At 62.1% G+C, this 112,038-nt stretch carries 114 protein-coding genes (2 of these 114 cut by a window edge); 78 read left to right on the top strand and 36 right to left on the bottom strand.

The window, feature by feature from the left end; translation table 11 throughout:
- From mmsA to ABIE18_RS02210, 5 genes are all read left to right on the top strand, one after another.
- Positions 1-311, top strand: partial view of a multiple monosaccharide ABC transporter ATP-binding protein gene (gene mmsA / locus ABIE18_RS02230; protein WP_499720972.1) — the final stretch only. Its footprint begins 1,219 nt before the window's first position; the window shows 311 of its 1,530 coding nt (coding positions 1,220-1,530); the start codon falls outside the window, past its left edge; its stop codon occupies positions 309-311.
- Between the two features lie 5 nt (positions 312-316).
- Positions 317-1,600 carry a multiple monosaccharide ABC transporter permease gene (mmsB, locus tag ABIE18_RS02225; RefSeq protein ID WP_499720971.1) on the top strand — a complete coding sequence of 428 codons (1,284 nt, stop codon included), beginning with the start codon at positions 317-319 and terminating at the stop codon, positions 1,598-1,600.
- Between the two features lie 148 nt (positions 1,601-1,748).
- Complete coding sequence (locus tag ABIE18_RS02220; protein WP_499720970.1) at positions 1,749-2,774, top strand: LacI family DNA-binding transcriptional regulator; 1,026 nt, start codon at positions 1,749-1,751, stop codon at positions 2,772-2,774.
- 5 nt (positions 2,775-2,779) lie between these two features.
- Positions 2,780-3,364, top strand: a complete 585-nt coding sequence (pyrE, locus tag ABIE18_RS02215) for an orotate phosphoribosyltransferase (RefSeq protein ID WP_216922127.1) — start codon at positions 2,780-2,782, stop codon at positions 3,362-3,364.
- A gap of 106 nt (positions 3,365-3,470) precedes the next feature.
- Complete coding sequence (locus ABIE18_RS02210) at positions 3,471-4,607, top strand: thioesterase domain-containing protein (RefSeq protein WP_499720969.1); 1,137 nt, start codon at positions 3,471-3,473, stop codon at positions 4,605-4,607.
- Between the two features lie 101 nt (positions 4,608-4,708).
- Here the strand turns inward: ABIE18_RS02210 and ABIE18_RS02205 are convergent, their stop codons facing one another.
- A complete protein-coding gene (locus tag ABIE18_RS02205) occupies positions 4,709-5,470 on the bottom strand; it encodes a tyrosine-protein phosphatase (RefSeq protein ID WP_499720968.1) in 762 nt (253 codons plus the stop codon).
- Between the two features lie 18 nt (positions 5,471-5,488).
- A complete protein-coding gene (locus ABIE18_RS02200; protein ID WP_223935648.1) occupies positions 5,489-6,319 on the bottom strand; it encodes an HAD-IIA family hydrolase in 831 nt (276 codons plus the stop codon).
- A 301-nt stretch (positions 6,320-6,620) separates the two neighbouring features.
- Between ABIE18_RS02200 and ABIE18_RS02195 the strand changes: the two genes are divergently transcribed.
- Together ABIE18_RS02195 and ABIE18_RS02190 are read left to right on the top strand one after the other, a co-directional pair.
- Positions 6,621-7,835 (top strand): hypothetical protein, encoded by a 1,215-nt coding sequence (locus tag ABIE18_RS02195; protein WP_499720967.1) that lies wholly within the window; start codon positions 6,621-6,623, stop codon positions 7,833-7,835.
- 46 nt (positions 7,836-7,881) lie between these two features.
- Positions 7,882-8,607 (top strand): TrmH family RNA methyltransferase, encoded by a 726-nt coding sequence (locus ABIE18_RS02190; protein WP_499720966.1) that lies wholly within the window; start codon positions 7,882-7,884, stop codon positions 8,605-8,607.
- A 26-nt stretch (positions 8,608-8,633) separates the two neighbouring features.
- Here the strand turns inward: ABIE18_RS02190 and ABIE18_RS02185 are convergent, their stop codons facing one another.
- Complete coding sequence (locus ABIE18_RS02185) at positions 8,634-9,185, bottom strand: pyridoxamine 5'-phosphate oxidase family protein (RefSeq protein ID WP_499720965.1); 552 nt, start codon at positions 9,183-9,185, stop codon at positions 8,634-8,636.
- Between the two features lie 191 nt (positions 9,186-9,376).
- On the opposite strand from ABIE18_RS02185, the gene fbaA reads away from it, so the two are divergent.
- Entirely contained in the window at positions 9,377-10,396 is a 1,020-nt protein-coding gene (gene fbaA, locus ABIE18_RS02180) for a class II fructose-bisphosphate aldolase (protein WP_431117919.1), read from the top strand.
- Complete coding sequence (locus ABIE18_RS02175) at positions 10,396-10,818, top strand: DUF3151 domain-containing protein (RefSeq protein ID WP_499720964.1); 423 nt, start codon at positions 10,396-10,398, stop codon at positions 10,816-10,818. The genes fbaA and ABIE18_RS02175 overlap by 1 nt, the downstream gene beginning before the upstream one ends.
- 127 nt (positions 10,819-10,945) lie before the next feature.
- On the opposite strand, the gene ABIE18_RS02170 is transcribed toward ABIE18_RS02175, so the two are convergent.
- From ABIE18_RS02170 to ABIE18_RS02160, 3 genes are read right to left on the bottom strand one after another with little or no spacing between them, the layout of a single operon-like run.
- Entirely contained in the window at positions 10,946-11,758 is an 813-nt protein-coding gene (locus ABIE18_RS02170; protein WP_499720963.1) for an ABC transporter ATP-binding protein, read from the bottom strand.
- Positions 11,755-12,807 (bottom strand): iron-enterobactin ABC transporter permease, encoded by a 1,053-nt coding sequence (gene fepG, locus ABIE18_RS02165; protein WP_499720962.1) that lies wholly within the window; start codon positions 12,805-12,807, stop codon positions 11,755-11,757. Before fepG ends, ABIE18_RS02170 begins: the two co-directional genes overlap by 4 nt.
- Complete coding sequence (locus ABIE18_RS02160) at positions 12,804-13,892, bottom strand: iron chelate uptake ABC transporter family permease subunit (protein WP_499720961.1); 1,089 nt, start codon at positions 13,890-13,892, stop codon at positions 12,804-12,806. The genes fepG and ABIE18_RS02160 overlap by 4 nt, the downstream gene beginning before the upstream one ends.
- 108 nt (positions 13,893-14,000) lie before the next feature.
- On the opposite strand from ABIE18_RS02160, the gene ABIE18_RS02155 reads away from it, so the two are divergent.
- Positions 14,001-15,053: an ABC transporter substrate-binding protein gene (locus ABIE18_RS02155; RefSeq protein ID WP_499720960.1), complete on the top strand. Its 1,053-nt coding sequence runs from the start codon at positions 14,001-14,003 to the stop codon at positions 15,051-15,053.
- 166 nt (positions 15,054-15,219) lie between these two features.
- Here the strand turns inward: ABIE18_RS02155 and ABIE18_RS02150 are convergent, their stop codons facing one another.
- Entirely contained in the window at positions 15,220-15,852 is a 633-nt protein-coding gene (locus ABIE18_RS02150) for a uracil-DNA glycosylase family protein (RefSeq protein ID WP_499720959.1), read from the bottom strand.
- 612 nt (positions 15,853-16,464) lie between these two features.
- On the opposite strand from ABIE18_RS02150, the gene ABIE18_RS02145 reads away from it, so the two are divergent.
- From ABIE18_RS02145 to dapA, 8 genes are all read left to right on the top strand, one after another.
- Positions 16,465-17,754 (top strand): adenylosuccinate synthase, encoded by a 1,290-nt coding sequence (locus ABIE18_RS02145; protein WP_224094034.1) that lies wholly within the window; start codon positions 16,465-16,467, stop codon positions 17,752-17,754.
- Positions 17,755-17,985: 231 nt separating this feature from the next.
- Positions 17,986-19,449, top strand: a complete 1,464-nt coding sequence (locus ABIE18_RS02140) for an MDR family MFS transporter (RefSeq protein ID WP_499720958.1) — start codon at positions 17,986-17,988, stop codon at positions 19,447-19,449.
- A 184-nt stretch (positions 19,450-19,633) separates the two neighbouring features.
- The gene (gene phnA, locus ABIE18_RS02135) at positions 19,634-20,983 is read left to right on the top strand and encodes a phosphonoacetate hydrolase (protein ID WP_499720957.1); all 1,350 of its coding nucleotides are present in this window, start codon (positions 19,634-19,636) and stop codon (positions 20,981-20,983) included.
- Positions 20,984-21,080: 97 nt separating this feature from the next.
- The gene (locus ABIE18_RS02130) at positions 21,081-22,439 is read left to right on the top strand and encodes an MFS transporter (protein WP_499720956.1); all 1,359 of its coding nucleotides are present in this window, start codon (positions 21,081-21,083) and stop codon (positions 22,437-22,439) included.
- A 38-nt stretch (positions 22,440-22,477) separates the two neighbouring features.
- Positions 22,478-23,947 (top strand): aldehyde dehydrogenase family protein, encoded by a 1,470-nt coding sequence (locus tag ABIE18_RS02125; protein WP_499720955.1) that lies wholly within the window; start codon positions 22,478-22,480, stop codon positions 23,945-23,947.
- 23 nt (positions 23,948-23,970) lie between these two features.
- Complete coding sequence (locus ABIE18_RS02120) at positions 23,971-24,864, top strand: LysR family transcriptional regulator (RefSeq protein WP_499720954.1); 894 nt, start codon at positions 23,971-23,973, stop codon at positions 24,862-24,864.
- A gap of 103 nt (positions 24,865-24,967) precedes the next feature.
- On the top strand, positions 24,968-26,119 hold the full coding sequence (locus ABIE18_RS02115) for a TIGR03364 family FAD-dependent oxidoreductase (RefSeq protein WP_499720953.1): 1,152 nt from the start codon (positions 24,968-24,970) through the stop codon (positions 26,117-26,119).
- Positions 26,116-27,078: a 4-hydroxy-tetrahydrodipicolinate synthase gene (gene dapA, locus ABIE18_RS02110; RefSeq protein WP_499720952.1), complete on the top strand. Its 963-nt coding sequence runs from the start codon at positions 26,116-26,118 to the stop codon at positions 27,076-27,078. Before ABIE18_RS02115 ends, dapA begins: the two co-directional genes overlap by 4 nt.
- Here the strand turns inward: dapA and ABIE18_RS02105 are convergent.
- The gene (locus ABIE18_RS02105) at positions 27,068-27,505 is read right to left on the bottom strand and encodes a YybH family protein (protein WP_499720951.1); all 438 of its coding nucleotides are present in this window, start codon (positions 27,503-27,505) and stop codon (positions 27,068-27,070) included. The two genes, dapA and ABIE18_RS02105, sit on opposite strands and share 11 nt — an antisense overlap.
- Positions 27,506-27,684: 179 nt before the next feature.
- On the bottom strand, positions 27,685-28,962 hold the full coding sequence (locus tag ABIE18_RS02100; protein WP_499720950.1) for an MFS transporter: 1,278 nt from the start codon (positions 28,960-28,962) through the stop codon (positions 27,685-27,687).
- Between the two features lie 98 nt (positions 28,963-29,060).
- On the opposite strand from ABIE18_RS02100, the gene ABIE18_RS02095 reads away from it, so the two are divergent.
- From ABIE18_RS02095 to ABIE18_RS02080, 4 genes are all read left to right on the top strand, one after another.
- On the top strand, positions 29,061-29,636 hold the full coding sequence (locus ABIE18_RS02095) for a TetR/AcrR family transcriptional regulator (protein WP_499720949.1): 576 nt from the start codon (positions 29,061-29,063) through the stop codon (positions 29,634-29,636).
- A 28-nt stretch (positions 29,637-29,664) separates the two neighbouring features.
- The gene (locus ABIE18_RS02090) at positions 29,665-30,588 is read left to right on the top strand and encodes an NADP-dependent oxidoreductase (protein ID WP_499720948.1); all 924 of its coding nucleotides are present in this window, start codon (positions 29,665-29,667) and stop codon (positions 30,586-30,588) included.
- An 89-nt stretch (positions 30,589-30,677) separates the two neighbouring features.
- Entirely contained in the window at positions 30,678-31,970 is a 1,293-nt protein-coding gene (locus ABIE18_RS02085) for a C-glycoside deglycosidase beta subunit domain-containing protein (protein ID WP_499720947.1), read from the top strand.
- Between the two features lie 48 nt (positions 31,971-32,018).
- Positions 32,019-33,497: a C-glycoside deglycosidase beta subunit domain-containing protein gene (locus ABIE18_RS02080; protein ID WP_499720946.1), complete on the top strand. Its 1,479-nt coding sequence runs from the start codon at positions 32,019-32,021 to the stop codon at positions 33,495-33,497.
- Between the two features lie 46 nt (positions 33,498-33,543).
- Here ABIE18_RS02080 and ABIE18_RS02075 read toward each other — a convergent pair whose 3' ends face one another.
- Positions 33,544-34,485: a LysR family transcriptional regulator gene (locus tag ABIE18_RS02075; RefSeq protein WP_499720945.1), complete on the bottom strand. Its 942-nt coding sequence runs from the start codon at positions 34,483-34,485 to the stop codon at positions 33,544-33,546.
- Positions 34,486-34,743: 258 nt separating this feature from the next.
- Between ABIE18_RS02075 and ABIE18_RS02070 the strand changes: the two genes are divergently transcribed.
- The 12 genes from ABIE18_RS02070 (at position 34,744) to ABIE18_RS02015 (ending at position 46,295) form a co-directional block, all read left to right on the top strand.
- On the top strand, positions 34,744-36,030 hold the full coding sequence (locus tag ABIE18_RS02070; protein ID WP_499720944.1) for an ABC transporter substrate-binding protein: 1,287 nt from the start codon (positions 34,744-34,746) through the stop codon (positions 36,028-36,030).
- Positions 36,031-36,088: 58 nt separating this feature from the next.
- Positions 36,089-37,048, top strand: a complete 960-nt coding sequence (locus tag ABIE18_RS02065) for a carbohydrate ABC transporter permease (protein WP_499720943.1) — start codon at positions 36,089-36,091, stop codon at positions 37,046-37,048.
- A 2-nt stretch (positions 37,049-37,050) separates the two neighbouring features.
- Complete coding sequence (locus tag ABIE18_RS02060; RefSeq protein ID WP_224094046.1) at positions 37,051-37,887, top strand: carbohydrate ABC transporter permease; 837 nt, start codon at positions 37,051-37,053, stop codon at positions 37,885-37,887.
- 61 nt (positions 37,888-37,948) lie between these two features.
- Complete coding sequence (locus ABIE18_RS02055) at positions 37,949-38,725, top strand: TIM barrel protein (protein WP_499720942.1); 777 nt, start codon at positions 37,949-37,951, stop codon at positions 38,723-38,725.
- Complete coding sequence (gene carA, locus ABIE18_RS02050) at positions 38,722-40,302, top strand: c-glycoside 3-oxidase CarA (protein ID WP_499720941.1); 1,581 nt, start codon at positions 38,722-38,724, stop codon at positions 40,300-40,302. Before ABIE18_RS02055 ends, carA begins: the two co-directional genes overlap by 4 nt.
- 52 nt (positions 40,303-40,354) lie before the next feature.
- Positions 40,355-40,750, top strand: a complete 396-nt coding sequence (locus tag ABIE18_RS02045) for a C-glycoside deglycosidase beta subunit domain-containing protein (protein ID WP_224094049.1) — start codon at positions 40,355-40,357, stop codon at positions 40,748-40,750.
- The gene (locus ABIE18_RS02040) at positions 40,747-41,850 is read left to right on the top strand and encodes a sugar phosphate isomerase/epimerase family protein (protein ID WP_499720940.1); all 1,104 of its coding nucleotides are present in this window, start codon (positions 40,747-40,749) and stop codon (positions 41,848-41,850) included. The genes ABIE18_RS02045 and ABIE18_RS02040 overlap by 4 nt, the downstream gene beginning before the upstream one ends.
- 18 nt (positions 41,851-41,868) lie before the next feature.
- Positions 41,869-42,894, top strand: coding sequence for a sugar phosphate isomerase/epimerase family protein (locus ABIE18_RS02035; RefSeq protein ID WP_224166254.1), 1,026 nt, complete (start codon positions 41,869-41,871; stop codon positions 42,892-42,894).
- 10 nt (positions 42,895-42,904) lie between these two features.
- A complete protein-coding gene (locus ABIE18_RS02030; protein ID WP_309929963.1) occupies positions 42,905-43,675 on the top strand; it encodes a nuclear transport factor 2 family protein in 771 nt (256 codons plus the stop codon).
- A gap of 8 nt (positions 43,676-43,683) precedes the next feature.
- The gene (locus ABIE18_RS02025; protein WP_224094055.1) at positions 43,684-44,082 is read left to right on the top strand and encodes a C-glycoside deglycosidase beta subunit domain-containing protein; all 399 of its coding nucleotides are present in this window, start codon (positions 43,684-43,686) and stop codon (positions 44,080-44,082) included.
- On the top strand, positions 44,079-45,263 hold the full coding sequence (locus tag ABIE18_RS02020) for a Gfo/Idh/MocA family protein (protein WP_499720939.1): 1,185 nt from the start codon (positions 44,079-44,081) through the stop codon (positions 45,261-45,263). The genes ABIE18_RS02025 and ABIE18_RS02020 overlap by 4 nt, the downstream gene beginning before the upstream one ends.
- Before the next feature lie 27 nt (positions 45,264-45,290).
- Positions 45,291-46,295, top strand: a complete 1,005-nt coding sequence (locus ABIE18_RS02015; RefSeq protein WP_499720938.1) for a sugar phosphate isomerase/epimerase family protein — start codon at positions 45,291-45,293, stop codon at positions 46,293-46,295.
- A gap of 76 nt (positions 46,296-46,371) precedes the next feature.
- Here ABIE18_RS02015 and ABIE18_RS02010 read toward each other — a convergent pair whose 3' ends face one another.
- Both ABIE18_RS02010 and ABIE18_RS02005 read right to left on the bottom strand, forming a co-directional pair.
- On the bottom strand, positions 46,372-47,952 hold the full coding sequence (locus ABIE18_RS02010) for a PAS domain-containing sensor histidine kinase (RefSeq protein ID WP_499720937.1): 1,581 nt from the start codon (positions 47,950-47,952) through the stop codon (positions 46,372-46,374).
- 316 nt (positions 47,953-48,268) lie between these two features.
- Positions 48,269-49,291, bottom strand: a complete 1,023-nt coding sequence (locus tag ABIE18_RS02005) for an apurinic/apyrimidinic endonuclease family protein (protein WP_499720936.1) — start codon at positions 49,289-49,291, stop codon at positions 48,269-48,271.
- A gap of 66 nt (positions 49,292-49,357) precedes the next feature.
- Between ABIE18_RS02005 and ABIE18_RS02000 the strand changes: the two genes are divergently transcribed.
- On the top strand, positions 49,358-49,786 hold the full coding sequence (locus ABIE18_RS02000; RefSeq protein WP_499720935.1) for a hypothetical protein: 429 nt from the start codon (positions 49,358-49,360) through the stop codon (positions 49,784-49,786).
- A gap of 51 nt (positions 49,787-49,837) precedes the next feature.
- Here the strand turns inward: ABIE18_RS02000 and ABIE18_RS01995 are convergent, their stop codons facing one another.
- Complete coding sequence (locus ABIE18_RS01995; protein WP_499720934.1) at positions 49,838-50,710, bottom strand: ThuA domain-containing protein; 873 nt, start codon at positions 50,708-50,710, stop codon at positions 49,838-49,840.
- An 88-nt stretch (positions 50,711-50,798) separates the two neighbouring features.
- Positions 50,799-52,064, bottom strand: coding sequence for an ROK family protein (locus ABIE18_RS01990; RefSeq protein WP_497960150.1), 1,266 nt, complete (start codon positions 52,062-52,064; stop codon positions 50,799-50,801).
- 105 nt (positions 52,065-52,169) lie between these two features.
- Between ABIE18_RS01990 and ABIE18_RS01985 the strand changes: the two genes are divergently transcribed.
- The 12 genes from ABIE18_RS01985 (at position 52,170) to ABIE18_RS01930 (ending at position 65,543) form a co-directional block, all read left to right on the top strand.
- Positions 52,170-53,282, top strand: coding sequence for a Gfo/Idh/MocA family protein (locus ABIE18_RS01985; protein WP_499720933.1), 1,113 nt, complete (start codon positions 52,170-52,172; stop codon positions 53,280-53,282).
- Entirely contained in the window at positions 53,279-54,061 is a 783-nt protein-coding gene (locus tag ABIE18_RS01980) for a hypothetical protein (RefSeq protein WP_499720932.1), read from the top strand. Before ABIE18_RS01985 ends, ABIE18_RS01980 begins: the two co-directional genes overlap by 4 nt.
- A gap of 98 nt (positions 54,062-54,159) precedes the next feature.
- The gene (locus tag ABIE18_RS01975) at positions 54,160-55,176 is read left to right on the top strand and encodes a VOC family protein (protein ID WP_499720931.1); all 1,017 of its coding nucleotides are present in this window, start codon (positions 54,160-54,162) and stop codon (positions 55,174-55,176) included.
- A 133-nt stretch (positions 55,177-55,309) separates the two neighbouring features.
- Positions 55,310-56,287, top strand: coding sequence for a fumarylacetoacetate hydrolase family protein (locus ABIE18_RS01970; protein ID WP_499720930.1), 978 nt, complete (start codon positions 55,310-55,312; stop codon positions 56,285-56,287).
- Between the two features lie 13 nt (positions 56,288-56,300).
- Positions 56,301-57,293 (top strand): cyclase family protein, encoded by a 993-nt coding sequence (locus ABIE18_RS01965; RefSeq protein ID WP_499720929.1) that lies wholly within the window; start codon positions 56,301-56,303, stop codon positions 57,291-57,293.
- A 29-nt stretch (positions 57,294-57,322) separates the two neighbouring features.
- Entirely contained in the window at positions 57,323-58,459 is a 1,137-nt protein-coding gene (locus ABIE18_RS01960) for an FAD-dependent monooxygenase (RefSeq protein ID WP_499720928.1), read from the top strand.
- Positions 58,456-59,460 carry an amidohydrolase family protein gene (locus ABIE18_RS01955; RefSeq protein ID WP_499720927.1) on the top strand — a complete coding sequence of 335 codons (1,005 nt, stop codon included), beginning with the start codon at positions 58,456-58,458 and terminating at the stop codon, positions 59,458-59,460. Before ABIE18_RS01960 ends, ABIE18_RS01955 begins: the two co-directional genes overlap by 4 nt.
- On the top strand, positions 59,457-60,422 hold the full coding sequence (locus ABIE18_RS01950; RefSeq protein WP_499720926.1) for a fumarylacetoacetate hydrolase family protein: 966 nt from the start codon (positions 59,457-59,459) through the stop codon (positions 60,420-60,422). Before ABIE18_RS01955 ends, ABIE18_RS01950 begins: the two co-directional genes overlap by 4 nt.
- A 150-nt stretch (positions 60,423-60,572) precedes the next feature.
- Positions 60,573-62,069, top strand: a complete 1,497-nt coding sequence (locus ABIE18_RS01945) for an MDR family MFS transporter (protein WP_499720925.1) — start codon at positions 60,573-60,575, stop codon at positions 62,067-62,069.
- 35 nt (positions 62,070-62,104) lie between these two features.
- A complete protein-coding gene (locus ABIE18_RS01940; RefSeq protein WP_499720924.1) occupies positions 62,105-63,718 on the top strand; it encodes a GMC oxidoreductase in 1,614 nt (537 codons plus the stop codon).
- 191 nt (positions 63,719-63,909) lie between these two features.
- Complete coding sequence (locus ABIE18_RS01935; RefSeq protein ID WP_442018253.1) at positions 63,910-64,284, top strand: MarR family winged helix-turn-helix transcriptional regulator; 375 nt, start codon at positions 63,910-63,912, stop codon at positions 64,282-64,284.
- Positions 64,281-65,543 carry an MFS transporter gene (locus ABIE18_RS01930; protein ID WP_499720923.1) on the top strand — a complete coding sequence of 421 codons (1,263 nt, stop codon included), beginning with the start codon at positions 64,281-64,283 and terminating at the stop codon, positions 65,541-65,543. The genes ABIE18_RS01935 and ABIE18_RS01930 overlap by 4 nt, the downstream gene beginning before the upstream one ends.
- A gap of 2 nt (positions 65,544-65,545) precedes the next feature.
- On the opposite strand, the gene ABIE18_RS01925 is transcribed toward ABIE18_RS01930, so the two are convergent.
- The 5 genes from ABIE18_RS01925 to ABIE18_RS01905 all read right to left on the bottom strand — a co-directional run bounded on the left by ABIE18_RS01925 (position 65,546) and on the right by ABIE18_RS01905 (position 71,264).
- The gene (locus ABIE18_RS01925) at positions 65,546-66,895 is read right to left on the bottom strand and encodes an MFS transporter (protein WP_499720922.1); all 1,350 of its coding nucleotides are present in this window, start codon (positions 66,893-66,895) and stop codon (positions 65,546-65,548) included.
- A 321-nt stretch (positions 66,896-67,216) separates the two neighbouring features.
- Positions 67,217-68,176, bottom strand: a complete 960-nt coding sequence (locus ABIE18_RS01920; RefSeq protein ID WP_499720921.1) for a carbohydrate kinase family protein — start codon at positions 68,174-68,176, stop codon at positions 67,217-67,219.
- A gap of 119 nt (positions 68,177-68,295) precedes the next feature.
- Complete coding sequence (locus ABIE18_RS01915; protein WP_499720920.1) at positions 68,296-69,090, bottom strand: ATP-binding cassette domain-containing protein; 795 nt, start codon at positions 69,088-69,090, stop codon at positions 68,296-68,298.
- A complete protein-coding gene (locus ABIE18_RS01910; protein WP_223947813.1) occupies positions 69,087-70,133 on the bottom strand; it encodes an ABC transporter permease in 1,047 nt (348 codons plus the stop codon). Before ABIE18_RS01910 ends, ABIE18_RS01915 begins: the two co-directional genes overlap by 4 nt.
- An 18-nt stretch (positions 70,134-70,151) precedes the next feature.
- Positions 70,152-71,264: a substrate-binding domain-containing protein gene (locus tag ABIE18_RS01905; RefSeq protein WP_442004170.1), complete on the bottom strand. Its 1,113-nt coding sequence runs from the start codon at positions 71,262-71,264 to the stop codon at positions 70,152-70,154.
- 177 nt (positions 71,265-71,441) lie between these two features.
- On the opposite strand from ABIE18_RS01905, the gene ABIE18_RS01900 reads away from it, so the two are divergent.
- The 8 genes from ABIE18_RS01900 (at position 71,442) to ABIE18_RS01865 (ending at position 78,948) form a co-directional block, all read left to right on the top strand.
- On the top strand, positions 71,442-72,440 hold the full coding sequence (locus tag ABIE18_RS01900; RefSeq protein ID WP_499720919.1) for a LacI family DNA-binding transcriptional regulator: 999 nt from the start codon (positions 71,442-71,444) through the stop codon (positions 72,438-72,440).
- Positions 72,441-72,479: 39 nt separating this feature from the next.
- Positions 72,480-72,773: a putative quinol monooxygenase gene (locus ABIE18_RS01895; RefSeq protein WP_431118010.1), complete on the top strand. Its 294-nt coding sequence runs from the start codon at positions 72,480-72,482 to the stop codon at positions 72,771-72,773.
- Positions 72,774-72,803: 30 nt separating this feature from the next.
- Entirely contained in the window at positions 72,804-73,934 is a 1,131-nt protein-coding gene (locus tag ABIE18_RS01890; protein WP_499720918.1) for an App1 family protein phosphatidate phosphatase, read from the top strand.
- A gap of 154 nt (positions 73,935-74,088) precedes the next feature.
- Positions 74,089-75,057 carry an alpha/beta hydrolase gene (locus ABIE18_RS01885; protein ID WP_499720917.1) on the top strand — a complete coding sequence of 323 codons (969 nt, stop codon included), beginning with the start codon at positions 74,089-74,091 and terminating at the stop codon, positions 75,055-75,057.
- 91 nt (positions 75,058-75,148) lie between these two features.
- On the top strand, positions 75,149-76,147 hold the full coding sequence (locus ABIE18_RS01880; protein ID WP_499720916.1) for a helix-turn-helix domain-containing protein: 999 nt from the start codon (positions 75,149-75,151) through the stop codon (positions 76,145-76,147).
- Positions 76,148-76,254: 107 nt separating this feature from the next.
- A complete protein-coding gene (locus ABIE18_RS01875; RefSeq protein ID WP_499720915.1) occupies positions 76,255-77,904 on the top strand; it encodes a response regulator transcription factor in 1,650 nt (549 codons plus the stop codon).
- A 98-nt stretch (positions 77,905-78,002) separates the two neighbouring features.
- Positions 78,003-78,551, top strand: coding sequence for a hypothetical protein (locus ABIE18_RS01870; RefSeq protein WP_499720914.1), 549 nt, complete (start codon positions 78,003-78,005; stop codon positions 78,549-78,551).
- A gap of 31 nt (positions 78,552-78,582) precedes the next feature.
- Positions 78,583-78,948, top strand: a complete 366-nt coding sequence (locus ABIE18_RS01865; protein ID WP_499720913.1) for a cupin domain-containing protein — start codon at positions 78,583-78,585, stop codon at positions 78,946-78,948.
- Between the two features lie 6 nt (positions 78,949-78,954).
- Here the strand turns inward: ABIE18_RS01865 and ABIE18_RS01860 are convergent, their stop codons facing one another.
- The 3 genes from ABIE18_RS01860 to ABIE18_RS01850 form a co-directional block, all read right to left on the bottom strand.
- A complete protein-coding gene (locus ABIE18_RS01860; RefSeq protein ID WP_499720912.1) occupies positions 78,955-79,386 on the bottom strand; it encodes an SRPBCC family protein in 432 nt (143 codons plus the stop codon).
- A 2-nt stretch (positions 79,387-79,388) separates the two neighbouring features.
- The gene (locus ABIE18_RS01855; RefSeq protein ID WP_499720911.1) at positions 79,389-79,847 is read right to left on the bottom strand and encodes a hypothetical protein; all 459 of its coding nucleotides are present in this window, start codon (positions 79,845-79,847) and stop codon (positions 79,389-79,391) included.
- A 68-nt stretch (positions 79,848-79,915) separates the two neighbouring features.
- Positions 79,916-81,013, bottom strand: a complete 1,098-nt coding sequence (locus ABIE18_RS01850; RefSeq protein WP_499720910.1) for a LacI family DNA-binding transcriptional regulator — start codon at positions 81,011-81,013, stop codon at positions 79,916-79,918.
- Positions 81,014-81,195: 182 nt separating this feature from the next.
- Here ABIE18_RS01850 and ABIE18_RS01845 point away from each other — a divergent pair, with 182 nt between their 5' ends.
- The 5 genes from ABIE18_RS01845 (at position 81,196) to ABIE18_RS01825 (ending at position 85,980) form a co-directional block, all read left to right on the top strand.
- On the top strand, positions 81,196-82,062 hold the full coding sequence (locus tag ABIE18_RS01845; protein ID WP_499720909.1) for an ABC transporter substrate-binding protein: 867 nt from the start codon (positions 81,196-81,198) through the stop codon (positions 82,060-82,062).
- Between the two features lie 92 nt (positions 82,063-82,154).
- Positions 82,155-82,943 carry an amino acid ABC transporter permease gene (locus tag ABIE18_RS01840; protein ID WP_223935683.1) on the top strand — a complete coding sequence of 263 codons (789 nt, stop codon included), beginning with the start codon at positions 82,155-82,157 and terminating at the stop codon, positions 82,941-82,943.
- Positions 82,944-82,990: 47 nt separating this feature from the next.
- On the top strand, positions 82,991-83,776 hold the full coding sequence (locus ABIE18_RS01835) for an amino acid ABC transporter ATP-binding protein (protein WP_477516218.1): 786 nt from the start codon (positions 82,991-82,993) through the stop codon (positions 83,774-83,776).
- Positions 83,776-84,819: a Gfo/Idh/MocA family protein gene (locus tag ABIE18_RS01830; RefSeq protein ID WP_499720908.1), complete on the top strand. Its 1,044-nt coding sequence runs from the start codon at positions 83,776-83,778 to the stop codon at positions 84,817-84,819. Before ABIE18_RS01835 ends, ABIE18_RS01830 begins: the two co-directional genes overlap by 1 nt.
- A gap of 48 nt (positions 84,820-84,867) precedes the next feature.
- On the top strand, positions 84,868-85,980 hold the full coding sequence (locus tag ABIE18_RS01825; RefSeq protein WP_499720907.1) for an NAD(P)/FAD-dependent oxidoreductase: 1,113 nt from the start codon (positions 84,868-84,870) through the stop codon (positions 85,978-85,980).
- Between the two features lie 179 nt (positions 85,981-86,159).
- Here ABIE18_RS01825 and ABIE18_RS01820 read toward each other — a convergent pair whose 3' ends face one another.
- Positions 86,160-86,765 carry a TasA family protein gene (locus ABIE18_RS01820; protein WP_499720906.1) on the bottom strand — a complete coding sequence of 202 codons (606 nt, stop codon included), beginning with the start codon at positions 86,763-86,765 and terminating at the stop codon, positions 86,160-86,162.
- Between the two features lie 236 nt (positions 86,766-87,001).
- Between ABIE18_RS01820 and ABIE18_RS01815 the strand changes: the two genes are divergently transcribed.
- From ABIE18_RS01815 to ABIE18_RS01795, 5 genes are all read left to right on the top strand, one after another.
- Positions 87,002-87,442 carry an iron chaperone gene (locus ABIE18_RS01815; RefSeq protein ID WP_477514527.1) on the top strand — a complete coding sequence of 147 codons (441 nt, stop codon included), beginning with the start codon at positions 87,002-87,004 and terminating at the stop codon, positions 87,440-87,442.
- 643 nt (positions 87,443-88,085) lie between these two features.
- Positions 88,086-88,640 carry an RNA polymerase sigma factor gene (locus ABIE18_RS01810; protein ID WP_499720905.1) on the top strand — a complete coding sequence of 185 codons (555 nt, stop codon included), beginning with the start codon at positions 88,086-88,088 and terminating at the stop codon, positions 88,638-88,640.
- Positions 88,637-89,494, top strand: coding sequence for a hypothetical protein (locus tag ABIE18_RS01805; protein WP_499720904.1), 858 nt, complete (start codon positions 88,637-88,639; stop codon positions 89,492-89,494). Before ABIE18_RS01810 ends, ABIE18_RS01805 begins: the two co-directional genes overlap by 4 nt.
- 9 nt (positions 89,495-89,503) lie before the next feature.
- Positions 89,504-89,929: a CoA-binding protein gene (locus ABIE18_RS01800; protein WP_216922015.1), complete on the top strand. Its 426-nt coding sequence runs from the start codon at positions 89,504-89,506 to the stop codon at positions 89,927-89,929.
- A gap of 84 nt (positions 89,930-90,013) precedes the next feature.
- Positions 90,014-90,889 carry a polysaccharide deacetylase family protein gene (locus ABIE18_RS01795; RefSeq protein ID WP_499720903.1) on the top strand — a complete coding sequence of 292 codons (876 nt, stop codon included), beginning with the start codon at positions 90,014-90,016 and terminating at the stop codon, positions 90,887-90,889.
- Between the two features lie 19 nt (positions 90,890-90,908).
- On the opposite strand, the gene ABIE18_RS01790 is transcribed toward ABIE18_RS01795, so the two are convergent.
- Both ABIE18_RS01790 and ABIE18_RS01785 read right to left on the bottom strand, forming a co-directional pair.
- On the bottom strand, positions 90,909-91,163 hold the full coding sequence (locus tag ABIE18_RS01790; protein ID WP_499720902.1) for a Txe/YoeB family addiction module toxin: 255 nt from the start codon (positions 91,161-91,163) through the stop codon (positions 90,909-90,911).
- Entirely contained in the window at positions 91,160-91,405 is a 246-nt protein-coding gene (locus ABIE18_RS01785) for a type II toxin-antitoxin system Phd/YefM family antitoxin (RefSeq protein ID WP_499720901.1), read from the bottom strand. Before ABIE18_RS01785 ends, ABIE18_RS01790 begins: the two co-directional genes overlap by 4 nt.
- 189 nt (positions 91,406-91,594) lie before the next feature.
- Here ABIE18_RS01785 and ABIE18_RS01780 point away from each other — a divergent pair, with 189 nt between their 5' ends.
- The 5 genes from ABIE18_RS01780 (at position 91,595) to ABIE18_RS01760 (ending at position 96,250) form a co-directional block, all read left to right on the top strand.
- Complete coding sequence (locus ABIE18_RS01780) at positions 91,595-92,005, top strand: MmcQ/YjbR family DNA-binding protein (protein WP_499720900.1); 411 nt, start codon at positions 91,595-91,597, stop codon at positions 92,003-92,005.
- 116 nt (positions 92,006-92,121) lie between these two features.
- Entirely contained in the window at positions 92,122-92,748 is a 627-nt protein-coding gene (locus tag ABIE18_RS01775) for a hypothetical protein (protein WP_499720899.1), read from the top strand.
- Between the two features lie 177 nt (positions 92,749-92,925).
- On the top strand, positions 92,926-94,335 hold the full coding sequence (gene ngcE / locus ABIE18_RS01770) for an N-acetylglucosamine/diacetylchitobiose ABC transporter substrate-binding protein (RefSeq protein WP_431118082.1): 1,410 nt from the start codon (positions 92,926-92,928) through the stop codon (positions 94,333-94,335).
- Positions 94,336-94,340: 5 nt separating this feature from the next.
- Complete coding sequence (locus tag ABIE18_RS01765) at positions 94,341-95,357, top strand: carbohydrate ABC transporter permease (RefSeq protein ID WP_499720898.1); 1,017 nt, start codon at positions 94,341-94,343, stop codon at positions 95,355-95,357.
- On the top strand, positions 95,357-96,250 hold the full coding sequence (locus ABIE18_RS01760) for a carbohydrate ABC transporter permease (RefSeq protein ID WP_477514522.1): 894 nt from the start codon (positions 95,357-95,359) through the stop codon (positions 96,248-96,250). The genes ABIE18_RS01765 and ABIE18_RS01760 overlap by 1 nt, the downstream gene beginning before the upstream one ends.
- A 125-nt stretch (positions 96,251-96,375) precedes the next feature.
- Here ABIE18_RS01760 and ABIE18_RS01755 read toward each other — a convergent pair whose 3' ends face one another.
- From ABIE18_RS01755 to ABIE18_RS01730, 6 genes are read right to left on the bottom strand one after another with little or no spacing between them, the layout of a single operon-like run.
- Positions 96,376-96,900 carry a flavin reductase family protein gene (locus tag ABIE18_RS01755; RefSeq protein ID WP_499720897.1) on the bottom strand — a complete coding sequence of 175 codons (525 nt, stop codon included), beginning with the start codon at positions 96,898-96,900 and terminating at the stop codon, positions 96,376-96,378.
- Position 96,901: 1 nt separating this feature from the next.
- Entirely contained in the window at positions 96,902-97,273 is a 372-nt protein-coding gene (locus ABIE18_RS01750) for a cupin domain-containing protein (RefSeq protein WP_499720896.1), read from the bottom strand.
- A gap of 2 nt (positions 97,274-97,275) precedes the next feature.
- Positions 97,276-98,763 carry a 4-hydroxyphenylacetate 3-hydroxylase family protein gene (locus ABIE18_RS01745; RefSeq protein WP_477514520.1) on the bottom strand — a complete coding sequence of 496 codons (1,488 nt, stop codon included), beginning with the start codon at positions 98,761-98,763 and terminating at the stop codon, positions 97,276-97,278.
- The gene (locus tag ABIE18_RS01740; protein ID WP_499720895.1) at positions 98,760-99,446 is read right to left on the bottom strand and encodes a DUF2848 family protein; all 687 of its coding nucleotides are present in this window, start codon (positions 99,444-99,446) and stop codon (positions 98,760-98,762) included. Before ABIE18_RS01740 ends, ABIE18_RS01745 begins: the two co-directional genes overlap by 4 nt.
- 53 nt (positions 99,447-99,499) lie before the next feature.
- Positions 99,500-100,294: a carbon-nitrogen family hydrolase gene (locus ABIE18_RS01735; RefSeq protein ID WP_499720894.1), complete on the bottom strand. Its 795-nt coding sequence runs from the start codon at positions 100,292-100,294 to the stop codon at positions 99,500-99,502.
- 31 nt (positions 100,295-100,325) lie between these two features.
- The gene (locus ABIE18_RS01730) at positions 100,326-101,666 is read right to left on the bottom strand and encodes an MFS transporter (RefSeq protein WP_499720893.1); all 1,341 of its coding nucleotides are present in this window, start codon (positions 101,664-101,666) and stop codon (positions 100,326-100,328) included.
- Positions 101,667-101,881: 215 nt separating this feature from the next.
- Here ABIE18_RS01730 and ABIE18_RS01725 point away from each other — a divergent pair, with 215 nt between their 5' ends.
- Positions 101,882-102,523, top strand: a complete 642-nt coding sequence (locus ABIE18_RS01725) for a GntR family transcriptional regulator (protein ID WP_499720892.1) — start codon at positions 101,882-101,884, stop codon at positions 102,521-102,523.
- Between the two features lie 18 nt (positions 102,524-102,541).
- On the opposite strand, the gene ABIE18_RS01720 is transcribed toward ABIE18_RS01725, so the two are convergent.
- A complete protein-coding gene (locus ABIE18_RS01720; protein WP_224094124.1) occupies positions 102,542-102,835 on the bottom strand; it encodes a DUF503 domain-containing protein in 294 nt (97 codons plus the stop codon).
- A 129-nt stretch (positions 102,836-102,964) separates the two neighbouring features.
- Between ABIE18_RS01720 and ABIE18_RS01715 the strand changes: the two genes are divergently transcribed.
- The 4 genes from ABIE18_RS01715 (at position 102,965) to ABIE18_RS01700 (ending at position 106,593) form a co-directional block, all read left to right on the top strand.
- On the top strand, positions 102,965-103,399 hold the full coding sequence (locus tag ABIE18_RS01715; RefSeq protein WP_499720891.1) for a SipW-dependent-type signal peptide-containing protein: 435 nt from the start codon (positions 102,965-102,967) through the stop codon (positions 103,397-103,399).
- Positions 103,400-103,433: 34 nt separating this feature from the next.
- The gene (locus ABIE18_RS01710) at positions 103,434-104,612 is read left to right on the top strand and encodes a GGDEF domain-containing protein (protein ID WP_499720890.1); all 1,179 of its coding nucleotides are present in this window, start codon (positions 103,434-103,436) and stop codon (positions 104,610-104,612) included.
- The gene (locus ABIE18_RS01705) at positions 104,609-105,112 is read left to right on the top strand and encodes a hypothetical protein (protein ID WP_499720889.1); all 504 of its coding nucleotides are present in this window, start codon (positions 104,609-104,611) and stop codon (positions 105,110-105,112) included. Before ABIE18_RS01710 ends, ABIE18_RS01705 begins: the two co-directional genes overlap by 4 nt.
- 65 nt (positions 105,113-105,177) lie before the next feature.
- Positions 105,178-106,593 (top strand): putative bifunctional diguanylate cyclase/phosphodiesterase, encoded by a 1,416-nt coding sequence (locus tag ABIE18_RS01700; RefSeq protein ID WP_499721367.1) that lies wholly within the window; start codon positions 105,178-105,180, stop codon positions 106,591-106,593.
- Between the two features lie 83 nt (positions 106,594-106,676).
- Here ABIE18_RS01700 and purL read toward each other — a convergent pair whose 3' ends face one another.
- From purL to purS, 3 genes are read right to left on the bottom strand one after another with little or no spacing between them, the layout of a single operon-like run.
- The gene (gene purL / locus ABIE18_RS01695) at positions 106,677-108,986 is read right to left on the bottom strand and encodes a phosphoribosylformylglycinamidine synthase subunit PurL (protein ID WP_499720888.1); all 2,310 of its coding nucleotides are present in this window, start codon (positions 108,984-108,986) and stop codon (positions 106,677-106,679) included.
- Entirely contained in the window at positions 108,983-109,756 is a 774-nt protein-coding gene (purQ, locus tag ABIE18_RS01690) for a phosphoribosylformylglycinamidine synthase subunit PurQ (RefSeq protein ID WP_499720887.1), read from the bottom strand. The genes purL and purQ overlap by 4 nt, the downstream gene beginning before the upstream one ends.
- Before the next feature lies 1 nt (position 109,757).
- Positions 109,758-110,009 (bottom strand): phosphoribosylformylglycinamidine synthase subunit PurS, encoded by a 252-nt coding sequence (gene purS, locus ABIE18_RS01685; RefSeq protein WP_011773385.1) that lies wholly within the window; start codon positions 110,007-110,009, stop codon positions 109,758-109,760.
- A gap of 255 nt (positions 110,010-110,264) precedes the next feature.
- On the opposite strand from purS, the gene ABIE18_RS01680 reads away from it, so the two are divergent.
- On the top strand, positions 110,265-110,459 hold the full coding sequence (locus ABIE18_RS01680) for a hypothetical protein (protein WP_431118106.1): 195 nt from the start codon (positions 110,265-110,267) through the stop codon (positions 110,457-110,459).
- Between the two features lie 114 nt (positions 110,460-110,573).
- Positions 110,574-110,864, top strand: a complete 291-nt coding sequence (locus ABIE18_RS01675; RefSeq protein ID WP_089593595.1) for a DUF1540 domain-containing protein — start codon at positions 110,574-110,576, stop codon at positions 110,862-110,864.
- A gap of 85 nt (positions 110,865-110,949) precedes the next feature.
- On the opposite strand, the gene ABIE18_RS01670 is transcribed toward ABIE18_RS01675, so the two are convergent.
- The gene (locus ABIE18_RS01670) at positions 110,950-111,888 is read right to left on the bottom strand and encodes a phosphoglycerate dehydrogenase (protein WP_499720886.1); all 939 of its coding nucleotides are present in this window, start codon (positions 111,886-111,888) and stop codon (positions 110,950-110,952) included.
- A 91-nt stretch (positions 111,889-111,979) separates the two neighbouring features.
- Here ABIE18_RS01670 and ABIE18_RS01665 point away from each other — a divergent pair, with 91 nt between their 5' ends.
- Positions 111,980-112,038: the beginning of a hypothetical protein gene (locus ABIE18_RS01665; RefSeq protein ID WP_499720885.1), read on the top strand. Its footprint extends 730 nt past the window's final position; only the first 59 of its 789 coding nucleotides appear in the window; it begins with the start codon at positions 111,980-111,982; its stop codon lies off the right edge, out of view.

The following is a 112,038-nucleotide window of genomic DNA, read 5'->3' as shown; positions in this document are numbered from 1 at the left end:
GCAAGCTCTCCGGCGGTAACCAGCAGAAAGTGGTGCTGAGCAAGTGGATGTTCTCCGATCCGGACGTGCTGATCCTGGACGAACCAACCCGGGGCATCGACGTCGGCGCCAAGTTCGAGATCTACACGATCATCAATGAACTCGCAGCCGCCGGGAAAGCCGTAATCGTGATCTCCTCGGAGCTGCCTGAGCTCCTGGGCATTTGCGACAGGATCTACACGCTGTCCGCAGGGCACATCACCGGCGAGGTCCCCATCGCCGAGGCCACCCAGGAAACCCTCATGCACTTCATGACTCAAGAGAAGGAATAGCCAACATGTCCGCCCTACGAGAATCCCTTGGCTTCCTCACAAGCCGCCTCCGCCAGGTTGGCATATTCGTCGCCCTGATCCTGATCGTTATCCTCTTCCAGGTCCTGACCAACGGCATCCTGCTTGAACCGCAGAACGTCAGCAACCTGGTGGTCCAGAACAGCTACATCCTGATCCTCGCCATAGGCATGGTGATGGTCATCATCGCCGGCCACATCGACCTCTCCGTCGGATCCATCGCCGGGTTCATCGGTGCTGTTGCCGGTGTGATGATCGTGCACTGGGGCTGGGCGTGGTGGCTGGCCATCCCTGCTTGCCTCCTGGTAGGTGCCTTGGTGGGTGCCTGGCAGGGGTACTGGATTGCCTATGTGGGCATTCCCGCCTTCATCGTCACCCTGGCCGGCATGCTCATCTTCCGCGGCCTGACGCTCATCACCCTGAAGAACCAGCAGATCACCCCGTTCCCCAACGAGTTGCGGGCGCTCGGTGGAGGCTTCCTCCCCGATATCTCCGGCGGCACATCCGTACTGGAATGGCTGACAGTCATCCTGGGCGTTGGCGGCACGGCAGCCATCCTCTTCCAAGCCATCAAGGAACGTCGGGTCCGGCGCAAGTTCAACCTTGAGAACGAGCCGATGGCATGGTTTGCCGTCAAGAACGGCTTCATTGCCGTGCTGATGCTCATCATCACGTTCCTCCTGGCCAGCTACCGTGGAACGCCGATTGTGCTGATCGTGCTGGCAGTCCTGGTGATCCTGTACTCGGCATTGATGAACAACAGCATCTTCGGGCGCCACACCTACGCCATTGGTGGCAACCTGCATGCAGCGGAGCTGTCCGGCATCAAGACCAAGAAGGTAACCTTCCGGCTGTTCGTCAACATGGGCGTCCTCGCCGCGTTGGCCGGCCTGGTGTTCACAGCACGCCTGAACTCGGCTCAGCCTGCAGGCGGTACCGGCTTTGAACTGGACTCCATTGCTGCCGCCTTCATCGGTGGCGCGGCCGTCCAAGGCGGCATCGGTACCGTTGCGGGAGCAATGATCGGTGGCCTCATCATGGGCGTCCTGAACAACGGTATGTCCATCCTTGGCCTGGGAACCGACTACCAGCAGCTCATCAAGGGCCTGGTTCTCCTCCTTGCGGTCGGCTTCGACATCTTCAACAAGAACCGGACGGGTGCTGGTGGAGGATCCTCAATCAGCCGCCGCTTCAAGTGGAAGACCACGCCTCCGGCAACCGAAACTACGAAACCCGCCAAGACTGAACCTGTACGGGTAGACGCCAAGTAGCAAAAATCACTGGGATTGGCCTGCATCCTGCTCCGAGCTGAGCTGTCCTGCTCAGAGTGAGGAGCCGGATGCGGGCCAATCCTGCCATACGAATCCATAAAGTGAGGTGCGGATGTCTCCCGGGGCAACACCGAGCAGGCCACCCGTCATGGGGGATGTAGCCAAGTTGGCCGGGGTCTCGCACCAGACCGTTTCCCGTGTCCTTAACAACCACCCCAACGTCAGTGGGAAGACCAAGGAACGCGTGGAATCGGCCATCGCCAGCCTTGGATACAGGCGCAATACAGCCGCGCGTAGCCTGGTGACGCGGCGGTCCCGGACCATAGGCGTGCTGGCCTGCGAAACCGGCCAGTACGGACCCGCGAATACCTTGCTGGGAGTCGAACAGGCGGGCAGGGAAGCAGGCTATTTCGTCAGCATCGCCAACCTCCGCGAAGTGACCGGCGACAGCATCAACGACGCCATCGCCCATTTTCGCAACCAGTCAGTGGAGGGGGTGGTCATCCTCGTGCCCCATCCGGATGTCCTGGCTGCCCTCCGTGACGTCGCCGTCCCGTTTCCCATGGTGGCCGTGGGCGCCGGAACCGGGAACCAACTGACGGGTGCTTCACTGAACCAGCGTTTGGGAGCTCGGTTGGCTGTGGAACATCTCATCGGGCTCGGACACCGCCACATCGGGCACATTTCCGGTCCGCCGCACTGGATTGACGCGGCTGAGCGCATCAAGGGCTGGCAGGAGGCACTCGGCAACGCTGGCTTGGAGGCCCACGTTCTTCTCCAAGGGGGATGGGATGCCGCCTCGGGATACGAAGCAGGCCTGGCGCTCATCGAACAGCGCAAACTCGACGATCAGCCCACTGTCACCGCCGTCTTTGTCGCGAACGACCAAATGGCTGTGGGAGTCCTTCGCGCCCTGCAGGAAGCCGGGTTGCGGGTCCCGGAGGACATCAGTGTGGTGGGTTATGACGATCAGCCTGAAGCTGCGTTCTTCCTGCCGCCACTGACCACCATCAGGCAGGACTTTGAAGAACTCGGCCGCCGTTGCATGTCCGCGGTACTCCAGCAGTTGGAAAGCGAAGCAGGAAACGAGGAGCAGATCGTGAATCCCAGGCTGGTTGTCCGCTCCACGACTGCTGCCCCTGCGCTTCGTTCAGCTCCGTCGCCACTAAACTAGAAGCCATGACTTCCACCAGTACCCCCGCAGCAGACACTGCAACCGCCCGTGCCCGCCTTCTTGAACTCATCAAAGAGTTGGCGGTGGTCCGCGGAAAGGTGATCCTCTCCAGCGGCAAGGAAGCTGACTACTACATCGACCTCCGCCGCATCACCCTGCATCACGAGGCCTCCAAGCTGGTGGGCCAGGTCATGTTGGCAATGATCGACGACGCCGGGATCCCGGTTGAGTGCGCTGGCGGACTCACCATGGGTGCCGACCCCGTAGGTACCGCTGTCATGCACGCCGCCGCCGACGCCGGGCGCGCCGTGGACGCCTTCGTTGTCCGCAAGGCCCAGAAGTCGTACGGCATGGGCCGCCAGGTGGAAGGTCCCTCGGTTGAGGGCCGCAATGTGGTTGTCCTCGAGGACACGTCCACCACCGGTGGGTCCGCGCTGACCGCCGTCGAGGGTGTCCGGAAGGCCGGTGGCAACGTGGTGGCCGTCGCCGTCATCGTGGACCGCGATACCGGCGCCAAAGAGAAGATCGAAGCCGAAACCGGTGTGCCGTACCTCTTTGCTTTCGGCAAGGACGAATTGGGCCTCAACTAGGGAGTTTGCGTACGGGTGATGCCCCCTAAAAGCGTATTTTAGGGGGAACAACTGTGCACAAACTACGGGGCTGTAAGGCAGTGCCCGCGAAGCCTATGCTAGCTGCGTGGACGTTCAAGTAGGGAAGCTCCAGGCTCCGCCGGAGGTGAACGAAAACCTCCCGGGCCCGGGCTCTGCCATGCCCGGATCCGGATCCGTTGATGCGGCCGATCCGGCTGACTGGGCGCGGATTCTGCCCCACGTTTCGCGGATAAAGCGGATATCGCGACGCAACTTCCTTATCACTGCAGGAGTTTCGCTGGCGCTGGCGGGAGACATGCTGTTTACCCGGCGCGTGCAGGCCGAGAGGCGGACCACCAAGATCCTCCGAGTCCCCGACTCCTACTCGGATCTCTACTTTCCCAAGGCCAGTTGGATCCTCTTTCCCGGGTACAAAACCAGCTGGGAAGAGGCACAGTGGATCCTGAACTCACTGCGCCCTGCCCTTCACCAGCGCGGACGCCTTGCCGCCGTCGGGTATTCCAACCTTGGCCTGGACGTTGATGAGATCGTCCGCGAACTCATCCTTCACGTGCGCGAGCTGGGGCTGGAGAAGTTGTATTTCTACGGCCACAGCTTCGGTGGAATGCTCGCCACGCAAGTCGCTGCCCGTCTGCTGGAGCTGCATGGTGTGGAGACCCAGCTGATCGTCCTGGATTCCAGTCCCTTTAGTCGCTCGGATGTGCTGGATCAGAGCTGGTTCGACGGCGTGGTGTTCCTTTATGAGAATGGCTTCCGCATCCCGTCGGTTCTGCGCGGGGGCTACGAACTGGGGGAGCGGGTGGCGCACAAGGACGAACGCACGTGGCGGCAGATCCTGGACCAAAGCCTGGAGCAGCTCTCGCCGATCGCCCCATCCAGCGTCCTGATCCAGACGGAGTCGGCGTACATTTACCACTTCGATGGCCTGCGTCTCGCAGGCAAAATCGGCTCGGCCAAAATGGCATTCCTCGGCAACTCCAAGGACAACACGGTCAACTACGAGTCCGCACGCGCGGGGTGGAGCAAGGTCTTCGCGGCGAACATGAAGCTCCCGGTGCTCAGCACAGAGGGTGCCCGGCCTGCGCATGCCAGTCCGCAGTGGAGTGCCGACGTTTACCGGCCCCTGTTGGAGCGGGTCCAGAATGAGCTGGAACCGTTGCCGCCTGCGCCTGACGAGCCGTCGTACCAGGAGCCAAATGGACGGGTTATCCGGCCGGCATAGGTTTTCTGGGCGTGCGTGGCATCCTGACTCTGTTTGGCTGTTTCCGGGTGCGAATTCAGCCGAAAAAGGTTGCTTTTAGGCGACTGCGGCCTCAAAGGAGGTCAGGAAGCTGCGGCTCGCAGCGCTTCGACCTCGACGGCGGTGAGGCCCGCCTCGCGCAGGAAGCCGCGGGCGTCTCCGAACTCCCGCGCGAAGCCGACCAGGAAATGGCGGATCGCGGCTTCAGGGCTTTGCAGGATCATGAGGTCAGGGCTGAAATACTGCGCGGGCGTGGAGGGGACGTGGAGCCGCCACGTCTCGGCCATGACCTGCAGCAGGTTCGGAAGGTTGCGCGTGGTGGCCGTGTAATCCTTCACCACTGCCTCGTCCGATTCACCTGCGGCCATGAGCGCGATCGCCGATACCACTCCGGTCCTGTCCTTGCCCAACGAACAATGAACCAGTGTGCGCTTGCCTTCCGCGACAGGACGCAGTGCATCGGCAACCCACTCGGGCCGGACGCGGATCCAGCCCAAATACAGGTTTCCCAGGTCCTCCGGCGTCTCCACTGCCTGCAGGGACCCTGCCACTGCGTTCGGATCCAGCGGATTATGGATGAGTTCGACGGCGACGATGCTCTCCTCGCGGCGACCGTCGTCAGTCTGCTCGCCACCGGCGTCGGGCTTGGACGCGTTCGAAGGGGAGGAACCGTCCGGAACCAGCCACGGAACCAAGGACCGCTCGAGCTCGCTGCGCAGGTCCATGATGGCCTGGATGCCGTGCTCCGCCAGGAACCCCGATGTTGCGGCAGCATCCAGGCCAAACGGCTGGCTCCCCCTCAGCATCCGGCCACCGGCCAGAGGACGGAGGTTGAGCACAGCCATGACGGGACTCCTTTGGCTTTAGATCTGGCTCTTGAGGTCGGCCACGGAGCTCAGGATCTGGTTGGGCCGGAACGGGAAGGACACGATTTCCTCGCGCTGGGTGATCCCACTGAGCACCAGGACCGTGTGGAGGCCGGCTTCCATCCCTGCCACGATGTCGGTGTCCATCCGGTCGCCGATCATTGCCGTGGTCTCCGAGTGGGCATCGATCTGGTTCATGGCCGAGCGGAACATCATGGGGTTTGGCTTGCCCACGATGTACGGCTCGCGGCCTGTGGCCTTGGTGATCATTGCCGCGATTGCGCCGGTTGCCGGCATGGGGCCGTCCTTGGAAGGACCGGTGGCATCAGGGTTGGTTGCGATGAAACGGGCGCCGGCGAGGATGTGCCGCACGGCCATGGTGATCGCTTCGAAAGAGTAGGTGCGGGTCTCGCCGAGCACCACGAAGTCAGGTTCCGTGTCCGTGAGGATGAATCCGGCTTCGTGCAATGCGGTGGTGAGGCCGGCCTCGCCAATGGTGTAGGCGCGGTTGCCGGAGTCAGAAGACTGGACCTGGTCCTTGAGGAACTGGGCCGTGGCCAGCGCGGACGTCCAGATGTTCTCTTCCGGAACTTCCAGCCCGGATGCGCGGAGGCGGGCTGCGAGGTCGCGTGGGGTGAAGATGGAATTGTTGGTCAGGACAAGGAAGCGCTTGGACGTATCCACCCAGCGCTGGATGAGCTCGGCGGCGCCGGGGATTGCCTGGTTTTCATGAACCAGCACGCCGTCCATGTCCGTGAGCCAGCATTCGATTTCGTGGCCGTTCCGGTAAACCGATGCGGACGTGTGGGGCGTGGATTCTTCTGCCATATTTGCCTCCGGCTGGGATTGGTCATGCACTGCCTCCCAGTCTTTCATTTTTCGAGCGGCTAAACATCCCAGGCGTTCCTCTATGTGGGTAGTTCTACCCATGTGGAAAACCGCTGTGACTTGCGTGGTACTCGACGGACTGAACTACGCTTGTTCCAGCGCAGGCGTGCCACCACCGTGGGTCGGGGGATCGACATGGTGGATTTTTTGTGTCGCCGCACTTCAGCAGGTCCCCAGTACTGGATCGACAACCGGATATCCCCAGATACGCCGGTACTCAACGCGTTTGAAAGGGCCTGTCATGAGCAACAACAATGGAGTGCCGCAACCTCCGTACAATCCCGACGGCGTGCCGCAGCCGCGCTATGACACCGGTCAGGAGCAGTATCGGCAGTATCAGCCGGGCCAGACCCAGCCGATGTACCAGCCGGAAGCGCAGTACCAGCCGGAAGCGCAGGGGCAGGAGGGCCAGACCCAGGCTTTCCCCACTCAGCCGGCGGTGACCCAGGCTTTCCCCGCGCAACAATTCCCAACCCAGCAGGGTTACTCTGACGGCGAGTTCGCCGAAACGGTCCACCGATACCCACAGACGCAGCCGGGTCAGCCTGGCTACCCTGGCCAGCCTGGCTACCCCGGCCAGCCCGGCGGACCCAGCCAGGGCCCGGGCGACCACAACAAAAAGGCGCTGTTCCTGATCCTCGGCGGTGTCGCCGTCGTCGTGATCATTGCGCTGGTAGTGGTGTTTGCATGGCTGATTCCTTCGGTGACCAAACCCGTGGCCGTGGAGACTCCGGTGCCTTCCGCCAGCGCCTCAAACGAAGCCTCCGACGCAGCCGCCGAACCGTCCGATGACCCGTCCGGCGAGGCAACCGCCTCCTCCGAGATGCCGGAGGGTGCCATCCCGCTGCCCAGCGTGTGGGAAGAATTCGCCGGCCCAACGAATGTCCCGGCCGACGGCGATCCGCTGTTCAGCAAGTGGGTCACGGGCGAATCTTCCTTCCAGTACCTGGCCGAGTGGACGCATGACGAATCCTTCGGGATCACCAAGGACCCCACCACCGGTGAAGAAATCCAGAAGAAGGCCCAAGGCACCGTGGAGGCGGACGGCGACGGCATTGCCCTCGCTTACGCGTTCTTCGCCGAGTCCGACGAAGGCAAGTTCGGCAAGGACCCGAAAGAGATCAAGGCCGCCATCGAGGACATCGAAGCCAGGTACAAGGGCATGACCGCCACGGAACTGCCCCAGAACCTCGTGGGCCACAAGTGCACCTCGGACTTCAAGACCTCGATGCCCGAGATCCGCGAATTCCGTCGTGGCGCAGCAGTGGTCATTGGATTCACCTGCACCAACGCGCGAGGCGAAGAAATCCAAGCAGTCAACCTGTTCTCGGTAACGCCGTGGGGAACTCCGCAGATGCTGGGAGTTAGCGGGCACAAGACGTACTGGGATGCCCACCCCGGCCTGATGGAGCAGTTGGCCAACTCGTACCGCATCAACAAGTGGAAGATGGTCTAGGCGCCCGGGCAAAGAGGCCAAGACCGGGCAGGGCTAAAGTTGAGGGGTGACTGACCTTCCCCCCAACACGGCCCTGCCCACCCCTGCCCACACCGCAGCAGAAGCTGACGGAACCACGGAAGCTGACGGAGCCACGGCAGAAGGCGGGACTGAAGCGAAGCCGGAGGTCGGCGTCGGGCCCTGGGAAGGCGAGTGGCCCGTTGGCGAGCACTGGGACCCGGACCTGCTCAGGGACGGTGACCGCCGCAACGTGGTGGACCAGTATCGGTACTGGAAGCACGAGGCGATCGTCGCGGATTTGGATTCCAAGCGGCACGAATTCCACATCGCGATCGAGAACTGGCAGCACGACCTCAACATCGGCACGGTTGTGCGCACCGCCAATGCGTTCCTCGCCAAAGAGGTCCACATCATCGGTCGACGGCGGTGGAACCGTCGCGGGGCTATGGTCACCGACCGCTACCAGCACGTCCGCCACCACCCCACTGTTGAGGAGTTTGTTCAGTGGGCGCAGGGGGAGGGGCTTGCCGTGATCGGCATCGATATCTTCCCGGATTCCGTACCGCTGGAGACCTACGACCTCCCGGAAAAGTGCGTCCTGGTATTCGGGCAGGAAGGCCCGGGCCTCACACCCGAGGTGCATGATGCCGCCGTTGCCACGTTGTCCATTGAGCAGTTCGGCTCCACGCGTTCCATGAATGCTGCCTCCGCTGCGGCGATCGCGATGCACGCGTGGGTTCGCCGTCACGTGTTCCAGCAGCCGGTGCGTTAGCCCCACTCCTCATCCGCGGGGGTCAGCTACGCTTCGCTCGGAAATCCGGGTAGGCCGTCGATGCTCAGCGCGTTCCTCTCGGCCCGGTACGCAATCATGCCGTCCGTCCCCTTCTTCTCGGCCTGCAAACGGAGAAGGTCACGCTCGCCAGCCATCTCCATGACGGGGACACCCCAGCCGCAGGAGTCACTGATGCGCGTGACATCCACCGTGATGACGGCTCGCGTGCTCGGATGCTCGGGGTGGAGAGCCGTTACTTCTTCAAATGCTGCCTCACCGGGAAGGAACACCGAGCCTTGGCCGTGGAGGCGAACGATTCGGGGCCGGCTGCCGAACGACGTAAACATGAGGCACACCCGGCCGTTTTCCCGGAGGTGTGCGATGGTCTCGACGCCGCTGCCGGTGTAATCCACCCAACCCACCCGGCGGGGGCCCAGAACCGAGAAAGAGTCGTGGCCGCGGGGCGACATGTTCACATGCCCGTCTGGTCCCAGAGGTGCGGTCGCGACAAACCACATGGGCTGTTCCTCGATCCACGATTTGAGGTCCTTGTCGATGGAATCGAAGAGTTTAGCCACGGTCAAAGCATACAAACGCGCGGGCACCTTGTGCCGCAACATCGGGTTCAAATGCCAACCCGGCGGAAGTGTTAAGAGCCCCAGTGACCCGAAACACGGCGTCCCGGCGGATATCGCTAGGATGGGAGCTAGCCGTAAGCGGTCTACTCCAGGGTTACCAACCCACAGACGAATTCAGCATAGGAGTCACCATGCCCATTGCAACCCCAGAGATTTACTCCGAGATGATCGACCGCGCAAAGGCTGGCGGATTCGCGTTCCCCGCGGTCAACGTGACGTCGTCGCAGACTCTGAACGCTGCGATCCGCGGTTTCGCCGAGGCCGAATCCGATGGCATCATCCAGGTTTCCACCGGTGGCGCAGCCTACTGGTCCGGCGCTTCGGTCAAGGACATGGTTGCCGGTTCGCTCGGTTTCGCCGCATTCGCCCGCGAAGTTGCCAAGAACTACAACGTCAACATCGCCCTGCACACGGACCACTGCCCGCAGGACAAGCTTGCAGACTTCGTCCTTCCGCTGCTCTCTGCTTCCGAGGAAGCCGTCAAGGCCGGCAAGGACCCCATCTTCAATTCGCACATGTGGGACGGCTCGCACGAGACCCTCTCCGAGAACCTGCGCATCGGCCGCGAACTGCTTGAGCGCGCAGCTGCAGCGAAGATTATCCTCGAGGTCGAAATCGGCACCGTCGGTGGCGAAGAAGACGGCGTTGAGAACGAAATCAACGAGAAGCTCTACACCACCACCGAAGACGCTCTCGCAACCATCGAGGCCCTGGGTGCCGGCGAAAACGGCCGTTACCTCACCGCCCTGACCTTCGGCAACGTGCACGGCGTGTACAAGCCGGGCAACGTCAAGCTTCGCCCGGAACTGCTCAAGCAGATCCAGTCCGAGGTTGGCGCCAAGATCGGCAAGGACAACCCCTTCGACCTCGTGTTCCATGGCGGCTCGGGCTCCTCCGAGCAGGAAATCGCTGACGCTGTTTCCTACGGTGTCATCAAGATGAACATCGACACCGACACCCAGTACGCGTTCACCCGCCCGGTTGCCGGCCACATGTTCTCCAACTACGACGGCGTCCTGAAGGTCGACGGCGAAATGGGCAACAAGAAGACCTACGACCCCCGCGTCTGGGGCGCTTCCGCCGAAGCCGGCATGGCCGCGCGCATCGTCGAAGCAGCCCAGCAGCTCGGATCGGTCGGCAAGACCTTCTAATGTCCGACGAATTCCGCAAGAACCTGATGGGGCCGGAGCCCACGCTCCTGCCCGCCGAAACCGAGATCTACCAGCACTTGGCTCTCGGCAAGGAAGCGCTGGACCTCGTGGAGAAAAACCCCACGTCGTCTCTTCTGTGGGCAATCCTCGCTGAGGAAGCCTGGACCGAGGGCCGCACCATCGACTCTTACGCCTACGCCCGCGTGGGCTACCACCGGGGACTGGACTCGCTGCGCCGCAACGGATGGCGCGGTGTGGGACCGATCCCGTGGGAGCACGAGCCCAACCAGGGCTTCCTGCGTGCGCTCTACGCACTGGGTCGTGCCGCAGCTGCAATCGGCGAGCCCGAAGAGCCCGAGCGGATCGAGAAGTTCCTGAACGACTCAGACCCGAAGGCCAAGGCAGCCATCGAGGCCGGCTAAGGTCTGCGCTGCTCAAGCAAACGACGACGGCGGCCCTCACCAAAAAGGTGAGGGCCGCCGTCGTAATTCACCCAAGTAACTGGCAGTAGTGGTTGCTCTGAGCGAGGAGAACAACCACTAATGCGAGCTAGTTGGGTACGTGCCGCGGGCGCCCAAGAGGAACCACCAGCGGCGTGCGCGTGACGGGGTCCTCGATGATCCGGCAGGGCATGCCGAACACTTCCTCCACCAACGACTCAGTGATCACAGAGGCCGGAGCACCCTCGGCCACAACCTCGCCATCCTTCATGGCGATGATGTGATCGGCGTAGCGGCTTGCGTGATTGAGGTCGTGGAGTACGGCGACCAGCGTGTGGCCCTTGTCCAGGTTGAGCTCGCGGCAGAGCTCCAGGAGCTCGATCTGATGCGCAATATCCAAGAAAGTTGTGGGCTCGTCAAGGAGCAGCAGCGGGGTTTGCTGGGCAAGGACCATGGCCACCCAGACCCGCTGCCGTTGGCCACCTGAGAGTTCATCCACCAGCCGCCCGGACAAGGACGCGACGCCAGTGGCTTCCATCGCTTCCACAACAGCAATCTCGTCTGCCTCGGACCACTGCCGCAGGAGTTTCTGGTGCGGATACCGGCCGCGGGCCACCAGGTCCGCCACGGTAATGCCGTCCGGCGCGATGGATGATTGCGGAAGCAGCCCCAAACGCCGCGCGAGCTCCTTGGCCGGCAGCGACGTCACAGATTTACCGTCCAGCAACACCTGTCCGCTGCGGGGCTTGATGAGCCTGGCAAGGGCGCGCAGCAGGGTGGATTTCCCGCAGGCATTGGGTCCCACGATCACGGTGAACTGCCCCTCGGGGATCCGCACGTTGAGGTTCTCCGAGATGACGCGCTGCTCATAGCCGATGGTCAGCGCTTCAGTGTGCAGCTGCGGCGCAGAAGTAGTAATCATGATTTCCTTGCTTCCCTGGCCAGCAGCCAGACGAGGTAGATGCCGCCGATGCATACCGTCACTACTCCGACGGGAAGCTGGATCGGAGCGAACAAGCGCTGTGCAGCGAGGTCACTGGCCACCAGCAGGAACGCGCCCATCACAGCCGAGGGGGCCAGTGTGATCCCGGCGCTTCGGGTCAGCCTGCGCGCAAGCTGCGGTGCGGCGAGGGCCACGAACGCGATGGGCCCGGCCACGGCGGTGACGGCAGCCGTCAGCGCGACGCCAAGGATCAGCAGCAGCAAACGGGTGGGTTCTGCCCGGACGCCCAGGGCGCGTGCGGCGTCGTCGCCCATTTCCAGCAGTTGCATCCGACGCGCCACCGCAAGCGTGGCCGAGCCAACCACAACAACCACGACGGCGGCAGGCGCCGCTTGCTCCCAGGTGATGCCATTGAGGGACCCGGCTCCCCAGACGGCTGCCGCCAGGGCGGCTTCAAGCTCTGCCTGCAGGATGAGCCAGTGGTTGAAGGCGGCGAGCATCGCACTGATGCCGATCCCCACAATGATGAGTCGAAAGCCCTGCGAACCCCGGCGGTAGGCCAGCAAATAGACGGCCAGCGCGGTGAGGATGCCGCCAACCAGGGCACCCAGCGCGATCCCGAGATAGCCACTGCCAAGGGTCAGCATCACGATCAGCGCTCCGGTGTAGGCGCCCGTATTGAAACCGATGATGTCGGGGCTGCCCAAGGGATTGCGGGTCATGGACTGGAAGATGCCGCCGCTCATTCCCAAGGCCGCACCGAAAACCAATGCCGACAAAACCCTGGGGAGCCGCCACTCCATCACGATTGTCTGCGCCAGTCCCGGTGCATCACCGGCAAATGCCTGCAGAACCTGGGGTACGGTCACGTCGAAGTCGCCAGTGGCGAGTGATACGACGGCCATGGTGAGGGCTGCCAGAAGCAAGGGGATGGTTACAAGGATGCTCCGGACATCGAGCCTTACACTCAGGGAACGGCTGCGGTTATGAAGCAAAACAGTGGGGCGACCGAAATCCATGCGGCTCATAGCCCGCTCACCTTCCGGCGCCGGGCCAGGGCGATGAGCACCGGGGCACCAATAAGTGCTGTGACCACGCCAACCTGGAGCTCTCCGGGAGCTGCGATCCTGCCCACCACGTCTGATACCAGAAGCAGGATGGGGGAGAGCAGCACGGTGGTGGCCATGATCCACCGCTGGTCCGGGCCCACGATCCAACGGGCTACGTGCGGAATCATGAGACCTACAAAACCGATTGCTCCCGCTCCGGCAGTGGCAGCACCGCTGAGCAGGGTGATGGCTACGACGCCCAGGATCCTGGTGCGGTTGACGTTGGCTCCAAGGGAAGTTGCCAGATCATCTCCGAGTGCTACGGCATTGAGTCCGCGGACGCAGAAGAGCGCGAGGAGGAGTCCGGTTCCCATGAACGGGGCGACCGTGAGCACAGATTCCATGCTGCGGTTGTCCAGCGAACCGATGCTCCACGAGCGCAGGTGATCGAACGCCTTGGGGTTCAGGAGTGTCAGGCCTGAGCCGATGCCTGTGAGCACAGCGCCCAAGGCAACGCCGGCAAGGGTCAGCCGGATGGGGTTCACCACGTTCCTGCCGGATGTGCCGATGAGGTAGACAGCCGCTGTTGTGAGGATGGCGCCTGCGAAGGCGAACCAGATATAGCCGCTGAGGGAGCTCACTCCCAGCACGCCGATCGCGAGCACTATGGCAAAGGACGCGCCGGCGTTGACGCCCAGGATTCCGGGATCGGCCAAGGGGTTCCGGGTAATCGCCTGGATGAGCGCTCCAGCCACGCCCAAAGCGATTCCAACGGCGATGCCCATCAGCGTTCGCGGCAGCCGGTTCTGGAGGATGATGGCGTGATCGGCGATCTCCTTTGGATCGGTGAATGCCTGCAGAACGGTGGGCGCCGGGATGAACTTCGCGCCAACACCCAGGCTCAACAGCGCTGCACCCACCAGCATTGCCGCTGCGACAGCCAGGATAAGAATCCTCCCGCCGGATTTATTGACGACGCCGGAGCCCGCTTTCGCCGTCCGCGGAGCGTTAGCGGGTGGCTGGCCATCTTGCGGCTGGGCAGCAGGAGCCGTCACTTGGGACACAACAGAGAACCATTCCAGAAGGGGCAGGGCGGTGCAAAACGAAGGGCCTTTCCGTGACTGTTGTCACAACGTCACAGAAGTGTGCCCTAATTAGGTTAGCCTTACCCAGTGAAAAACGACGATTCTGTAGTAAAGCGACGCGGGCTCTCCCGTGTCCGCAGCCTTGCGATGACGATTGCGGGCGCAGCCCTGGTTGTCGGCCTCGTAGCGGGTTGCGGCACCAGCGGCGGTTCGGGTTCAAGCGCCGGCAACGCCGATGTTGCCACCGGCGGCTCCAAGTTCACCACTGCGGACCAGGAAACTGCCAAGCTTGGAACCGATGCTGCCCCCGGCGTTTTCCCGCGCACGCTCAAGCACGCGAACGGCGAAACCACGCTGGAAGCCAAGCCCACCCGCGTTGTGGTCCTGGACACCGGTGAGCTGGATGACGTGGTGTCCCTGGGTATTACACCCGTGGGCATGGCCACAACGGAGGGCGCCAACCCGGTCCCCGGCTATCTGGCTGACAAGGTCAAGGACGTGGCGTCGGTAGGCACCATCCAGGACCTCAACCTTGAGGCGATCGCCGCTCTCAAGCCGGACCTGATCCTGGGCAGCAAGCTGCGTGCAGACAAACTGTACAAGCAGCTGTCCACGATCGCGCCCACGGTCTTCAGCATCCGGCCCGGCTTCCCGTGGAAGGAAAACTTCCTGCTGGTTGGCAAGGCCCTCGGCGAGGAAGACAAAGCCGTGAAGGCGCTCAACGACTACCAGACCGAAGCTGATGGCCTCAAGGCGGATGTGAAGGGGGATCCGAAGATCTCGCTGGTCCGCTTCCTCCCAGGCAAGATCCGCCTGTATGCGAACAAGTCCCTGATCGGCGTCATCCTGAAGGACGCAGGCCTGGCCCGCCCGGAGAACCAGAACATCGACGAACTAGCCGCCGAGATCTCGGCGGAAAACATCGAGCAGGGCGACTCCGACTGGATCTTCTACAGCAGCTACGGGGATCCTGCCGCTACAGGCGAGACCTCAGTTGTCCAGGGCGCAGTCTGGCCCAAGCTCAGCGCAGTCAAGGCCGGCCAAGCCAAAGCTGTCAGCGATGACGTCTGGTTCCTCGGTCTAGGCCCGACAGGCGCACAGCTGATCCTTAAGGACCTGCGCAGCATGCTGGTCGGCTAAAGCCTTCACCTCCCCAACACAAGCACCCCAACGACGACGGCGGCCCTCACCAAAAAGGTGAGGGCCGCCGTCGTTGGTTCGTTGCGGGCTGCTCGTTGTGGGGCCTGCTTTGCGTGCCTGGACATGTGCCAAGGGCGCAGAGTGGGCCCCGCAACGAAGGGGGAGACTAAGCCTTGCGCGGGATGCCCGTACGCGCCATTGCCTCGGCGTAGGCGCTGTGGATGGCGTCCAGGTATTCCTGCTGGCGGGCGGGTGTGCCAGCGAATGAGCGGCCACCCAGGGAACGGACCTTGAAGGTCTTGAAGCCGCGGCGGGCGATGCTGGCAGGAGCGGCCTTCATCAATTGGTCAGCAAGGCGGTGTGCTTCATTGCCGTGTGCCACAAGGGCGGAAGTGCGCGGCAGGATCGCCAGCAAGCGCAGGAGCGGCTTCAAGCCTTCGGTGATGTTGGCCGGCGTCAGCTTGCCCGGTTCCTCGTTGGGCTCGATCCAGGGGTACGCGTTCCACGGCATCATGAGCTCGGGGCGGAGACCCAGCTGCCACTGCATGCCGAGCATGCGAGTGGCTGCTTCTTCGTCACCCGGGTTGATGAAACCTTCGCCGGAGTTGGTGCGCTGATTGGAGAAAAGGCTGACGATGCGGCAGTCATCCATGCTGTGGGCGGGGTCGATGTAGAGGACCTCGCTGCCCGGCTTCTGCTCCTTGATGGAGTCGCACAGCTCGTTGACCTCGGCGATGTGCGGTTCGTAGCGGCGGTTCCAGAGGATTTCTTCGGGTGATTCAGTCGCCAGTTCTTGCATCAGGGGTTTGGTCTCCTAGGTGTTACTGCGCGCACCTTTCCAAGGGGCCGCGGGCATGCCGCTGCCGAACCTCAAAGGGTGCTGTTGGGGGCTAACTAACCTTACCGGACTATGGGCGCGGGAGCACCCTGTTTCGGCGCGCCCCCAAATGAGACACGGCGTGTTGCCCGGGATCGTGGCGGACGTCTCTCGGCGTCCGTGCTCCGCGCCGCCGTCGAGCCTGATCGCGGCGCTCGCTGAGGACGTTTCCGCGGAGGTCCAAGGGAGCCGCCGGCAGATTGTGGTGGGGGTTCGGGAGTCGCGGCTGGAGATGCCACCCCGGCGAGACGGTGAGGGCCAACGCAGGACTGGTTGCCGGCGTCGGAGGATCCTGCACCAATCTCTGAATCGTCATCCCGGGTCCTCCAGAACTTGGGCAAAACGTCCTCGGAAGGCTTCTTGACACCAGAGTTTCAGGCCCCATCGGCTAAACTTGGCTGGTAAGAGCCCCGAAACTCTTGCGTACGCTGCCGTCCGCGGCAGGCTGCACCGGTAAGTCGGGGCATTCTCATGTACGGCGTCGAGTCCTGGCCATCCGGTTTGGTCTCGCCCGAAAGAATGGGGGAGGATCCCATGCCCGCTATCGTGATCGTCGGAGCCCAGTGGGGCGACGAAGGCAAAGGCAAGGCTACCGATCTGCTCGGTGGCCGTGTTGACTACGTGGTTAAGCCCAACGGCGGCAACAACGCCGGGCACACCGTGGTGGTTGGCGGTGAGAAGTATGAGCTGAAGCTCCTTCCCGCGGGCATTCTGAGCCCCAACGCAATTCCCATTATTGGCAACGGCTGCGTGGTGAACCTCGAGGCACTCTTCCAGGAAATCGACGGCCTTGAGGCCCGTGGCGCGGACACCTCACGCCTGCGCGTATCGGCCAACGCGCACCTTGTCGCCCCGTACCACCAGGTTCTGGACAAGGTAACGGAACGCTTCCTCGGCAGCCGTGCCATCGGCACCACGGGCCGCGGCATTGGTCCGGCTTACATGGACAAGGTGGCCCGCCTGGGCATCCGCGTCCAGGACGTCTTCGATGAATCGATCCTCCGCCAGAAGGTGGAAGGTTCGCTGCGCCAGAAGAACGAACTCCTGGTCAAGGTCTACAACCGCCGAGACATCGTAGTGGACGAGATCGTTGAGTACTTCCTCTCCTTCGCTGAGCGACTGCGCCCGCTGGTTATCGACAGCACGCTGGAGCTGAACAACGCGTTGGACGAGGGCAAGGTTGTGCTCATGGAAGGTGGCCAGGCCACGTTCCTGGACGTTGACCACGGCACGTACCCGTTCGTCACCTCATCCAACCCGACGGCGGGCGGTGCGTCCGTTGGCTCGGGCATTGGCCCCACGCGTATTTCCCGTTCCATCGGCATCATCAAGGCTTACACCACACGTGTTGGCGCCGGTCCGTTCCCCACGGAACTGTTCGACGAAATGGGCGTGTATCTGCAGAAGACCGGTGGCGAGTTCGGTGTGAACACAGGCCGTCCCCGCCGCTGTGGTTGGTACGACGCCGTCCTTGCCCGCCATGCTTCCCGCGTCAACGGCTTCACGGACTACTTCGTGACCAAGCTGGACGTCCTCACGGGCATCGAGCAGATCCCGGTTTGCGTTGCCTACGACGTCGACGGCGTCCGCCACGACGAAATGCCCATGACGCAGACCGAGTTCCACCACGCGGTGCCGATCTTCGAGTACTTCGACGGTTGGACCGAGGACATCACCGGGGCCCGCACCCTGGAGGACCTTCCGGAGAACGCCCGCAACTACGTGCTGGCCCTGGAAAAACTCTCCGGCACGCGCTTCTCGGCCATCGGCGTTGGCCCTGACCGGGACCAGACGATCGTTGTGCATGATTTGATCAACGACTAGGTTTACTGAATTTACGACGGCGGCGGGTCACCCTCTGGTTTTTGGAACGTTGGTTCCTCAGGAACCTTGGGGTGGCCCGCCGTTGTTGTTGCTGGCCCGGTATGCGCCCGCCACCGCTGCCGTCGAAAGTCGCGGTCCCCGGGACTATTTCGGCGACTGACGCGGTTACGCCATTCAGGGCCGGAAGCGGTCCGCACTCACGCGACCAGGTGACGACGGGAACGAGGCCACATGACCACAGAGACTTCTGACGGAGTCGGGTTCCGTTCCCGCCGCGGACCCATCCTCATTGCCCTGATGCTCTCGACCGGGCTGGTGGCCATTGATGCGACGATAGTTGCCACGGCGGTGCCATCGATTGTGGATGACATCGGCGGTTTCACGTCTTTTCCCTGGCTCTTTTCGGCGTACTTGTTGGCGCAGGCTGTCTCCGTGCCCGTCTACGCCAAGCTGTCTGACGTCGTAGGCCGCAAGCCGATCATCCTCAGCGGCATCGGCCTGTTCCTCCTGGGTTCCATCTTGTGCGGGCTGGCTTGGAGCATGCCCGCCCTCATCGCTTTCCGTGTGCTTCAGGGCCTGGGCGCCGGAGCCGTACAGCCGGTGTCGATCACTATCGCCGGGGATATTTACACGCTCGCGGAGCGAGCGAAAGTCCAAGGCTACCTCGCGAGCGTCTGGGCCGTTTCTTCCGTGGTGGGACCGACGCTGGGAGGCATTTTTTCCTCGCTTGGCATCTGGCGCTGGATCTTCTTCATCAACATCCCGCTGTGTCTTCTGGCCGGATGGATGCTGGTCCGGACATTCCACGAGAACGTCAAGCGGACGAGACACCGGGTCGATTATCTGGGAGCAGGGCTCCTAACGATCTCGCTAAGCCTGCTCATCCTGGGAGCGCTTGAGGGCGGGCAGGCCTGGCCTTGGAACTCTTCCATAAGCATCACGGTCTTTGCCGTCGGGGCCTTGGTGTTCATCGCCTTCCTCTTCGTGGAGAGGAGGGCGGCCGAGCCTGTCCTCCCACCGTGGGTTGTTTCCCGCCGGCTACTGGTGACGACGGCGCTGATCTCCTTTGGCGTCGGCGCAGCCATGCTTGGTCTTACCTCGTACGTCCCAACGTTCCTCGAAGGAGCGCTGGGGACTTCCCCGGTCTTTGCCGGACTTGCTTTGGCGGCCTTGACGATCGGCTGGCCAATCAGCGCGTCCCAGGCTGGCCGGTTCTACCTCCGGATCGGGTTCCGAAGGACGGCTTTGATCGGTATTTCCGTGACGGTCATCGGCGCTGCCGTGCTTGCCCTCACCGCCTCATCACCCAACGTTTTGTTGGTGGCCGTGTCCTGCTTCATTGTTGGCCTGGGACTCGGGTTGGTCGCGACGCCGAGCCTGATCGCCGCGCAGTCGAGCGTTGAATGGAACGAACGCGGGGTAGTTACCGGCACAAATCTTTTTGCCCGTTCCATCGGTAGTTCGATTGGTGTGGCCGTTTACGGTGCGATCGCCAATGCCATTTATGCAGGCGGCCCCAGCGGCGGCCCCGATCCGCAAACAACGGTGTCCGCTTCCACCGCTGTCTTCCTCGCCGTTCTGGTGAGTGCCGTGCTTACGGTCATTGCCGTCGTCGCCATGCCCTCCAAAGCGGACAGTTCCATCACGGCCCAGGCAGCTGACCGGGCCAACACTGCCAGCGGCACGGGTCAGTAGCCCTCTCCGTACCGGCTGCGTTGGCCGGACCCGAAGCGAAGCCATAGGGCCGGTCGATACCCCGCATAGTTTTTTGGTCTCTGCCGCGGTCCGGCAATCCCTCCCATGCTTGTACTCATCAGTTGTGAAGGACGTCCGCCCGGCTTTCCGCCGGGACGGACACACGTGAGAGTAGGAAGCACTTATGTCACCCGCGGAATTTTCAGTCAACGGCCGCAGCTACGCCTTTTCCGACGCGCCAGTGGTAGTCATCTGCATCGACGGGAGCGAGCCTGCCTACCACGAGGAGGCCATTGCAGCAGGCCGCATGCCTTGGCTCGAGCAGCTTGTTTCCTCCACCGGCAGTTCTTGGGCCGCGCACTGCGCTGTCCCAACTCTGACCAATCCCAATAACATGTCCATTGCAACCGGGCGCCCGCCGGCTGTTCACGGGATCTGTGGAAACTACATTCTGGACCCGGAATCAGGCGAGGAGGTCCTGATGAACGATCCCAAGTTCCTGCGGGCGCCTACCATTTTTGCTGCTGCGGCTGCCGCCGGGTTGTCGGTTGCCGTGGTGACGGCGAAGGACAAGCTGTCCCGGCTTCTGGCCGCAGGACTTACCCAACCCGGCCTTGACCCTGCAGGTTCGGGCGAGATGGTTCAACCGATCAACAAGGGGATCTGCTTTTCTGCGGAAAAGGCCAATGAGGCAACGGTGGAAAACAACGGCATCGGTTCCGTCATGGAATTGGTTGATATGGACCTTCCCGGCGTGTACTCAGCCGAGCTCAGCGAATTTGTCCTGGCCGCCGGCGTCCGCTTGCTCCAGCAAAATACACCTGACCTCATGTATCTGACGCTTACGGACTACATCCAGCACAAGAATGCACCCGGGACGGAAACGGCCAACGACTTCTACGCCATGGTGGACCGGTACGCAGCGGAACTGGACAAGGCAGGCGCGGTCGTCGTTATTACTGCAGACCACGGAATGAGCCCGAAGCACCAAGCGGACGGAACGCCAAAGGTTATCTACCTTGAAGAAGACGTCAACCGCTTCCTCGGCGTCGAAGGAGACGCTTCCGAGGAAGGCTGCCGGGTCATCCTCCCCATTACTGACCCCTACACCGTCCACCACGGTGCACTGGGTTCCTTCGCCAATATCTACCTCCCGGCCGGGGCGGACCGGGAGTCCGTGCTCGCTTCCCTGAAGGGGCGCGAAGGGATCTCGGATGTCTACCTTTCCGAGGATGCAGCAGAGTTGTTCGATATGCCACTGGACCGGATGGGACACCTCACTGTGCTGTCCGACAAGAACACTGCCCTGGGCCGCTACCGGGCATGGCACGACCTTGGCAACCTTGAAGTGCCCTTGCGCTCTCATGGAGGTCTGGGGGAGCTCAACATTCCCTTCTTCATCAACCGCGTACTTCCGGTACCCACGGAAACCGCTGCCAAGGCACCCAACGGCGATCAAGCTGTGGCGCATAACTATGACGCATTTTGGGTCGCTACGACTCACGCAGCTTCCAACCTCGTGGCGGTCATCTGACATTGCCGTCGTCGGGGCCCGCCCATCACGGGCGGGCCCAGCAAGCTCCCCCGAGGCACCCCCAATTGATAGGTTTGCATGACGAGAGGACTCCCCAATGTCCGATTTCCAATCGCCCCAAGTACAGACCCAGTCGTCGCCATACGGCCCCAACGACAAACCAGCAGCGTCCAGCAAGCGGCAGGAGCTGCTCAAGTGGCAAATAAGGATATTCGCACTGTCATGGCTGGCATACGCAGCCTTCTACTTTCCCCGTTCCGCGTTTTCAGCAGCCAAGGTCGGCATTCTGGACGAAGGATTTCTCACTAAACAAACTCTGGGCTTGCTTGATTCCGTCTACCTGGCTGCGTATGCCGTAGGCCAGTTTGTCTGGGGGGCTTGCGCCGAAAAGTACGGCACCCGCGTAGTGGTGGCAGGCGGCATGGTGATGGCCGGCTTGGCTTCACTTCTGATGGGCATCGTCCCGGCCGTAGCTCTGTTCCTGCCGCTCATGATTGCCCAAGGGCTCGCGCAATCCACGGGATGGGCCGCACTGAGCAAAAATATCGCTTCATTCTTTACCATCAGGACGCGCGGGCGGGCCATGGGGTTTTTCTCCACGAGTTACGCCTTCGGTGGCTTGGCTGGTGCCCCCGTGACGGGATGGGTGGCATATTCACTGTTCGATAGCTGGCGGTGGGCGTTCATTGCCGGTACGGCAGTCATCGTGTTCGCGTTTGTCCTGTTCCTTATTTTCCAGCGCAACTCTCCGCAGGAAGTTGGCCTGCCGGGAATCGATGAAGATCCCGCATTGCTCGATGCCGAGCATCGAGCCGCCACCAAGGGCAAAGCTGCGCCAAAACCCACCAGGTTCTCTTTCCGGGACTTGTTGGCTGCTGTGCGGTACGAGCCCATGGTTCTTCGGCTTGGCCTTGTGTATTTCCTCATCAAGCCTGCCCGCTACGCAGTCCTCCTCTGGGGACCGGTACTGGTGCTTGAGGCGATGCCGAACCTCAGCGCGATGACGGCAATCATGGTCCCAGTGGCTTTCGGTATCACGGGGATGGTGGCACCTATCCTTGCAGGGTGGATGTCCGATACTCTCTTCGGCGCCAGGCGCGTCCCTCCCAGCGTACTCAGCCTCTTGCTTATGGTGGCCGCACTTGGGCTCTGGCAAGTCACCACTGCCACTGGCGAGATCGCACTTATCGTGCTCCTCTTGTCCTTTATCGGCCTGACCGCTTATGCCTCGGACGCGATGGTTTCCGGTGTGGCTGCCGTTGACTTCGGCACGTCGAAGTACGCGGCGGGCTCCACAGGATTCATCAATGGCTGTGGCTCCATCGGCGCCATTCTGGGCGGGCTCCTCCCGGGGTTCTTCTCAGGCACAGTCATCTTCTATACCTTCGCGGGCGCAGCCCTGATTGCCGCGGTCATCCTGGTTCCTTCGTGGAACAAACGTCCGGCAAGCGTTTGACGCGCACCAAAGAACTCCAATAAACCAGCAGAGGAATCATGAACATCTTCGATGACCCCAAGCTAAAGCTGAACTACATTGACGGCCAATGGCGGCCGTCTTCCGAGGGCGGAACTTTCGCGAACACCAACCCGGCCGATACCCGTGATCTCATTGGGCTCTTTCCAGATTCAACTGCCCAGGATGCCCTGGATGCGATCGAATCTGCGGAGAAAGCGCGACGTACATGGGAGTCCCTGGGAAGCATCAAACGCGGTGACATCCTGTTCCTGGCAGCGGACCTCCTATCCCGGAGAAAGCAGGAAATGGCCGAAGTGATTACACGGGAGCAGGGAAAATGCCTCCGGGAGTCACTGGGCGAGGCGCAGCGCGCCATCGACATCCTGCGGTTTGTTGCAGGGGAGGGGCGCAGGCTCTCAGGTTCGACGCTTCCAACCGACGAGGACCGGAGCATGGCGTTGACGTGGCGCAAACCGATCGGAGTCGTAGCCCTCATTGCTCCCTGGAATTTCCCACTCGCCATCCCCACCTGGAAAGTGGCTCCAGCACTGCTTTCAGGCTGCACTGCCGTCCTCAAGCCCTCGCCTTTGGCACCCCAAACGGCCGCATTGCTCGTGGACATCTTCAACGAAGCGGGAGTGCCTGCCGGCGTGCTGAATCTTGTCCAGGGAGACCGGGAACCTGGGGAAACAATGAGCAATCATCCGCAAGTGAGGGGTATTTCATTCACTGGGTCCCTTGGCGTCGGGCTTGCCATCCAACAGGCCGCAGCGCCGCGCCTGGCTCGGACCCAGCTCGAACTCGGCGGCAAGAATGCACTTATTGTCCTGGCCGATGCGGACCTGGACTTGGCAGCGGACGCTATCCTTCACGGTGCTTTCGGCCAGGCAGGGCAACGTTGCAGCGCCACAAGCCGCGTCGTTGTAGAACGCAAGGTCCGGGAGGAATTGGTTGCCAAAGTTCTGGCCCGGATCGGGGAGCTGACCATTGGCAATCCATCCGATGATTCCACCCGGCTGGGTCCTGTGGTCAACCTGGACCGCCTTACGGCATGCATCCGCGCCATAGAGCAAGCAGCGGCCTCGGGAGCCGTCATCCGCACAGGTGGGTCGGTTGCCACAGCGGATCACCTGGCACATGGCTACTTCATGGAGCCAACCCTGCTTACGGAGGTTGCGCCGGATTCCGAGCTGGCAATGGAAGAAGTCTTTGGTCCGGTTTTGGCTGTCATTGACGCAGAGAGTTTCGAGCACGCCATGGAAATATCAAACTCCGTACGCTATGGAATGTCCGGCACGATCTTCACCAACAACAGGGCGCACATTTATGACGCCTTGGAATCCTTCGAAGCCGGCATGCTGCACGTCAACCGGCCGGGTGTGGGTGCGTGGCCTCACATGCCGCACATGGGAGCCAAGCTTTCGCAGTACGGAGCGCCGGAGTGTTCGCCTGAGACATGGGACTTCTACATGGAGTGGCGTTCTGCATGCATCAGCTTTCCCGCCTGAGCGTCAACGCCTAGGTTCAAGACATGAATCTGAGCATCCAAAGCCTGCGCATCTTCCTTGCCGTTGTTGAAACGGGAAGCTTCTCGGCGGCGGCGCGGAGGCTGTACATGAGTCAACCCTCAGTCTCGGCACAGGTGAGGAGCCTGGAAACCTCGTTGGCCGCACATCTGCTGGACAGGGGACCCGGAGGCGCCACGCTCACCCCTGCAGGCCAAGTACTGGCTGATCATGCACGTGCGATTTTTGCAGTCATGGACAAGGTTGACGCCGACGTTGCAGCTGCCCAGGGCTTGCAGGACCGGAAATTGGCGGTTGCGGGGACAACGACCCTTGGTTCTTACTTGTTGCCCCGCGCTCTCAGCCGGTTTTTGGCGGAGAACCAAGGGCTCCGAACCGAACTCCGGGTTGGCAATACAGAGGCAGTGGCTGATTGGCTCATCAACCGGGAAATTAGTTTGGCGATATGTGCCGGGGAGATCGATTTTGAACAACTTGAAGCCACCGTCATCTTCGAGGACGCATTGGTCCTTGTGGCTGGGCGGGCCAGTCCTTTGGCTGGACGGGACCTGAAACCTTCTGACCTGGAGGGCCAGCGCTTCCTTCTCAGGGAAATCGGGTCCTCAACGCGCTTTGACCAGGACCAGGCCTTGCGGGAATGGGAGCTCACTGATGCGGAGCAGTGGACCATTTGGTCCTCCGAGGCTGCACGCGAGTGTGTGCGGGCGGGCTTGGGATTGGCCCTCGTATCTGAGCACGTAGTGGCACCGGACTTGCGTTCGGGAGACCTCGTTCGGCTGAAAATCAGCCCAGGTCCACGGAAGCGGGCAGTGTCCTTGGTGCGCATGGCGGGCCAGATTCTTACCCCCATGGAGGAGTCATTCGTCGAAATGCTCCAAAAGATGCACGCGTGGCCCTAGCAGCAGCCTCCGGAACAGTGCAGCACCCTCCGGAACAGTGCGGGGCACCTCTGAAAAATGATTGGCCGGCATCACCGTTGATGCCTCAATAAAGGAGACCATTTTGAACCAGAACGTCGGATCACCAAAGCCGCTCAACGCCGAGCGGACAGACCTGATCATTATTGGAGCGGGAATCGTTGGCCTCGCCCACGCTTTCGAAGCGCACAGGCAGGGTTATACCGTCCGGATTATCGAAAGGGACGCCACGCCAAACGGTGCTTCCATCCGTAACTTTGGCCACTGCTGCATCACTGCGCAGGAGGGCAAATACCTCGACACCGCCTATAGGTCCCGGGAGGGCTGGCTGGCGGCAGCCAAGGCGGTCGGGTTCTGGTCACCCGAGGCGGGCGCCGTCGTCGTGGCCCGAAGCGCCAGCGAGCTCGCCGTTCTGGAGCAGCTCAGCGACAAACGTGGCCCAGAAAACGTGGAACTCCTCACCGCCGAGCATGTTGCCTCGCGGTTGTCCTCGGGACATTCCGTGGACCCCGCGATCGTTGGTGGAGCTTTCCTTCCGGCGGACCTGAGGGTGGATCCGCGGACCGCAGCTCCCGATATTGCAGCTTGGCTCCAAAACCAGCCTGGAGTACAGATCAATTGGGGCACCACCGTCAAAGACATCGGGAACGGCGCGGTCGCGACCACCAGGGGCGACTTCCAAGCCGACAAGGTGCTTGTCTGCGTGGGTCACGATCTCGACTACCTGTTTCCCGAAGTGACCGCGCGATACCAGGTGCAACAGTGCGCGTTGCAAATGGCGATGGCTCCCGCACCGGCCGGTTACACCCTCGACTCGGCAGTGCTTACGGGGACATCCATGACACGCTACGACGGCTTCACCACCATGCCGGCAGGCGAGGAGGTTCGCCAGGAGATCTTCGGGCACAGCCCCGAACTCATCGACATGGGCGCCAACGTCATGTTCACGCGCCGTCCGGACGGCACGTTGTTGCTTGGTGACAGCCACGTTTACGGACAAACCATCGGCCCATTCCAGGACGAATGGATGACGTCCCGCCTCGTGGGCGAGATAGAAAGGGTCCTTGGTACCAGCCTCACCGTCACCCAGCGATGGCAAGGGATTTACGCCTCCAGCCCGCTCACGTCTCTCCTTGTCGAGGACATAAACACGACGACGACGGCCATCACCGTGACGTCCGGCATCGGCATGACCCTGTCATTCGGCATCGCCGCCGAGACAATCGGCCGGCTGTGAAACCCGGCTCTGCGGTCGCAAGTCTGCCACCCGCTCCGTTCGGTACGCTGCTCACCGCCATGATCACGCCTTTTACGGCAGGGGGTGGGCGGGTGGACTTTGACGCCGCAGGGGAAGTTGCTGTTCAGCTGGTAAGCGCTGGCAACAACGGTTTGGTTGTGTCCGGGACGGCAGGAGAGGCGTCAGCCCTGACCGACGACGAAAAGGAACAGCTCGTGCGAGTGGTCCGGGACGCCGTCGGTGAGCAGGTGAAGGTTGTGGCAGGAACTGGCAGCAACGACACGGCTCGTTCAATCCAAGCGGCCCGGCGTGCTGAGCGCGCCGGGGCTGACGGCCAGCTGGTAATAGCGCCGTACTACAACCGGCCCTCGCAGGAGGGCCTCTTGCAGCACTTTACCGACGTCGCAGCAGCAACAGAATTGCCAGTGATGTTGTACGACAATCCGGCGCGAACCGGCTTGGCTATCGCCACGGATACGCTACGGCGCTTGGCTGGGAACCCTGCGATTGTGGCACTCAAAGACGCGAAAGCTGACCTCGCTGCAACCACCATGGTCATGTCCGACACTGATATCGCAGTCTATTCAGGTGACGATGGGCTCGCCCTGCCATGGTTGGCGGCAGGTGCTGCGGGGCTGGTAAGTGTTTCTGCCAACGTCGCCCCTGGCGCCTACCGTCAACTGGTGGACGCGACATTGGAAGGCGACCTACCGAGAGCCCGCCAGCTGCACTTCCTGCTGGCACCCCTCGTCCGATCAATCATGAATCATGTGCCTCCTGCGGTTGCGGCCAAGCACCTGATGCATCGGCTGGGCAGGTTGGGCTGCCCCTCGGCCAGGGGGCCCTTGGTGGAACCAACCCAGAAGGAATTCTCGGAGATCTCCGTGGAACTTGCGGGAACGGAATGGGCTGTTGCCTGCGCCAAAAGGCCCGGCGTTTCAAGATTTGTCAGTCGCTGAGGGACTGCCTGGGCACCGTGTCTTCCGGGCTGACGAAGTCGGTGTGGTCGTGGATGACTTTCCACTCGCCTTCCTCTCGACGGAAGACGCTGGTGGCGCGAAGGGCGAACGGGCGGGGAGCACTTCCGTCAATTGTGCCGGTGAAGCTGACAACAGCGGCGGTGTACGCCATGTCTCCCACGACGTCGAAGGCCATAACGTCCAACGTGACGTCTTGGCCGCCTGCAAGCCGGGCTGCTACTCGCCGAAATGTCGGTTCCAGCTGGTTCCATCCTGTGGTCGAGACGCCCACAGCCCCAAACAGGCTTACGGGCTCCCGGTGGGACCACATTTCAATGCGGTGCGACGGGTCCCCGATGACAAGGGCGGCCTCGGCAGCGTGCAGGGCAGGTTCAGCCCACGCGAGGAATTCCTCCCGGGGATCCATGGCTCCTCCTCCACAAGGGCGGGTTTCTCACAGCGTCCTCCCTCCGCCACGGCCAGTCAACGGAAACGGCCAGTCAACGCAGGCGAACCACCCGGCGTGAAACGCTCGACGGCGGCAGGCGGCGTTGCGCTGATGAGCCGCCGCCCGCCGTCGTACTCCCCGAAAGGCAGCGGCAGCTATCAGTCCGGCCGACTGTTGGCCGTCACAGTGGATCGCGCTGGCGCAGGCTTGGGTGTGGACTCAGACTTCAACAGCCCCGCTTGGATGACGATGCCCACGGCAGCGAAGGCACTGAGGGCCGCGCCGTATGCCAGCAACGTTGGCACCAGCCCCCACAAGGGGGCGAGTTGACCGGCGATGATCACTGGCAGGCTGAACGCCAGGTAGGCGGCGGCGTAAATGCTGGCGAATACGCCGGCGCGCTGATGTGGCTGAATGTGCGGTGCGATCAGCCGGATCTGTCCACCGAACGATCCGCCGAACCCAGTCCCGCCAAGTACTGCCCCGATCCAGACCGCGGGCAGCCATGTTGCATTGATTCCGAAGAGGACCGCCAGGATCCCCAGCAGAATGAAGGAGACCCCGGCAAGCGAGCTGTGTCGGGCGGGGTAGCGGCCAAATACCAGGCTTGCCACCGCGGCTGAGAACGGGCCGAGGAATGCGGTGAAACCTGCCACGAGGCCACCGTCCAACGCAAAGTGGACCCGGAGCAGCGCTGGCGAGAGGCCAAGGAAGAAGGCTGGAAACATCCAGCCGGCGATGTGAAGGGGGAGGCCTGCGGCGAACTCGCGGCGTATGTTGGCGGGAATGCTCAGGCGCGGATTGAGTGAGCGGACTGCGCCCGGGCGTTTGACCGCTGTCTCGGAGGTGAAACTGACAAAGAAGATGCCGAGGATCATGGCACCTGCCAGGATGGCAAAAATCAAGGTGTTGGCGTCGGGTGTGAACTGAACCGCTGCGCCGGTCACCAACGCTCCCATGCCTAGTCCGCCCGCTACGGACGCGCCGGCGAGATTGCTGGCAAGTTTCTTGAGCGGGCCGGGGGCCTGCTCTTGGATGGCGGCGTTGAAGGCGCCGGTTGCAAGGCCTGTGGCGATTCCTTGCAGGGCCCGGGCGATGATTACCCAGGTAATGGTGGACGCAACCATGAAGGCGATCATGGCGATCAGTTCGGTATACAGCGCAATCAGCATGACGGGGCGCCTGCCCAGGTGATCCGAAAGTGAGCCTCCCGCCAGCAGCGCTGCCAACAGGCCTATTGCGTAGATGGCGAAGGCGAGGCTAAGGGTGGCCGCCGAAAAGCCCCACTCCTGCTGCCGGAGCGAGAGCAATGGCGTGGGCGCCCCGCCCGCGAAAAAGAATGCGGCGAAGACCAACGCAAGCCCGGGGAAAGCCGCTTTGGCTGGAAAAGTGCGGGGCGGCCGCGAAGGGCGGGATGGTGACAATGTACGGGACAAGTGAAGACTCCTTAGACAGAACGGTCTAATGCCAGTTAGACAGGTCTGTGCAATAAAGTCAAGAAGTTTTAGACAGATCTGTCTGATATGCTTTATGCATGGCCTCCACCAAACTTCCGGCTCGGCAGCGCCTCCTCGATGCCGCAGACAAGTTGTTTTATGCCGAGGGTGTCCACACTGTTGGCATTGACCGCCTTATCGAAGAGGCGGGCGTAGCCAAGGGCTCGCTCTTCTACAATTTTTCGGGCAAGGACGATCTCGTTGCCGCCTACCTGGAGGGCCGCGACCGTCAACGGCGCGAACGCATAGCGAGGTTCCAGCAGGGCCTGGGGGATCCAGTCGACAAGCTGCTGGCCATCTTTGATGCCCTTCAGGAAACGGTATCCTCTCCCGGATGGAGGGGATGTCCCTTCGCCAATGCCAGCGCAGAGGCACTTCCCGGAAGCGTGGAGGCCGAGGCACTCCGGGCCTTCCGGGACTGGCTTTCAAACGCGATGCTTTCCCTCTGTGAAGAAGCAGGCTTTGTTGAACCGGCAGGCGTGGCCGCCCGGCTCCGGCTGCTCTACGACGGAGCTGTATCGAATTCAAATCTGGATGCGCAACCAGAAGCTGTGGGCTGGGCTAAAGAGCTGGCCGCGAAAGTTCTGCACGACTCACCTCGCGCGTCGGAATAGCCTCGCGGGGAGGGCCGTTGTCGCAAGAATGAAGGCAATTACCTATAGCGAGTACGGAAACCCGGATGTCCTTGAGCTGACCGAGCAGCCAATGCCTAAGGTGGGGCCGGGCATGGTCCTGGTGAAGGTGAAGGCGGCGTCGGTAAATCCGGTCGACTGGAAGATCATGGCCGGCTACCTGGACTCCTTCATGGATCTGCAATTCCCGGCCATTCCCGGGTGGGATGTAGCGGGGGTGGTGGAGTCTGTAGGAATCGACGCACCGCATTTCAAGCCAGGCGACGAAGTTATCTCCTATGGCCGCAAGGATTACGTTCATGGCGGAAGTTTTGCTGAATACATTGCGCTCCCGGAGCGGCTTCTTGCCAGGAAGCCGGGCTCCCTGGATTGGAACCAGTCGGCCGGGCTTCCTTTGGCCGGGCTTACCGCTTTCCAGGTACTGAATCGTCTCGGGCTCAAGGCGGGCGAGACGGTTTTGATCCATGGCGGTTCTGGCGGTGTCGGATCCCTCGGCGTTCAGATCGCAGTGGCGCTCGGTGCCCGGGTCATCGCGACCGCGTCGGAAAGGAACCACGAATTCCTCAAGTCCCTCGGAGCCAAAGCTGTGGCATATGGTGAGGGGCTGTCCGACCGCGTGCGTGCGTTGAGTCCTGCTGGAGTGGATGTCGTGGCCGATTTTGCGGGCGGAAACCTCGAAGCGACGCTGAAGGTCCTGTCTGAGGGAGGCCGGCATGCATCCATTGCGGACAGCGAGGTGGAGGCGCATGGCGGAACCTGGATGTGGGTGAATCCTGTTGGTGCCGAACTGCAGCAGCTCGCTGACTTGGTGGACGATCACAAGATCCGGGTAGAGGTGGCAGAGGCACTTCCTTTGGCCAAAGCAGCGGATGCCTTCCGACTCAACATGAAGGGGCATACTCGCGGAAAGATTGTGCTCACGGTGGAGCTCTAGCCTAAAAGTTCAGTATGATCCAAGCCCACTTATGTTCAATTCATACCTAAGTGGGTTATGCTCTTCCTACCCCCTAGGAAAGAGCGAAGATGCTTCTTGAACGAGACCTCATTCAAGCCACCGGCTTCCGCAATGTCCGTGAAGGCGATCGCGCTACCGGATTTCAGTTCAGGGTACGCATGCCTTCCTACCGCGGCATGGCGGCCTCCCTCATCGACGGCATTGCGGTTCGTGTAGGAGATTTGGTGGACGTACCCGCGGAGGTTCCGCTCTGGACCTTCAGCGGCAACACGTACAGCCTCCGCGAGCTCTGGGCCAGTGAGGGCGTGCGATGGCAGTTGGAAGAAGCTGCCGTCGTCACCGTTCCGCTGGAGGGTGGCCTTCCCCAAGGCGTACATAATGTCCATGTCGAGCTGAAACTTCGCATGTCCTACATCCCGCTTGAGCACCAGCCCACGGTCCACCGCAGCTCGCGGCAGATCACGCTGGGGCCCGAGGGTGGCGATGGAGTCTTCCGCTACGGGGTCTCCCTTTACAGCTTCATGCACGACTACGGAACGGTCCTGGACCTGGAAACCGCCTTGGCGGCAGTGGCAGATACGGGAGCCACCGGCGTCGAAATTTTGGGGGAGGGCCATGTGCCCAACTATCCGGAGCCCACGGCCGCCTGGACTGACCAGTGGTTCGCCTTGCTGGAGAAGTACTCCCTCGAACCGACCAATTACGGCTCGTGGATCGATACAAGACTGCATCCAGGCCGAAGCATGACGGCCGTGGAAGGTGCCGCCGCACTGCAACGTGACCTGAGGCTGGCTAATCGTCTGGGCTTTGGCTTCGTCCGTCCCAAGATCGGCGTTGTCTCCAGCGACCTCATTCCGGACCCGATCTGGACCGAGTCCGTGGAGCGTTCCCTGGATCTTGCCCATGAGCTGGGGGTGGTTATCTGCCCCGAAATCCACTCGCCCACGCCCATCAAGCACCCGGTGGTGGACGATTACATTGCCCTCATCGAGCGCACGGGCACCAAGAACTTTGGCCTGTTGATCGATACCGGAATCTTCCAGGACAGGCCAGTCCCGCTGCGGGAGGGCGAGACCAGGGAAACCAGGCCCGCTTTCCTCGACGGTATCGGCGTGGACCCGGCAGACTTTGCCGACGTCGCGCAGTACGTCGTCTTCATCCAGGCGAAGTTCCATGACATCGACGAACACTTGGAAGACCAGCAGATTCCGTGGCGTCCCGTCCTTAAAGCCCTGAAGGAGGCCGGGTACAACGGCTACTTGTCCAGCGAGTACGAGGGCGAGAGGACGCCGTGGCGTTCCATCGAGCAAGTTCGCCGCCAGCATTCGCTCATCCGCAAGATCACATCCGAACTCGCCTGACCTCAGAGTCAGAGACGTCAGGGACATCCCCACAGTAAGAGAAGAACAATGCCCAATGGACTGATTCACGAAGACAGCTTGCGATCCCACCCCGAAGGCCTCGCTTTATCGCTGACCCTTCCCTGGTACCGGAGCCTCTGGCTCTCGTCCGTCTCCACCCTCAAACTAACAGTGGACGGTGAAGAGGTTCCGCAGCAGGACCTCTCGTTCGAGCTCGGCGGAACGATCTACGCCTTGGAAGAACTTCCGGCCCAGGCTGAAACCCTGTGGTTCCTGCAGGGGCACCCGCTTCTTATTGTCAAACGTCCTGTGCCGGCGAAACTGGGCGAGCAGCATGACATCCGCATCTTCGGCGAGCTGCGCCTTCCCTACATGCAGATCGCGGCCGGACAGGATGGTGGGCCCGGTATGTACGTGCCCAACTTCGTCAACCAGGCTCTTGAGTTGACCGTTGTGGACCACGACGCGCCGGCACCTAGAACCACGACGCCGGTCACGCCACCGCCGCCGAAAGCGGACGAGGATCCGTTCTCCTTGGGGTTGACCCTCTACTCGGCAAGTGCGGAGTTCCGGGCTGGATGGTATGACTTCGATGGGTTGCTGAACAGGGTGGCGGAGCTCGGCATCGGACCCGGAATCGAAATTGTCGCTTCCCAGGTGCTGCCCACCTACCCCTTGGTGAGTGATGACTTCGCCAAGTCCTGGCATGCAGCCTTCGACAAACACGGTTTCGATGCGAGCTCCTTCGGCGCGAATCTGGACATGGGCCGCCGGCGGGACCGCGATATGACCCCGGACGAAGAATACGAATTTACAGAGACGCTCTTCCACGGGGCAAAGAAGTTGGGATTCCCGCTGGTCCGGATCCAGAGCGCAAAGCCGGAGCTGCTGCGGCGCCTGCTCCCGCTCGCGGAACAATTGGAACTCAAGCTGGCGTACGAGATCCATGCTCCTTTGGGACCGAATTCCCCCGAGATCATGAAAGTCCGGGACGTTTACGACGAATTGGATTCGCCGTTACTGGGCTTCGTGGCCGATTTCTCTTCCACCATGCACAGCATGTCTCCAACATTGTTGCGGGCGGTCTCGCGGGCCGGACTCGATGAAGAAGCGCTGGAGCGCCTGCAGGCCATCTGGTCCACGGATGCCTCAATGCGTGCGCGGCAGGATGAGTTCATCGGGTACCTCCGAAGCCGTGACTTTGATCCCGCCCGGCTCGGCTCGTTCGCGCACCTCGCTTTTAATATGCACGGACATGTCAGTCCAGGTGATTGGGCGGACATCATGCCGCAAATCATGCACGTGCACGCGAAGTTCTATGACATTGACGACGACGGCAACGAACCTGCCATCGACTACCCGGAACTCGTCCGCGTGTTTGTGGAAGGTGGTTACCGAGGCTACTGGTCCAGTGAATGGGAAGGACATGCCTTCGCCGAGTTGGGTGAGGTAGACCCCCTGCTGCTGGTTCGGAAGCAGCACGACCTCATCAGGCGCAGCATGCGCGCCGCAGTAGCAAAAGTCTGACGCGGGAGAGCTCCACTTGCACCCCGGCCGGGTCTCCGGCCGGGCTCTACGCGTTGGCCTCGGTTCCGGCAGCGACGATCGCGGCGGCTTCCTCGAAGAGGCCGCGCATCCAAATGTGCTCGGAGTCGGCGTTGTGGACCGGATGCCACCATAAGGCGTTGACCAACGGCGTGGCCGGAAACGGCAGCGGCAGGATACGGACGCCGCCCAAGCGACGGGCAATGGGGGCAAGGGCTGCCTGGATGAGCCCGATCCTGTTGGTTCCTGCGATGAAGTGGGGGAGTGCTTGGAAGCTTTCCACCACTACTTCCACGCGGGGCTCAATGCCCAACTGCTGAATCTGGCGCTCAGCGGACGTGAACGCCGAGCGCGACTGATAGGTCATGACCCACGGCAGGTTGGCGATGTTGTCCATGGAGACCTCCTCACTCACGTCGTCGTTGGTTTCTGAAACAACGGCAAGCCAATCGTCGCGCCACAAATCCACGAACGGGAGGCCCGTGAGGATCCCGTGGGGAATCACCATGCCGTCTGCCGCCCTCAGCCGGTTGGCAGCGTCCTCGACCACCACCGGATTGTGAAGCATGAACCGGAAACGGACTCCAGGTGCGCGCTCGGCTGCGAGTTCCGAAACGACCCGTCCAACAGTGGTGAAACCGTAGTCCGATCCATAGATGGAAAACTCCCGCGCCGATTCATTGGGCTCCCAACTGGCTTGGCTCTCGAAGACGCGGCGGGCGGCATCGAGGGCCAGGGTGGTGTGTTCGGCGAGCCTTAGGGCGAACGGGGTGAGCTCGTAGGTGTTCCCACGGCGGGCAAGGATCGGATCGCCAAAGTGGTTCCTGAGGCGGGCCAATGAAGCACTCAAGGCTGGCTGGCTCAAATGCAGGCGCTCGGCCGCGCGGGTCACGCTGCGTTCGGTAATGAGGGCATCCAGGGACGTCAGCAGGTTGAGGTCGAGCCTGGAAAGCAGGGCGTGGTCCGTCACGACGGCAATCCTTTGAGTCGGGGCCTTGGGAAACAGAAGGCGTAGCAGGACCAGTGTATCCACGGCCGTGATGACGTTTCCGCCGTGAATCTGGAGCCCCTGGGGAGCTACCGGGAATCGGCCCATTACACGAAACAGCCGGACTTATGTGCAGCATCCGAAATACTTATGTGTCTTTCTGGCAAATGCCGTGCATACTGATGAGTGACGGGGGTCACGGCGCTCCCGATAAAGACAAAGAAGTCAGAAAGGCTGAAAATGACACAGCACCGCTTTCGAGGACTGAAGCTCGGCGTTCTCGTCATCCCAACCGCTGCTGCACTTGCATTGACAGGCTGCTCAGGTTCTACCACTGCCGGCAGCGCAGGTGGCACCAAGGAATTCTCCTTGACGTTCGCTACCTCCAACACCATTGAGAGCCCGTTCCAGAAGCTCGGCGAGCAGTACATGGCAGCGCACCCCGACGTGAAGATCACGTTCAACGCGCAGCCCAATGACTCGTACGACCAGACCGTCCGCACACAGCTGCAGGCCGGCAACGCCTCGGACGTCATCGTGACGTCGCCCGGATCGGGAACTGGCCGAAGCATCCTTCCGCTGGTTGATGCAAACTTCCTGGAACCCCTGGACGATTCGGCCAAGAAGTTGGTTCCAGTGGGCAGCGAAGCCTTGTTCGGCAAGGACGGCAAGGTCTACGGCCAGGCTGCCGAGATGACCGTCGTCGGGCTCGTGACCAACGAGACGGCAGCTAAGGCCTCAGGTGTCTCCGATTTCCCCAGTGACTTCTCGTCCCTGGAAAAGCAGTGCTCCTCGCTGAACTCTTCCGGTAAGTCCTTCTTTGCACTGGCCGGATCAGCCGCACCCAACACCGGCCTGATGGCCATGTCCCTGGCGGCCTCCCGGGTGTACGCGGAGGACCCCAAGTGGAACGAAAAGCGGGTGGGCAAGCAGACTACCTTCGCTGACTCCCAGGGCTGGAAGGACGCGCTGCAGGCCGTCGTCAAGCTCAATGAGGCAGGTTGCTTCCAGAAGGGCGCAGCGGGCGCCGGCTTCGACGCCATCACCAAGGGGCTCGCTAGTGGCTCTTCCCTTGCCGGCTTCATCCCTGCTCCTTCGTGGAAGCAGCTCAAGACGGCAGCGGCTAATTCCGACTTTGCAGTCCGCGCGCTTCCGTCCGAGCAGAGCTCCGACAAGGGCTTCGTTTACGCCAGCGCGAACTACTCCTTCTCCATCAATGCCGCTTCCAAGAGCAAGGATGCTGCCAAGGCCTTCCTTGATTGGGCTGCCGAACCTGAGCAGACCAAGGCGTTCGCGGAGATTGATGGCGCACTTCCCGTTAGTGGTTTGGACAGCTACGACTACGCATCCGGCGCTTACAAGAACGTCGGGGACCTTATCAAGGACGGCAAGTACGGTCCGCTTCCCAACAGCCAGTGGCCGAACTCCTCTGTCTACGATGCCCTCGCAACGGGTGTTCAGGGTCTCCTGACAGGCCAGAAGTCGGTTGACCAGGTGCTGCAGGCCATGGATGCGGCCTGGGGCTGAGACCGGATAAGAACCCCACCGAAGATCCGACGACTCAAAGGGACGAGCAAGGATTACCATGACTGCGACGATGCAATCGAAAACCGAAGCAGCTGACGCTTCCCGGCGAGGCAGGCGACACCCGGGAGCGGCCCGAAAGGTCCGTTCCCGGGGTGGGTCCCTGCAGTTCGGCCACTGGTGGTGGGCGCTCCCCGGGATCGCCCTCGTCATCGCCATCCACTACGTAGCCACGGGAATCGGCGGCTACTTCGCCTTCACCAACTGGACCGGTATCGGCTCCTTCAAAGTGGTTGGCCTGGCAAACTTCGAGGCAATCTTCAAGGACCCGACCAAGCTCGGGGCCCTGCTGAATACCCTCTTCCTGGCCTTTTCCTCCGTATTTATCAGCAACGTTGCCGGCCTCTTCATCGCCCTGGGCCTGAACCGGGTAATAAAGACACGGTATGTACTGCGCACGTTGTTCTTCATGCCCGTGGTCCTTAGCCCGCTGGCAACGGCCTACATCTGGAAGTACATCTTCGATTTCGACGGCCCCATCAATGTCTTCCTCGCTTCGATCGGCGCTGGTGACCTGGCCAAGCCGTGGTTGGCGGACCCGCAATGGGCCATCTGGACAGTACTGATTGTCCTGGTCTGGGGCAGCACCGGTTTCGCCATGGTGATCTTCATGGCAGGCCTGGCGGGCGTTCCCATGGAAATCGAGGAGGCCGCAGCCATCGATGGCGCCAACATGTGGCAGCGCTTCTGGAACGTCACCCTTCCAGCTATCCGCCCGGCCGTAGCCATCGCATCAACCCTGGGCATTGTTCAGGGGCTAAGGGTGTTCGACCCCATCATGGCACTCACCGGCGGAGGCCCGGCGGGCGCCACGGAAACCCTTGCCACGCAGGTCTACAAGCAGGCGTTTGCGCTCGGCAACTTCGGCGGCGGCGCAGCCCTGGCCCTGGTGCTGGCCGTCATCATCCTGTTCTTCGCCGTAATCCAGCAGCGGCTGACGCGATCGAACCCCGAGGACTAACAATGTTCCGCTACACAAAACTCACCGTTCTCCGCGAAATCGGTCTGTGGGCATTGGCCCTCCTCTTTCTTTCCCCGTTCTACTTCCTGGTGACCACTGCACTGAAGTCCGATGGTGAGATCTACACGACCTCGCCGCTGGCACCGCCGTCGAGCCCTGACTTCAGCAACTTCACCGCCGTCCTGACGGCCCAAGGCAATTCAAATGTGGTGCTTGGCCTGGTGAACAGTGTCATCATCACCACCGGCAGCATCCTTGGCTTGATCGCCCTTGGGTCCATCACTGGGTACGTCATTTCACGGTCAACCCGCCGTTGGAGCAAGGGCGCCTACTACCTGTTCCTGATCGCCATCATCCTGCCAGGCCAGTTGGGGGCGGTTCCCCTGTACATGGGCGCCCGTTCCTTGGGTCTTACGGGCTCGGCCTGGGGCCTGATCGTCCTGTACACGGGCATGCTCCTGCCCCTGTCCATCTTCCTGTACTCCAACTTCTTCCGCGGCCTGGGTACGGACTACGAAGAAGCAGCCACCATTGACGGCGCCAGCAAAACGCAGGTGTTCTCCAAGGTAGTTTTCCCGATGATGGCTCCGGCCACGGGCACGGTGACCATCTTCGCCGGACTGATCGTGTGGAACGACTTCTTCACTTCGCTGATCTTCCTGGGTGGCTCCAGCAACCAGACGCTGCCTGTGGCGATGTACTACTTCATCGGCTCCCTGGTCTCGCAGTGGAACTCCATCTTCGCAATCGTGATCGTGTCCATGATTCCCATCCTCGCGTTGTTCCTCTTCGCCCAGAAGCGCTTCATCCAAGGCTTCTCCGGCGGCCTGAAGGGCTAACGGACGCCGTCCACCACCACCCCATGTTTTAGAAAACACCCCTTACTTCCAGGAGATAACCATGTTTAAACTTGCGCCGAATATCGACCTTTTGTTCGCTGAAGCAGGCGAAAGTGCCGCTGATCGTGTACGAGCGGCGGCAGCGGCCGGATTCGATGCCGTTGAGATGTGGGGTCCAACGGGCAAGGACATCCCCGCGCTGAAGGCCGCATTGGAGGAGACCGGAGTGCAGCTCACCGCCCAGCTGGCGGAGCCGCGGATGCAGTTCATGATTCCTCCGAAAAACCACGAACCCTTCTACGAGGGGCTCGATGCCGGCGTCGAGGTTGCGCGCCAGCTTGGCTGCCCACGCATTGTGGTTGGAAGCGGAACAGGCTTTGGCGGCCGCAAGCGACAGGACCAACTCGATGAGCTCATCGAGATCTTCACCAAGGGCGTGAACCACATCCAGGGGTCCGGCATCACCTTGGTCCTGGAGCCCGTCAACGTGCGCGTGGACCATCCCGGGGCCCTCCTGGACCGGACGTCGGAGGCCGTCTACATTGCGCGCGGCGTGAATTCGCCCGGGTTCGGAGTCCTGTACGACCTCTACCACTCCACCGTTGAAGGCGAGGATGTGGCCGCGGAACTGGCCAATGCGGGCGACCTCATCAAGTACGTTCAAATCGCGGACGCGCCGGGCCGGGGCGAGCCGGGTTCCGGTTCGATCGATTGGAACGCGCGGCTGGGAGACCTGGAGTCCAGCGGGTACAGCGGGCCGATCGGACTCGAATACTACCCAACCATCGCCACCGCGAAGTCCGTCCGACGCATCCAGGAATTGGTGGCCGCCCGGTGAGTCAGCGGTTCTACCCTTCGGCGGTTGACGTTGCAATCGTCGGCAGCGGTCCTACGGCGTCCACCTATGCGCGAATCCTGAGCGAGGAAGCGCCTGAGGCTACCATCGCAATGTTCGAGGTGGGCCCAACCGTCAGCAATCCTCCGGGCGCACATGTGAAGAACATCGCTGATGAGCAGGTTCGCGCCGCCGCGCAGCTTGCTTCCGAAGGCCCGGGCGCGGGCGCAGCGACCGTGAACTCGCCAGGTGCCGTGAAGAGCGGCGAACGCAGGGCGCGGCCAGGAACCTACTTGCTCAGTGAGGGCTATGCCTTCCCCGGCGAAGACGGCATGCCCGTTGCCGCAATGTCCAGCAACGTCGGTGGCATGGGGGCGCACTGGACTGCGGCGTGCCCCCGCCCTTCCGGCGAGGAGCGCATCAGTTTCATTCAGGACCTGGACGAATTGCTGGACGACGCCGAGCGTCTCCTGGGCGTCACGACCCACGCCTTTGACGGCGCTCCCTTCTCGGATCTCGTCCGCGGGCGGTTGGCGGCTGTGGTCGACGAGGGGCGTGAGTCCGCCCTGCGCGTCCAGCCCATGCCCCTTGCGGTCCACCGCGAAGCTGACGGCCGCCTCATGTGGTCAGGTGCCGACGTCGTCATGGGCGAGGCAACCCGGCAGAATCCGCGCTTTGAACTTTTCGACGAGTCGCTGGTCACCAAAGTAATGCTCGACGGCGGCAGGGTTGCGGGCGTCGAAGTCCAGGACCGCCGGACGGGCGGGAGCCATACGGTCGCGGCACGCTTCGTGGTGGTTGCGGCGGATGCGCTGCGGACCCCTCAGCTGCTCTGGGCTTCGGGTATCCGGCCGAAGGCACTGGGCCGCTACCTCAATGATCAACCGCAGGTGGTATTTGCCAGTCGACTGGAAGGCGTCACGGCCCCTGCGCAGGAGGAAGCGCCGCAGGAGGAAGCGCCGCAAGGCCGGGGCGGGCTCACGCAGCAAAGCGGCGTGGCCTGGGTTCCGTACACCGATGATGTCCCTTTCCACGGCCAGATTATGCAGTTGGATGCCTCGCCGGTGCCATTGGCTGACGACGATCCCGTGGCGCCCGGTTCGATTGTTGGCCTGGGGCTGTTTTGCGCCAAGGATCTACAGCGCGAGGATCGCGTGGCCTTTGATGATGACGTCCGGGACGCTTACGGAATGCCGGCCATGCGCATCCATTACCGCCTGACGGAGCGCGACCATGAGGTGATCGAGCGGGCAAAGGCGGAGATTGTGCGGCTTGGGAAGGCAGTGGGACGTCCCTTGGACGAACGTCCCTTCGCGCTGCCACCGGGCGCATCACTGCACTACCAGGGCTCGACGCGCATGGGCCGTGCAGACGACGGGGAAAGTGTTTGCTCTCCGAATAGCGAAGTCTGGGGAGCCGCGGGGCTTTTCGTTGCCGGCAACGGGGTTATTCCTACTGCGACGGCCTGTAATCCAACGCTGACGGCTGTCGCCCTTGCCGTGCGTGGAGCCCGCAAAATCGCTGAAGAGCTGGATAACTCTTTACTTATGTCAGAATCAGACAATAGAATTACTAAATAAGGAAGAAGTCGCTGCGGAAGCCTCAAGCCCCGCAGCAAGACAAGGAGATCCCATGATTGCCGACCGCATGATCGAGCAGGGAACGCTCACCACTGAAGGCGACCGAACCGCCGTCGAAGTCCGTATCCCGTGGTACCGGGCCCTGCCGGGTTCCTGCATTGCCGGGGCCGCGCTCACCATCGACGGTGTGGCCGCTCCCGAGGAGTCGTTGCGCTGGACCATGAACAACCGCACCTTCAGCTTTGGCGAGCTGGTGGAGGAGACGGATGAGTGGTGGTTTCCACTGGATTCGGCAGTTCTTTCTGGCGAGCTGCCCCTGACGGATCCGGAGGCGGACCACGAAGTACGGGTGGACCTCAAGCTCTACATCCCCTACATCACCACTGACCACGGCGTGTTGCACATCGAAGAGAACGACACCAAGACCATGAAGGTAGGACAGCGATGACCGGCCTCGGCACTCCCATTCAGGGCGTTACCCTTTACAGCTTCACCCGCGCTTTCCATAGCCGGCAGTACGACCTTGACGGCCTGATCCGCAAGGTAGCTGCAGAGGGTTTTGGGCCAGGTCTTGAAATCATTGGATTCTCAAGCCTGCGGGGCTTCCCGGGCCGGATCGATGACTCGTTCGTAGGCCACTTCCGTGATCTCGTTTCCGAAGTGGAACTGCTTCCCACCTCACTGGCCGTCAACGTTGACACGGGCATCCGCAGGGACCGCCTCATGAACCACGACGAGCTTGTGGAGTACATGCGCAAGCAAATCGAGGTCGCCTCCAGGCTGGGCTTCCCGATCGCCCGCGTCCAAATCTCCCTGACGCCCGATGCCATGGAAAGCCTGCTACCAGTGGCCGAAAAGTACGGTGTCACCCTGGCGCTTGAAGTCCACGCACACCAGCACGGTGCCCACGAACTTATCCTCGCTTTACGCGACCGCTTCGACAAGTTGGGCTCCCCGCTCCTTGGCTTCACGGCCGACTGGGGTGCCACCGTCAGCGGCTTCGCGCCGTCGCTCCTTGAGGCCTACCGGCGCCGGGGCGCCTCCGAAGAGCTGCTCCAACAGGTTGTGGCCATGTGGAACGGCTTCTACGCAGAAGGCCCACCCACCACCGAGAAGGCCCACGGCGAACGTTTCGGAGCCTTCATTGGCCTGGCCGCCCGCAACGGCCGTCCGGACCTGGGCATCGACTTCGCGATCAATGGAACCGGCCTCTTTGGCCCGGCCCCCATTGATACCTGGCTGGAAATCATGCCGTTCGTCCGCCACGTGCACGGCAAGTTCTTTGGCATCGACGAGAACGGCGAGGAACCTTCCGTGCCCGTACGCGACCTCGTCCGCCTGCTCGTCGAGAACGGCTACTCCGGCGCAATTTCCAGTGAATACGAGGGGTGGCACTGGAACAACTGGCAGGACCCCTTCGAGATCATCCGTGGCGAACAGGCCATCCAGCGTTCAGCCGCTGCCAACGCCGGTTCGAGGATCATCACGGATCCTGCCGAAGCCCGCAGCATCCTCAACAGCCACCTCACCCAGCCGGTCCTCGGCTGATACGAACGGATAACCACCATGTCTACAGGCATCGCAGGCTCGGGCATCGAGCTTGGTATCACCCTCTACTCACTGACCTCTGAATTTGCAGCAGGCCTTTACACTCCCGAGACGCTCATCAAGGCCGTGGCCGACGAAGGGCTCGGTCCCGGCGTCGAATTCAACATCGCGCAGATGCTGCGCACCTACCCTGATGTCGACGACGACTTCGTCAAACTCTGGCGCGACAGCATGGACCGGTACGGGCTGACCCCCAGCGCTGTGGGAACCAACCTGGACATGGGCCGCCGCAAGGACCGGGACATGACTCCGGACGAGGAATTTGACTTCTTTGCGCGTCAGCTGAAGACCGCGAACACGCTCGGCTTCCACAGGATCGTCATCCGTTCGGCAGGCAAGGAACTGCTGCGCCGGCTGCTGCCCCTCGCTGAGAAGTACGACCAGAAGCTCGGCTACGAAATCCACGCACCCCAGGGTCCGAACGACCCCAAGATCCTCCAGATCCGGGAGATGTACGACGAACTCGGCAGCGACCGCCTTGGTTTCACGGCAGACTTCAGTTCGACGATGCACAGCCTGTCGCCCACGCTGTTCCGGACGCTCACGCAAATGGGGCTGCCGGAAGAGCACTTCGCAGTCATGCAGGACATCTGGCGAAAGCCGCTGCCGATGCAGGAACGCAACCAGGAATTCGAGGACTACCTCCGCTCCAACAACTTCGATCCCGCAAACCTGGGGCCGTTCACCCGCCTGGCGTTCAACATGCATGGCCTGGTGGCACCCGAGGAATGGCTGGACATCATGCCGCAAATGTTCCACGTGCACGCCAAGTTCTACGACATTGACGAGAACGGCAATGAGCCGGCCATGGACATTCCGCGCATCGTCCGCCAGTTCGTCAAGGGCGGCTACACAGGCTTCCTGTCCAGCGAATGGGAGGGCCACGCCTTTGCCGACCTCGGTGAATCGGACCCGATCGACCTCGTCAAGAAGCAGCACGCACTCATGCGGCGCGCGATTGAAGACTCCGTAGTACCGGCCTAGGGAGGCGTCCATGCCAGCAATCGATACGGACCTCAGCGCGGAGATCCAGCAGCTCCGGATGGAACTGCAGGAAGCCCGGCGCTTGGCACGCCGCGCGAACGACCGCGGCGAGATCGAGAACCTCTTCAACCGCTACATGTACCTGCACAACGCATTCCAGGACGAGCAGATCATTCCCCTGTGGGTAAAGCCGGGAACTCCCGGAATCCGCGCCAGGTACACCAACGCGGGCCAGTACACGGACTACGAAAGTGTCATCCGCTACCACCGGAACCGCCCGAATCCCGTAGGAAAGCTGATCCTGCACTACACCACAACCCCGGTCATCGAAGTCGCGGGCGACGGCGAAACCGCCAAGGGCGTATGGATCATGACCGGCAACGAATCCGGGCTGACGGATCCCGAGGTGGCAAAGGAAAGTCCGGACTACATGTACTCGCCAGGCGAAGTACAAGGCAAGAAGGTCTGGGCCCACTGGGTCTGGTGCAAGTACGCCGTGGACTTCCTCCGCCAGGACGGTGAATGGAAGATCTGGAAGTTCCGCTGCTACGAACTCCTGCGGGCGCCCTTCGAAGAAAACTGGATCAGCTTCGCCGAAAAGAACCAGCACGCCTTCGCCCTGGACCTTATGTACTTCGGCGACGACGGCAAACCCGTTTTCATGCCGCCTGCGGACGAGCCGGTGCCAGCCGAGTACCACCCGTACAACCCATCGGCCAGGCAGACACTGGAGCCGCAGCCGCCCGTACCCCACCCAACCTTCACCGAGACTTTTGAGTAAGGATCATCATGGCAACCCACAACTCCCTTTTCCAGGACGCTGACGTCCGCCGGCACCCCGAGGGTATCTCTGTCTCCGTGCAGTTGCCTTGGTACCGCAGCCTGTGGCTCTCCGCCGTCGACGACGTCGCAGCCACGGTCAACGGCGTGGAAATCCCCAAGTCTGCGCTGCGGTTCGAGCTGCAGGGACGCTCGTATTCAATCGAGGAACTCCCGGACCAGTGGGAGACCCTCTGGTTCGTCGCTGACAAGCCGGACATCATCATCCCACTGGACCGCGTGCCCGACTCAGGTGAGGAGATCGACGTCGAGGTTACCCTCACCCTGCGCCTGCTTTACATGCAGATCGCACCCATGCACTACGTGGGCAACCGCGTGGCGGTAGAGCGCAAGGTTGTGCTCGCATGACAAGCCTGCGGGTGGCCATGATCGGGTACGGGTTCATGGGAGCAGCCCACTCACAGGGCTGGCGAACGTCTCCCCGGGTTTTCGACCTTCCGGCCGACGCCGAGATGGCCGTGATCGTGGGCCGTGATGCCGCCGCCGTAGCAAAAGCCGCCAGTAAATGGGGCTGGGCCGAATCGGCAACGGACTGGCGCGAGGTCATCGCGCGCGACGACATCGACGTCGTGGACATCGTGACGCCCGGCGATTCACATGCGGAGATCGCCATTGCCGCGTTGGATGCAGGCAAGCACGTCCTGTGCGAGAAGCCCCTGGCCAACACTGTGGCCGAAGCCGAGGCGATGGCTGCGGCTGCTGAACGTGCCACCGCGCGAGGTGTGAAGGCCATGGTGGGTTTCACGTACCGTCGGGTTCCGGCCGTGACGTTCCTGCGTCAGCTCATCGCCGAGGGCGTGGTGGGCCGGATCGCGCACGTCCGTGCCTCGTACCGCCAGGACTGGCTGGTGGATCCGGACATGCCGCTGGCATGGCGGCTCCAGAAGGAGCACGCAGGTTCCGGCGCGTTGGGGGACATCGGAGCCCACGCCATTGACTTGGTGGAGTTCGTCACCGGCATGGACGTGGAACAGGTATCCGGTGTGCTGGACACGATCGTCAAACAGAGGCCGCTGCTTGGCAGCGGATCGGGGCTCTCCGGAAAGGCCGCTGCCGGGTATGGGCAAGTCACCGTGGATGACATCGCCATTTTCACGGGCCGCTTGGCGTCCGGGGCGCTTGCCTCCTTCGAGGCCACGCGTTTTGCGACCGGGCGAAAGAATGCGCTCACGATTGAGATTTCCGGGGACAAGGGTGCTTTGGCTTTCGACCTCGAAGACCTGAACAGCATCCAGTTCTACGATCGGACCGCCCCTGCCGACCAGCAGGGATTCCGGAAGATTCTGGTCACCGAGCCCGTGCACCCCTACGTGGCAGCCTGGTGGCCGGCCGGACACATGTTGGGCTACGAGCATGGCTTCTCCCATCAGGTCAAGGACCTCGTGGAGGGCATTGTCCGGAACACGGACCCGCACCCCACATTTGCCGATGGCCTGCGGGTCCAGCGTGTACTGGACGCCGTGGAACGCAGCTCCAACAACGATTCTGTATGGACCCGCGTCGCCGCCGACGTTCCGGTCCAGGCGTAGGTTCCAGACGTAGGAAGGACGAAAGACATGGCACGACCAATAACCCTGTTCACTGGGCAGTGGGCGGATTTGCCGTTCGAAGAGGTCGCCCGGCTCGCTGGAGAGTGGGGCTATGACGGGCTTGAAATCGCGTGCTGGGGCGACCACCTTGACCCGTGGCGATGGGACGACGACGCCTACGTCCAGGACAAGCTCGACATCCTGGAACGCAATGGCCTGAAGGTATGGACCATCGCCAACCACCTCAAGGGACAAGCGGTCTGCGACGATCCCATCGACCAGCGGCACCGGGACATCCTCCCGGATGTCGTGTGGGGCGACGGTGATCCTGAAGGCGTGCGACGCCGTGCTGCCGAGGAAATGAAGAACACGGCCCGGCTGGCCGCCAAGCTTGGCGTCAAGACGGTCACGGGTTTTACGGGCTCGTCCATTTGGAAGTACGTGGCCATGTTCCCGCCGGCCAGCGAAAAGATGATCGACGCCGGATACAAGGACTTCGCGGACAGGTGGAACCCCATCCTGGACGTCTTCGACGAGGTGGGTGTTCGCTTCGCCCATGAAGTGCATCCGTCCGAGATCGCCTACGACTACTGGACCACCCATAGGACCTTGGAGGCGATCGGCCACCGGGAGTCGTTCGGCTTGAACTGGGACCCCAGCCACATGGTCTGGCAGGACATCGACCCCGTCGGGTTCCTTTGGGACTTCCGCGATCGCGTCTACCACGTGCACTGCAAGGACACGAAGAAGCGCCTCGGCAACGGCCGGAACGGCCGGCTGTCCTCGCACCTGCCCTGGGCCGATCCTCGTCGGGGTTGGGATTTCATCTCAACAGGCCACGGAGATGTTCCCTGGGAGGACGCCTTCCGGATGCTGAACGCCATTGATTACAAAGGCCCGTTGTCCGTCGAATGGGAAGACGCCGGAATGGATCGCCTGGTCGGTGCCCCCGAGGCGCTGGGCTTCGTCAGGAAGCTCTCCTCCTATGAGCCGTCCGCTGCGGCTTTCGACGCCGCTTTCAGCACCAAGTAAGGGACCACTGTGTGGTCGCGCAGACGCAGCAGGAGTGTGACCGTAAGGATCCCGGTGCGCGCATCACCGTGTTCACCTAGTGGGAGACGTTCAGGGTGACGGTGGTTCCCTTGCCCGGCCTGCTTTCGAGGTTTATTTGTCCGCCGTGGGCTTCAACGATGGCTTTGCTGATTGATAGTCCCAGGCCGGCACCGGGGATGGCGGTCTTCATGGCTTGGTCGGATCGGAAGAATTTGGTGAATGCCTGCCGTTGTTCTTCTGCAGTCATGCCGATGCCTTGGTCGCTGATCGCACAGATGAATCCGCCGTTCTGCCTTCTCAGGGAAACCGTGACTTCACTGCCGTGCGGTGAGAATTTGATGGCGTTCGAGAGCAGCTGCTCGATGGCCCTGGTGAACTGCCCGGGATCAACCTCAGCCTCGAGGTCGGCGTCGATGTGGTCATGGATGATGATGCCTTTGGCCGATGCTTCCTGCTGTGCCGATCGGGCCGCTGCGTCCATCAAACGGGAGAGGTTGGCCGGCCGGCGACGGATCTCAAGGTCCTCGGACGCCACCAGCAGGAGGTCGTTTATCAGGGTCAGCAGGCGTTGGGCGTTTCGCTCGATCACCTGTAGGTACCCCGGGTTCGGGTCATTTCCCAGAAGCTCAAGGAAGCCGAGCATGGATGTCAGAGGGGTTCGAAGTTCGTGGGAGACGGTTGCCACGAACTTGTCCTTCGCTTCAAGCGCGGATACCAGCGTTGTGACGTCGGTGAAGGCCAGAACCGAACCCTTCAGCTGGCCATCGTCGTCATGAAATTGTCTTGCCGCGACCGAGAAGACCAGCTGCTCGTCCTCCTGGCCCACACGGATCAGCTTGTTGGTAAAGCTGCGGCCGGACATGGCAAGCCCTACTGGGCTATCGGGCAGTTGAGCTGTGTCATCCGTAGCAGTGAATGGGTTGTGGCCGGGAATCTGTTGGGCGGCTTTCCGGTCCGCGCGCAGACGGTGATTGGTAAGGATGTCGTTGCCGCCGGCGTCGATCGCCCACACGCCGACGTTCACCGTTTCCAGGACGGCGTCAAGAAGTTGCTGATGATCCTGTGTGGCCTTGTGCAGGCGGACAAGCTCCCTGTCCTTCAGGTCTTGCATGTTCCTGTGCTTGACTACGACACCTGCCACCAGATGGGCTGTCACGGCGAACCCGGCCAGGATGACAGGAACAACAATCATCCGGATGAGTTCGGTTTGCTCCACTTCGTGTCCCAGCACGTACGGGGAGGCGATGATTCCGCAGAAGGGACCGGCGATTGCCAGGACAAGGCGTGTCCGGCTCGCGCTTAGGGAAAGCCAAATGACCGGGAACACTATGAGCAGCGTTACGACACTCAGGACGGGGCCGCCGACCTCGCGGGTGAGTGCCAGAACGACGAAATCCACTAACGGTATGAGCACAAAAGTCCCGGGCGGAAGCCGGTTCCAGGGAACAGCAACGCAGGCAACGAGCATCAGCAGATGAACCACCAGCATCAGCTGAAAGGCAGTGTCAGTCATCGTTTCGGGACTGAAAAGAATGGCGAAGACGACGATCAGGCCCATGGCCAGCGTCACCGGCAGTTGGCACAGGGCGACGGCCCTGCGTCGGCCGATTCTGTCGAAGAAGTCGTCCAATGGCATAAAAACGGACGTGTCCTGCATAATCGCTAGCCCTCTCCCCAGAAGCCGCCCACAAGTACAGGCTTGATGTCGATAGCCACAGCATAGTCAGGAGTGGCCCGAATAGTGTGCGGCCCGGCAACACCAAAAGTACGTGCTTCATGCAGGGACCAGGCACCAAGTCATCGTGCCGGGGACCCCGAGCGTTTCGTGGCGGGGCGGGAAGCCCAGGACTCATTCATCCGAGGAGTGCGTCCTCGTCCTGGAAGGCCAGCTTGTGGTTGAGGTCAACGGCGTGAGTCACGCCCTGGGTGCAGGTGCTACCGGGCTACCGGCCTTACCGGGCGGCGTTCGCGGTCGCGGTGGCCGCGCCTGTGCCCAACGCGTCCTTGGCAAGCTCCAGATGCCGTCTGGTCATGACCGTGGGATCGTCCTGGAGCCATTCGTGACCTCCCCATTCGCTGGTGAGCGTGCCCACAAAGCCTTCCTCACCCAGGAGACGGCCGAGTTGCTGAAGCGGCGGGGACACCCGCCCGTCAGTATCCTGGAGGTCCCAGAATTTCAGGTGGAACGCGCCTACGAGCGGCAGGATTCCCTTGAGTTCCGATGCGTCACTGCGTCCAAAACGGATCACCAGGTTCATGAAGAGAGTGTGGATCGCGGGTGGAACCACGTCTGAGCGCAGTGCCGTAACGACGGCGTCGTGGGTCGCCGGGTCTTTCCAATCGGTCTCCAGCCGTGCAAGTAGGTCCGCTGCCACACCCGCCTTTGCCAGTTCCTCTAGATAGGTCACCGGGAGCGCAGGCATCAACATGCTGATGTCCACCAGGACCCGGATCCGATCGTCGTCCAGGGACGAGATGTGGTCCAGGGCAGGCAGCACCTGGGGATTCCGCGGGTGCTGTTGGCCTTGGATTTCCTCGAAGAGAACAAGATCGAGGTCGTGCAGCAGTGGTTGGACCAGTTTGAGCAGCTCCGGTCCGGCCTGTCCGATCGGAAGCCGGACCCCTGTTGCCCCGACGCGGTGGGCGGCTTTGAGTTGCGGTAACAGGAACTCCAGCCGCTGGGCGGTGGTGCGGCGTGCCGTCGTCGGCAAGTAGTCATCAAGACTGCAGCCGACGATGCTCACGCTGCCACCCGCCGCCTCCATGGCGCTGCGGAAGGCGCCGACTTCCTGGTCCTGTGGGGCAGGAAACGTCCGCCACAACAGCCCGGGTTCCAGTTCCACAACTGTGGCGATCCCTGCTTTGGCAATGCCGGTGACGATCTCGGCGCTGGTCCTTTCGGATGCGATGATTTCCGGCGTCCAGTTGAAGGCGCTGGCAGCCAACGTCCATCCCGAAGGTAAGGGGGTTTCCATGGGGAGCCTTTCCATATAAGTATCTTAATGACAAACTTATGTCACTTTCAGGCAAAGGAGCATGTGATGTTGAAGAACGCCCTGCGCGAGGATGCCTTGAGCTTTGGTCCGGATGGATTTGAGCTTCGGTTGGGCCTTCCGTGGATTCGTTCAATGCCGCTGTCCTCTATCCGGGGCCTTTCCGTCTCCGTGGATGGCTGGTCTCCGGCGGAAGGGGAGTTGCGGGTCAGGTTGGGTCAACGGGCCATCCCCGCGGATGCCTTGGCGGGAGAGTCTGGTTGGTGGTTCATTCAGGACCGCCTGGTGATCCTGTTCCCGGTCAATCGGTTCCGTGATCGCAGTGGCAGCCGGCGGAAAGTGTCCGTGGACTTCGAGTTGATGGTTCCGTACCTGCGTGGTGGGGCAGATGGGCCGTTGGTCCTGCCCTTCCACTTGGAAGCGATGTTGCAGGCCTCGCAGGTGGTCCCGCGGGGAGTCTCGCTCGACGTCGCATAAAAGCGGATTTCCGAGCGGGGTGTGCAGGCTGGCACACCCCGCCGTTTCATGTCACTTCTGCGTTGCAGGCTCTCCGGCCTCCACCCACTCCGTGAACATCTTGCGGACCATGGGTTCCAACGTTGTGGGCCACCAATCCCCGCCCTCCACGGCTTGTCCCAGGTCCTCGGGTGTTGGAACGGTGACTTCGCCTGTGGCCGCCCACTCCGCGCTGCGTGGGAAGAGTGCTCGGAAGGCGGGGTGGCTCATCGCCTGGACATTGTGGCCGATACCTATGGAGACGGAGCGGCCCGCACCGTATTCCACGGCCCACGCCACCGGATGCTCATCGCCCATTCCCGGCATGCTCCGCCACTGCCCGGGCACCTGCGTGTAGCGCAAGGGGTTGTCCCAGCCCTTGAGCAGGATGGTCTTCCTGACACCTTCGGGCCATTTAAGTCCAACGTAAAGGTCGTCGTTGTAATGCGGGAACTCGCTGGGCCACCCTTCCGTGATGGGGTGCGCTTCAGCGGTGTGGATAAGAAAATCGTTGTTGGGTGCCCGGCGCGAGGTATCCTCGCGCATCACACCGCCCAGAAGGCGTTCATACTCGGGATCCCAGCCCACCCCGCCGGCCAGCGTTGGATGGTAGGCAATGATGCCCTTGCCGCCAGCCACGAAATCGAACAGGGCTTGTTCTGCTGCCTGGCCAAACCGCTCCTCCGGCACGTCGCGCCAAGGATCATGGCGGCCGTAGTAGTTCAGCACGACGAGGTCGTAGGGCTTGAGGGTGCCGGCCGTTGCTCCGCGGAATTCTTCGGTGACGCGCACCTCGAAACGGCCGGTTTCTTCCAATGCCGCCTTGAGCGCCGGGGTGGTCTGACGCCAGTCGTGGTGGACGTCGGTCATGCCGGTAATGATCAGCGTCTTAATGGTTCCGGGCATTCGTGGGACACTCCTTCGCGACTCGACTTATGATCCGAGGATACATGCTTAAGTCGGAATCAGGAAGAAGTTTTCCGCCGTAAGGTGCCTAGCTCAACGTCAGGGTTTTGATTGGGCCTGGCTTGCCTTGGGCAAACCAGCGCGGGAACGTGGCCTCAAAGAGTTGTTCGCGCGCCAGCTCAGCGCCGCCCCGCAGGGGTTCGCGTTCGTCGTTCACGGACAGAAGGATCCGCAGGTCCCTGGTGGCCAGTGGAAGGGACAGTTCGTAAACGCGTTGCCGCACTTCAGCGAGGTACACCTCGCCGGCGGATGCCATGGCCCCGCCGATCACAATGATCCCTGGGTTGAACATGTTGACCAAGGCTGCGATTGATTCACCCACAACCCGTGCTGAGCGCTGAAGCAAGCGCACTGCCAGGGCGTCACCGCTGATGGCTGCCAGCGCGATGCCCTCGGGCGAGAGGGGTTGCCCCTTCTCGACGGATGTGGCAAGTGGGCCCGTGGCGCCTTCCTTGATGGCAAGTTCCGCATCACGGATCAATGCCCAGCCTCCGGCGACGGCTTCCAGGCAGCCGACCTTTCCGCACCGGCAGAGTGCGTCCGAGTCCGGCACCCGCACATGCCCGATGTCGCCGGCCGCACCGTTGGCGCCCCGGTGAATGCGTCCCTGCGAGAGCAGTCCGGCGCCGATGCCCGATCCGATCTTGCAGTAGATGAGGTCGGCGTATGCGTCGCGCCTGCGCGCCCGTTCACCCAAGGCGAGGAGGTTGACGTCGTTGTCCACCCAGACCGGAGCATCAAAGCGTTCCTCGAAGGGGGTGCGGATGTCCGAACCGTTCCAGCCGGGCATGATCGGTGGCGCCACTGGCTGTCCGCTCTCGAAGTCAACGGGGCCGGGAACGCCCACAACCACAGACCAGACAGGCAGTTCCGCGGCGCTTCCAAGGAGGTCATCCAGGAGCTCCATGGCGGCCTTCAAGGTCTCCGCCGGTCCGCGCGCAATGTCCCACTCGCGGTGCCTCTGGTCGATGATGTCTCCGTCCAGCTCCGCGTAGCCCACCCTGATGTGCAGGGCGCCGAGGGCGCACACGATGATCCGTCCTTGCTCTGAGCGGAAGCGGAGCGTCCTCGGTGCGCGGCCTCCCGACGAAGCGCCGAACTCACCGTCCCCGAGGAAGCCCATCTGGATCGCCTGGTCCACCCGTTGCGTCACCACGCCCCGGCCCAGGCCGGTAACGCGGCCAATTTCGGGACGGGTTGTTGCTTCCCCCGTGCGCACAAGGTTGACGATGCGGAGCAAGCTCGTGACTTCGTCTGTCTGCGCACCGAACCGGAGTGTGGAATCTGTGGTCATAACTCAAAATTGTCCCACAAGAAGGTCACTAATGTGCGGAATTTGGTGCACTATAGCCAGAACCGAATGAACTTAGGAATGATGCTGACAAAAGGAGCACGCGTCATGACATGGAAAGTGGGTTTCCTGGGCGCCGGGCCTGGCGTCGCGGCCCTTCATCTTCCAACGTTGGGCCGTTTGGACGATAAATTCCGGGTGGCTCACGTTGCGGATGCCGGCAGCGGACGTGCACGAACACTGGCTGAACCCCTGCATGCCAGCTGGTCAGCCGGGGACGGGGAGCTGCTGGCCGACCCGGACGTCGAGGTTGTGGCTATCTGCAGTCCGCCGGCGGAACATCAACGCCAGATCATGGCGGCGGTTGGGGCAGGCAAGAAAGCCATCTTCTGCGAAAAGCCTTTGGCCACCACCAAGGAGGCGGCGGAAGGTGTTGTGGCTGCTTGCCGCGTCGCCGGCGCCGTGTTGATGGTCGGAACCAATCACGCCTACGATCCCGGGTGGCTGCTGGCACGTCACCTGCTTGAGGAGGAGCAGGAGGCGCCTGAGTCCATTGCGGTCACGTTGGCACTGCCGCCGAACGGCCGCTACCATCAGCTGGTCTCGGAGTATGCTTCCTCCCAGGCCCAGGCCCAGGCCCAGGCCCAGGCCCAGGCCCAGGCCCAGGCGCCGGCCCAGGCACGGGCACAGGTCCAGTCCCCGGCCCGGGAGCGGCCCGACACCGCAGATCCTGGCGTTGCCGCCCACATCGTGAAGCAGCTGCTGACCGGTCTTGCCGTCCACGACCTTCCCGCGGTCCGGCATTTCGCGGCGGACATAGAGGAAGTGCAATACGCCCGGTTCGTTCCGCCGATCGGATACGCGGTGGGGTATAAAGCCAGCGGCGTCAACGTCCAATTGGCACTGACCATGCTGCCCGCGGGCCCGGATGTCCTCTGGAGGTTGACGTTTTCCTCGCCGGAGCAGCGGTTGGATCTTGAGTACCCGCCTCCTTTCGTCCATGCAGGCAGCGGCCGTGTCAGTGTGGCGCGCGCCGATGGGTCCAGGACGGAGTATCCGTCAGTGAAGCAGGATGGCTATGAGGCGGAGTGGCTGCACTTCGTGCACCTCCTCGAAGGCACCATTGCTGTGGACTACGACCAGATCCTGGCAGATGCCCTGTACCCGCTGGAGCTGGCCGATGCTGTCTTCGCCGCGATGACCACAGGAGATGTGCAGTGAGTGGGGCTCTAGCCGTTGTGGCCACGGCGCGGAATTACCGGGCCGCCGTCGCGGAGCTTCGCGGGAGTGCACGTCACAGTGAGCTCGTGCCGGGCGCCGTGGTGGTCATTCCGGGCGGAGGTCCGTGGTGGACATCGCTGTTGGAAGCGCAGGCAGCGGGGGCGGCTGCCGTCGTCGTCTCCAATCCTGGACGCGTTCCTCCCGAGGCAGGGTCTGCGCTGTCGGCTGACGCTGTCACTCTTCCCGTGGTTGTGGAGAGGCCGTACGCGCGGGCGGACATCCTTGCTGATGCCCTCGACGCGCGGGCCGGAAATGCTCCGACGATGGTGACTGTGGAATGCGCAGCGCCTGCCCCGGACCTGGGGGCGACCTTGCGTGACGGGTTGCGGTGGGCCGCTGTGCTGGCAGGAGGGCCGCTCAGTTACTGCGGCGGTGGGGACGGCACCTTCCTCCTCGAGGCAGCCGGCGTGTCCGGCCCGGTTCCTGTGACCGCCGGGGTGCGGCTGTTGACAGGGGACGCGCGTGATCCGCTGCTTCGGGTGATGGCCTTGGGGGAGGTCCGCTCGGAGATTGAGTCTGGAAGGGTTGGAGCGGGCGTTCGCCTTGAGACAGCCACCTTCAACGGGACAATCCAGGCTCCACTGCGGTACGAAACGCCGGCGCGCCTGGCACTCCGCAGGGCCTTGGATTCCTGCCGTTCGGGCGAGCGGCCCGCCGATTTGGAACACCTCCTCAGCGATCACGACCTCGCCGTGCATCTCCTCGAACCGCATAAGTAACACTGATCTTCGGCATAGGTAATATCCTCTTCCCTGATGCGCTGCAGGGGCCAGAGACTTGATGTGGGCAGATTTACAGACCACTGAAAGGATCGAAGATGATCAAGCTTCTCTCCCACCTCTCCTACGTAGCAATTACCACTCCCGACGTCGAGGCCTCGGTTGATTTTTACGTCAACCAGGTGGGGCTCAAGGTAGTGGACCGCGTTGACGGCGCCGTCTACCTCCGGTGCTGGGGCGACTATTACCGCTACAGCGTGGTTGTTGTTCCGGGCGACGAGCCGGCACTGGAAACCATGGCATGGCGGACGTCCAGCGCCGAGGCACTGGACGAAGCGGTGCGACGCATCGAAGCGGCAGGGGTCAACGGCGAATGGACGGATATCCATGGCATTGGCCGTGGTTACCGGTTCGTGGGGCCGTGGGGCCACAGCATGACACTGCACTGGGACGTTACGCGATACCAGGGTGAGGGCCAGGATCTTTCCATCTACCCGGACCGCCCGGCGCGCCGCAGCAAGGTGGCAGGCGCACCCCGCCAGCTGGACCACGTGACCATCGCAACCAGTGACGTGGACGGGTTCGCCAAGTGGTACAACGATGTTCTTGGCTTCCGCATCATGGCCCGGACCGTCCTGGACGAGGCCCCCATCTCGGTGTTCTCCGTGCTGACCACCAACGAGAAGTCCCACGACCTCGGCGTGGTCCTGGACGGCTCCACGCGTGCTGGACGCATCAACCACTACGCCTTCTGGGTGGATACCCGCGAAGAACTCCTGATCGCCGCGGACACCCTGATGGAAAACGGAATTCCGATCGAATATGGCCCCTCCATCCATGGCATCGGCGAGCAGAACTTCCTCTACTACCGGGAGCCGTCAACCCTTCGCATCGAGCTCAATACGGGCGGCTACCGCAACTACGTTCCCGACTGGGAGCCGAACACGTGGACCCCGTCCATTGGTTCGAACAACATGTACCGGAACGGCGCCATGCCGATGTCCATGACGGAGTCCTTTCCTCCGGCAGACGGCCCCAGCGCCACCGAAGAGGGCGTTCCGGACGAGATCAAGGAAGCCCTGTTCAACCCCTACGCCCGCCAGGGCCAGGGCTAAAACTCCAGGGTTATCACCGGCATGGGCATCCATGCCGGTGATAACCGCTATAACCACAAACTGATTTACTTATGTCGAATTCCGACATTAAATGAAAGTGGACCGAGGACGGTCCACGAGGGGAGTTACGTTCATGACGACGACGTCAGGCCAGTTGGAAGCACCGTTCGCACTCGCGCGTTACCGGGCCGGGGACGAGGTACGGCTAGGGCTCATTGCCGGTGACCGGATCCGGCCGCTGGGTCCGCAGGAGCTGGGGGCCCCCGGTCTCAACGCCTTCCTGGCCACGCCTGACTGGGACCGCCTGGAAAAGCTTGCCCAAGGCGAGGGTCCCTGGCTTCCGCTGGAAAGCGTTGTTCTCACGGCTCCTGTGGAACCCAGGCAAGTGCTGCAAACGGGTGCCAACTACAGGACGCACGTGATCGACCTCGTCGTCGCGGGCTTGGACAAGAACGACCCCCGCACACCGGAGGAAGCCCGCGAATGGGCCGGCAAGATGATGGACGACCGCCAGGCAAACGGTGAGCCCTATTTCTTCATCGGCCTTCCTGCGTGTGTTGTTGGTGACGACGTGCCGCTGGTTCTCCCAAGCTACAGCGAGAAGCACGACTGGGAGTTGGAGCTGGCTGTGGTCATTGGAAAAGAGGCCTTCAGGGTTGGCCGCGAAGAAGCGATGCAGCACGTTGCGGGGTACACGGTGGTCAATGACATCACTACGCGGGACCTGGTTTTCCGACGCGACATGAAGGAAATTGGCACGGACTGGTACCGCGGCAAGAACGCGCCTGGGTTCCTCCCGACAGGCCCGTTCCTTGTACCGGCGCAGTTCGTGGATCCTGCCAAGCTGAAGGTGCGGCTCGAACTCAATGGTGATGTCATGCAGGACGCAACTACCGATGACCTCCTCTTTGATATCCCGGCGCTGGTCTCTGCCGCTTCGCAGAATATGCCGCTCCTGCCGGGGGACCTCCTGCTGACCGGAAGCCCGGCGGGCAACGGTGCCCACTGGGGAAGGCTGCTCCGGGACGGCGATGTCATGGCAGGAAGTATCCAGGGCCTTGGAACGCAGGTAGTGCGCTGCGTCGCCGAGCCCGTCGCCGGGCAAGCCTAGGGTGGGCGGGGCAATGAACCTGGATAATCCCGACCTGCTGGCCCGCACCGACCCCGAAGGCGAAATCTCCCGCCGTGGCAAGGCCTACCGGAACTGGGGGCGGTGGGGCGAAGACGATGTCCTCGGCACGTTGAACTTCATCGACGCTGCCAAGCGGAAACAAGCGGCTGCATTGGTGCGGGACGGCGATGTCACCTCACTATCGCAGCCCTTCGATATGAATGGGCCACAAAAAGGCTGGCGGCGCCGGACGAACCCGGTACACACCATGTTGGACACCGGAACCGATGCCGAACGGGGCACGCAGGGCTTTCCCCACGGATTGGGCGGCGCGGATGATGTCATTTCCATGCCGCTCCAGTGCTCCACCCAATGGGACGGACTAGGTCACATCTTTGACCACGGTGCCGCCTGGAACGGCCGCAGGGCCGGCGACGTCGTCACGAGCGACGGCGATCTTGTCACCGGAATCGAGCACGCGGCGGCAGCTCCTGTCTCCCGCGGTGTCCTGCTGGATCTAGGCCGTCACCTGCATCCGGAAACGGGCCAGCTGCCGGACGGCTACGCCATCTCCACGGCAGATCTGGAGTCCTGCATCGAAGCCCAGGGAGCCAGCAGTGTTGTTGGCACGGGCGACATCGTGCTGGTGAGGACAGGGCAGTTGACCCGTGCGAAGCGGGATGGCTGGGGCGATTATGCCGGAGGCCCGGCGCCTGGACTTTCCTTGACGACGGCCGGCTGGCTGCACAGAACTGAGATCGCGGCCATCGCCACTGACACGTGGGGCTTCGAAGTCCGTCCGAATGAGTTTGATGTTCCGGCCTTCCAGCCACTTCACCAGGTGGTCATTCCCAACATGGGACTCACGGTAGGTGAGTTGTGGGACCTGGACGGCCTCGCGGAGAAGTGTCGTGAACGCGGCCGCTACGAGTTCCTCCTGGTCGCGGCTCCTTTGCCGATTACAGGTGCCGTTGGTTCGCCCATCAATCCCATCGCGATCCTCTAATCAACCCGATAACAACCCAAGGGGTAATCATGACAGCAGTCCAGAAGGTAGCGATCGCCGGCAGCGGTGTTGCTGCCATGGCGGCCGCCATCCAGCTCGCAAAGGCGGGGGTCGCCGTCGACGTTTTTGAAGTAAAGCCGGAACTGAGCGCCCTGGGCTCGGGCATCACGCTGCAGGGCAATGCACTGCGCGTCTTCGACTCCCTGGGTGTCTGGGAAGACGTGCGTAAAAAGGGTATGGCTTTCGAAGGGCTGACCTTGCGGGCTCCCGGACCCGATGCGCCCGTCATCGCCCAACTCCCCGAGGTGAAGACCGGGGGACCGGACTACCCCGCGTGCATGGGAATGTACCGTCCCGACCTCGCCGGCATCCTGCTGAAGCACGCCGAAAAAGCCGGAGCGAAGGTCACCTTCGGAGCCAAGGTCACCGGATTTGATGTCCGTGAAGACCAGAAGGTGGAGGTCTTCGTCAACGAGGCCCCTGCGGGAAGCTACGACCTCCTGATTGGTGCGGACGGAGTTAATTCCTCTGTTCGGGGACTCATGGGCATCGACACCGCCCCCGAAACCACTGGTATGGGCATCTGGCGTGCCTTCGTCTCCCGCCCCAAGGAAGTGGAACACAGTGAGCTCTACTACGGCGGACCGGTATACATTGCCGGATACACGCCCACGGGCGAGGACACGATGTACGCATTCCTGGTCGAGAAGGCGCAAGACCGTTTCGGGGTTTCGGATGAGGAAGCCGTAAACATCATGCGCGGGGAGTCCATGGCCTACGGCGGCCCGTGGGCTTCCATCCGTGAAGATCTGGGCTCGGCGGCGAAAGTCAACTACACATGGTTCACCAAGCACCTGGTGCCCGGCCGCTGGAACCGGGGCCCGGTGGTGATCATCGGCGATGCCGCCCACAGTTGCCCGCCCACCATCGCGCAGGGTGCAGCACAGGCGCTCGAAGACGCTGTGGTTTTGGCTGAATTGCTGATTGGCTCGGATGCCCTCAATGACAAGCTCTGGGACAGCTTCCACGAGCGTCGGGTTCCACGCGTCCAGGCTGTGGTGGATGCATCCGTTCAGCTGGGCCAGTGGCAGATCGAGGGCAAGAAGGATGCAGACGCCCCGGGCTTGCTCTTCGGCATTGCGCAGAAAATGGCGGTGCCGGCATGACGATCGATGTTCACGCCCATGTGCTCCTGCCCTCTCTTCAGGCTGAGGTTGAACGGCGTGCCCCTGAGGCCTTCAAAGCGGCGGCGGACCTGGAGGCGCGGCGGAACGGACCCGAAAGTCTCGCTGCTTCCGGACGCATGATCGGCGAACGGTTCCCTCGGCTGACAGATGTGAAGGCCCGCCTGGCTGCCATGGATGCGCAAGGGGTGGACCATCAGTGGGTCAGTGCATCCCCGAACCATTTCTATCCCTGGGCTGAAGAAGGTCTCGCCGTGTGGACCGCCACAGAGGCCAACCGCCTGGTTGCGGAGCACGTCGCCCAGGCACCGGAGCGGCTGACAGGCCTGGGTTTGGTGCCGCTGCAGCACCCGGAACGCATTGTGGAATGCGTGGATGATGCCATCCTCGGCAGGGGTCTTGCCGGCATCGAAATTTCCTCGTTTGCCGGCGACGTCGAGTTGTCCGATGAACGGCTGGAACCCTTCTGGTCGAGGGTGGAGGAGTTGGGTGTCGTGGTCTTCCTGCACCCTTTCGGCTGCAGCCTGGACGAGCGCCTGGACAGGTACTACTTGTCCAACACCGTGGGCCAGCCAGCCGAAAACGCTGTAGCACTTTCGCACCTGATCTTCTCGGGAGTGCTGGACCGTCACCCCGGCCTGAAAATCCTCGCTGCCCACGGCGGTGGATATCTGCCCACAGCCATCGGCCGTTCCGACCACGCCTGGCGGGTACGTCCGGAAGCCCACGGTTGCAGTAATGAGCCATCGAGCTATTTGCGACGGATCTGGTTCGATACGGTGGTCCACGATCCATCGGCATTGCGCCACCTCGTGGATGTCGCGGGGCCCTCCCAGGTCCTCATGGGCAGCGATTTCCCGTTCGATATGGGCCCGGAAGATCCTGTCGCCGAGGTCTGCGCCGCAGGGCTGCCGGATGATGTGATTGACGGGATCCTTTCCGGCAATGCCGAGGCATTGTTGGCGCAGCGGGTGCGGGCATGAAGATTGCACGCTGGCAGGACGGCGCCGAAATTGGCGAGGGCTTCATCATTGGGGACAAGGCAGTACCGTTTCCCAATGGCCTGCGGGTTGCCGAGGTCCTGGCCCGCGGTCTGGGAGGCGCCCGTGAACTGTTCGGTCGGGTGGACCACGACGGCGGACGGCCACTGGACGCTGTCCAGCTCCTTGCGCCGTTGGTTCCGGCGGCAATCAGGGATTTCGTTGCCTTTGAGGAACATGTTGAAGGCGTCAGTGCTTCCGTTGACGGCAAGAGCGAAGTGGTGCCTGAGTGGTACGAAGCGCCAACGTTCTATTTCACGAATCCCCACACGGTGTTGGGGCCTGGTGAGCCTGTCATTCCGCCGGTGACGCAGCGGCTCGACTTCGAACTGGAGATCGCTGCCGTGCTGGGTGGTCCCGGAGGCGCCAACCTTTCCGGCGATGGGGCTGCCGAAGCTATTTTCGGCTACACCATCATGAACGACTGGTCCGCCAGGGATATCCAGTCGAGGGAAATGAAGGTCCGCCTTGGCCCTGCCAAGGGAAAGGACTTTGGCACCAGCCTTGGGCCGTGGATCGTCACCGCGGATGAGTTGGAACCGTACGTGGACGTTGATGGGTTCCTGGCACTGAGGGCAGAGGTCTTCGTCAATAGTGAACGGGTGGGGGAGGACCTGGTCTCCAATATGGGGTGGACCTTCCCCGAGCTTGTCTCCTACGCGTCCAGGAATTCCCGCGTCGTGTTTGGCGATGTCCTGGGCTCCGGCACCGTGGGCAATGGAGGGTGCCTGGGTGAATTGTGGGGGCGAAGCGGCGAACTTAGCCCTGCGCCGCTCACAGCCGGCGACGAAGTGCGCATGGTGGTGGAAGGCATTGGTGAGCTGACAGGCACGGTGGGTACGGCCGTCGAGGGCCCTCTTGTGCCTCGGGCGAGGAACCGAAGCCGCGCCCGCATTAGGGTCTAATAGAAACAATCTTCTGTTGCTTTTAGACTAAAGTGCGGTCTAAAATGAAAGTGGCGTCGGGATCCCCACAAGGATCCGTTCTCGGCAGTGAGGATGCTGCCGAGGCACAAACCGTCGCGTCGACGGCCCGATCGTTCGGGCAGAAACCCCATGCCACTTTCTACTTTGAGACTTCGGTTCCTCGTCGCCTCCCTCCTGACCGTGTCCTTCCTGGGGGCACTGGACCACACGGTGGTCTCAACTTCGCTGGCCACCATTGCCGGGGAGCTCGGAGCCCTGGAACTCATGAGCTGGGTTGTTGTGGGATACACGCTCGCCAGTACCGTACTGTTGCCCGTGCTGGGCAAACTCGGTGACGTCCTGGGACCACGACGAGTCTTTCTCGCTTCCCTGGTGATCTTCCTGCTCGCATCCCTTGCTTGCGGATTCGCGCAAGACATCACCTGGCTGATTGCTTCCCGGGTGATTCAGGGAATGAGTTCCGCCGGGCTGCAGCTCATGTCGCAGACCATTGTTGCCAAGGTGACCACGCCACGTGAGCGTCCGCGATACCTGGCAATCATCGGAGCTGCCTTCCCCATCGCGATCCTGGTGGGGCCCGTCCTCGGGGGAGCGATCACTGACTACTGGGGCTGGTCCTGGGTTTTCTGGATCAACATCCCTGTGGGGGTTATCGCCTTGGTTTTGGCCTTTGTCGCGGTTCCTCGACTTGAGCGGGGCCAGATTCCGAAGCACTACGATGTGGCCGGCGCGTGCGCCTTTACGGTGGGCCTCGTCTTCCTGGTTCTGGGCGTCACATGGACCGCCGGACGAAGCGTTGGTGTGCAGGCCGTCGCGGCCCTGGCCCTCAGTGTGGTTGCTTTGATGGCCTTCTTCATCGTCGAGCGCCGCGCCCCCGAGCCAATCGTCCCGTTGCGGTTCTTCGCCAACAGGACCATAGCCGCCGGCACCGCGCTCTCGGCGATTATCGGCGTCGGGCTTTTCTCCATCACCGCGTACCTGCCCACCTACTTCCAGATGGCCTACCGGATCAGCGTCACAGTGTCCGGACTGGTGCCCATAGCCACCGTCCTGGGCATGCTGGTCAGCAACCTCCTCACCGGATGGCTGGCCAGCCGCACTGGCCGGTACCGGATCTTTCCCATTATCGGAACATGCATGGGGGCGATGGGGCTGTTCGTGATGGCCTGGCTGCCGATCGGACTTCCCCTGTGGGTCCCGATGCTCGTCATGGGCTTTGTGGGGATGGGGACTGGATCCTTCATGAGCCTAATCGTTGCGGTAGTCCAAAGCGCCGCACCATCCAGCCAGACTGGAAGCATCACAGCAACAGTCAACCTCGTGCGGCAGGTCGGCTCCACCGTAGCCACCGCCATCATTGGCGGAACCATCGGTTCAGGCGTCGCAGCGCTGCTGCCCGCGGGCATGGACGCCGCAAACCTCACACCCCATGCGGTTCACCAGACTCAGCCTGAAACCCAAGACGTCGTCGCGGGAATCTATGGGACTGTGTTCTCCCCAATCTTCATCGCGCTCGCCGTTACCTATGCCATTGGCATCATCGCCGCCGTCCTGCTACCGCAAGGACGGTTGGCGGACGAACCAGAAACTACCCGCCCAGAAGTCTCCGAGACCCTTTCGGCCTGACCTTGCACCAACTGACCGTGCACTAAGGAGAAACAATGTCCAAGAATCCGACCATCGCCATTGTTGGCAGCGGGCCGATCGGCTCAACGTACGCACGGTTGCTGGTGGAAGGCGCCCCGGACTCCCGAGTGATCATGTTTGAAGCCGGACCGCAGTTGACGGGCCGGCCAGGCGAAAGCGTTCGCAACATCGTTGACCCCGATCAGAAGGCCAGGGCGCGGGAGATGTCGCAGGGGCCGCAGTCCGGCGCGTTCCGGGAGTCGTTGGGTATTCCTGCCGGGACCGTGACTGAAGGCATGTTCACCGCCCGCCAAGGTACCCACCTCCTTGACTTCGGCGGACCGGGGTCGGCCCACGCCGAAACTTTCCCGGCCGCAGCGGCGGCGACCAACGTCGGTGGGCAGGGGGCACACTGGACGTGCGCAACGCCGTCGCCGGCTTTCAGCGAGAAGATCCCGTTCATCGCCGACGACGAGTGGGAGAACCTCATCACCTCGGCGAAGGGCCTCCTCCATGTGCAGAGCGCAGCGTTCGCCGATTCGGGAGTCGGGGCGGCCATCCGGTCGCTCCTGGAAGAAGAGTTCGCCGGCGAGCTGCCGGAGGGTTATGGGGTGGGTACCCTGCCCGTCGCGGGCGATCCCCAGCCTGACGGTTCAATGCGATGGGCGGGTGCCGATGTTGTCCTCGGTCCACTCATCGCTCCCGAGTCCCCGCTGTCCGAGCGCTTCGAACTCCGTGATCTGACGCTGGTACGCCGGGTGGAAACGGAGGGAAAACGGGCAACCGGTGTCACCGTGGAAAACCTTCGCACGGGAGAAACCACTTTTGTCCCGGCAGACGTAGTAGTGGTGGCCGCGGATGCTTTCCGGTCGCCGCAACTGCTGTGGGCTTCCGGCGTTCGGCCTGCCGCGCTGGGCCACTACCTCACTGAGCATCCGGTGGTCATCTCAACAGTCGCCCTTGATCCGGAGAAGATGGAACGGTTTGCGAGCGAATCGGATCTGGAGGCCGAACTTGCCAGGCGCGCCCAGAACCCAGCCGATCCCGTGGCTGCCGTCAACCGGATCCCCTTCTCCGAACCGGAGCATCCCTTCTCCGTCCAGGTCATGTATTCCGAAACAACACCGTTCCCCATGGCCCCCGATGCTCCTTACGCACGGAACCGCTGGGGCTACGTCAACATGGGCTATGGCATGCGCAAGCACCCGCGTTTTGAGGACGGCGTGACTTTTGACGACAACGAGCTGGACTATCGCGGTTTCCCGAACATGACCATCAGCTACGCCCTCACCGAGAGGGAGCACGTTGAAATCGAAGATGCCACCGCACGGCTGCTCCGGGCGGGCAAGGCGCTGGGGGTCTTCGTAGCCGAACCGCGGCTCATGCCAAACGGCTCCAGCCTCCACTACCAGGGGACCATGCGTATGGGCGCATCCGACGACGGTACGTCCGTTGCGGACCCATGGTCACGTGTATGGGGCTACGGAAATTTGGTGGTGGGTGGGAACGCGCTGATTCCGACGGCTACTGCCATGAACCCGACCCTGATGAGCGTGGCCATCGCAGTGCGCGGCGCCCGGAAACTGGTGGAGGAGTTGGCCGCCCCAAGCTCGTCGGTCAACGAAGAGGTGGTCCATAGCAGGGCGTGACTGTGGCATTGGCCTGATCACATTCCGTGGACAGGCCGCCGGGGGAGGAGCATAATAGTTAGCGGAGCTAATTAGCACTGCTAACTATTATGCCAAACCTCAGGAGGCGTCTCCCCGTGAGCGCAGCTATCGACGACGGACCGGCGGAGATTCAAGCCGACGTCCTCGCCATTGATCTTCGAACCGCAGTGATGCGAACATCCCGCAGGCTGCGAATCGAAGCGACCGGCGAGGTGATTACCCCTGGACAGTACACGGTGCTCGCCCACCTCAACTCCGGTTCGCAGACGTTACGGGAATTGGCCGAGCTGGAGCACGTCCAGGCGCCGTCGATGACCCGGATCGTGAACGCTTTGTCCGGGCAAGGCTTCGTGTCACGGCAGGCCAACCCCGAAGACGGCCGGCAGGTCCACATCAGCATCACCCCCGCTGGCCAGGAAGTTCTGGCCGAGGCCCGCAGCCAACGGACTGCCTGGCTGGCCCAGCGCGTAGCAGGACTCAGCGAGGAGGATCGGCTGACGCTCAGCCGGGCCGCGCACATCATGCAAGAGATGAGCGCCAAGTGAGTGCCATGTTCCGTGCCCTCGAGAGTCCCAATTACCGGCTCTGGGCTGGTGGTGCGCTGGTGTCCAACGTCGGCACCTGGATGCAGAGGGTGGCACAGGACTGGCTGGTGCTAACGGTCCTCACAAATCACTCCGGTACGGCGGTGGGCATCACCACGGCACTGCAATTCCTGCCCATGCTCCTGCTTGGACCGTATGCGGGCGTCCTGGCCGACCGTTATCGCAAGCGCGTGATCCTCCTCTGGACCCAAACGGCGATGGGAATCTGCGGGCTGATCGTTGGCCTTCTGGTGGTAACGGGTGTGGCCCAGTTGTGGCACGTCTATCTCGCCGCGCTTGCCTTGGGGTTGGCTGCGGCCATTGACGGCCCGGCCCGTCAAGCGTTCGTGTCAGAACTTGTTGGCCCTGACAAGCTCTCCAACGCAGTGGCCCTGAACTCTGCGTCCTTCAACAGCGCCAGGCTGACCGGGCCGGCCATCGCCGGTGTGCTCATTGCATGGATCGGCACGGGACCAGTGTTCCTTCTCAACGCCGCGAGCTTTGCGGCCGTCATCGTTTCCCTCTGCCGGGTTAAGGCATCGGAGCTGGAGCCAGCTACGCCTGTGGCCCGCGGCAAGCACCAATTAGCCGAGGGCCTCCGGTACGTGCGTCAACGCCCCGACCTGGTCCTCATTTTGCTGATGGTGGGCCTCTTGGGCGCCTTTGGCATGAACTTCCAGGTGACCAATTCCTTAATGTCCACGGCGGAGTTTGGCATGGGGCCGGAGGAGTTTGGCCTCCTTGGCTCCATCATGGCAGTGGGAACGCTCGGAGGCGCGTTGCTTGCGGCCCGCAGGTCCGGCCCGCGGCTCCGTTTCATGCTGGGCGGTGCACTGAGCCTCGGCGCCTTTACTGTTCTGGCGAGCATCTCGCCGTCGTTCTGGATTTACGCGGCAGTACTTGTTCCGGTAGGGCTGGCGTCCATCACGTTCCTGAACAGTTGCAACACCACCATCCAGTTGTCCGTTGAGCCCCAATTCCGTGGACGCGTCCTCGCCCTGTACTTGGCCATCCTGCAAGGCGGCACGGCAATCGGAGCACCCCTTATGGGCTGGATCGGCACGGAATTCGGGGCCCGCTGGGCTGTGGCATCCGGCGGCGTGGTGGTCCTTTTGACCGCCGTCGCTTGTGTGATCCTGGTCAGCCGCCGCAGCCAGAAGACGCTCCGTGAACAGGTGCGCAGTGCATGGCTGCGGAGGCGGGCAACCCAAGCGTCTTGACGCTAGCGGGCCTCAAGGTCCTCGAGCGTCTTTCCTTTCGTGTCCGAAGACAACAGGGTTGCCAGCGCCGAGACGAGGCAGATGCCCAGAGTGGTCAGGCCGATGACCATCGGGATGTTCGCTGATCCGGGAGGAGCCATGGCTGTGAACAGGCTCGGGAAGAACGAGGCGATCATGAGGCCGATGTTTTGCGAGACTGCGAAGCCTGTCACCCGCATCCGCATGGGGAACTGCTCCTGGAAGAATGTGGCGAAGGTGGCGTTCCACATCTGGAACAGGATGCCCTGGACGATCACGACGCAGACGAAGATCAGCGGCAGGCTGCCCTGTTCGATCGCCCACAGGTACACCATGGTCAGCAATCCGCCGGCAATTCCGCCTGCAACCATGAGCGTCCGCCGGCCAATCCGGTCTGACAGTGCCCCGAACAACGGGATGGTTACCACTGCGGCTACGTTTGCTGCCATGGTCACCCAGAGGAATTCACTGCTCGAGAAGCCGTTCCCATAGCTCTTCTGGGTTGCGAAGGACACGCCGAAGATCAGGGTGGCCATGCCGATGACGTTCGTGAAGGTCATCGCAACGCATCGGACCAGGACCCACGGGTGGGTGCGCAGGAGGTCGGCGAGGGGAAACCGGCGTTTGGTGTTGGGCTCTTCCGACTGCGCCAGGTATGCGGGTGGCTCCTGCACGCGGCGGCGGATGATGTACCCGGCCAAAATTACGACGGCGCTGAGGAGGAAGGGCAGCCTCCAACCCCAGGAATGGAACTGGTCATCAGGCAGGAGGGCGGCGAGCGGAATGAGGACAGCCGTGGCGAGGATGGAGCCGACCTGCGTGCCTTGAAGGCTGAAGCTCGCGAAGAAGCCGCGCCTGGCATCGGGGGAGTGCTCTACGATCATCGCGCTGGCACCACCGAGTTCGCCAGCAACCGCGAAGCCCTGGATCAGGCGGAGAATCACCAGCAGGACGGGCGCAAGAAGCCCCACCTGCCCGTAAGTTGGCAGGAGTCCCACTGCGAATGTAGCGAACCCCATGAGCAGCATTGCGAAGACGAGGACCTTCTTGCGTCCATGCCTGTCACCGTAAGCACCCAGGACCACTGCGCCGAGCGGGCGGGAAACGTATCCCACGGCATAGGTGGCCAGGGAAGCGATGATGCCCACGGTGGGGTTCTCCGTGGGGAAGAAGATCGTGGGGAAAAGCAACGTCGCAGCCAGTGAATAGAGCGCGAAGTCGTAGTACTCCAGCGCGCTTCCGATCCAGCCGCTCATTGCGGCTTTCTTCGGGTCCTTCCGGCCGATGGTCTCGTCCTGGGTGGAAGGGGTATCCCTCCGGTGCGTGACGGTCATTCGCTGAACTCCTTTGTCGTCGTTGGCAAGGAACAAAAACTCTTCCAATCCAGGACTGAACAATGCGGTGCTCATTCAGCATGAGGAAGGTTGCGTGTGGGTTGACCCCACTCTTGAATCGATTCATTAATAATACGATGTGACCTGCGATACGTCAAAGGTCGCTGTGGGATTGTCAGGCAGCCCAGAGAAACGCACGACGGCGGCAGGTCGCCACGGTTCCCAAGGAACCGTTGGTTCCTCGGAACCGAAACGCGACCAGCCGCCGTCGTTATTTGGCCGTTTGTTCAGGAAATCAGGCCATCAGGAGAAAGACCCTGGTTACGGCGCAACAGCAAGCTTCCCGCTGAGGGACATGCCCAGCCGTGCCTGCAGTTCCGAAAAGGTGGGCGGGTTGGCGCCGGAGCGGCTGACCGTGATTGCTGCGGCCATGGAGGCAGTTTTTCCGATGGTTTCCAGTGCTCCCGGCGCAAATCCTTCTTCGCCCTCTGCCAAAAGGCCGAAGATGAGGGCGGACATATAGGAGTCGCCGGCGCCGATGGTGTCAGCAACCTCCGTTTTCACGGAGGGGATGCTGAGCTTCGCACTTTGCGTGGCGAGGAGGGCGCCGTCAGCGCCCATGGTGATGACCGCCAAGCGGGCTCCCTGCGCGAGCAAGCGGGACGTGACCTCGTCCGGAGACGACGTCGGGTAGAGCCAGTGGGCATCTTCGTCGCTGAGTTTTACGACGTCCGTGAGCGGGAGCAGGTCCTCGAAGACACTCTTTGCTTCAGCATGACTGCCAAGCAGGGCGGGGCGGATATTGGGGTCGTAAGTGACCAGGCACGACTTGTGGCCTTGCTCAAGAAGAGAGCGAACAGTGGAGGCACCCGGAGCCAGGAATGTGGCGATGGATCCGGTGTGAAGGACTTTCGGGATCATGGCCGGCGCCACTGGAGCCAGTTCCCAGGCGATGTCGAACTCGTAGCTGGCCGAGCCATCAGCTGCGAGTGTTGCGGTAGCGGTGGCTGTGCGTTCAAGGGACGTTGAACCCGGAAGAAGCCGGACGCCCGCGCTCTGGAGGTGGTTGGTGATGGCGGTACCGTGATCGTCTTCGCCGATTGCTGTGAGCAGCCCCGTGGATACGCCGAGCCGGCCAAGGCCATAGGCCACGTTCGCCGGGGATCCTCCTGGATAGCTGATGGTTCCTTCAGGCGTGTTAACGATGTCGATCAGGGCTTCGCCGATAACAACAACATCCAGCTGGTCGTGGGCGGAGGTGCCGGGGGGAGGCTTATGCATCTCGGTTCTTTCGTCGGTACCGGCTGGACGGCCGGGTGTGGATCCGTCCGCGGACCTGTGGGCAGGTCCGCGGACGGAGAAGGGGGGTTCCGTTTGGAACGGAAGGTGCGGCGCGCCTGTCAGGCTTTGGCCGCACCTGTCATGATGGCGACGGCGTCGGTCATGGTGTGGGATTGCGGGGTGATGGTGGCCGCGCATTTGCCCAGGCGCTGGATGTGGATCCGGTCGGCCACGTCAAACACGTGGGGCATGTTGTGGCTGATCAGGATGACAGGCAGGCCGCGGTCACGAAGGTCGCGGACCAACTGCAGTACCTGGTTGGACTCACGAACGCCCAGTGCCGCCGTCGGTTCGTCAAGAACAACCACCTTGGATCCGAATGCCGCCGCACGGGCGACGGCGACTGCCTGGCGCTGGCCGCCGGAAAGGTTTTCCACCGGCACAGTGACGTCCTGCAGGGTGGAGATGCCCAGCCGGGTCAGCTCTTCCTTGGCCTTCTTGCGCATGCCCTTGGTGTCGAGGATCCGGAACAGGCTCCCCAGGGGACCAGGAAGGCGCTCTTCACGGCCGAGGAACAGGTTCGACGCGACATCCAGGGCCGGTGAGACGGCAAGGTTTTGGTAGACCGTTTCGATGCCGTGGACCCGGGCGTCCTGTGGCCGCTTGAAGTGCACCTGCTGTCCGGATACGAAGATTTCTCCTGTGTCCGGAACTTCGGCGCCGGTGAGGCATTTGATGAGCGTGGACTTACCGGCACCGTTATCGCCGATGATGGCCAGGACTTCGCCTGGGTAGAGATCCAGGTTGACGCCGTCGAGGCCAACCACCCGGCCGAAGGTCTTCACGAGGTTCCTGGCTTTAAGGATGGGCTCGCGGGTCTCTGTCTGTGAGGCTGCAAATTCAGTCATGGTCATGACTTGACCTTTCGGATCCACTGATCGACGGACACGGCGATGATGATCAGGATGCCCACCGCGAGGGTCTGGTAGAGCACGTCCAGGCCAGCGAGGGAGAGGCCGTTGCGGAAGACACCGACGATCAGCGCTCCGAGCAAGGAACCCCAGATGGAGCCGCGGCCACCGAAGAGGCTGGTTCCGCCAATCACGACGGCGGTGATGGAGTCCAGGTTCAGATCGACGCCCGCGTTGGGGCTTGCGGCGTTGGTACGGCCGATCTGGATCCATGCGCCGACGGCAAGGACTGCGCCTGCGGCAAGGTAGACGCTCATGAGGACGCGGTTGACGGGAATACCGGCCAAGCGGGCTGCTTCCTTGTCATCGCCCACGGCGTAGACGTGCCGTCCCCAGGCGGTCTTGCCCAGGATAAAGGCGACGGCGATGTAGAGCAGGAGCATCATGACGACGCCGGTGGAGATCCGGACGGGTCCGATCGGGAAGGTGCTTCCCAGCCAGGTGAGCACACCAGGCATGGCGGACCCGCGGACGGTGCTTCCGCCGGAGTAGAGCAGGGTCAGCGCGATGAAGATGTTCAGGGTTCCGAGCGTGACGATGAACGGCGGGAGCCGGAAACGTGTCACGAGGAAACCGTTGAGTGCACCTGACGCCAGTCCCACGATCAAACCGGCGATGAGTGCCAGTGGACCTGGGACGCCACTGCCGACAGCCATCTGAGCGATCACCATCGAGGACAGGATCATGACTGCGCCGACGGAAAGGTCGATTCCGGCGGTCAGGATGATGAGGGTCTGAGCAATGGCCAGGGTTCCGACGACGGCGACCTGCTGGGTGATCAACGAGAGGTTCTCTACCCGAAGGAAGCGGTCGTTGAGGAGTCCGAAGACCACCACCGCGATCAGCAGGACAATTGCCGGGCTGAGGGCGGGGTAGCGGTGGAGAATGTTGCGGATTCTGCTGAGCGGCGTTTGGCGGTCGAGGAATTCCTCGGCCAGGTCAGCGTGCCCGGCGCTCGGGGGGCCTGCGGTCTGTTGCTGGGTCACTTTAGGTTGCTCCTGAACTTACTTGCCCCAGCAGATCTGGGAAGCGTCGGTGGTGGTGATGCTCTTCACGCCGTCTACGGGCTTGTCCGTGACGAGCTCCACTCCGGTGTTGAAGAAGTCCAGGCCCTCGGAGTTGGCAGGCTTCTTGCCGGTCTTTGCGAGGTCAACAATGGCCTTGACACCAAGCTCGGCCATCTTCACCGGGTACTGCTGTGCCGTGGCGCCGATCACGCCGGACTTGACGTTATTCACGCCTGAGCAGCCGCCATCAACGGAGACGATCAGGGCGTCTTTTTCCTTGCCTGCGGACTTCAGTGCTTCGAACGCACCGGCAGCGGCAGGCTCGTTGATCGTGTAAACGACGTTGATGTTGGGGTTCTTGGCCAGCAGGGTCTCCATGGCGGTACGTCCGCCATCTTCAGCGCCCTGGGAAGCCTGGCTGCCGACGATTTCGTACTCGCCACCCTTGCCGCCGGTGTACTTGCCCGTCTTGGCTTCGTCGCCGTTCTTCTTCTTGTCGGCGGTGTCGATGCCGAGCCCGGTCAGGAAGCCCTGGTCACGGTTATAGTCAACGGACACAACCTTGTCATCGAAGAGGTCCACAAGTGCGATCACAGCCTTCTTGCCCGCCAACTGCTGGGCGGTCCACTTGCCGATCAGCTCACCAGCGGCAAAGTTGTCCGTGGCAAACGTGATGTCGGCGGCATCGGCCGGGTCCGGCGGGGTATCCAGGGCAATAACGAACAAGCCGGCGTCCTTGGCCTTCTTCAGGGCATCCACTACGGACGGGCCGTTGGGGGTGATGAGAATTCCCTTGTCGCCCTTGGAGATCGCGTTTTCAATGGCCTGGATCTGGGTGTCTTCGTCGCCGTCGGCCTTGCCTGCGGCAAGCTTGAGATCAACGCCGTCCGCCGCGGCGGCCTTCTTGGCGCCATCCTGCATCGACACAAAGAACGGATTGGATGTGGTCTTCACGATCAGCGAAACGCCGATCTTTTCGTCGCTGCTCGCGCTGGACGAAGGCGAGGAGCCGCCGCCGCAGGCAGTCAGGCTCAGCGCGCCCAGCGTCAGTACTGCACCAGCGGCAAGAAGGCGGGTCTTTGCCGACCTCGAGGCTTTGGAACTCAACATTGAAACTCCTGTTTTTTGTGGCTGCTCATGGCGAGTGATTCCCCCATGACAACGTTGTCAGGTAACATGTAACCAAGCTCACACAGTGCAGTCAAGTGATAATTGAAGTTGAGGAGTAATTCGTTGACAACGGTGTCTAATCGTTACCAACCCGATCCTGCGCGCAAGCCCCCAACGATGAAAAACGTCGCTGATCTTGCCGGGGTAGGCATCAAGACGGTCTCAAGGGTGGTGAACGACGAACCAGGCGTTTCGGAGGAAACCCGTCAGCGGGTCCTGCGGGCAACGGAGCAACTTCAGTACCACCTGGACATCACAGCCGGCAGCCTGAAGCGTTCCGGACGCAAGACCCAATCCATCGGATTGTTGCTTCCGAGCGTGTCCAACCCCTTCAGCGGTGAGATTCACCGCGCCATGGAAGATGCCCTCGGTGAGCCGGGAATTGCTGTCTTTGCCTCGAGCCTGGACGACGACCCGGACCGGGAAAGGAAACTGATTTCGGCTTTCCTGGGGCGTCGCGTGGATGGTCTTGTGCTGACCACAATCGCCAAGAGCCAGGCGTACATGATTCCGGAGCACTCACGGGATCTGCCTTTGGTGTTCATCGACCGCGAGCCGGTGGGTATCGAGGCGGATGCGGTAGTCACCGATAATGAGGTGGGCGCCGCGGCGGCAGCCGCGCATCTCATCAAACATGGCCACACGAGACTGGCTTACCTCGGGGACCGGACCGATATCCAGACCGCAGTGAAACGGCGGGCAGGTTTCCTGAACGAGATCGGCAGGGCGGGGATCGCGACGTCCGCCGTTGCGGTCCGCGAGAATCTTCACGACGAGGAAACGGCCCTCAAGGCTGCGCACGAATTGCTCACATCGGAGAACCCACCTACGGCGATATTCTCCAGTCAGAACCTGGTGACTTTCGGTGCCATGCGGGCGCTGAAATCCCTCGGTGTGCAGCACAAAGTCGCCTTGGTCGGATTTGACGACTTCACCCTGGCCGACATGATGGAGCCGGGGGTTACCGTGGTTGCCCAGCACCCTGAACGCATCGGAAAGCTCGCTGCAGAGCGGATCCTTGCAAGGATCGACGGCGACAACCGCACACCGCAAACCTATATCGTCCCTACGGAGCTCATCCCCAGGGGTTCCGGCGAGATACTGCCCCAGAACTAACCAGAAGCAATCCCGATTCAATCGATCAAAGGACTGGACATGACCAAAACCTTGTACGCAGAATTCACCGTCAAGGAAGGCAGCGAGACCAGGGTCGCTGAAATGATGACAGAACTCGCAGGGCACGTCCGCCAGGAACCAGGCAATGTCACGTTCCTGCCCTACACGCGCGAAACCAATCCGCGCGAATATTTCGTGTTCGAGGTCTACCGCGACGAGGAAGCCTTCCAGGAGCACATCACCGCAGAATACGGCCGAAAGTTCAACGCGGAATTGGCCGAGCACATCGAAGGCGACGGATCCGTCCTCACCTGGCTCACGCCCGTATCGTAGCCATACGCCCGGCCATGCCAGACTGGACGCATGTTTCCCCGTCCTGAGAAACCGCGCATTTTGCCCAAGAGCGACGACGCCCAGCCCCCGACGCCGGGAAGCGGCCCGACGCCCGGCCGTCATTTCGCCGTCAGGCTCGACGACGCGTGGCTGAGGTTCCAGACGCGCCTCGCCATCCGGCGGGGTCGAGTGGAAACGGTCATCCCGTACACCGGTTACGGCACTACTTCCTGGGTACGGGTGCTGGCACGGGTTGTTCGGAGCGACCCCCGGGACGCCGCCGGTCATGCCAATCCCTTACAGGAGAGCATGCGCGGTTGGCGGAACTTCATCAGCGCACCCGTCGCGCATGCAACCGTGCAGGTAACCATTGCAGGCACCGTCCATGACGTCGAAGCCGATCGTGGGGGCGTCGTCGATGTTCGCATTGAGGCAGCCCTGAACCCCGGCTGGCACACGATCACCCTGCAATCGGGGAGTTCCAGAATCGTTGAGGCTCCCGTCGAAATCGTGGCGGACGACGCCGACTTCGGAGTGGTCTCAGACATTGACGACACCGTGATGGTGACAGCCCTTCCCCGGCCGTTCCTGGCAGCTTGGAACACCTTCGTGCTCAATGAGCATGCGAGGACACCGACGCCGGGCATGGCCGTCCTGTACGAGAGGATCGCCAGGACGGCACCAACGGCGCCAGTGCTGTACCTGTCCACCGGGGCCTGGAATGTAGCGCCCACGTTGTCACGGTTCCTGTCCCGCAATCTGTACCCCGCAGGGCCGAAGCTCTTGACTGACTGGGGACCGACGCCGGACCGCTGGTTCCGCAGCGGCAGGGAGCACAAGCGCATTTCCCTGGAGCGCTTGGCAGAGGAGTTCCCCCGCATCAAATGGCTGCTTGTAGGCGACGACGGACAGCACGACGAAGCCATCTACTCCGAGTTCGCACATCGCCACCCGCAGAACGTCAGGGCGATCGCCATCAGGCAGCTCTCAGTGGGTGAAGCGGTGCTCGCCGGCGGTAGGTCGAAGACGGGGGGACAGCCAACGCCGGGAATCCCTTGGATCTATGCTCCGGACGGTGCCGGGATGTCAGCGCAGCTTGAGGAACTGGGCATCATCCATAGCAGTGTGCGCTCAGCGGATGAGCCGGAGCAGGGCGACTGAGGTGGCTGTTGGATCACGCGGATGACCTTATCCTGACCGCCATATGGCGGTCCTAACCGTTCCTTTTGAGGGCTTTTGGCGGTTAGCTCCGCGGGCAGCCGCGCCTAGGCTTGCTTCAGGTCACGACGAGGTGGCCGGACTTATGGAGGTCAAGATGACATCGTTACATGCAGCGCCACCTTTTGATCCCGAGCTTGGGGCGACACTTGTGGCTTTGGGTGATCTGATCAGTCCCACGTTGACGCCAGACATGATCGAAGGCATGCGGCAGTCCTTCGTGACGGCCCCCATCGAGGATTTATTGGCCGATCGCCCTGTAGAGCACTTTGAGCGGACCATTCCTGGTCCTGTGGGCGCTCCAGACCTCATCGTTTCCGTTTTTCGGCGGAAAGACCACGTGGCCGGCGGTCCCGGAATCTTCCACATTCATGGCGGCGGAATGGTCCTGGGCGACCGGTTTCTTGGCGCAGATTGGCTCATTGACTGGGTGGAGCTTCTGGACGCAGTTGCTGTCTCCGTCGAATATCGTCTTGCCCCTGAAAACCCGGACCCGGCGCCCGTGGAGGACTGCTACGCGGGCCTCGAATGGACGGCGGCGAACGCCGCAGAACTGGGCATTGATCCTGGTCGCCTCATTGTTGCCGGTGCGAGCGCGGGCGGAGGACTGGCTGCCGGTGTCGCCCTGATGGCACGCGATAGGGGTGGCCCCAGGTTGGCGGGTCAGCTCCTGATCTATCCCATGCTCGATGACCGCAATGACACGATTTCCAGTCGCCAATTTGATGGCGTGGGTGTGTGGGACAGGACGAGCAACGATACCGGCTGGGACGCGCTCCTCGGCGACCGCCGCAAGACAGAGGACGTTTCCATCTACGCGGCGCCCGCCCGCGCTGAGGATCTTTCAAACCTTCCTCCCACTTTCATCGATGTGGCCTCCGCAGAGGTTTTCCGCGACGAGGACATTGCCTACGCTTCGAGCATTTGGGCGTGCGGGGGTGATGCCGAGCTTCACGTGTGGCCCGGAGGCTTCCACGGATTCGATATGTTCTTCCCGCAGGCCGCCCTCTCCGTCATGGCGCGGGAGGCCCGAACACAGTGGCTTCGACGCATTCTGGATGCCTGAACCCACGACCGGCTGCCCGTCATGTATTGCCGCAGCAGCCGGACTGGACCACCATTAAGTTCTCGAAGACCAAAGGTGGCGGGCGATAGTTATGCAAGGACTCGTGTGGCGCCTCAAAGCGCTTGATCCCCAAGCCTCGGAAAGCCTCAAGGTCATCACGTATTTCGACGCGCTGGTCAACAGCCGGGCGAATGCGGAAATGCTCATCCGCGGAGCGGCGGTACTGTGTGACTGTTCAGTTGGCTTTGCCATGGATGGCCGTTCCATATGCGTTGATGCCTCTGGCCAGAGGGTCCCCGAACAACAAGGTGAGTGGCCTTCCAAGGAGTTTGGTGCCGACGGGCGGGCATGGATTGAGCGCGCAAGCCCCGGGTTCGTCAATGATGAATTGATCCTGGAACGGCTCGCGATTGCACTGGGCATCTTTTGGGATCGAACGAGTCCCATAGCAGCCACGCGACGCGCAATCGAGACGATCATCAGCAGTGAGTCATCAATGGAAAGGCGCATGGAGGCGGCAGCCCTTCTGCACTTGGAGCGCAACGGCTCATACAGGGTTCACGTGGTCCCTGCTGTGATGCCGGTGCCGGGATCCTCGGCCGTAATTCACACGGCAGTCGGTGCGATCCGGGCATTCATTCGTCCGTCCATGGCGACTGCGCTACAGGATACGAGGGCAGGAATCGGCTTGGCCACAGTCCCGCAGGAGCTGGACAGATCTTGGCAGACAGCACTCCTGGCCCTCAGACTTACTAGCCCAGACCGCCCGATTCACACCGCGGACGACCTTGGCAGCCTCATTGTCCTTGCTGAAAGGGCAAGTGAGGCCACCCACGAACCGGCTGACGTTACGGCCTTGAAGCGGCTGATCGCAGAACAGCCCAAGGCATGGCGAATACTGGAAGCCATTGCTGAAGCCGGCAGCCTACGCGCCGTGGCGGGCCAGCTCAACCTGCATCACTCGAGTGTCCAGAACCGCGCAAGCGAGTTCACATACGCCCTGGGCTTCGACATTCGAACACCGCCAGGCCGCGTGCGGCTTACGCTGGCGCTTACTCTCTTCCTGCTTTCCACCAACAGATTCGACTAAGGGCAGTGAACCACGACGGCGGTGGGTAGCCCCGCGTGGGTGACCCGCCCCGGCACGTGGAAGAGGTCACTCTTCAGAAAGAAAATGACAAAGAGCAGAATGAACTCATGGTCAATGCTGCAGTGTCTGAAGGCCTTGCGGAGGGTGATCACCTTCTTGCTACTTCTGAGTGGAAAGCAGCGGCGATAGCGTTCGAGTCCGTGCTGGCTATTCAGGACGATCCTGGAGCGCATGATGGACTGGGCCGTGCACTCTGGTGGCTGCGCGACGTCGACCGTTCCATTGCGGAGCGGACCATTGCTTACGCCGGTTTTCGTCGGCTGGGCCAGGACTCAATGGCCTTCCGGTCGGCTTTATGGTTGGCGCGGGAATATGCCGATGCCTTGGGAAGCGAGGCGGTCAGCCGGGGCTGGCTTGCACGCGCGGAGAGCCTCGCATCCCGCTTGCCGGAGGGCGTGGAGAACGGCTGGATGGCGCTGACGCGAGGTCTGCTGCAGGCCGACCCGGCAGCATCTTACGACGACGCCCGTACCGCGCTTGGGGTGGCACGAAGCCGGGGTGACCCGGATCTTGAGGCCATGGCACTGGCACTCCTGGGCCTCGGAACGATAGCCTCCGGCAACGTACTGGACGGGATGACGTTGGTGGATGAGGCAATGGTGGTGGCAACCGCCGGCGAAGTTCATGACCAGATGATCTTTGGTGATGTGTGCTGCATGGTGACGCGTGCCAGCGAAGAGGCCTGCGATACCTCTCGACTCAGCCAATGGAACAAGACCCTCCTGCGTTTTATGGAGGGGACGGGCCACCCTGCACTGCTGGAATTCTGCGGCACTTGTTGCGCAGAGATCTTCCTTGCTTCCGGTGACATGGCAAATGCCGAGGGCTGGCTCACCAAGACGCTGCATGAACTGGATCAAGGCGGCCACCGTGCACGATGTGTTCACCCGGCTGCCAAGCTTGCTGAACTTCGCCTGCTACAGGGCAGGGTGGAGGAGGCAAACCGACTGCTCGCTGGCTTCGAGGATCGCCCGGACGCATTGCGGGCAACAGCGGCAGTCCGTCTTGCTGCAGGCGACACAGCCGTTGCTGCAGCATTGCTCCATCGCCGGATCCGCCGTGTTGGCAGCGGGCTGCTCATGGTCCCGCTACTCGCATTGCTCACCGAGGTCCAGTTGACACAAGGTGACCTTGGCCAAGCCAAAGCGACGGCCGAACGCCTTGATGAAGTCGCGGTCGAGACGCAGTGGCCTCGATCACTTGCTGCATCGCATCTCACGGCTGGTCGCGTCGCAGCGGCAGCCGGGGACGTTGCCTTGGCGCGCGAAAGGCTTGACGCAGCGATTTCCGTTTTTAGTGAGCTCGACATGCCTCTCGAAGCTGCGCGCGCCCATCTGTCGCTGGCCGAAGCCTTGCGTGATGCGGACCGGGACATGGCCGTTCATGAAGCTGGAGTGGCGCTCGCAACGTTCGACGTCGTTGGTGCTCTCGGTCTGGCAGATCAGGCCGCGGCGCTTCTTCGTGCCCTTGGCGGCCCCGCACGCACGGGCCCGAAGGATCTGGGCGTGTTGTCGCGGCGCGAACGCGAAGTGCTCACATTACTTGCCGAGGCCTTGACCAATACCGAGATTGCTGGTCGCCTTTTCATCAGTGCCAAGACCGCTGAGCATCACGTCAGCAGCATCCTCGCGAAACTCCAACTGCGCAGCCGCGGCGAAGCCGCTGCGTTCGCCCTGCGTCATTCCCGTGGGGAGTAGGGCCGAACAGGGCAGTTAATGGGGGATGTCCCCCATCCTTTCCCCGCGCCGTCGTCGCATGCTTTGACTATCCGCAAAGTCAGCAGTGGAGGTGCGGAATGAAGCAACAACGAACGGTGGGTAACGTCCTCAGGCGTGAAATCGCCGTAACCGTCCATGACTATGCCATGGTCCCCGCGGACACTGTTTTCGATGTCCTCGCCAATCTGCCGAACCACATGGAATGGGGAGGAGCCGAGGCCTCGACACTTCTGTCGTTGCAAGCCCCGATAGGACTGGCAACGGTCGGAACCGAGTTCACTTCCACGGCCGAGGACCGGATTTGCCGGATGCAGGACTCGTCGGTGGTCACAGAAGCCCTGCGTCCCCGGACGTTTGAGCGGGTGACGGAGTCCGCGTTGGAGTCCAAAAAGCATGGAACCAGGGCTGGTTGGCTCCTGGTTCACCGCTACGAGATCGAGTCGAAGGTGGACCAAAGCGAGATCACCTACACGTGCCGGCTGGTCCGGGCCAGTGGGCTGCCAGGCATGCTGTCGATGTTTGGATTTCCACTTCTGCGCTCATTCGCCACACGGGCGTGGGCGCGGGCAAATAGGGGCGGGTTGCGCCGCCTCATCGCTGCGGCGGAAGCCGCACCGCGGGACTAAGCCCGCAATAAGAGAACGAAGGAGCAAGGCAATGGCAAAGCTATCGATTGATGACGAGAGCGCGCGCGTCGAGCGCATGACAGGTTACGAGGGCCGATACCGGGAGGCCGACGGTTACACCATCGCGTTTGAGAGGTTTGAAGAGGGAGGCGACTTCACTCCGTTCTATAAAGGGCTGCCGGATGACCGGTGCCAAAGCCATCACTGGGGATACGTCGTGAAGGGCAGACTCACCATGCACATGCCTGATGGGGACGAGATTGTCCACGCTGGCGAGGCGTACTACACGCCGCCCGGGCACACGGATGAGCTTGATCCAGGGACCATTCTGGTGGAGTTCAGCCCTACGGAGGAACTCGCACGCACCTTGGCCGTTGTTGAGAAGAACCTGCAATAGCCGCCGTCAGGATTCCAGCACGCGCTTCAGGTTTTGGACAAAGACCTTGTTTCGCCGGGGAACCATGTATGCCATCATCGGGGTCATGAGCACCTTGAGCCCGCTGGGTTGCATCTCTACGCCTCGAGTGAAGCGAGCGCCCTCCCCGGCTGGCTCCACCGTATAAGTGATGCGTGGCTGCAGTCCGGCGAAGTCCGCTCGATATTGCAAACGCGAGCCGTGCTTGACGTCCAGTGCTGTGAATGTGCCGTCGGTCTTGCCCATGAAGGGTTTGAAGTTCAGCGGGTATGTCTTGCCGACGATTGGGACAGGGTCGGTTTGCTCAGGCACGCTGGCAATGTCAACGTGCCAGTTCGGTTCGTTGCGAAGGTCCGCCACGTACTGGAAGACCTCCTCCGGTGTCCGTGCGATGACAACGCTCTCTGCAGATTTGATCATGGCTACGTGGCGCCCTTCGCTTCCAACTTCTTTAGTCCCATTCGCAGGGAGCCTGCCACCGGGGCGCCCCGGGTCACAACGATCATGAAGGTGGCTAATCGCCCCATCAAACTGGTGGGCTTACGGTTCCACGTGACGTGAATGCGTGAACCGCCAGACTCGCCGGGTGTGATTCGCGCGCTGACGTAGCTTCCCGGCGCGCAGAAATTACTCTCCTGCACAGTCCACTTCACTTCGTCGGGATTTGCCCAGTCGTAGTGTTCCTTGGCCCAAATCACGCCACCGGGAGCTTTGCTTCCTTCCCTGATGTCCGCAAAGGTGTCGCCCACCTGGTAAACCTCGTACATGGGTGGGTAGATACCTGGCCAGATCTCCGGCCGGCGTGGGCTAAAGTCCAGCAAGGCCTCCCGTACCTTCCCCGGTGGGACGACGGAATCCAGATCCACTTCCACTTTTGGCATGTCAGCTTCCTCACCTGATGCTTCCAGTGTGGTCGTTTCTCTTGGGCGTGCAAGGGGTTTAGTAGGGGCTAGCCGCCAGCCTGGCTGAGCACGCCGACGTCCTTCGGCGAACCCACTGAGCCTCGCCGCACGAGCCGCGCCTCCAACGGTGGTCCGGCGGGTGAGGAAGATTTCCTGCCCTCAATCTGCCGGATCAACGCGGTGGCGGCAGCCATTCCCATGTCGTAGACGGGCTGCGCGATGACGGTGAGCGGGGGAGTGGTGAGACGGGTCCAGGCGAAATCGTCGTACATGAGGAGGGATACATCCGAGGGGATGGAGAGGCCGGATTCCTGGATGGCCTCCACAACGCTCAAGGCGATGAGGCCGTCGGAGGCGATGATGGCCGTGGCAGCATCCGGCCCCTTCAGCAGGTCGCGGGTGATCCGCATGATGGAATCGGCGTCACCGGCATTAAGGCGAACCAGGTCTATCGGCTGGCTGAGGCCTTCCTCTTCGAAGGCACGGCGGATTCCCTCGAGGCGGTCCGAGATCTGCGAGGAATCCAACGTCATCCCCGCCACGTAAGGCCCGTCAGTCCGAACGGTTGAGACGAACGCGATTCGTCGATGGCCTGCCTCGATAAGGTACTTGGTGGACTCGTAGGAGATGGTGCCCATATCCACGGCGAACGTCTCGACGTCGAGTCCTTCGGCGGCGCGGTCCAGCAGGACCAAGGGCCGGCCAGAGTCGCGGACCTCCTTCAGGTGTGAGGTTTCAACGGATGAGGCCGGAGCCACGATCAGCCCGTCAACGCGCTTGTCCAGAAGCACCTGGACGGCGTCCACCTCGGCGGCCCGTTCTTCATCGGTGTTGATCAGGATGACGTTGTAGCCGCTCTTCTTGGCGGTGTCGGTGATGCCCCTGGTAGCCAGGCCGAAGTGCGGGTTTTCGATATCGCCCACCACCACGCCAATGGTGTTGGATTTGCCCGTGTTCATGCTGCGCGCAAGCTCGTTGGGGCGGTAGCCAAGCCCTTCGGCAGCGGCGAGAACCCGCTCACGGACGTCGTCGCTGACTGCGCCATAGTTGCCCAGGGCGCGCGCGGCTTGGGCCTTGGAGACTTGCGCCGCTTTGGCGACGTCGGCAACTGTCACGTCCCGCCGTCGGGATCCATCAGTACTCATGTTCACCTTTCAGAAGTGGTGTTGACGCGGCTTGTGACTTCCGCTACATTTTCAATCAATCGATGTGAGTCCGGTCTCAATCCTAGGGGCTGAGACCGGACTCAACAAGACCCCGCATCGAGTAAGACCCAAAAAGCGGCCCCGGACAGCACCGCTGGCCCTCCCCACGATTGGACAACGCTGTGATCAAACTGAACTTCCGCCCGGCAGCGCTCGCAGCAGCAGCCTTGGCGGCCATCCTCGCCCTCTCCGGCTGCGGTGGATCCTCCGCCGGGACCTCAAGCTCGGCCGAGAACCCCTATGGCCTGATCGAACCCGGCACCATCCGCGTCGCCAGCCTGGGCGACTCGAAGCCTTACACCTTCACGGACGCCTCGGGTAACTTCACCGGCTTCGATGTAGAACTCTTCAAGGACGTGGCTCACCGTGCCGGCGTAGACAAGGTTGTCTTCACCGGACAGGACTTCTCCGGCCTGCTCGCAGCCGTGTCCAATGGCCAGTTCGACGTGGGCGTCGCGGCCATTGGCATCACGGACAAGCGCAAGGAAACCGTTGACTTCTCCGACGGCTATTTGGCCGGCTACCTGACGGTCATCACCACCAAGACATCAGGCATCAAGGACGTCAACGGCCTGTCCGGCAAGCGCCTGGGCGTCGTCCAGGGCACGCTCCAGGAAGCGTACGCGGTCAAGAACTTTACCTCCGCCCAGCTGGTCCGCTTCCCGGACAACAACACCGCAATCTCCGCCGTCAACAGCGGCGCAGTGGACGCCCACTTCCTGGACTACGAGGCAGCCAAGGCGTACCAGGAGCAGTTCGGACTGGTCAGTGCAGCTGACATCCCGTCCTTCGACGCCCCGGCAGGCTTTGCCATTGCCAAGAACAAGCCCGCCTTCAAGGAAGCCTTGAACAAGGGCCTCGCCGCAGCCATGGAAGACGGCACCTGGAAGAAGCTCTACCAGAAGTGGTTCCCGGGCTCGCCGATGCCTGAGCAGTACCTGCCCAAGGCCGAGCAGACCTCCAGCCCGTCGCCAACGGCTGCCAAGTAGCGCAGCCGCCTACTCAACAACAAGGCCGGGCGGGCCACACCCGCAGCCCGCCCGGCCATCCCGAAAAACCAACAAACGTCTGAGAGCACTCAATGGATTGGCTCAATACCATCAGCCGCACGTTCTTCGATGTCGATTCGATGATCGAAGTACTGCCCCAACTCCTGGGAGTTGGACTCCTCAACACCCTGATCATCTCCATCGCAGCAACCATCCTCGGCGTAGTGATGGGCATGGTGGTGGCCGTCATGGGGATCTCGCGGTCCAAGTGGCTGCGTATCCCGGCCCGGATCTACACGGACCTTTTCCGTGGCCTGCCCGCAATCCTCACCATCCTCCTGATCGGCCAGGGTTTTGCGCGGTTCAGCCAGTCAGTGTTTGGACCCTCGCCCTACCCGCTGGGAATCATCGCGCTGAGCCTGATCGCCAGCGCCTACATTGGAGAAATCTTCCGTGCCGGTATTCAGAGCGTGGACAAAGGCCAAGGCGAGGCATGCCGCGCCCTGGGCATGAGCTACTCAAAGTCCATGGCGCTGGTAGTGGTGCCGCAAGGCGTACGCCGGGTACTGCCGGCCCTGGTGAACCAGTTCATTGCAATCGTCAAAGACTCTTCGTTGGTCTACTTCCTGGGGCTTCTGGTCAGCGAACGTGAACTGTTCCGCGTGGGCCAGGACGCAGCAGTGCTCTCAGGCAATCTCTCACCGCTGGTCATGGCAGGCATCTTCTACTTGGTGATCACCGTGCCACTGACCCACCTGGTCAACTACTTCGACAACAAGTTCCGCACCGGTCGCCGCCGTCCCACAGCCCCAACCAGCGGGCTGAAGGAAGTCAAGGAACTCGACGCGGCATCGCCGCTCATCACCGGGAGCAACACGTGAACCTCACAAGCAGCAGCAATACTGCCAGCAGCAGCACCAGCACCAACATGTCAGCGGCCAAGTCAACCGCCAAGGACACGTCAACCTCAGCCGACGTCCAGACGTTCCACGGCTCCAGCCTGGAACTGCGGAACCTGACCATGGCTTATGGCGACGTCGAGGTACTCCGCAACGTCAGCCTTACCGTGGCCCCAGGAACCACCACGTGCATCATCGGTCCGTCCGGTTCCGGCAAGTCCACTCTCCTGCGCGGCGTCAACCGCCTGCACGAACCCAAGAGCGGGGACGTGCTTCTGGCCGGCGAAAGCGCCCTCAAGGTCAAGCCGGACATCCTCCGCGCACGCATCGGCATGGTGTTCCAGCACTTCAACCTCTTCCCGGACCACACAGCCCTGGAGAACGTGGCCCTCGCGCTGTGGAGCGTCAAGGGAATGTCCAAGAAGGAGGCACGGGAACGCGCCCAGCGCCGGCTCGCGGAAGTGGGCCTCGCCGAACGCGCCGACCACCGGCCCCGCGACCTCTCCGGCGGGCAGCAGCAACGCGTCGCCATCGCCCGGGCGCTTGCCATGGAACCCGAAGTCATGCTCTTCGACGAAGCCACCAGCGCGCTGGACCCGGAACTCGTCAAGGGTGTTTTGAACCTCATGGCAGGCCTCGGACGGCGGGGGATGACCATGCTGGTGGTCACCCACGAGATGGGCTTTGCCCGCAAGGTTGCTGATCAAGTGGTCTTCATGGATGAAGGCGAAGTTGTGGAGGTCGGCACCCCGGCCGAGCTCTTCGACAACCCACGCAGCGAACGCCTGCAGCGCTTCCTTTCGGAAGTCCTGTGATGGGTCAGGTAGCAGCGGCACCGATCCGGACCGCCGTCGTCGGGTTTGGCGTCTCGGGCAAGGTCTTCCACGCCCCGCTGATCGCAGCAGATCCGAACTATTCACTGGATGTCATCGTGACGGCGGACCCGGAGCGGGCCACTGAGGCCGCCCGGCTCTACCCGCAAGCACGCATCGTGCCCACCCCGGAGGAGATGTTCGCCCTTGCCGGCGACCTCGATCTTGTGGTGCTGGGAACGCCGCCGCTCACGCACCTCGAGCTTGGTGCCACGGCCATCGCCTGCGGCCTGAACGTTGTGGTGGACAAACCTTTCGTCACCAGCGTCGCCCACGGTGAGGAACTGGCCACACGCGCGTCCGACGCCGGTGTGCAGCTAACGGTCTTCCAGAACCGCCGGTGGGACGCCGACTTCCTGACGCTGCGGAAACTGCTGCAGGAAGGGGCGCTGGGCGAAGTACGGACTTTTGAGTCACGTTTTGAATGGTGGCGGCCCGAAGGCTTCGGGAACTGGCGCGATACATCCACGCTGGCCGAAGGCGGTGGCATCCTTCACGACCTGGGCGCCCACTTGATCGACCAAGCCATCCAGCTGTTCGGACCTGTGGAGGAAAGCTACGGCGAAACCGCAAACCATGGCCCCCATCCCGGCGCGGCAGACACAGAGGCCTTTGTTTCCCTGCTCCACGAGTCAGGCGTGCGGTCCCGGCTGTGGATGAACGGCATGGCGGCCCAGGTTGGCCCACGGTTCCACGTCCTCGGATCAAAAACCGGGTATACCAAGTGGGGACTCGACAGTCAGGAACCCGCGCTCGCAGCCGGTGTCACGCCGTCGGAGGCTTCTTATGGCATTGAACCCCAGGAGTCTTGGGGGCTTCTGGGAGTGGACGGTTCGGCTACACCCGTTCCTGCAGAAAAGGGCGCCTACCCACAGTTCTACGCAGAACTGGCAGCCTGCCTCCGTGGGCAAGGGCGGCTCCCCGTAGCTCCGGGCGAGGCGCTTGAAACCCTCAAAATCATCGAAAGCATCCACGCCTTCGCGTAAGCGCAAGAGCGTCCCCAGCATCCACAAGCACGAAAGAAAGGGAGAACTATGTCCTCCACCAAGCACGTCGCCGTCATCGGGGGCGGCATCCTGGGCGTTTCCACCGCCGTTCACCTGCTCCGCGGGGGAGCATCCGTGACGCTGCTGACCGAGCAGGGCATGGCCAGCGAGGCCACGGGCCGTTCACTGTCCTGGCTCAACTCAGCCGGCGAAAGGTCCACCCCCTACCACCAGCTGCGGCTGGCCGGCGTCGATCGGTACCGGACTCTGTTCGCGGCCGATCCCACCCGCGAATGGCTGCAGTTCGGCGGAGGCCTCATGTGGAACGCGGAAGGCCAGCGCGAGGTGACCGAGGCTCGCCATGCTTACGAGCAGTCCATTGGCTACGACTCCAAGCTTCTCGCCCCTGAAGAGATCGCATCGGTGACGCCCGGCATCGACGCCAGCGCTGTTCCCGAGAACGCCATCTTTAACCCCGGCGAAGGCTGGGTCAGCCTGCCGGACCTGGTCAACTTCCTGATGGAGGAATTCCACGCCCTCGGCGGCCGGCTCATCCTCAACGCCGGAAAAGTCCAAGTGACGCTCGACGGCGGCAAGGCCACCGGCGTCGAGACTGCTTCCGGCGAGACCCATCCAGCCGATGCCGTCCTCGTGGCATGCGGCGCAGCAACGCCCGCCGTCGTGAAGCCGCTCGGTGTGGAAATCCCCAATGGTTCCCCGGTGTCCATGCTGGTGGTCACCAAGCCCGTGGAGCACCAGGTGAAGGCAGTGATGAATACGCCACGTGCCGCCGTTCGTCCCAACCCGGGCAACACGTTCGCCCTGGACCACGACTGGTACGAAGACCGGATCACCGAACACGCCGATGGTTCCTTCAGCATCCCCGATGAGGTTGTCCAGGAACTGGCCGACGAATCCTCCAAGCTGATTGCCGGCAACCCGGAACTCAAGCCTGCCTCCTGGAAAATTGGCTACAAGCCCATCCCCGGCGATGGTGAGCCCGTCTTCGGTGAACTGGGCCAAGTACCCGGCTGTTTCGTAGCGTTCACGCACTCGGGCGCCACGTTGGGACTCATTGCAGGTGAACTGCTGTCCGGAGAGATCCTGACCGGCAACAAGCACCCCATGCTGGCAACATTCCGGCCCGGACGTTTCTCCTGACGGTTACCCCCTTAATAAGTCGCCTTAACAGTCGCCTTAACAAGGGCCAACGGCCCCGATACGCCATCTGCATAAGCGTGTCGGGGCCGTTGGAGTTTTTGGGAAAGTGTCCGCCGGGACTGATCGGGCTGGGGGAAAGGAAACCGATCAGTCCCGGCGGGGGCTCTTTGTACAGGGTGCTACTTGGTGGTTTCGGTGCGTTGGGTGCCGGTGAAGGCGAAGGCGATGGTGCTGGTGGCGCCTTGGAAGGTGTCGTTCGCGGTGGTGGGGAACGCGGTGGTGACTTTGAGGTAGTCGGTTTTGGCCGGGGCCAGGGCGGTCAGGTTGTTCAGGACTTTGTTCGCGGTGATGACAGGGGCGGCGGCCATGACGGTGGTTTTGGTGCCGGTGCAGGTGTAGGGGGCTGCGGCGCCGGTCCAGGCGACGGAGCAGTTCTCGATGGTCAGCTGCAGGCCGTTGGTGGGGTCGGTGGTGAGCAGCGAGGCGGTGGCGCCGGCGGTGGTGGTGAGGGTGACGTTGTTCAGGTCCGAGTTGCCGGTGTTGGCCAGGGTGACGAGCTTTTCGACTTTGTCTCCGGGCAGCAGGCCTGCGATGGGGACGTTGAGGGTGTTGTTGGCGCCGGTGCCCAGGGCGATGGTGACGGTGCCGGCGGTGACTTGCTGGCTGGCCGAGGTGGAGGAGGTGAACGCGCCGTAGGTTCCCATGCCGGCGACGGCGGCTGCGGTGCCGAGCAGTGCGACGGAAGCGAGGACCTTGCCGGAGGTGGTCTTGAGGCTGATGGCCATGGGAATCAGTGTCCTTTCGGGAGGCCACCGCTTCCGGCCGGCCGTTTCATCTGCCGGCCCTGAGTGGCTGACAAGAAACACTGTGCCGGGCCCGGATCAAGAACCACTCCTGCAATCCATCAACACTTGCTCAGGAAAAGATCAAGGGATTTGAGCAGTTTTGAAGAAGCCCGGCGATGGGCCCCGATCTATCGTTGAAATATCCGAAAGATTTCCAGCAGCGAGAGGGGCCTGCCATGACGGAGACCGGAACTACCAAGTCCTACGACGGATTCACCGAGGACGAACGCGCCGCGATGAAGGAGCGTGCGCAGGAGCTCAAAAAGACCAGGAAGGCTTCCAAGGCCGACGGCGAGAGCGATGTCCTGGCGAAGATCGCCGAAATGCCGCCGGCAGACAAAGCCATTGCGCAGCGACTCCACGCGCTGATCCGGGAGCACGCGCCGGAACTTTCCCCCAAGACCTGGTACGGAATGCCCGCGTATGCCAAAGACGGGAAGAACATCGTGTTCTTCAAGAGCGCCGACAAGTTCAAGAGCAGGTACGCCACTCTCGGCTTCGAAGAGAGTGCGATGCTCGATGACGGCAGCATGTGGCCAACATCGTATGCCCTGACTGAGCTCACCCCGGAGCTTGAAGCAACGATCGTCGAGCTGATCAAGAGGGCGGTCGGCTAGCGGAGCGGAACCGGCGACGACGGCGACCCTCACCCTGGTAGGTGACGGCCGCCGTCGTACTCGTTTGATGCAAAACCAGCCTAACTTGGCGGCTGATCCGGCTGATGCGTTGGGTCTGGATGTGGTGGAACGGGACCAGGATCCGGAACCGGAAGCGGCCCGGGCGTCGGATTTGGATCCGGAATAGGGCTGGGCGGGAACGGGGTAGTGGGATCCGGTGGTGGCTGGACCGGTCCCGGTTCCGGCGGGAACGGCTCAGGTTCGTGAGTCGGAGGAAGCGTCATCATCTCTCCTTTGGAACTCGAATTGGTCTTTCTCAGCCTAGTGATTATGTGGGCAGAGTCCAGAGCTCACTGGTCGCGTTGATGTGCCACGAAAAAAGTCTTTCAAAAAAGTTCGTACCTCGCGTAACCCTTTGGGGTACCCCGACGATTACGTCTTTGAAAGGGCCGAGCTGGAATTTGTCCCCCATCATGTTCCAGCTCGGTTCTTCTCTTTCCTGATGAGATTTTTTGAGGGACATGAGGGGCCATCCTTGGGGTGGCCCGGTTGAGCAGATACCCTTGGTGGGTTGCCCGTCGAGCCAAGGCGGACGACCTGGCTCCAAGCCCCGGACCTGCCGCCGATCGAAAGTCTCTTTACTGTGACCGACGCATTGACCGACGAAGCGCTTCATGCGCTCAAGGGCAATAACGCGGAACTGTTCAGCGCCGTCTACCAGGCGTACGCCGGACCGGTTCTCGGCTACCTGACCGCTAAAGGCGTCTCAGATCCCGAGGCCATCACACAGGACGTGTTCCTTGCTGTCCTGCCCCGATTGGATGAGATCCGGGGAGGAGCAGGCGGATTACGGACCTTCGTTTTTTCCGTGGCCCACGCCCGCATGGTAGATGAGCATCGGAAGCAAAGCAGGGCCCCGGAACACCACGAGTTCGAGCCGGAGCGCGATCCCCGCGAATCGGGTTCTGCAGAATCAGAGGCAATGGGCCTGCTGGCTCCCCACGAGGTCATGAGGCTCCTGGATTACCTCGGGGACGATCAACGGGAGGTGTTGGCCCTCCGGATCGTGGCTGGCCTGACCGTGGAGCAGGTGGCCGACATCATGGGGAAATCCGCCGGCGCGGTAAAGCAACTGCAGCGCAGGGCTTTGATGACGCTCCGTGAGCATTCGGCAGTAAAGGAATACGTGTCCTCATGACATACAGGGATATGGAACGCAAAGATATCGTCGACGAGCTCCTGCTCGACGCCGGGTCCACTGACGCGCCCGGCCTTCGGCAGGCACTGCTCTCCATGCGTTCCTTCGCGGACCTCCCGGCACCTGCTCCGAGCGAGGCGCTGGCCACGATGTTCGCTGGACCTCACGATGAAGTCAGCAAGCGCCGTTGGCAACACAAGCACCGCACGGCTGTGGTGAGCGTTGCCGTTGTTGCGGCCATGGGATTCGGCGTGAGTGGTGTGGCCGCTGCCAGCTCCGGTTTCACCCGCACGCCTGCGTTCGTTGATGAGCTGCTGGGTAATTTCGCTCCGCAACCTTCTGCCGCAGCGCCCGAGCTGCCCACGCCTGATGCTCCGAAGGTCAGCACCGAACCAGCGCCCTCAGGGGATCCCGCCGCCCTCCCGCCAGCCACCGAATCGCCTGCGGTGTCGCGAACTCCAGAGACTTCCGACGCTGCTGTGCCGTTAGGCCAAGCGCCTGTCCAGCCAGCACCTGGAGCGCAGCCAGCGCCTGAGGCGCACCCGGCCGACGTCGGAAACGTCCCGGTTTCGGGCGCGGCCGGCGAGCCTCCCCGTGCCGGCAAGGCGAAGCCTCCCGAAGCCGAGCCTCGGGAGGCAAAGCTTGAGGCAAAGCTTGGGCAGGCGGGGTTTGAGCCAACGCTCCCCGACGTTGTTGAACCAACCGCCGCGCCGACTGCAACGGCTAAGCCCGCCCCCGCCCACGGTAATAAACCCAGCCAGGCACTCCCATCGCTGGGCGAGAAGCCGGCTCACGAGCAGTTCCAGTCCTTCGTGGACAAGCTGAAACAGTGGTTGAGAGGCGCGGGACACTAAGCTTGCTTCATGATGCATGTCAACGATCCGGCCGTGGTGGAACGATTGATGCGAACAAAAGGATGCTGGGCAATCGTTGGCCTCAGCAACAATGAGTGGCGCTCCGCATACGACGTCTCCTTGTACGTTCGCGATCGCATGGGCATGGAGATCATCCCCGTGAACCTCAAGGGCGAGGATGTCCATGGCGAAAAGGGATACAAGTCGCTCGCGGATATTCCGGCCGAGAAACACCCCATCGACGTCGTGGACTGCTTCGTCAACTCCCAGCGGGTGGGCGCTGTTATTGATCAGGCAATCGCCATCGGTGCCAAGGCTGTGTGGCTGCAGCTGGGCGTCTTTGACGACGACGCCGTCCAGCGCGCCAGGGATGCAGGTCTGGACGTCGTGGTCAATTCCTGCCCGGCGCGCGAAGGCTGGCATTACGGCCTGTAATCCCCAAGGTGATTCCTTTGCTAATCTGCAGCTGACTCATTCTTTTAGCCTTGGGGGACGGCCATGTGTGGCGACCATTCAGCGGTGCCCATTTCCACGCCAGCTTCCACACCAGCCAGGCGGGCCGTCTTAGGAGTATTCGGCGCTTCGCTCGTTGCCGGTTTGAGTGCCTGCGCTGCATCTGAAACCACGACGTCGGAGCTGCCGCCTGGTTCCGCGTCTGCGTCGCCCGAGGTGCCGGGCCCGAACGGCGGGTTGTCCGTCGGCGGCGAGGTGCCGCCGTCCTACAGTGCAGCGCCCACCCCAACGCCCACCGCCACGAAGCGGATCCGGCGAACGTTCATCCCGGACTACCAGCTGCCGCCGATCGTTGGCGGCCTTGCGCCAGTGATCACCAAGATCGAGACCAAGCACCCGGTAGTGTTCCTGACGATCGACGACGGCAACATCAAAACTCCGGAATCGGTCAAGCTCATGACCGACTACGACTACCCGGCTTCCCTGTTCCTGACCAAGAACACGATCGCGGACAACCCCGTCTTCTTCGACGCCTTTAAGGCGCAAGGCAGCCTCGTGGAGAACCACACCGTTACGCACAACATCAATATGGTGCGGCAGTGGGGCTACCAGCAGCAGTTGAACGACATCGTGGGCATGCAGGACTATGCGTTTCAACATTACGGCCGGCGTCCCACGCTGTTCCGGCCCCCGGGCGGAGCCTACTCCAATGTCATGCGCCAGGCGGTTGCGGCCGCTGGAATGAAGGCGATCATCACGTGGGAGGCCAAGGCGAACGCCGGAAAAATGGACTACCAGGTTGGTAACTCCCTGCGTCCCGGCGACATTGTGCTGATGCATTTCCGTGCCGAGTTTGCCGCGGACCTCGCTGCGTTCCGTGCTGCACAGTTGGCCGCGGGCCTGGAAGTGGTGCTGCTGGAGGACTTCCTGGGCGTGGCGTAGGGCTGCCGGGAGGCCCGCTCTAGTAGTGGTGACGGGCCGCGAGGATCACGATCTGTTCATCTTCCACGGCGTAGACCAGCCGGTGTTCCTCCGTGATACGCCGTGACCAGTAGCCGGCCAGTTGATGCTTGAGGGCTTCGGGCTTGCCAATGCCTTCGAACGGCGTCCGAAGACATTCATTGATGAGCAGGTTGATTCGTTTGATTATGGCCTTGTCGTTCTTGATCCAGTATTGGTAGTCGGACCAGCCGTTCTCTGTGAAGGCTGTCCTCATTCGGCCAATGGCCGCTCTGCTGCTGTCCCTGCCCTGTGCTGGGCAATGCTCTCAAGCAGGTGCGCTGCGTTGGCTGGCGTCCGCAACAGATATGCGGTTTCTTCCAGCGCTTCAAAATCGGCCAGCGACATAAGGACAGCGCTGCCCTTCTTCGAAATGATCTCTACGGGCGCGTGATCGGCGTTTACCTGCTCAATGAGCGGAAACAGCCGCGCCCTTGCTTCAGATGCTGTTATTGCCATGGTCAATTCTCCCTAGTTGTACTAAATATCGTACAAGAATGTCTCCTTCACTGCACGTCCTCATCGTGCCTGGGGCCCGTCTAGATGATCCGCTGCGCGTTAGACGACTCCTAGCAGCGAGTGCGCAGCGGGGCATCGAAACGGGGACGAGGTCAGCGCCGAAAAAGAGGGCCGGGTAAGCTCACCTCCATGGATGTTTCCCAGCTCCGCCAGATCTGCCTGGGCTTTCCCGGGGCCTTTGAAGACTTCCCGTTCGGACCTGAAACGTCTGTGTTCAAGGTGCGTGCCGCCGTCGCTGGTGGAGCGCGGCACGAGGCCAAGATGTTCGCGCTTTCCGCCATGGATCCTGACAACTGGTCCGTGAGCCTGAAGTGCGAGCCCGCGTTGGCGGAGCAACTCCGCGCAGCGCATCCCGAGATCACTGGTGCCTGGCATATGAACAAGACACATTGGAACGGCGTGCGACTGGATGGAGCCCTTCCCGATGACATGATCCGGGACATGGTGGAGGACTCCTATGATCTGGTGGTGGCTACGCTGAGCCGCAAGCAGCAGGAACAGCTCGGCTGGGCGCGACTCGCCAACCGCCCTGGCCTCTGAAGCCGGAATGCCCCGGGCCTGACACGGCGTCGCACCCTCTCCCCACGCCGCTGACATGGGGCTAGATTGATAGTGCAAGCCAACGGGCGCAGCTGAGGCTGGTCAGGAGCGGGTTGATGCTGGATCAGGGAACTTTGGACCACTTATGGAACTTTGGCGATCCGGCAGCGTCCGAAGCCAGGTTTCGTGCAGCAATGCTGGAGGAAATCTACGACGCCGATGAGCGCGCTGAGCTGGCAACCCAGCTTGGCCGGGCCATCGGTTTGCAGGGCCGGTTGGAGGAAGCCGATGCGCTCCTTGACGGAATCGACGGCGACGAACCCACCGTGGGCGTGCGCGTCCTCCTGGAGCGCGGCCGGGTTTTGAATGCCGGCGGGCACGCTGCGATGGCAGTGCCGCTCCTGGAGCAGGCGGCGGAGTTGGCTGACCACCTTGGTGAGGAATTCCTGGCTGTGGACGCGCTGCACATGCTCTCCATTGCGGACGCCGCCCACGCCGAAGCCTGGATGCGCAGCGCCGTCGAATACGCCTCCACGGCCCATCATGAGCGAACCAAGCGATGGATGATTGTTTTGCACGCAAGCCTCGGTTGGTTTCTGCACGGTAACGGGCGCTTCACCGAGGCCATGGTGGAGTTCCAGTTGGCCGAACAATGGGCGGAACGACTGGGAACTGAGCGGCAAAAGCTGCTCGCGCGGGAAGCGATTACCGAGTGCGGAAAAGCCCTTGCGGAGGGTCCGTAGAAAGATCACGCTTTGACAAATGTTGATCGAAACTACCGAGAAATATTGATTTTCGATCATTCGTGGTGAAGTATGTCACACGAAGGTTGGCGCTGCAGAGTGGCCAACCCAGACTGTCCGACTTTCCGGCCGCCTGCCGCAACAGTCGACATTACGAGTCACTGGAGGGTTACGAAAATGAACGTTCAGCACCAGTCCCTTGGCCGCCGCGGATTCCTCCGCGGGGCACTCGCAGCTGCGGTGCTCGTCCCCATGGGGGGATCCATTGCGTCCTGTGCAGCAGGTGGTGGCGGAACCACTGCCGGGCCCACGGGCGCTGTCTCCGATACCAACCCCTTTGGCATGGCGGACAAGTCCACCGTTGACGCCGTGATCTTCAAAGGCGGCTATGGCATCGACTACGTCGATTTCGCCGGAAAGGCCTTCGAAAAGGCCCACTCGGGTTCCACCGCCAAGATTGCCCCGTCAACGGATATCGCGCAGGAGCTCCAGCCGCGCTTCGTCGGTGGCAACCCGCCGGACCTGATCGACAACTCCGGTGCCAAGGCCATCGGCTTCAGCACCATCCTGGCCCAGCTCGAGGACCTCACCAGCGTGGTGGAGGCCAAGAACCTTGAAGGCAAGGTCATCAAGGACACCCTGTACACCGGCGTGCTCGCTCCCGGGACATTCGAGGGCAAGCTGGCCGCCCTGAACTATGTGCTCACCGTTTACGCCATGTGGTACTCGGACTCCCTGCTCAAGGAAAACGGCTGGACCGTCCCCAAGACCTGGGATGAAATGTACGCGCTCGGCGAGCAGGCCAAGGCCAAGGGCAAGTACCTGTTCCTCTGGGGCAAGGAAGCTGCCACGTACTACCAGGAAATGGCGATCGCTTCCGCTATCAAGGAAGGTGGCGACGACGTCCGGCTGGCGTTGGAGAACCTCAAGGCAGACTGCTGGTCGCACCCGGCCATTCAGTCGGTCTTCACCGCTTTGGACAAGATCGTCAAGGCGGGCTACTTCAAGCCCGGCGGTTCGGGAACGCAGTTCACGGCTGCCCAGGCCCAGTGGAGCAATGCCCAGGAAGCAGTGTTCTACCCGTCCGGTTCGTGGATCGAAAACGAGATGAAGGACCAGACCAAGGCGGACTTCAAGATGACGGGTGCGCCGGTGCCTTCAGTGAGTGCGAGCCCCAAAAAGCCGTACGCCTCGCTGCACAGTGCAGCCGGCGAGCCCTACGTGGTTCCGTCCCAGGGCAAGAACGTTGCCGGCGGCAAGGAATTGCTCCGCGTCATGCTCTCCAAGGAAGCTGCTACCAACTTCGCCAAGACCAAGCTTGCTCCCACGATCGTCAAGGACACCGTCCCGGCCGATGGCTTCGGTTCCACGGCCTTGGTCTCGCAGACAAAGCTGCTCAGCGATGCAGGGGAGAACATCTACACCTGGAACTTCATCGACCTTTACGGCACCAACAAGGACCAGCTCGTCGTCTGGAACACCTTCCTCGATGGCAAGTCGGACGTCCCGACGCTGACCTCGGCCCTGCAGAACATCACCGACAAGGTCCGCAACGACAGCTCGGTCAAGAAGATTGAAGTGAAGTGACGGTAGTGAAAACCAAGCAGAGCCGGAACGACGACGGCCTGGCCGCCGTCGTTCCGGCCATGGCCCCACCGGTTGTGGTGAGGCGCCGGCGCAAGCCGCTGACGTGGGACAAGATCAGCTTCTTCGCGGTGTTCCTTGGCCTGCCGCTGGCTATCTATCTCTTGTTCGTGATCTGGCCGTTCATCCAGGCCTTCGGGTATTCCCTGACGGACTGGTCGGGTTTTTCGCCCACACAGAACTTCATCGGCTTTGAGAACTACGCCAGGATCTTCTCGGACGACATCTTCATGAAGGCCATGGGGAACAACATCCTCCTGGTCATCGTGCTGCCAATCGTCACCATCATCCTGAGCCTGGTGCTCGCTACCATGGTGACCGTTGGCGGGAGCAGCAAGGGCCAGATCAAGGGCCTGCGCAATTCCAGCTTCTACCGTGTTGTTTCGTTCTTCCCGTACACCATTCCTGCCATCGCAATCGGCATTATGTGGGGCCAGATCTATGATCCGTCCGGCGGCCTGCTCAACGGGATCCTGACCGGCATGGGCCTGGACCAGTTCAAGAGCTTCGCGTGGCTCGGCGATAAAAACACGGCCATGATTGCCACCATGTTCGTGATTGTCTGGGGCTTCGTTGGCTTCTACATGGTCCTGTTCGTGGCCGGTATCAAGGGCATTCCTGCTGAGCTGTTCGAGGCCGCAAGGATCGATGGCGCGGGACGGCTCCGTACCGCCGTGTCCATTACCATCCCGCTGATCAGGGACAACATCCAGACCGCGTATATCTATATGGGTATCCTGGCGCTCGATGCGTTCGTTTACATGGCGGCACTGAACTCCGGCGGCGGCCCGGACAACTCGACGCTCGTGATGGCACAGCAGTTGTTCTTCACGGCCTTCAGCAAGGGTCAATTCGGACTGGCCAGCGCCATGGGCGTTGTCCTTGCTGTGGCAACCCTGATCTTCTCCGGCCTGGTGTTCGTGATTAACCGGCTCACTGGCGGCGACAAGGACGTGAGCATCTAATGACAACAAAAGTCTCAACCCCTGAAATGAAGTCGCTGCATTTCCAGCCGCGCAAACCCGCCACTACGCCCGGGGACAAATTGGTGGGGGCAATTTCCCACACGGCACTGACCATTTGGTCGCTCATCGTGATCCTGCCGTTGTTGTGGACGTTCATGTCGTCCTTCAAGACGTCCAGCGAGATCTTTGCCTCCCCCTTCGCCTTGCCCTCGCAGTGGCGGTTCGATAACTACGTGAAGGCCTGGAGTGAGGCCGGGATCGGGAACTACTTCCTGAACTCGGTGGTTGTGGTGGGTTCGGCACTGGTGATCGTCATGGTGCTCGGTGCAATGTGCGCCTACGTCCTGGCGAGGTACACGTTCCCGGGCAGCCGGGCGATCTACTACCTCATGCTGGCCGGCCTGACGTTCCCGATCTTCCTCGCCATGGTCCCGCTGTTCTTCGTGCTGAAGAACATCGGACTGCTGAACACCCTGCCGGGCCTGATCATCGTGTACGTGGGGTTCGCGCTGCCGTTCACTGTGTTCTTCCTGTTCTCCTTCTTCAAATCGCTGCCACACGAAATCACTGAAGCAGCAGCACTTGACGGCGCAGGGGAGTGGCGGACGTTCTTCCAGGTCATGCTGCCGATGGCCAAGCCGGGCCTCGCCTCGGTTGCCATCTTCAACTTCCTGGGCCTGTGGAACCAGTTCCTCATCCCTGTGTCCATCAACGCTGCCGGGCCGCGCGTTCTCTCGCAGGGCCTCGCGGCCTTCGCCGGCCAGATGGGGTACGCCGTGGACTTCGGGGCACTCTTCGCGGCAGTCACTGTCACGGTGGTTCCGGTCCTGATCGTCTACGTCATCTTCCAGCGTCAGCTGCAGGGTTCGGTCTCGCAGGGCACCTCGAAGTAGCAGCGCCTGTACGGTGCTGACCTTCTTTGAAGACGGAACGCCCCCGATACGCCGCAATTAGCGGCGTGTCGGGGGCGTTCGTGCCTCAAAGAAGGTCAGGAAGTGACGGCTCCTAAAAACCTAACTCAGAACATCCAGGGGATCTCCGCGTGGCCGAAGTCGGAGAATGAGCCGAAGCGGCCCGCCTTGAACGCAAGGACCTCGCCGTCCCGGTCCCGGCACGTGGTGACCTGGCCGAAGAAGACCTGGTGATCTCCGACGTCGTACTGCTGCACAACGGTGCAATCAGCCTGGGCGAGGGCGCCCTTGATGACAGGAAGTCCATTTTCGGTCGTGTCGAATTCGCCATCGCCGAAACGGTCGCCGCCTCGCACCGCAAAGCGTCGCGCCATCGACTCCTGCTTGGCCCCAAGGATCGAGACGGCGAACTTGCCACTCTCGATCAACGCCTCACCGGTCCGGGTGCCGAAGTTCAGCGAGATCATAAGGATGGGCGGTTCCAGGCTGATGGAGGTCAACGAGCTGATGGTCATTCCGTACAGCTCATCCTCGTGCTTGGTGGTGACCACGGCGACACCCGTGAGGAAGCGGCCCATTGCGCGGCGCATTCCCATGGCATCGGGAACAGTGAAGAGCGGTGCGAGGCTCATGTCAGTTGCTCCGCTCGGCTTGTACCGGATCGGTGTAGTACCGGACCTCGAACATCTTGGCCCCGGTTTCGGAAACCCACGGACCGTGTTCCATGCCCGGCGGGCGGGTGGCCCAGTCGCCGGCTTTGAAGGTCCTGCCCAGGCGCTGGTCCACGAACGAGCCCTCGAAGATGAAGACCTCTTCCCAGAAATCGTGGGTCAGGACGCCGTTGGGCGAAGTGTCCGTGCCGGGATCGAACTTGAGGATGCGCGTGACGCTGTCGTTGTCTGAATCCCGGGCAAGGATGGCCTCGGACAGGCCCTTAATGTGCGGGTTGCAGGGTGCGAAGTCCACCGATGAGGTGGGGGTGAACTCGAATTCGGGCTTTGCCATGGCTATTCTCCTTCCATGCCGTTGACGCTGCCGTCTACTGGGCCGTTGATGCTGTAGGAACCAAGGTACTTGTCCAGCTCAGCCACCAGCGCGTCGTAGCCGTAGTTCCGGTAGGTGTAGGCTCCACGGACCACGAACGGGGCGCCCGCGTAGAACATTTCGTACTGCTGGTGGCGGCCGGCGAATTCTGAGCCGATGATGTCCCAGGCCAACTTGAACAGCTTCACGCGCTCTTCGCTGGCAACACCGGGGGACTGCACGTAGCGTTCCATGTCCGGACGGGTCACACTGCTGGTCATGTCGGCAACGCTGGACGGTAGCTGCAGCACGCCACCACCAACCAGGTCGCGAAGGATCGAAATCACCCGCGGGTAAGTCTCGGACTGAAGACCCATCGCCCCGTAAAGTGCGCTCTTCCCGGGAACCACCATGCCGGCGTCGTCCACCGTTGCTGTGTATTCGGCCGCAAGAACTGCCGATTCAACGGACTGGACGATCGCGGCGAGCTCACCGAGCTTCTCCTGGACTCCGGGGATCTTGTCCGTGCCATTCACCTGGGTGACCTTGCGGGCAACAGAAGCAATGAACTTCAGCTTGGTGGAGAACCGGATCTGGGCCTGCCAGTTTCCCAATGCGTGGGCACCGGTATCGAAGAACTGGCGGCGGAGGGTATCGATGTTCCGGTTGATGAAGACGCGGTCCCAGGGGATGAGCACGTCATCGAACACCACAAGTGCGTCTGGCTCGTCGTAGTGGCTGGTCAGCGGGTAGTCGAAGTCGCTGGTAGCTGCGGGCGCGAACGGGCGGCGGCAATACAGCTTCAACCCGTCAGTCGCCACGGGAACGGCGAAGCTGACAGCAAAGTCCACATCATCCGGACCCAGCGGCTTGATGCAGGTGACGAACACTTCGTCTGCGATCGCTGCGCCGGTGGCAAGCATCTGCGAACCGCGGACGATGATGCCTTCCTCGGTTTCACGCACGACGCCGACCTGCAGGTATTCGCCTTCCCAACCGGAGGCCGTGGTTGCGCGGGAGACCTGCGGCGGAATGATCGCGTATGAAAGGTACAGGTTTTCGGACAGGATCTTCTTGTAGTACCGCTCCACGTTGCCGGCGAAGTCGCGCTCGTCATTCTTGAACACGTCCGCGTGGGAGCCGAAGGCGGCGAAGAAGGTACCCACATGGTCGGGGCTGCGGCCAACCCAACCGTGTGTGTGCTTGGCCCACTTTTCAATCGCGTGGCGACGGAGGACCAGCTCTTCCTGGGTGCGCGGAGCAGCGAAGGTGCGGTTCGCGGGTCCGTCGATTTCTTCGGAGTGGAACTGCATGCCGTTGCTGGGATCGGCTGCGATGTCGAACAACTCAGCCATGGTCTGGGCGACCTTCGCGAACGCCGGGTGTTCCAGGACGTTGCCAACTACCTCGCCATCGAGGATCACCGTCCGGCCATCGTTCAGGGACTTCAGGTATTGCTTTCCGGTTCTCATCGAAGTGAGCCTTTCTTGATTTTGTAGTTGTGTTCGATTCTCGTCCCATTGGGGAACGAGAGCTCTACTTTCCAGGAAGTTCCGTCAACGAACTTCCCCTTCAGCAGTGGCAAAGTGCCACCCAGGCACATGAAGTCGGCGTCACCGATGTCCGTCCGCGCCAGGAGCTTTTCGACGACGTCCGCCGGCTTGCGCAGGCCCGCCAACGATCCCTCTTGGTAGAGCTCGCCATCCACCCACGAGCGGGCGGTGCACTGGTCAAGGTCCAGGTCCTCGAGTGAGGGGACTTCGATGACCTCGGTCGCGACTGGCTTGGGGCATGCCCTTTTGGAATCGCCGATGTCCTGGGCTTCGATGTCCCTGTCCGTGTGATCGGACCCGATGCCGAGGTAATACTTGCCATCGTGGCGGATGTAGAGAGGCTCTATCTCTCCCGAGGTCAGGTTGGTGCTGGTGTCGTGTTCGCCCGATGTATCGAACAGGTCCGAGTCCATCCGGTAGAACATGGGCACCTCCGGCGGCGGCGCCACTCCGATGGCTGCCAGCTCGTCGATGTGATGCTGCACGGCCTTGGGATCCCTGCCGGTATAACCGGCCACTACTGCGTGGAAGTCCGAGACCGTGATTGTCTTGTCCGTGCCCACCACCCTGAAGGTGAGTGGGACTTGCCTTGTTGTTTCCATTCCGTCTCCTTGAATGATGTCTGAATCGTCTTGGGTCAGTCTTGCCAAACTGGTCACACGGCAAGGGCGTCGTAGGCCGCGAGCCGATCGCCAATGACGGGAAATTCGGTGCGTACTGTTGTGACCTGGCCGGGATCGATGTCCACCATGAGCACCGATTCCCCGGCCCCGGCTTCGGCGAGGACGTTGCCTGCCGGGTCCACTACCCGGCTGTGTCCTCCGAGCTCCACGCCTTCCTGGCTGCCGGCAGCGTTGCAGGCAATCACGAAGATCTGGTGCTCCAGTGCCCGGGCCGTTGTGAGTAGCCGCCAGTGTTCGCGACGCGCTGCCGGCCAGGCTGCCGGGACGATCACGATCTCCGCACCCCGCGTGCTCAGCTCCATCCACAAACCTGGGAACCGAAGGTCATAGCAGGTGATCCCGGCCGTTGCTCCGAACGGCAACTCCACCACTGGCAGGGAGGACCCCGCCGTGAGGAGGCTGGCTTCCTTGGACTTGTAACCAAAGACGTGGATCTTCCGGTACGTGTGCAGGATTTTCCCGTCCGGTCCCAGCAGGATGGACGTGTTGCTGAGCCGGCCGTCCTCGCCGGCCTCGATGATGCTGCCGACGTGAAGGTACACACCAAGCTCTGCCGCCACCCGTGAGCACATGGACACCGTGGGGCCAGCGAGGGTCTCGGCCAAGGACTGGTACTCATCGAAGTGGAAGTATCCTGCACTCCACAGTTCGGGGAGCACGATCAGCTCGGCACCGTCGATGCCGCGAAGAATCGCTTCAACGCGATCTATCCGCTCCTCACGGGTTTCCGAATCCGGGCTGGCCACCTGGACGAGTGCGACTTTCATGGTAGTTTCCTTACTTTCAGGCTTCGAGGGACTATTTCTGTTCGTCCAGGTCGCTGAGCCGAAGGCCCTTGGTCTCCTTGGCGAACATGACCGAGACCATGGAGATCAGGCCCATCCCGGCGAGGTATATGCCGATCGCGTATCCGGTGCCGAAGGCGCTGTAGAGTGCCAGGGCAATGATGGGGGACAGTGAGCCGGCGATCAGTGAGGCCAGGTTGTAGGCAACGGAGGTGCCGCTGTACCGGACATCCGTGGGGAAGAGCTCGGAGAAGAACGCGCCGATCACGGAGCTGTAGGCGGCGAAGATCAACAGGCCACCCACGGCGGCGGCAATGATGCCCCACATCTGGCCAGTGTTCAGCAGGGCGAAGAACGCGAACGCCCAGATCACGGTGGCAATCGAAGCACCGATCATGATGGGCTTCCGGCCGACTTTGTCCGCGTAAAGGGCAAGGATGGGAATGGCGACGACGGCGACTCCCTGACCGATCATGACGGCGGTAAGGCCGGTCTGCCGCTGCAAGCCCATGATTTGGGTGACATAAGTGATGATGAACAGCGAGTAGATGTAGAAGCCTGCGTTCTCGCCCATGCGGCTTCCGGTGGCGATGAGCAGTTGGCGCCAGTTGCGGCGGAACAGAATGGCCAGGGGCAATTTCCGTTCCTTGGTTGCTTCGGCCTCGCGCTTCAGCTGTGCTTCCTTGAACAGCGGGGTCTCCTGAACGTAGAGACGCAGGACGAGGCCAATGATCACCAGCAGGGCGGACAGCCCGAAGGCGACGCGCCAGCCCCAGGCAAGGAACTCACTCTCGGGCATGGTGGCGGCGAGGATTGCAAGAACGCCGGCAGCCATGAGGTTGCCCAGGGGTGGGCCCATATTGGGCCAGGACGCCCAGAATGCCCGCCGTGCACTGTCATTGCTGTGCTCGGAGACGAGGAGAACGGCCCCGCCCCATTCGCCGCCCAGTGCGAATCCCTGGATCAGACGAAGCAACAAAAGCAGCAGCGGTGCTGCGATGCCGATGGCTGCATAAGAAGGGATGAACGCAATAAGCGTGGTGGCGACGCCCATGAGCATGAGGCTGGCCACCAGGGTGGCGCGACGGCCGTGCTTATCGCCCAAGTGCCCCAGGACGATGGCGCCCAGCGGACGTGCAAGGAAGCCGGCGGCAAATGTTCCTAGCGCCAGCATGGTGCCCACGAGCGGGTCACTGGTAGGGAAAAAGAGCTTGTTGAAAACCAGTGCGGCGGCGGTGCCGTAGAGAAAGAAGTCGTACCATTCGACGGCCGTGCCGGCCAGGCTCGAAGCAGCGACCACGGGCAGGCTGGAGTGCTTCTGCTGCCTCAGTTCTGCTTTCTTCAAATCGGTCATTGTGGGGATCCTTTTGCGGTTGGGAGGGGCCGGGCCGTGAAGCGAGGCCTATCCCAGGAAATTGAGGGGTTCCAAATGCGTGAGCGGAGTCACTGAACAACACTGTAGACTAGTTGTATACAACCCGTCTACATTTAACGAAGAAGTTTTTTCGAGAGTGTTCGGTTCCGTCCTGAATGCAACTCGTATACTGGGCTTCGCGAGAAAGGCTCTCCATGATTCAGATGTCTCCCACTGCCCAATCACAGCCCGAAGTGGCCTATCAGTGGATGAAAAGCTATATCGCTGCCCTGCCGCGGGATGAGGAGACCTTCCTTAATGAGGCGGTCCTCGCCAAATCCACCGGTACCTCGCGCACACCAGTCCGCGAGGCCCTGTTGCGCCTCGAAGCCGAAGGTTTCGTCAAACGGATTCCACACAAAGGCGCCTACGTTCCGCCGATCTCGGACCCTGATGTCCGCGCGATCCTGCAGTCCCGGTCCGTAGTAGAAAAGTGGGCCGTCTCAGCCCTGGACAGCATGCTGGATGGGCAGATCGACGTGTTCCAACGCATCATCGACCAGCAGCACGAGGCGAAGGACGACCCCGCCAGGTTCATCGAGTTGGACACAGAATTCCATACGGTCATGGTCCGCGCAGGAGGAAATCCAATCCTTGCTGATTTCTACGCCTCGCTTCGGCAGCGGCAACTCAGGATTGGCGTCCGCGCGGTGACCCAAGGGACCGACCGCGCCGGGGACGTTCTCCGCGAGCACCAGCTGATTGTCGATGCCATGCGCAGCCGGAGCCTGGAAGCTGCACATCAAGCCATCGACGCCCACCTCGATTCAACCCGGGTGGCGGTTATCGGCTACTAGCCCCCGGGTTGTGTACACCTAGTCTTCGCTGTGCAGCTCACGTTGCCTTGCGCTCAGCAGCTCAAGCTCGGGCCGGGCGGCCACGAACCGTTCAACGGCGTCGAGCACTTCCTTGAGGTGCGCGCGGTCAGGCGCCACCAGCGCCGCACCCAGCAAGGTCCGGCGATACTGGTCCTGCAAACCGGTCTCGGCTGCGGACACCTCGAAGCGGCGTTTGAGTTCCGCAATGACGGGCCGCACGAGCGAGCGTTTCTCCTTCAGGCTATGGACATCGCCCAGAAGTACATCGAATTCAATCCAACCGATCCACATGGTTCATTATGAGCACGTCTCCGGCCCGCAATCCTGAGCCAATCTTGAGGAAATGTCGCACCGGGGTTGATCCAGCCCGATCAGACTGGAACCAGAGCAGGGCCGGAAGCAGCTAAGGGGGCGGGCGGCATGAGCAAGAACCATACCTGGCGCGCACTCGCGGGCGTGACCGCCGTCGCTCTTTCCATGATGGCCGGGCCCGCCGCCGCACTTGCCGCGTTCTCTGACATCGAGGATGCCAGTTCGCAGTACTCGGCAATGCGTCTCCTTGCCCCGACCGGCGCTGACGTGGTCATGACGTGTACTGCGAATGGTGCCAAGGTCGCCGTGGATGTGAATTCCTTCGCGGAAGTTCCTGGCGCGAACTATCACGAAATCAAGCTGTACAACCCCTCTGGGACTTTGGAATTCACCGGCGACCTCAGCAAGAATGCCGGAAAGTCCTATAAGTCAGGAATTCAATCCGTTGGCACCTGGACGTACGAGATCCGCGGGTATTACAAGGTTCCCGGCACGACCAACACATGGAAAGGCTCCGCTTTGACAGGAACCCTGACATGTTAGAAATTGGCGTGGGACCAAGCGGCAGGAGCGAACAATGGTGCTCGACTCGTTTTCGGTAAGGATAGCCCTCGGAGTGGTCACGTTGACGCTCTTCGCGCTGTTCGTCGCCTCGTACCGCCGCACCCGGTCACCATACGCGGGCTGGTGGAGCCTGGCTTTGCTGCAGTTCATGCTGGGAAACACGGCATTCCTCCTGAACGGAACATCGGCCCAGCACTGGGCCAACCCTTTCGGCAACGTCCTGGTGGTGGCCGGAGCGTTCAGCGTCTGGGCGGGTGCCCGTACGCTGCGGGACCTTAAAGCGGCACCATGGCAACTCGCCGTCGCTCCCGTCATCACCGCGGTGGCCTCCGTGCTGGAAAGTCCCGGCTCCAACGTGTGGTCCGGCGGCTTCGTGTACTTGGCAATGATGACCCTTGGCATCACACTGGCGGCCCGTGACTTGTGGTTCATCAAGGCGACCCACTCGCAAGTGCACAAAGCACTCTCCCTGGCTGCCGGACTTCTCGCGATCTACTATCTGGGCCGTTGGGTGGTCTACGCACTGGACGGCCCCGAGAGTGCAGCATTCCGTACGTATTTTGGGCCTGCGCCCTCTGGCCTGGTGTCCTTGGTGCTGCTGGTGACGGTGTCCTTCAGCATGACCACGTTGAGCAGCGACCAACTGATCAAAGGCCTCAGAGAGCGGGCCTCGAAGGACCACCTGACAGGTCTCCTCAACCGGGGAGCCTTCCTGGATTTGGCATCCAGCGAACTCAAACGACTTCATGCCAATGAGTCCGGTGCTGCAGTTGTCCTGGCTGACCTGGACCACTTCAAGCTGGTCAACGACGCCCATGGACACCGCGCCGGGGACGTCGCTTTGAAGGCTTTCGCCGAAGCCTGCACGTCCTCGGTCAGGTCTACGGATCTGATCGGCAGGTACGGTGGGGAAGAATTTGTTCTCTTCCTGCCCGGAGCCACGCAGGAGCGGGCCCAAAGCATCGCGACCGAGATCAGCCGCCGCATGGCTTCCACCGAGGTTCCGGAGGGCGTGTCCTTCCCCACCATCAGTTACGGAGTCACGGCAAGCACCCCCGCTGCCCCAGACCTCACCTCCATGATCGAGGTGGCAGACGCAGCCCTGTACAGCGCCAAAGCACAGGGAAGAAACCGGATTGTAGGAGCCGACCGCCTCCAGGCGGCCACTATCGCTGACGAGGCACGATCATGACAATCAATGAACTCACCACCCGCATCCAGATCCAGCACAACCAGGAACTGAGTGCCTTCCGGCAAGACATCACCAGTGCTCCGTACCAGGCTGGAACACCAGCAGCCTTGAACGTGGCCCGGCGGTCTGTGCGGATGCAACCCGTCCAGTCCGTAGGCGATGACAGTGCGAACCTGACCATTGTGGCCGATGTCCAGGGTCTTGCATGGTTCACCGCCGATAAGGGACTCCTGGGCAGTTGCATTACGGTCTCCATCGCCGGCCATCGGCGAAACACCGGAACCCGTGTATCCCTTCCCTTGGCTGAATGCGATGCGTGGATTGAAGCCATCCTGGGCGGGTCCTGGATTACCCACGTGTACCGGTCCGGGACTCCGATTGAAGGAGACGGCAGGCTCGATGTCGCCTCGTACCGGCTCTTCCTCGACGAACGCCGCAATCCCGTCGCCAAACCGAAAGCCGTAGCCGACGATACCCTGCGTCGCATGGAAGCGTCGTGAACGCAACCCAGCCCAGCGGAATCCAACCCAGCCGAATCCAGCCCAGCGGAATCCAACCCAGCCGAATCCAGCCCAGCCGCTCCTTTCCGGCCGATATTGACGCTCGGACCGGGAAACTGGAGCGGCATATCAGGGCGTTGATGGAGGAGCTTCATCACGCACGCCACGAGCAGCGGCGGGAAGTCTTCACCGATGCCCTCACGGGGCTTGGCAACCGCGTGGCTTTGATGGATGCCTTCATTGAAGCGCAGGAGGCTGCTGCCGGGGGCGCAACCCCAGCCGCGCTCCTCCTCGTCACCCTGGATGGCTTCAAGGGACTCAAGAAGTCCGCTGGCTATGCTTCCGCAGACCAGATTCTGGTCACGGTGGGGATGCGGATCCGCTCGGCGGTGAGGGAGAACGACGTCGTCACCCGCCTGGGCGGCGACGAATTCGCCGTGCTGTTGCCTGCCACGCCGCAAAACCGGGCGGCCGCCGTCGGAAACCGTATCCTTGCGGCGCTGGAACCCAACATCGACCTCGGGAACAGCAGTGTCCGCTGTGGTGCCAGCATGGGGCTTCGGATTGCCGAGCCGCACCACAGCGTCGAGGACCTTCTCCAGGAGGCAGATATGGCGATGGAGGAGTCCAAGAGTGAGGGCCGGAACAAGCTCAAGTTGTTCGATCCCTCCACGCTTCATGCCCGGCAACTCCAGCGCCAGATTGTGGGGGAGCTCCGGGAAGCCATCCGCTCGGATCAGCTGGTCCTCTTCTACCAGCCGATCGTTGAGCTGGCCACCGGCCGGATTGAGGGCAGCGAGGCCTTGGTCCGCTGGAACCACCCTGTGCGTGGTCTCATCATGCCGGACCATTTTATCCCCGTTGCAGAGGCCACCGGCTTGATCGCGGAGTTGGGCCGCTGGGTGCTCCGCGTGGCCGTGGAGCAACTGCGTCAGTGGCGGGACAACCCCGTCACGGCACAACACAATTTCACGATGCGAATCAATGTCTCTGCTGCAGATCTGCAAAGCCTGGAGTTCGTTGACGACGTGCGGGACGCGTTGGGCAAGACGGGCCTGCCTCCGGAATCACTGGTTTTGGAGCTTACGGAGAGCGCCATCATCCAGAACAACGAACTGGACCGTTACACCTTGGCGAGCCTGCACCGCTTGGGCGTTGGACTGGAGATCGACGACTTCGGCACAGGATACTCGTCCATGGGCTACCTGCGAAAACTTCCGGTGGACCGCGTGAAAGTGGACCGGCAGTTCGTCCAGGAACTGAGCAAGGACAGTGCGCAGCTGGGTTTCCTCGCCGCGATCCAACAGGTAATCCGCTCCTGCGGGCTGGAAGGCATCTGGGAGGGAATCGAAACAGCGGAACAGGCCGAAGCGCTGCGAAGCATCGGGTGCACAAGTGGACAGGGGTATTACTTCGGCCGCCCTCTGCCGGGACCGGAATTCACGGACCAGCTCTCCCGGCAACAGACCTGGCCCGCTTAAACGCCCAACGCGAGGTCACTTACGGCCCATCCCGAGGGGATTTATGGGCCGCAAGTGACCCCGCGTTGCTTTAGCGGGGAGGCTTAGCCGAAGTACTTCGGCAAGGTGGCCTCGTGTGCTTCGCGGAGAGCGTCCAGGGACAGCTCGTCCACGCCGTTGATCTCCAGCTTCTCGCTGGCAGCATCAACTACGCCGATCCGGAGGTGGGCGAAGCCGCGGGCGGTGCACATGTCCTTAAAGCGGACTTCCTCGGAGCGCGGCACGGAGACGATTGCGCGGGCCTGGGACTCGGAGAACAGCGCGGTGAACAGGTCAACGCCGTCGCGCTCCAGGAGTTCCTCAAGGGCAATGCGGGCGCCGACGCCGTAGCGCAGTGACGACTCAACCAGTGCGGCTGCAAGTCCGCCTTCGGAGAGGTCGTGTGCTGCGTCGACCATGCCGTCACGGGAAGCGTTGATCAGGATCTCGCCCAAAGCACGCTCGGCAGCGAGGTCGACCTTCGGCGGCAGGCCACCGAGGTGTCCACGCAGGTTGGACCATTCCGAACCGTCCAGTTCTGCTGCGGTGGTGCCCAGCAGGTAGATGGCCTGGCCATCCTCGCGCCAACCCGACGGCGTGCGGCGGGCGACGTCGTCGAGCTTGCCGAGAACTGCTACCACAGGGGAGGGGTGGATCGGCGTGGTGCCGGTCTGGTTGTACAGGGAGACGTTGCCGCCGGTGACGGGAATGCCAAGCTCCATGCAGGCATCCGAGAGGCCGCGGATGGCTTCGGCCAGCTGCCACATGACGTCCGGGTCCTCCGGGGAACCGAAGTTCAGGCAGTCGCTGACGGCCATCGGAACAGCACCAGAGGTGGCCACATTGCGGTAGGCCTCGGCCAACGCGAGCTGGGCGCCCTGGTACGGCTCAAGGTAGGTGTAGCGGCCGTTGGCGTCCGTGGCCAAGGCAACGCCCAACCCGGTTTCCTCGTCAACGCGGACCACACCGGCATCATCCGGGAAGGCCATGGCAGTGTTGCCGCCAACGTAGCGGTCGTACTGGTTGGTGATCCAGTCTTTGCTGCACATGTTCGGCGAAGCGACCAGTTCAGTAACGGCTGCAGCCAGTTCCGACGGAGCGGAAGGACGGTCGGCATCCTCAACGGAACCGGTGAAGGAGTTCGCCTGGACCGAGTCCTGCCATTCCGGGCGTGCGAACGGGCGGTCGTAGACCGGGCCGTCGTGCGCAACGGTGCGGGGATCGACGTCGACGATTACTTCGCCTTCCCAGGTGATGATGAGGCGACCGGTATCGGTGACCTCACCCAACCAGGAGTACTCCACGGCCCACTTGTCCATCACAGCTTCGAAAGCTTCGATGTTCTCCGGGGTGACCACGGCCATCATGCGTTCCTGAGACTCGGACATGAGGATCTCGCCCGGGGTCAGCGTGGGGTCGCGCAACAGGACGGAGGTCAGTTCGACCTCCATGCCGCCGTCGCCGTTGGAGGCGAGCTCGGATGTGGCACAGGAAATACCAGCAGCGCCGAGGTCCTGGATGCCTTCAACCAGCGAGCCCTTGAAAAGCTCGAGGCAGCACTCAATGAGGACCTTCTCAGCGAAGGGGTCGCCTACCTGGACGGCGGGGCGCTTAGAGGGCTTGGTGTCGTCGAAGGACTCCGAGGCCAGCACCGAAGCGCCGCCGATGCCGTCGCCACCCGTCCGCGCACCAAACAGGACAACCTTGTTGCCCTTGCCGGAGGCGTTGGCCAGGCGGATGTCCTCGTGGCGCATGACGCCTACGGCGAGTGCGTTTACCAGCGGGTTGCCTTGGTAGACGGAGTCGAAGACCATTTCGCCGCCGATGTTCGGCAGGCCGAGGCAGTTGCCATAGCCACCGATTCCGGCAACGGCACCGTGCATGACGCGGGCGGTGTCCGGGTGGTCGATCGCGCCGAAGCGCAGCGGGTCCATCACGGCAACCGGGCGTGCGCCCATGGAGATGATGTCGCGGACGATGCCGCCGATGCCGGTAGCGGCGCCCTGGTAAGGCTCAACGAACGACGGCGAGTTGTGGGACTCGATCTTGAACGTCACGGCCCAGCCGTCGCCTAGGTTGGTGACGCCGGCGTTCTCGCCGATGCCCACCAGCATGTCCTTCTTCATTTCCTCGGTGACCTTCTCGCCGAACTGGCGGAGGTGGTTCTTGGAGGACTTGTAGGAGCAGTGCTCGCTCCACATGACGGAGTACATGGCCAGTTCGGCGCCGGTGGGGCGGCGGCCCAGGACCTTGACGATCTCGTCGAATTCGTTCTGCTTCAGGCCGAGCTCGGCCCACGGGAGTTCCGTGTCCGGGGTCTTGGCAGCGTGTTCAACAGTATCGATGTTGAACTTCTTGGTGGTTTCCGTGGTCACTTGTCGCCTCCCACAATCTTGTTCAAAACGGAGGTGAAGAAGCCCAGGCCGTCGGTGTCGGAGCCGCCGATTCCATCAAGGGACTCAGGTCCGAAACCGACCTCAACCGCGTGCTCGGGGTGGGGCATGAGGCCCACTACGTTGCCTGCAGCATTCGAGATGCCTGCGATGTCGCGGCGGGAGCCGTTCGGGTTGAAGCCTACGTAGCGGAACACCACGCGGCCCTCAGCCTCAAGGGCGTCCAAGGTCTTCTCGTCAGCGATGTACTGGCCGTCCTGGTTCTTCAGCGGCACAGTGATTTCCTGGCCGTTCCGGTAGTCCAGGGTCCAGGCAGTGTTGGCGTTCTCCACGCGCAGCACCTGGTCCCGGCAGATGAACTTCAGGTGGTCGTTCTTGATCATGGAACCGGGCAGCAGGTGCGATTCCGTGAGGATCTGGAAGCCGTTGCAAATACCCAAAACCGGGAGCTTTGCGTCCGAGTTGGCGGCGTCGATGATCTTGGTCATCAGCGGCGCGAAACGTGAAATGGCGCCGGCACGCAGGTAGTCACCGTAGGAGAAACCACCGGGGATGATGACTGCGTCAACATCTCCGAGTTCGGTATCTGCATGCCACAGCGGAACCGCCGTGGCGCCTGCAAGCCGCACTGCACGGGCGGCGTCGCGGTCGTCAAGGGTGCCGGGGAAGGTCACGACGCCGATCTTGGCGCCGGCCAAGCGGGGCTCAGCGGCGACGGCCACGGCCTCGCCAATCAGGGGGATCGATGTCATATCAGGCCTCGACGACCTCGACGTTGACAACATCCTCGATCACCGGGTTGGACAGGAGGGTCTCTGCGGCCTCACGGGCCTGGGCCAAGATAGCGTCGGTCACCTCGCCGTCAACTGTCAGTTCGAAACGCTTGCCCTGACGGACTGCGCTGAAGCTGTTGAAGCCGAGGCGGGGCAGTGCACCCACGATGGCTTTCCCCTGGGGGTCCAGAATCTCGGGCTTGGGCATGACGTCAACGACGATCCGGGGCATCCGGTAACTCCTGTGCGTGAGTTGGGTGAACCTTAAATAAGGCTGCCGCGGAGTTGCCGTCTCACGCCGGTCAACTGGGTTTCTACAGCGTGGGGGCGCTCCGCGAGCTTGCACACCTATCTTACCGGGACCGGCGCGCATACCCTATTCAGCCGGATTCCGCGAGGACCCCCCGCCGATCCCCACCAAATTCCGGGCAATGAAAGCCCGACGGCGGCACTCGCCGGGCGTGGCGCCCGTCACTAGGATTGTGGCATGGCGGAGAAACCGAGGTCGATGGTGCTGGGCGTCGTAGCCGCAGCTGTTTTTGCGGGTCTGGGACGAATGGTCATCCAGAAAATCAAGGCTGACAGGGCGGCGAGGGAACACCACGTGACAGCCCCGTTGGATAAGGAAACGCGCGCGAAGATCAGCGATGCTCTCCGCACACCCGGCAAACAGCGGCATTAGCGCACGTGCAAATGCGCTATTCCTTCGGGTTAAATCCGGCCAAGGCGGCGTAGTTTAGGGACTACACGCGGGGTTCAGGCCCTTCGTTAAATCCGGATCCAACCAGGAGGAACAATGACCGAACACATTGCCGAAGTATCCGCCTGTAGCGTTGGCAGCTGCGGCTTCAACCATGATGGATGTACTGCTTTTGGAATCACCATTGGTGGATCCCAGGACCACGCTTCCTGCGCCACGTTCATCGACACCAACGCAATGGGAGGCCTTCCCAAGGTCCTTGCCCACGTAGGTGCTTGCCAGCGGTCCGAATGCGTTCACAACAACAACCTCATGTGCGAGGCCCACGACGTCAAGGTTGGCCCTGGCCGCGAGGCTGCAGACTGCCTGACCTACGAGCACGCCTGACTTTATCTTTCACGAAAGTGGGGTCCGTCCTCCCGGACGGGCCCACTTTTTCGTCATTTTGCGGCTCGCGCAGTGCCTCTTCGTGCTAGCCGGAAACCTGGTTGGTCAAGGCCCGGCCTTCCCGGAGTGCTGACAGGTTGGCAAGGACCAGCTTGGCTGACCCCTTGGGGCGGTTGCCCGCAACGTGCGGGGTGATGATGACATTTGGCGCCGACCAGAGTTTGGAGTCTGCGGGCAGGGGTTCTTCCTTGGTGACATCCAACGCTGCGGCGCGCAGGCGACCCTCGTGCAAGGCGGCAACCAGGGCGTCTTCATCAACGGTTGCCCCGCGGCCAACGTTGACGAAAATTGCGGTCGCCGGAAGTGTACGCAAGAGTTCAGCGCTCAACGCGTCAGTGGTCTCGGGGGTGGCAGGCAGTATCGAGATCAGCACATCCGTGGTTCGCAGTATTTGGGGAAGTTCCTCCGCCTCAGCGACGGGGAAGCCATAGCGCTCCCCGCGTGAGCTGGCCACGCCGGTGACGTTTGCCCCCAGCGCGGTGAGCATGGGAGCGAGTCGTCCCGCGATGGAACCGAACCCCCAAATGGTGACGTTCGCGCCGTCGAGCGTGTAAAGCTGTTCCGTTTCCGCGCTGGCTTGCGCTGCATTGTAGGCGTGGTCCCACCTCGCGGACTTTTGGGCTTCGAGCAGAAGGTCCAGCCGCCGCACGGCGGCGAGCGTGAGAGCCAAGGCGTGCTCAGCCACTGGACCGTCGTGAAGTGAGCGACCCGAGGCGATAGACACGTTGGCCGCAAAGCCCGCTGCCAGCACGGAATCCGGTCCGGCTGCCAGGGTCTGCACGAGTTTGAGCTGACTCATCCTTCGGGCGGCGTCGGCCAGATTCTCCGACGTGTTCTGCCAGACCACCAGGACCTCCGCGTCAAGGTGCTCGTCCGGAACGGGCTCATCCGCCTGGTAAACGAACACGTCCTCGCCCGAGTCGACGAGGTCCAGGTTGATGGTGTGGGGGACGAGGATTTTCACTGCAACTCCATCGTTGAAAAGGTATGCCGGTATGTACCTATACCCTCGGATAAAAGACAGTCACGTTCCATCTGTTACGTGGGGGCAAAAAATGAATAAGGCAAGTGCGCTTTTCGTGGTTGCGGCCACGCTGTTGGTTACCAGCTTGTC

It is taken from the genome of Arthrobacter sp. 2762, from assembly GCF_040548745.1.
Lineage (GTDB): Bacteria > Actinomycetota > Actinomycetes > Actinomycetales > Micrococcaceae > Arthrobacter.
The sequence above is the reverse complement of the archived record's forward strand: the minus strand, read 5'-3'. Positions and strand labels throughout refer to the sequence as shown.

What these genes read in the sequence shown, in the direction of transcription:
- mmsB (WP_499720971.1), top strand. Translation starts at nt 317, where the DNA reads ATGTCCGCCCTACGAGAATCCCTTGGCTTCCTCACAAGCCGCCTCCGC.
- ABIE18_RS02220 (WP_499720970.1), top strand. Translation starts at nt 1,749, where the DNA reads ATGGGGGATGTAGCCAAGTTGGCCGGGGTCTCGCACCAGACCGTTTCC.
- pyrE (WP_216922127.1), top strand. Translation starts at nt 2,780, where the DNA reads ATGACTTCCACCAGTACCCCCGCAGCAGACACTGCAACCGCCCGTGCC.
- ABIE18_RS02205 (WP_499720968.1), bottom strand. Translation starts at nt 5,470, where the DNA reads ATGGCTGTGCTCAACCTCCGTCCTCTGGCCGGTGGCCGGATGCTGAGG.
- ABIE18_RS02200 (WP_223935648.1), bottom strand. Translation starts at nt 6,319, where the DNA reads ATGGCAGAAGAATCCACGCCCCACACGTCCGCATCGGTTTACCGGAAC.
- ABIE18_RS02195 (WP_499720967.1), top strand. Translation starts at nt 6,621, where the DNA reads ATGAGCAACAACAATGGAGTGCCGCAACCTCCGTACAATCCCGACGGC.
- fbaA (WP_431117919.1), top strand. Translation starts at nt 9,377, where the DNA reads ATGCCCATTGCAACCCCAGAGATTTACTCCGAGATGATCGACCGCGCA.
- ABIE18_RS02175 (WP_499720964.1), top strand. Translation starts at nt 10,396, where the DNA reads ATGTCCGACGAATTCCGCAAGAACCTGATGGGGCCGGAGCCCACGCTC.
- ABIE18_RS02170 (WP_499720963.1), bottom strand. Translation starts at nt 11,758, where the DNA reads ATGATTACTACTTCTGCGCCGCAGCTGCACACTGAAGCGCTGACCATC.
- fepG (WP_499720962.1), bottom strand. Translation starts at nt 12,807, where the DNA reads ATGAGCCGCATGGATTTCGGTCGCCCCACTGTTTTGCTTCATAACCGC.
- ABIE18_RS02150 (WP_499720959.1), bottom strand. Translation starts at nt 15,852, where the DNA reads ATGCAAGAACTGGCGACTGAATCACCCGAAGAAATCCTCTGGAACCGC.
- ABIE18_RS02145 (WP_224094034.1), top strand. Translation starts at nt 16,465, where the DNA reads ATGCCCGCTATCGTGATCGTCGGAGCCCAGTGGGGCGACGAAGGCAAA.
- ABIE18_RS02140 (WP_499720958.1), top strand. Translation starts at nt 17,986, where the DNA reads ATGACCACAGAGACTTCTGACGGAGTCGGGTTCCGTTCCCGCCGCGGA.
- phnA (WP_499720957.1), top strand. Translation starts at nt 19,634, where the DNA reads ATGTCACCCGCGGAATTTTCAGTCAACGGCCGCAGCTACGCCTTTTCC.
- ABIE18_RS02130 (WP_499720956.1), top strand. Translation starts at nt 21,081, where the DNA reads ATGTCCGATTTCCAATCGCCCCAAGTACAGACCCAGTCGTCGCCATAC.
- ABIE18_RS02125 (WP_499720955.1), top strand. Translation starts at nt 22,478, where the DNA reads ATGAACATCTTCGATGACCCCAAGCTAAAGCTGAACTACATTGACGGC.
- ABIE18_RS02120 (WP_499720954.1), top strand. Translation starts at nt 23,971, where the DNA reads ATGAATCTGAGCATCCAAAGCCTGCGCATCTTCCTTGCCGTTGTTGAA.
- ABIE18_RS02105 (WP_499720951.1), bottom strand. Translation starts at nt 27,505, where the DNA reads ATGGATCCCCGGGAGGAATTCCTCGCGTGGGCTGAACCTGCCCTGCAC.
- ABIE18_RS02095 (WP_499720949.1), top strand. Translation starts at nt 29,061, where the DNA reads ATGGCCTCCACCAAACTTCCGGCTCGGCAGCGCCTCCTCGATGCCGCA.
- ABIE18_RS02090 (WP_499720948.1), top strand. Translation starts at nt 29,665, where the DNA reads ATGAAGGCAATTACCTATAGCGAGTACGGAAACCCGGATGTCCTTGAG.
- ABIE18_RS02085 (WP_499720947.1), top strand. Translation starts at nt 30,678, where the DNA reads ATGCTTCTTGAACGAGACCTCATTCAAGCCACCGGCTTCCGCAATGTC.
- ABIE18_RS02080 (WP_499720946.1), top strand. Translation starts at nt 32,019, where the DNA reads ATGCCCAATGGACTGATTCACGAAGACAGCTTGCGATCCCACCCCGAA.
- ABIE18_RS02070 (WP_499720944.1), top strand. Translation starts at nt 34,744, where the DNA reads ATGACACAGCACCGCTTTCGAGGACTGAAGCTCGGCGTTCTCGTCATC.
- ABIE18_RS02065 (WP_499720943.1), top strand. Translation starts at nt 36,089, where the DNA reads ATGACTGCGACGATGCAATCGAAAACCGAAGCAGCTGACGCTTCCCGG.
- ABIE18_RS02060 (WP_224094046.1), top strand. Translation starts at nt 37,051, where the DNA reads ATGTTCCGCTACACAAAACTCACCGTTCTCCGCGAAATCGGTCTGTGG.
- ABIE18_RS02055 (WP_499720942.1), top strand. Translation starts at nt 37,949, where the DNA reads ATGTTTAAACTTGCGCCGAATATCGACCTTTTGTTCGCTGAAGCAGGC.
- ABIE18_RS02045 (WP_224094049.1), top strand. Translation starts at nt 40,355, where the DNA reads ATGATTGCCGACCGCATGATCGAGCAGGGAACGCTCACCACTGAAGGC.
- ABIE18_RS02040 (WP_499720940.1), top strand. Translation starts at nt 40,747, where the DNA reads ATGACCGGCCTCGGCACTCCCATTCAGGGCGTTACCCTTTACAGCTTC.
- ABIE18_RS02035 (WP_224166254.1), top strand. Translation starts at nt 41,869, where the DNA reads ATGTCTACAGGCATCGCAGGCTCGGGCATCGAGCTTGGTATCACCCTC.
- ABIE18_RS02030 (WP_309929963.1), top strand. Translation starts at nt 42,905, where the DNA reads ATGCCAGCAATCGATACGGACCTCAGCGCGGAGATCCAGCAGCTCCGG.
- ABIE18_RS02025 (WP_224094055.1), top strand. Translation starts at nt 43,684, where the DNA reads ATGGCAACCCACAACTCCCTTTTCCAGGACGCTGACGTCCGCCGGCAC.
- ABIE18_RS02020 (WP_499720939.1), top strand. Translation starts at nt 44,079, where the DNA reads ATGACAAGCCTGCGGGTGGCCATGATCGGGTACGGGTTCATGGGAGCA.
- ABIE18_RS02015 (WP_499720938.1), top strand. Translation starts at nt 45,291, where the DNA reads ATGGCACGACCAATAACCCTGTTCACTGGGCAGTGGGCGGATTTGCCG.
- ABIE18_RS02010 (WP_499720937.1), bottom strand. Translation starts at nt 47,952, where the DNA reads ATGCCATTGGACGACTTCTTCGACAGAATCGGCCGACGCAGGGCCGTC.
- ABIE18_RS02005 (WP_499720936.1), bottom strand. Translation starts at nt 49,291, where the DNA reads ATGGAAACCCCCTTACCTTCGGGATGGACGTTGGCTGCCAGCGCCTTC.
- ABIE18_RS02000 (WP_499720935.1), top strand. Translation starts at nt 49,358, where the DNA reads ATGTTGAAGAACGCCCTGCGCGAGGATGCCTTGAGCTTTGGTCCGGAT.
- ABIE18_RS01995 (WP_499720934.1), bottom strand. Translation starts at nt 50,710, where the DNA reads ATGCCCGGAACCATTAAGACGCTGATCATTACCGGCATGACCGACGTC.
- ABIE18_RS01990 (WP_497960150.1), bottom strand. Translation starts at nt 52,064, where the DNA reads ATGACCACAGATTCCACACTCCGGTTCGGTGCGCAGACAGACGAAGTC.
- ABIE18_RS01985 (WP_499720933.1), top strand. Translation starts at nt 52,170, where the DNA reads ATGACATGGAAAGTGGGTTTCCTGGGCGCCGGGCCTGGCGTCGCGGCC.
- ABIE18_RS01975 (WP_499720931.1), top strand. Translation starts at nt 54,160, where the DNA reads ATGATCAAGCTTCTCTCCCACCTCTCCTACGTAGCAATTACCACTCCC.
- ABIE18_RS01970 (WP_499720930.1), top strand. Translation starts at nt 55,310, where the DNA reads ATGACGACGACGTCAGGCCAGTTGGAAGCACCGTTCGCACTCGCGCGT.
- ABIE18_RS01965 (WP_499720929.1), top strand. Translation starts at nt 56,301, where the DNA reads ATGAACCTGGATAATCCCGACCTGCTGGCCCGCACCGACCCCGAAGGC.
- ABIE18_RS01960 (WP_499720928.1), top strand. Translation starts at nt 57,323, where the DNA reads ATGACAGCAGTCCAGAAGGTAGCGATCGCCGGCAGCGGTGTTGCTGCC.
- ABIE18_RS01955 (WP_499720927.1), top strand. Translation starts at nt 58,456, where the DNA reads ATGACGATCGATGTTCACGCCCATGTGCTCCTGCCCTCTCTTCAGGCT.
- ABIE18_RS01950 (WP_499720926.1), top strand. Translation starts at nt 59,457, where the DNA reads ATGAAGATTGCACGCTGGCAGGACGGCGCCGAAATTGGCGAGGGCTTC.
- ABIE18_RS01945 (WP_499720925.1), top strand. Translation starts at nt 60,573, where the DNA reads ATGCCACTTTCTACTTTGAGACTTCGGTTCCTCGTCGCCTCCCTCCTG.
- ABIE18_RS01940 (WP_499720924.1), top strand. Translation starts at nt 62,105, where the DNA reads ATGTCCAAGAATCCGACCATCGCCATTGTTGGCAGCGGGCCGATCGGC.
- ABIE18_RS01935 (WP_442018253.1), top strand. Translation starts at nt 63,910, where the DNA reads ATGCGAACATCCCGCAGGCTGCGAATCGAAGCGACCGGCGAGGTGATT.
- ABIE18_RS01925 (WP_499720922.1), bottom strand. Translation starts at nt 66,895, where the DNA reads ATGACCGTCACGCACCGGAGGGATACCCCTTCCACCCAGGACGAGACC.
- ABIE18_RS01920 (WP_499720921.1), bottom strand. Translation starts at nt 68,176, where the DNA reads ATGCATAAGCCTCCCCCCGGCACCTCCGCCCACGACCAGCTGGATGTT.
- ABIE18_RS01915 (WP_499720920.1), bottom strand. Translation starts at nt 69,090, where the DNA reads ATGACCATGACTGAATTTGCAGCCTCACAGACAGAGACCCGCGAGCCC.
- ABIE18_RS01905 (WP_442004170.1), bottom strand. Translation starts at nt 71,264, where the DNA reads ATGTTGAGTTCCAAAGCCTCGAGGTCGGCAAAGACCCGCCTTCTTGCC.
- ABIE18_RS01900 (WP_499720919.1), top strand. Translation starts at nt 71,442, where the DNA reads ATGAAAAACGTCGCTGATCTTGCCGGGGTAGGCATCAAGACGGTCTCA.
- ABIE18_RS01895 (WP_431118010.1), top strand. Translation starts at nt 72,480, where the DNA reads ATGACCAAAACCTTGTACGCAGAATTCACCGTCAAGGAAGGCAGCGAG.
- ABIE18_RS01890 (WP_499720918.1), top strand. Translation starts at nt 72,804, where the DNA reads ATGTTTCCCCGTCCTGAGAAACCGCGCATTTTGCCCAAGAGCGACGAC.
- ABIE18_RS01885 (WP_499720917.1), top strand. Translation starts at nt 74,089, where the DNA reads ATGACATCGTTACATGCAGCGCCACCTTTTGATCCCGAGCTTGGGGCG.
- ABIE18_RS01880 (WP_499720916.1), top strand. Translation starts at nt 75,149, where the DNA reads ATGCAAGGACTCGTGTGGCGCCTCAAAGCGCTTGATCCCCAAGCCTCG.
- ABIE18_RS01875 (WP_499720915.1), top strand. Translation starts at nt 76,255, where the DNA reads ATGGTCAATGCTGCAGTGTCTGAAGGCCTTGCGGAGGGTGATCACCTT.
- ABIE18_RS01870 (WP_499720914.1), top strand. Translation starts at nt 78,003, where the DNA reads ATGAAGCAACAACGAACGGTGGGTAACGTCCTCAGGCGTGAAATCGCC.
- ABIE18_RS01865 (WP_499720913.1), top strand. Translation starts at nt 78,583, where the DNA reads ATGGCAAAGCTATCGATTGATGACGAGAGCGCGCGCGTCGAGCGCATG.
- ABIE18_RS01860 (WP_499720912.1), bottom strand. Translation starts at nt 79,386, where the DNA reads ATGATCAAATCTGCAGAGAGCGTTGTCATCGCACGGACACCGGAGGAG.
- ABIE18_RS01855 (WP_499720911.1), bottom strand. Translation starts at nt 79,847, where the DNA reads ATGCCAAAAGTGGAAGTGGATCTGGATTCCGTCGTCCCACCGGGGAAG.
- ABIE18_RS01850 (WP_499720910.1), bottom strand. Translation starts at nt 81,013, where the DNA reads ATGAGTACTGATGGATCCCGACGGCGGGACGTGACAGTTGCCGACGTC.
- ABIE18_RS01840 (WP_223935683.1), top strand. Translation starts at nt 82,155, where the DNA reads ATGGATTGGCTCAATACCATCAGCCGCACGTTCTTCGATGTCGATTCG.
- ABIE18_RS01835 (WP_477516218.1), top strand. Translation starts at nt 82,991, where the DNA reads ATGTCAGCGGCCAAGTCAACCGCCAAGGACACGTCAACCTCAGCCGAC.
- ABIE18_RS01830 (WP_499720908.1), top strand. Translation starts at nt 83,776, where the DNA reads ATGGGTCAGGTAGCAGCGGCACCGATCCGGACCGCCGTCGTCGGGTTT.
- ABIE18_RS01825 (WP_499720907.1), top strand. Translation starts at nt 84,868, where the DNA reads ATGTCCTCCACCAAGCACGTCGCCGTCATCGGGGGCGGCATCCTGGGC.
- ABIE18_RS01820 (WP_499720906.1), bottom strand. Translation starts at nt 86,765, where the DNA reads ATGGCCATCAGCCTCAAGACCACCTCCGGCAAGGTCCTCGCTTCCGTC.
- ABIE18_RS01815 (WP_477514527.1), top strand. Translation starts at nt 87,002, where the DNA reads ATGACGGAGACCGGAACTACCAAGTCCTACGACGGATTCACCGAGGAC.
- ABIE18_RS01805 (WP_499720904.1), top strand. Translation starts at nt 88,637, where the DNA reads ATGACATACAGGGATATGGAACGCAAAGATATCGTCGACGAGCTCCTG.
- ABIE18_RS01800 (WP_216922015.1), top strand. Translation starts at nt 89,504, where the DNA reads ATGATGCATGTCAACGATCCGGCCGTGGTGGAACGATTGATGCGAACA.
- ABIE18_RS01790 (WP_499720902.1), bottom strand. Translation starts at nt 91,163, where the DNA reads ATGAGGACAGCCTTCACAGAGAACGGCTGGTCCGACTACCAATACTGG.
- ABIE18_RS01785 (WP_499720901.1), bottom strand. Translation starts at nt 91,405, where the DNA reads ATGGCAATAACAGCATCTGAAGCAAGGGCGCGGCTGTTTCCGCTCATT.
- ABIE18_RS01780 (WP_499720900.1), top strand. Translation starts at nt 91,595, where the DNA reads ATGGATGTTTCCCAGCTCCGCCAGATCTGCCTGGGCTTTCCCGGGGCC.
- ABIE18_RS01775 (WP_499720899.1), top strand. Translation starts at nt 92,122, where the DNA reads ATGCTGGATCAGGGAACTTTGGACCACTTATGGAACTTTGGCGATCCG.
- ngcE (WP_431118082.1), top strand. Translation starts at nt 92,926, where the DNA reads ATGAACGTTCAGCACCAGTCCCTTGGCCGCCGCGGATTCCTCCGCGGG.
- ABIE18_RS01760 (WP_477514522.1), top strand. Translation starts at nt 95,357, where the DNA reads ATGACAACAAAAGTCTCAACCCCTGAAATGAAGTCGCTGCATTTCCAG.
- ABIE18_RS01755 (WP_499720897.1), bottom strand. Translation starts at nt 96,900, where the DNA reads ATGAGCCTCGCACCGCTCTTCACTGTTCCCGATGCCATGGGAATGCGC.
- ABIE18_RS01750 (WP_499720896.1), bottom strand. Translation starts at nt 97,273, where the DNA reads ATGGCAAAGCCCGAATTCGAGTTCACCCCCACCTCATCGGTGGACTTC.
- ABIE18_RS01745 (WP_477514520.1), bottom strand. Translation starts at nt 98,763, where the DNA reads ATGAGAACCGGAAAGCAATACCTGAAGTCCCTGAACGATGGCCGGACG.
- ABIE18_RS01740 (WP_499720895.1), bottom strand. Translation starts at nt 99,446, where the DNA reads ATGGAAACAACAAGGCAAGTCCCACTCACCTTCAGGGTGGTGGGCACG.
- ABIE18_RS01735 (WP_499720894.1), bottom strand. Translation starts at nt 100,294, where the DNA reads ATGAAAGTCGCACTCGTCCAGGTGGCCAGCCCGGATTCGGAAACCCGT.
- ABIE18_RS01730 (WP_499720893.1), bottom strand. Translation starts at nt 101,666, where the DNA reads ATGACCGATTTGAAGAAAGCAGAACTGAGGCAGCAGAAGCACTCCAGC.
- ABIE18_RS01725 (WP_499720892.1), top strand. Translation starts at nt 101,882, where the DNA reads ATGATTCAGATGTCTCCCACTGCCCAATCACAGCCCGAAGTGGCCTAT.
- ABIE18_RS01720 (WP_224094124.1), bottom strand. Translation starts at nt 102,835, where the DNA reads ATGTGGATCGGTTGGATTGAATTCGATGTACTTCTGGGCGATGTCCAT.
- ABIE18_RS01715 (WP_499720891.1), top strand. Translation starts at nt 102,965, where the DNA reads ATGAGCAAGAACCATACCTGGCGCGCACTCGCGGGCGTGACCGCCGTC.
- ABIE18_RS01710 (WP_499720890.1), top strand. Translation starts at nt 103,434, where the DNA reads ATGGTGCTCGACTCGTTTTCGGTAAGGATAGCCCTCGGAGTGGTCACG.
- ABIE18_RS01705 (WP_499720889.1), top strand. Translation starts at nt 104,609, where the DNA reads ATGACAATCAATGAACTCACCACCCGCATCCAGATCCAGCACAACCAG.
- purQ (WP_499720887.1), bottom strand. Translation starts at nt 109,756, where the DNA reads ATGACATCGATCCCCCTGATTGGCGAGGCCGTGGCCGTCGCCGCTGAG.
- purS (WP_011773385.1), bottom strand. Translation starts at nt 110,009, where the DNA reads ATGCCCCGGATCGTCGTTGACGTCATGCCCAAGCCCGAGATTCTGGAC.
- ABIE18_RS01680 (WP_431118106.1), top strand. Translation starts at nt 110,265, where the DNA reads ATGGCGGAGAAACCGAGGTCGATGGTGCTGGGCGTCGTAGCCGCAGCT.
- ABIE18_RS01675 (WP_089593595.1), top strand. Translation starts at nt 110,574, where the DNA reads ATGACCGAACACATTGCCGAAGTATCCGCCTGTAGCGTTGGCAGCTGC.